The organism is Actinomycetospora chiangmaiensis DSM 45062, from assembly GCF_000379625.1.
Taxonomy (GTDB): Bacteria; Actinomycetota; Actinomycetes; order Mycobacteriales; family Pseudonocardiaceae; genus Actinomycetospora; species Actinomycetospora chiangmaiensis.
This window is the reverse complement of the sequence record NZ_KB903245.1, coordinates 112,885-226,300: the sequence shown is the minus strand read 5'-3', so window position 1 is coordinate 226,300 and position 113,416 is coordinate 112,885. Positions and strand designations below refer to the sequence as shown.

General features: G+C 73.5%; 111 protein-coding genes (2 of these 111 running past the window's edge). 63 read left to right on the top strand and 48 right to left on the bottom strand.

Features of this window, described 5'->3' with window-relative positions:
* Positions 1-1,497, top strand: partial view of a protein meaA gene (locus tag A3CO_RS0125135; RefSeq protein ID WP_018335024.1) — the 3' portion only. 603 nt of this gene lie to the left of the window's left edge; the window shows 1,497 of its 2,100 coding nt (coding positions 604-2,100); its start codon lies off the left edge, out of view; it ends in the stop codon at positions 1,495-1,497.
* On the opposite strand, the gene A3CO_RS0125130 is transcribed toward A3CO_RS0125135, so the two are convergent.
* The 3 genes from A3CO_RS0125130 to A3CO_RS0125120 all read right to left on the bottom strand — a co-directional run bounded on the left by A3CO_RS0125130 (position 1,494) and on the right by A3CO_RS0125120 (position 3,923).
* Entirely contained in the window at positions 1,494-2,093 is a 600-nt protein-coding gene (locus tag A3CO_RS0125130; protein ID WP_018335023.1) for a hypothetical protein, read from the bottom strand. The two genes, A3CO_RS0125135 and A3CO_RS0125130, sit on opposite strands and share 4 nt — an antisense overlap.
* Before the next feature lie 212 nt (positions 2,094-2,305).
* Complete coding sequence (locus tag A3CO_RS36320; protein WP_018335022.1) at positions 2,306-3,280, bottom strand: methyl-accepting chemotaxis protein; 975 nt, start codon at positions 3,278-3,280, stop codon at positions 2,306-2,308.
* 115 nt (positions 3,281-3,395) lie between these two features.
* Entirely contained in the window at positions 3,396-3,923 is a 528-nt protein-coding gene (locus A3CO_RS0125120; RefSeq protein ID WP_018335021.1) for an NUDIX domain-containing protein, read from the bottom strand.
* A gap of 43 nt (positions 3,924-3,966) precedes the next feature.
* Between A3CO_RS0125120 and nucS the strand changes: the two genes are divergently transcribed.
* The 6 genes from nucS to A3CO_RS0125090 all read left to right on the top strand — a co-directional run bounded on the left by nucS (position 3,967) and on the right by A3CO_RS0125090 (position 9,388).
* Positions 3,967-4,656 carry an endonuclease NucS gene (gene nucS, locus A3CO_RS0125115; RefSeq protein WP_018335020.1) on the top strand — a complete coding sequence of 230 codons (690 nt, stop codon included), beginning with the start codon at positions 3,967-3,969 and terminating at the stop codon, positions 4,654-4,656.
* A gap of 36 nt (positions 4,657-4,692) precedes the next feature.
* Positions 4,693-5,163: an HIT family protein gene (locus A3CO_RS0125110; RefSeq protein ID WP_018335019.1), complete on the top strand. Its 471-nt coding sequence runs from the start codon at positions 4,693-4,695 to the stop codon at positions 5,161-5,163.
* 29 nt (positions 5,164-5,192) lie between these two features.
* Positions 5,193-6,725 carry an aldehyde dehydrogenase family protein gene (locus A3CO_RS0125105; protein ID WP_018335018.1) on the top strand — a complete coding sequence of 511 codons (1,533 nt, stop codon included), beginning with the start codon at positions 5,193-5,195 and terminating at the stop codon, positions 6,723-6,725.
* Positions 6,726-6,830: 105 nt separating this feature from the next.
* Positions 6,831-8,609, top strand: a complete 1,779-nt coding sequence (locus tag A3CO_RS0125100) for a 3-hydroxyacyl-CoA dehydrogenase family protein (protein WP_018335017.1) — start codon at positions 6,831-6,833, stop codon at positions 8,607-8,609.
* A 64-nt stretch (positions 8,610-8,673) separates the two neighbouring features.
* Entirely contained in the window at positions 8,674-8,934 is a 261-nt protein-coding gene (locus A3CO_RS0125095; RefSeq protein WP_018335016.1) for a hypothetical protein, read from the top strand.
* Positions 8,927-9,388: a DoxX family protein gene (locus A3CO_RS0125090; protein ID WP_018335015.1), complete on the top strand. Its 462-nt coding sequence runs from the start codon at positions 8,927-8,929 to the stop codon at positions 9,386-9,388. The genes A3CO_RS0125095 and A3CO_RS0125090 overlap by 8 nt, the downstream gene beginning before the upstream one ends.
* 30 nt (positions 9,389-9,418) lie before the next feature.
* Here the strand turns inward: A3CO_RS0125090 and A3CO_RS0125085 are convergent, their stop codons facing one another.
* The 9 genes from A3CO_RS0125085 to mce form a co-directional block, all read right to left on the bottom strand.
* Positions 9,419-10,159: a helix-turn-helix domain-containing protein gene (locus tag A3CO_RS0125085; RefSeq protein WP_018335014.1), complete on the bottom strand. Its 741-nt coding sequence runs from the start codon at positions 10,157-10,159 to the stop codon at positions 9,419-9,421.
* Positions 10,156-11,340: an NAD(P)/FAD-dependent oxidoreductase gene (locus tag A3CO_RS0125080; protein WP_018335013.1), complete on the bottom strand. Its 1,185-nt coding sequence runs from the start codon at positions 11,338-11,340 to the stop codon at positions 10,156-10,158. Before A3CO_RS0125080 ends, A3CO_RS0125085 begins: the two co-directional genes overlap by 4 nt.
* A complete protein-coding gene (locus A3CO_RS34260; protein WP_018335012.1) occupies positions 11,333-12,679 on the bottom strand; it encodes an FMN-binding glutamate synthase family protein in 1,347 nt (448 codons plus the stop codon). The genes A3CO_RS0125080 and A3CO_RS34260 overlap by 8 nt, the downstream gene beginning before the upstream one ends.
* Complete coding sequence (locus tag A3CO_RS0125070; protein WP_018335011.1) at positions 12,679-13,356, bottom strand: hypothetical protein; 678 nt, start codon at positions 13,354-13,356, stop codon at positions 12,679-12,681. The genes A3CO_RS34260 and A3CO_RS0125070 overlap by 1 nt, the downstream gene beginning before the upstream one ends.
* Positions 13,344-14,213, bottom strand: a complete 870-nt coding sequence (locus tag A3CO_RS0125065) for a class II glutamine amidotransferase domain-containing protein (RefSeq protein ID WP_018335010.1) — start codon at positions 14,211-14,213, stop codon at positions 13,344-13,346. The genes A3CO_RS0125070 and A3CO_RS0125065 overlap by 13 nt, the downstream gene beginning before the upstream one ends.
* A gap of 12 nt (positions 14,214-14,225) precedes the next feature.
* Positions 14,226-15,566: a type III glutamate--ammonia ligase gene (gene glnT, locus A3CO_RS0125060; RefSeq protein ID WP_018335009.1), complete on the bottom strand. Its 1,341-nt coding sequence runs from the start codon at positions 15,564-15,566 to the stop codon at positions 14,226-14,228.
* Positions 15,567-15,811: 245 nt separating this feature from the next.
* The gene (locus A3CO_RS34255; protein WP_018335008.1) at positions 15,812-16,843 is read right to left on the bottom strand and encodes a DivIVA domain-containing protein; all 1,032 of its coding nucleotides are present in this window, start codon (positions 16,841-16,843) and stop codon (positions 15,812-15,814) included.
* Positions 16,844-17,069: 226 nt separating this feature from the next.
* Positions 17,070-18,347 (bottom strand): crotonyl-CoA carboxylase/reductase, encoded by a 1,278-nt coding sequence (ccrA, locus tag A3CO_RS0125050; protein ID WP_084682193.1) that lies wholly within the window; start codon positions 18,345-18,347, stop codon positions 17,070-17,072.
* 127 nt (positions 18,348-18,474) lie between these two features.
* Positions 18,475-18,933, bottom strand: a complete 459-nt coding sequence (gene mce, locus A3CO_RS0125045; RefSeq protein ID WP_026204986.1) for a methylmalonyl-CoA epimerase — start codon at positions 18,931-18,933, stop codon at positions 18,475-18,477.
* A 110-nt stretch (positions 18,934-19,043) separates the two neighbouring features.
* Between mce and meaB the strand changes: the two genes are divergently transcribed.
* Positions 19,044-20,006, top strand: a complete 963-nt coding sequence (gene meaB / locus A3CO_RS0125040) for a methylmalonyl Co-A mutase-associated GTPase MeaB (protein ID WP_018335005.1) — start codon at positions 19,044-19,046, stop codon at positions 20,004-20,006.
* 234 nt (positions 20,007-20,240) lie between these two features.
* Here meaB and A3CO_RS0125035 read toward each other — a convergent pair whose 3' ends face one another.
* Together A3CO_RS0125035 and A3CO_RS0125030 are read right to left on the bottom strand one after the other, a co-directional pair.
* Positions 20,241-21,164, bottom strand: coding sequence for a M56 family metallopeptidase (locus A3CO_RS0125035; RefSeq protein WP_018335004.1), 924 nt, complete (start codon positions 21,162-21,164; stop codon positions 20,241-20,243).
* 32 nt (positions 21,165-21,196) lie between these two features.
* Positions 21,197-21,583 (bottom strand): BlaI/MecI/CopY family transcriptional regulator, encoded by a 387-nt coding sequence (locus tag A3CO_RS0125030; protein WP_018335003.1) that lies wholly within the window; start codon positions 21,581-21,583, stop codon positions 21,197-21,199.
* Between the two features lie 101 nt (positions 21,584-21,684).
* Between A3CO_RS0125030 and A3CO_RS0125025 the strand changes: the two genes are divergently transcribed.
* From A3CO_RS0125025 to A3CO_RS0125015, 3 genes are read left to right on the top strand one after another with little or no spacing between them, the layout of a single operon-like run.
* Positions 21,685-23,097, top strand: a complete 1,413-nt coding sequence (locus A3CO_RS0125025; protein ID WP_018335002.1) for a cytochrome ubiquinol oxidase subunit I — start codon at positions 21,685-21,687, stop codon at positions 23,095-23,097.
* A complete protein-coding gene (cydB, locus tag A3CO_RS0125020; protein ID WP_018335001.1) occupies positions 23,097-24,086 on the top strand; it encodes a cytochrome d ubiquinol oxidase subunit II in 990 nt (329 codons plus the stop codon). Before A3CO_RS0125025 ends, cydB begins: the two co-directional genes overlap by 1 nt.
* Positions 24,083-27,430 (top strand): thiol reductant ABC exporter subunit CydD/CydC, encoded by a 3,348-nt coding sequence (locus A3CO_RS0125015; protein WP_018335000.1) that lies wholly within the window; start codon positions 24,083-24,085, stop codon positions 27,428-27,430. Before cydB ends, A3CO_RS0125015 begins: the two co-directional genes overlap by 4 nt.
* 133 nt (positions 27,431-27,563) lie before the next feature.
* Here A3CO_RS0125015 and A3CO_RS0125010 read toward each other — a convergent pair whose 3' ends face one another.
* Positions 27,564-28,067, bottom strand: a complete 504-nt coding sequence (locus tag A3CO_RS0125010; protein WP_018334999.1) for a MarR family winged helix-turn-helix transcriptional regulator — start codon at positions 28,065-28,067, stop codon at positions 27,564-27,566.
* 29 nt (positions 28,068-28,096) lie between these two features.
* Between A3CO_RS0125010 and A3CO_RS0125005 the strand changes: the two genes are divergently transcribed.
* Positions 28,097-28,402 carry an MTH1187 family thiamine-binding protein gene (locus A3CO_RS0125005; protein ID WP_018334998.1) on the top strand — a complete coding sequence of 102 codons (306 nt, stop codon included), beginning with the start codon at positions 28,097-28,099 and terminating at the stop codon, positions 28,400-28,402.
* Positions 28,403-28,460: 58 nt separating this feature from the next.
* Complete coding sequence (locus A3CO_RS0125000; protein WP_018334997.1) at positions 28,461-29,405, top strand: tetratricopeptide repeat protein; 945 nt, start codon at positions 28,461-28,463, stop codon at positions 29,403-29,405.
* On the opposite strand, the gene A3CO_RS34250 is transcribed toward A3CO_RS0125000, so the two are convergent.
* From A3CO_RS34250 to A3CO_RS0124965, 7 genes are all read right to left on the bottom strand, one after another.
* Positions 29,402-30,088 (bottom strand): YoaK family protein, encoded by a 687-nt coding sequence (locus A3CO_RS34250; RefSeq protein WP_018334996.1) that lies wholly within the window; start codon positions 30,086-30,088, stop codon positions 29,402-29,404. The genes A3CO_RS0125000 and A3CO_RS34250 overlap by 4 nt on opposite strands.
* A gap of 7 nt (positions 30,089-30,095) precedes the next feature.
* Positions 30,096-31,448, bottom strand: a complete 1,353-nt coding sequence (locus tag A3CO_RS0124990) for a neutral zinc metallopeptidase (RefSeq protein ID WP_018334995.1) — start codon at positions 31,446-31,448, stop codon at positions 30,096-30,098.
* 127 nt (positions 31,449-31,575) lie between these two features.
* Complete coding sequence (glgB, locus tag A3CO_RS0124985; RefSeq protein ID WP_018334994.1) at positions 31,576-33,840, bottom strand: 1,4-alpha-glucan branching protein GlgB; 2,265 nt, start codon at positions 33,838-33,840, stop codon at positions 31,576-31,578.
* A 99-nt stretch (positions 33,841-33,939) separates the two neighbouring features.
* Positions 33,940-35,376, bottom strand: coding sequence for a maltokinase N-terminal cap-like domain-containing protein (locus A3CO_RS34245; RefSeq protein WP_018334993.1), 1,437 nt, complete (start codon positions 35,374-35,376; stop codon positions 33,940-33,942).
* Positions 35,376-37,148: a maltose alpha-D-glucosyltransferase gene (gene treS, locus A3CO_RS0124975; protein ID WP_018334992.1), complete on the bottom strand. Its 1,773-nt coding sequence runs from the start codon at positions 37,146-37,148 to the stop codon at positions 35,376-35,378. Before treS ends, A3CO_RS34245 begins: the two co-directional genes overlap by 1 nt.
* A 68-nt stretch (positions 37,149-37,216) precedes the next feature.
* The gene (locus tag A3CO_RS0124970) at positions 37,217-37,693 is read right to left on the bottom strand and encodes an FxsA family protein (RefSeq protein ID WP_018334991.1); all 477 of its coding nucleotides are present in this window, start codon (positions 37,691-37,693) and stop codon (positions 37,217-37,219) included.
* 190 nt (positions 37,694-37,883) lie between these two features.
* Complete coding sequence (locus A3CO_RS0124965; protein WP_026204982.1) at positions 37,884-39,959, bottom strand: alpha-1,4-glucan--maltose-1-phosphate maltosyltransferase; 2,076 nt, start codon at positions 39,957-39,959, stop codon at positions 37,884-37,886.
* 1,769 nt (positions 39,960-41,728) lie between these two features.
* On the opposite strand from A3CO_RS0124965, the gene glgP reads away from it, so the two are divergent.
* Complete coding sequence (gene glgP / locus A3CO_RS0124960; RefSeq protein WP_018334989.1) at positions 41,729-44,260, top strand: alpha-glucan family phosphorylase; 2,532 nt, start codon at positions 41,729-41,731, stop codon at positions 44,258-44,260.
* A 105-nt stretch (positions 44,261-44,365) separates the two neighbouring features.
* Here the strand turns inward: glgP and A3CO_RS0124955 are convergent, their stop codons facing one another.
* Entirely contained in the window at positions 44,366-45,244 is an 879-nt protein-coding gene (locus A3CO_RS0124955) for a DUF559 domain-containing protein (RefSeq protein WP_018334988.1), read from the bottom strand.
* Between the two features lie 160 nt (positions 45,245-45,404).
* Positions 45,405-47,462: a glycogen debranching protein GlgX gene (gene glgX / locus A3CO_RS0124950; RefSeq protein WP_018334987.1), complete on the bottom strand. Its 2,058-nt coding sequence runs from the start codon at positions 47,460-47,462 to the stop codon at positions 45,405-45,407.
* 133 nt (positions 47,463-47,595) lie between these two features.
* Between glgX and A3CO_RS0124945 the strand changes: the two genes are divergently transcribed.
* From A3CO_RS0124945 to A3CO_RS0124925, 5 genes are all read left to right on the top strand, one after another.
* A complete protein-coding gene (locus tag A3CO_RS0124945) occupies positions 47,596-48,360 on the top strand; it encodes an ABC transporter ATP-binding protein (protein WP_425393423.1) in 765 nt (254 codons plus the stop codon).
* Between the two features lie 31 nt (positions 48,361-48,391).
* Positions 48,392-49,171, top strand: coding sequence for an enoyl-CoA hydratase/isomerase family protein (locus A3CO_RS0124940; RefSeq protein ID WP_018334985.1), 780 nt, complete (start codon positions 48,392-48,394; stop codon positions 49,169-49,171).
* Positions 49,171-50,130, top strand: a complete 960-nt coding sequence (locus A3CO_RS0124935; RefSeq protein WP_018334984.1) for a class I SAM-dependent methyltransferase — start codon at positions 49,171-49,173, stop codon at positions 50,128-50,130. The genes A3CO_RS0124940 and A3CO_RS0124935 overlap by 1 nt, the downstream gene beginning before the upstream one ends.
* A 73-nt stretch (positions 50,131-50,203) precedes the next feature.
* The gene (locus A3CO_RS0124930; RefSeq protein ID WP_018334983.1) at positions 50,204-51,388 is read left to right on the top strand and encodes a THUMP-like domain-containing protein; all 1,185 of its coding nucleotides are present in this window, start codon (positions 50,204-50,206) and stop codon (positions 51,386-51,388) included.
* A 104-nt stretch (positions 51,389-51,492) separates the two neighbouring features.
* Positions 51,493-53,136, top strand: a complete 1,644-nt coding sequence (locus tag A3CO_RS0124925; RefSeq protein WP_018334982.1) for an MFS transporter — start codon at positions 51,493-51,495, stop codon at positions 53,134-53,136.
* A 13-nt stretch (positions 53,137-53,149) separates the two neighbouring features.
* Here the strand turns inward: A3CO_RS0124925 and A3CO_RS0124920 are convergent, their stop codons facing one another.
* Entirely contained in the window at positions 53,150-54,097 is a 948-nt protein-coding gene (locus A3CO_RS0124920) for a nucleoside hydrolase (protein ID WP_018334981.1), read from the bottom strand.
* Positions 54,094-54,969 carry a ribokinase gene (locus A3CO_RS0124915; protein WP_245561592.1) on the bottom strand — a complete coding sequence of 292 codons (876 nt, stop codon included), beginning with the start codon at positions 54,967-54,969 and terminating at the stop codon, positions 54,094-54,096. The genes A3CO_RS0124920 and A3CO_RS0124915 overlap by 4 nt, the downstream gene beginning before the upstream one ends.
* 29 nt (positions 54,970-54,998) lie before the next feature.
* On the opposite strand from A3CO_RS0124915, the gene A3CO_RS0124910 reads away from it, so the two are divergent.
* Positions 54,999-55,712, top strand: coding sequence for an acyltransferase (locus tag A3CO_RS0124910; RefSeq protein ID WP_018334979.1), 714 nt, complete (start codon positions 54,999-55,001; stop codon positions 55,710-55,712).
* Positions 55,713-55,746: 34 nt separating this feature from the next.
* Here the strand turns inward: A3CO_RS0124910 and A3CO_RS0124905 are convergent, their stop codons facing one another.
* The gene (locus A3CO_RS0124905) at positions 55,747-57,066 is read right to left on the bottom strand and encodes a glycosyltransferase family 4 protein (RefSeq protein WP_018334978.1); all 1,320 of its coding nucleotides are present in this window, start codon (positions 57,064-57,066) and stop codon (positions 55,747-55,749) included.
* A complete protein-coding gene (locus tag A3CO_RS34240; RefSeq protein WP_018334977.1) occupies positions 57,063-58,571 on the bottom strand; it encodes a 1,4-alpha-glucan branching protein domain-containing protein in 1,509 nt (502 codons plus the stop codon). Before A3CO_RS34240 ends, A3CO_RS0124905 begins: the two co-directional genes overlap by 4 nt.
* A 124-nt stretch (positions 58,572-58,695) precedes the next feature.
* Between A3CO_RS34240 and A3CO_RS0124895 the strand changes: the two genes are divergently transcribed.
* A complete protein-coding gene (locus A3CO_RS0124895) occupies positions 58,696-58,902 on the top strand; it encodes a hypothetical protein (protein ID WP_018334976.1) in 207 nt (68 codons plus the stop codon).
* Here A3CO_RS0124895 and A3CO_RS0124890 read toward each other — a convergent pair.
* A complete protein-coding gene (locus A3CO_RS0124890; protein WP_033414959.1) occupies positions 58,853-59,641 on the bottom strand; it encodes a class I SAM-dependent methyltransferase in 789 nt (262 codons plus the stop codon). The two genes, A3CO_RS0124895 and A3CO_RS0124890, sit on opposite strands and share 50 nt — an antisense overlap.
* A 75-nt stretch (positions 59,642-59,716) precedes the next feature.
* On the opposite strand from A3CO_RS0124890, the gene A3CO_RS0124885 reads away from it, so the two are divergent.
* The 5 genes from A3CO_RS0124885 (at position 59,717) to A3CO_RS0124865 (ending at position 64,633) form a co-directional block, all read left to right on the top strand.
* Complete coding sequence (locus tag A3CO_RS0124885) at positions 59,717-60,763, top strand: FecCD family ABC transporter permease (protein ID WP_018334974.1); 1,047 nt, start codon at positions 59,717-59,719, stop codon at positions 60,761-60,763.
* Complete coding sequence (locus A3CO_RS0124880) at positions 60,760-61,866, top strand: FecCD family ABC transporter permease (RefSeq protein ID WP_018334973.1); 1,107 nt, start codon at positions 60,760-60,762, stop codon at positions 61,864-61,866. The genes A3CO_RS0124885 and A3CO_RS0124880 overlap by 4 nt, the downstream gene beginning before the upstream one ends.
* A complete protein-coding gene (locus tag A3CO_RS0124875) occupies positions 61,863-62,723 on the top strand; it encodes an ABC transporter ATP-binding protein (RefSeq protein ID WP_018334972.1) in 861 nt (286 codons plus the stop codon). Before A3CO_RS0124880 ends, A3CO_RS0124875 begins: the two co-directional genes overlap by 4 nt.
* A 62-nt stretch (positions 62,724-62,785) precedes the next feature.
* Positions 62,786-63,748 carry an ABC transporter substrate-binding protein gene (locus tag A3CO_RS0124870; protein ID WP_018334971.1) on the top strand — a complete coding sequence of 321 codons (963 nt, stop codon included), beginning with the start codon at positions 62,786-62,788 and terminating at the stop codon, positions 63,746-63,748.
* A 507-nt stretch (positions 63,749-64,255) separates the two neighbouring features.
* Positions 64,256-64,633: a hypothetical protein gene (locus A3CO_RS0124865; RefSeq protein WP_018334970.1), complete on the top strand. Its 378-nt coding sequence runs from the start codon at positions 64,256-64,258 to the stop codon at positions 64,631-64,633.
* A gap of 3 nt (positions 64,634-64,636) precedes the next feature.
* Here the strand turns inward: A3CO_RS0124865 and A3CO_RS34235 are convergent, their stop codons facing one another.
* Together A3CO_RS34235 and A3CO_RS0124855 are read right to left on the bottom strand one after the other, a co-directional pair.
* Entirely contained in the window at positions 64,637-65,320 is a 684-nt protein-coding gene (locus tag A3CO_RS34235) for a hypothetical protein (protein WP_157647836.1), read from the bottom strand.
* Between the two features lie 20 nt (positions 65,321-65,340).
* The gene (locus A3CO_RS0124855) at positions 65,341-66,570 is read right to left on the bottom strand and encodes a helix-turn-helix transcriptional regulator (protein WP_026204978.1); all 1,230 of its coding nucleotides are present in this window, start codon (positions 66,568-66,570) and stop codon (positions 65,341-65,343) included.
* Positions 66,571-66,865: 295 nt separating this feature from the next.
* Between A3CO_RS0124855 and A3CO_RS0124850 the strand changes: the two genes are divergently transcribed.
* Positions 66,866-67,387 carry a hypothetical protein gene (locus A3CO_RS0124850; protein WP_018334968.1) on the top strand — a complete coding sequence of 174 codons (522 nt, stop codon included), beginning with the start codon at positions 66,866-66,868 and terminating at the stop codon, positions 67,385-67,387.
* 57 nt (positions 67,388-67,444) lie between these two features.
* Here the strand turns inward: A3CO_RS0124850 and A3CO_RS0124845 are convergent, their stop codons facing one another.
* A complete protein-coding gene (locus A3CO_RS0124845) occupies positions 67,445-68,077 on the bottom strand; it encodes an FMN-dependent NADH-azoreductase (RefSeq protein WP_026204977.1) in 633 nt (210 codons plus the stop codon).
* A 102-nt stretch (positions 68,078-68,179) separates the two neighbouring features.
* Here A3CO_RS0124845 and A3CO_RS35080 point away from each other — a divergent pair, with 102 nt between their 5' ends.
* Complete coding sequence (locus A3CO_RS35080; RefSeq protein ID WP_342663176.1) at positions 68,180-69,358, top strand: M20 metallopeptidase family protein; 1,179 nt, start codon at positions 68,180-68,182, stop codon at positions 69,356-69,358.
* A gap of 22 nt (positions 69,359-69,380) precedes the next feature.
* Positions 69,381-70,568 (top strand): metal-dependent hydrolase family protein, encoded by a 1,188-nt coding sequence (locus A3CO_RS0124835; RefSeq protein ID WP_018334966.1) that lies wholly within the window; start codon positions 69,381-69,383, stop codon positions 70,566-70,568.
* On the opposite strand, the gene A3CO_RS36315 is transcribed toward A3CO_RS0124835, so the two are convergent.
* Complete coding sequence (locus tag A3CO_RS36315; protein ID WP_018334965.1) at positions 70,569-70,721, bottom strand: hypothetical protein; 153 nt, start codon at positions 70,719-70,721, stop codon at positions 70,569-70,571.
* Between the two features lie 226 nt (positions 70,722-70,947).
* Here A3CO_RS36315 and A3CO_RS0124825 point away from each other — a divergent pair, with 226 nt between their 5' ends.
* From A3CO_RS0124825 to A3CO_RS0124800, 6 genes are all read left to right on the top strand, one after another.
* Positions 70,948-71,730, top strand: a complete 783-nt coding sequence (locus tag A3CO_RS0124825; RefSeq protein WP_018334964.1) for an electron transfer flavoprotein subunit beta/FixA family protein — start codon at positions 70,948-70,950, stop codon at positions 71,728-71,730.
* Positions 71,731-71,763: 33 nt separating this feature from the next.
* Positions 71,764-72,720: an electron transfer flavoprotein subunit alpha/FixB family protein gene (locus A3CO_RS0124820; RefSeq protein WP_018334963.1), complete on the top strand. Its 957-nt coding sequence runs from the start codon at positions 71,764-71,766 to the stop codon at positions 72,718-72,720.
* Positions 72,721-72,844: 124 nt separating this feature from the next.
* A complete protein-coding gene (locus A3CO_RS0124815) occupies positions 72,845-74,062 on the top strand; it encodes a cysteine desulfurase family protein (protein WP_018334962.1) in 1,218 nt (405 codons plus the stop codon).
* Between the two features lie 179 nt (positions 74,063-74,241).
* The gene (gene mnmA / locus A3CO_RS0124810) at positions 74,242-75,300 is read left to right on the top strand and encodes a tRNA 2-thiouridine(34) synthase MnmA (RefSeq protein ID WP_026204976.1); all 1,059 of its coding nucleotides are present in this window, start codon (positions 74,242-74,244) and stop codon (positions 75,298-75,300) included.
* 206 nt (positions 75,301-75,506) lie between these two features.
* Entirely contained in the window at positions 75,507-75,860 is a 354-nt protein-coding gene (locus tag A3CO_RS0124805; protein WP_018334960.1) for a PRC-barrel domain-containing protein, read from the top strand.
* A 53-nt stretch (positions 75,861-75,913) separates the two neighbouring features.
* Positions 75,914-76,123, top strand: coding sequence for a hypothetical protein (locus A3CO_RS0124800; RefSeq protein WP_018334959.1), 210 nt, complete (start codon positions 75,914-75,916; stop codon positions 76,121-76,123).
* Here the strand turns inward: A3CO_RS0124800 and ykgO are convergent.
* The 3 genes from ykgO to rpmG form a co-directional block, all read right to left on the bottom strand.
* Positions 76,114-76,236, bottom strand: a complete 123-nt coding sequence (ykgO, locus tag A3CO_RS0124795) for a type B 50S ribosomal protein L36 (protein ID WP_018334958.1) — start codon at positions 76,234-76,236, stop codon at positions 76,114-76,116. The genes A3CO_RS0124800 and ykgO overlap by 10 nt on opposite strands.
* Positions 76,237-76,331: 95 nt before the next feature.
* Positions 76,332-76,577 (bottom strand): 30S ribosomal protein S18, encoded by a 246-nt coding sequence (gene rpsR / locus A3CO_RS0124790; RefSeq protein ID WP_018334957.1) that lies wholly within the window; start codon positions 76,575-76,577, stop codon positions 76,332-76,334.
* Positions 76,577-76,741: a 50S ribosomal protein L33 gene (gene rpmG, locus A3CO_RS0124785; protein ID WP_018334956.1), complete on the bottom strand. Its 165-nt coding sequence runs from the start codon at positions 76,739-76,741 to the stop codon at positions 76,577-76,579. The genes rpsR and rpmG overlap by 1 nt, the downstream gene beginning before the upstream one ends.
* A 61-nt stretch (positions 76,742-76,802) precedes the next feature.
* Between rpmG and A3CO_RS40150 the strand changes: the two genes are divergently transcribed.
* Positions 76,803-76,934, top strand: a complete 132-nt coding sequence (locus tag A3CO_RS40150; RefSeq protein WP_018334955.1) for a hypothetical protein — start codon at positions 76,803-76,805, stop codon at positions 76,932-76,934.
* Between the two features lie 713 nt (positions 76,935-77,647).
* Here the strand turns inward: A3CO_RS40150 and A3CO_RS0124775 are convergent.
* From A3CO_RS0124775 to A3CO_RS0124750, 6 genes are read right to left on the bottom strand one after another with little or no spacing between them, the layout of a single operon-like run.
* Positions 77,648-79,045, bottom strand: coding sequence for an ATP-dependent 6-phosphofructokinase (locus A3CO_RS0124775; RefSeq protein WP_018334954.1), 1,398 nt, complete (start codon positions 79,043-79,045; stop codon positions 77,648-77,650).
* Positions 79,042-79,680, bottom strand: a complete 639-nt coding sequence (locus A3CO_RS0124770) for a nucleoside/nucleotide kinase family protein (protein WP_018334953.1) — start codon at positions 79,678-79,680, stop codon at positions 79,042-79,044. The genes A3CO_RS0124775 and A3CO_RS0124770 overlap by 4 nt, the downstream gene beginning before the upstream one ends.
* On the bottom strand, positions 79,677-80,090 hold the full coding sequence (locus tag A3CO_RS0124765) for a PIN domain-containing protein (protein WP_018334952.1): 414 nt from the start codon (positions 80,088-80,090) through the stop codon (positions 79,677-79,679). Before A3CO_RS0124765 ends, A3CO_RS0124770 begins: the two co-directional genes overlap by 4 nt.
* A complete protein-coding gene (locus A3CO_RS0124760) occupies positions 80,087-80,347 on the bottom strand; it encodes a FitA-like ribbon-helix-helix domain-containing protein (RefSeq protein WP_018334951.1) in 261 nt (86 codons plus the stop codon). Before A3CO_RS0124760 ends, A3CO_RS0124765 begins: the two co-directional genes overlap by 4 nt.
* Before the next feature lie 10 nt (positions 80,348-80,357).
* Positions 80,358-81,215: a hypothetical protein gene (locus A3CO_RS0124755; RefSeq protein ID WP_026204974.1), complete on the bottom strand. Its 858-nt coding sequence runs from the start codon at positions 81,213-81,215 to the stop codon at positions 80,358-80,360.
* A 60-nt stretch (positions 81,216-81,275) separates the two neighbouring features.
* A complete protein-coding gene (locus A3CO_RS0124750) occupies positions 81,276-82,094 on the bottom strand; it encodes a TSUP family transporter (RefSeq protein ID WP_018334949.1) in 819 nt (272 codons plus the stop codon).
* A 97-nt stretch (positions 82,095-82,191) separates the two neighbouring features.
* On the opposite strand from A3CO_RS0124750, the gene A3CO_RS0124745 reads away from it, so the two are divergent.
* The 3 genes from A3CO_RS0124745 to A3CO_RS34225 all read left to right on the top strand — a co-directional run bounded on the left by A3CO_RS0124745 (position 82,192) and on the right by A3CO_RS34225 (position 86,620).
* A complete protein-coding gene (locus tag A3CO_RS0124745) occupies positions 82,192-83,286 on the top strand; it encodes a uroporphyrinogen decarboxylase/cobalamine-independent methonine synthase family protein (RefSeq protein WP_018334948.1) in 1,095 nt (364 codons plus the stop codon).
* A 67-nt stretch (positions 83,287-83,353) separates the two neighbouring features.
* Positions 83,354-85,582, top strand: a complete 2,229-nt coding sequence (ligA, locus tag A3CO_RS0124740) for an NAD-dependent DNA ligase LigA (RefSeq protein ID WP_245561590.1) — start codon at positions 83,354-83,356, stop codon at positions 85,580-85,582.
* A gap of 222 nt (positions 85,583-85,804) precedes the next feature.
* Complete coding sequence (locus A3CO_RS34225; protein WP_018334946.1) at positions 85,805-86,620, top strand: 3-keto-5-aminohexanoate cleavage protein; 816 nt, start codon at positions 85,805-85,807, stop codon at positions 86,618-86,620.
* 61 nt (positions 86,621-86,681) lie between these two features.
* Here the strand turns inward: A3CO_RS34225 and A3CO_RS0124730 are convergent, their stop codons facing one another.
* On the bottom strand, positions 86,682-87,359 hold the full coding sequence (locus A3CO_RS0124730) for an ACT domain-containing protein (protein WP_026204973.1): 678 nt from the start codon (positions 87,357-87,359) through the stop codon (positions 86,682-86,684).
* A 306-nt stretch (positions 87,360-87,665) separates the two neighbouring features.
* Here A3CO_RS0124730 and gatC point away from each other — a divergent pair, with 306 nt between their 5' ends.
* The 14 genes from gatC (at position 87,666) to A3CO_RS0124650 (ending at position 98,935) form a co-directional block, all read left to right on the top strand.
* Positions 87,666-87,962: an Asp-tRNA(Asn)/Glu-tRNA(Gln) amidotransferase subunit GatC gene (gatC, locus tag A3CO_RS0124725; RefSeq protein WP_018334944.1), complete on the top strand. Its 297-nt coding sequence runs from the start codon at positions 87,666-87,668 to the stop codon at positions 87,960-87,962.
* Entirely contained in the window at positions 87,959-89,482 is a 1,524-nt protein-coding gene (gene gatA, locus A3CO_RS0124720; RefSeq protein ID WP_018334943.1) for an Asp-tRNA(Asn)/Glu-tRNA(Gln) amidotransferase subunit GatA, read from the top strand. The genes gatC and gatA overlap by 4 nt, the downstream gene beginning before the upstream one ends.
* A complete protein-coding gene (gene gatB / locus A3CO_RS0124715) occupies positions 89,479-90,996 on the top strand; it encodes an Asp-tRNA(Asn)/Glu-tRNA(Gln) amidotransferase subunit GatB (protein ID WP_018334942.1) in 1,518 nt (505 codons plus the stop codon). The genes gatA and gatB overlap by 4 nt, the downstream gene beginning before the upstream one ends.
* 307 nt (positions 90,997-91,303) lie before the next feature.
* A complete protein-coding gene (locus A3CO_RS0124710) occupies positions 91,304-91,849 on the top strand; it encodes a hypothetical protein (protein WP_018334941.1) in 546 nt (181 codons plus the stop codon).
* Positions 91,850-92,640: 791 nt separating this feature from the next.
* Positions 92,641-93,618 (top strand): hypothetical protein, encoded by a 978-nt coding sequence (locus tag A3CO_RS0124700; RefSeq protein ID WP_157647835.1) that lies wholly within the window; start codon positions 92,641-92,643, stop codon positions 93,616-93,618.
* The gene (locus A3CO_RS0124690; RefSeq protein ID WP_020508846.1) at positions 93,611-94,903 is read left to right on the top strand and encodes an SRPBCC family protein; all 1,293 of its coding nucleotides are present in this window, start codon (positions 93,611-93,613) and stop codon (positions 94,901-94,903) included. The genes A3CO_RS0124700 and A3CO_RS0124690 overlap by 8 nt, the downstream gene beginning before the upstream one ends.
* Before the next feature lie 66 nt (positions 94,904-94,969).
* Positions 94,970-95,353, top strand: a complete 384-nt coding sequence (gvpJ, locus tag A3CO_RS0124685; protein WP_026204971.1) for a gas vesicle protein GvpJ — start codon at positions 94,970-94,972, stop codon at positions 95,351-95,353.
* Complete coding sequence (locus A3CO_RS34220; RefSeq protein ID WP_018334937.1) at positions 95,350-96,162, top strand: GvpL/GvpF family gas vesicle protein; 813 nt, start codon at positions 95,350-95,352, stop codon at positions 96,160-96,162. Before gvpJ ends, A3CO_RS34220 begins: the two co-directional genes overlap by 4 nt.
* Positions 96,163-96,164: 2 nt before the next feature.
* On the top strand, positions 96,165-96,410 hold the full coding sequence (locus A3CO_RS0124675) for a gas vesicle protein GvpG (RefSeq protein ID WP_018334936.1): 246 nt from the start codon (positions 96,165-96,167) through the stop codon (positions 96,408-96,410).
* Positions 96,407-97,264, top strand: a complete 858-nt coding sequence (locus tag A3CO_RS37275) for a gas vesicle protein GvpO (protein WP_018334935.1) — start codon at positions 96,407-96,409, stop codon at positions 97,262-97,264. The genes A3CO_RS0124675 and A3CO_RS37275 overlap by 4 nt, the downstream gene beginning before the upstream one ends.
* Positions 97,265-97,273: 9 nt before the next feature.
* Positions 97,274-97,678, top strand: coding sequence for a gas vesicle protein (locus A3CO_RS0124665; RefSeq protein WP_018334934.1), 405 nt, complete (start codon positions 97,274-97,276; stop codon positions 97,676-97,678).
* A complete protein-coding gene (locus A3CO_RS0124660; RefSeq protein ID WP_018334933.1) occupies positions 97,675-98,409 on the top strand; it encodes a GvpL/GvpF family gas vesicle protein in 735 nt (244 codons plus the stop codon). Before A3CO_RS0124665 ends, A3CO_RS0124660 begins: the two co-directional genes overlap by 4 nt.
* Complete coding sequence (locus A3CO_RS0124655) at positions 98,406-98,648, top strand: gas vesicle protein (RefSeq protein ID WP_018334932.1); 243 nt, start codon at positions 98,406-98,408, stop codon at positions 98,646-98,648. Before A3CO_RS0124660 ends, A3CO_RS0124655 begins: the two co-directional genes overlap by 4 nt.
* Positions 98,645-98,935 (top strand): gas vesicle protein K, encoded by a 291-nt coding sequence (locus tag A3CO_RS0124650; protein ID WP_018334931.1) that lies wholly within the window; start codon positions 98,645-98,647, stop codon positions 98,933-98,935. Before A3CO_RS0124655 ends, A3CO_RS0124650 begins: the two co-directional genes overlap by 4 nt.
* Positions 98,936-98,939: 4 nt before the next feature.
* Here the strand turns inward: A3CO_RS0124650 and A3CO_RS0124645 are convergent, their stop codons facing one another.
* Complete coding sequence (locus A3CO_RS0124645) at positions 98,940-99,197, bottom strand: hypothetical protein (RefSeq protein WP_018334930.1); 258 nt, start codon at positions 99,195-99,197, stop codon at positions 98,940-98,942.
* Positions 99,198-99,238: 41 nt separating this feature from the next.
* Here A3CO_RS0124645 and A3CO_RS0124640 point away from each other — a divergent pair, with 41 nt between their 5' ends.
* Positions 99,239-99,499 carry a hypothetical protein gene (locus tag A3CO_RS0124640; RefSeq protein WP_018334929.1) on the top strand — a complete coding sequence of 87 codons (261 nt, stop codon included), beginning with the start codon at positions 99,239-99,241 and terminating at the stop codon, positions 99,497-99,499.
* Positions 99,500-99,506: 7 nt separating this feature from the next.
* Here the strand turns inward: A3CO_RS0124640 and A3CO_RS0124635 are convergent, their stop codons facing one another.
* On the bottom strand, positions 99,507-100,679 hold the full coding sequence (locus A3CO_RS0124635; RefSeq protein ID WP_018334928.1) for a PQQ-dependent sugar dehydrogenase: 1,173 nt from the start codon (positions 100,677-100,679) through the stop codon (positions 99,507-99,509).
* A gap of 82 nt (positions 100,680-100,761) precedes the next feature.
* Here A3CO_RS0124635 and A3CO_RS0124630 point away from each other — a divergent pair, with 82 nt between their 5' ends.
* Together A3CO_RS0124630 and A3CO_RS0124625 are read left to right on the top strand one after the other, a co-directional pair.
* Positions 100,762-101,697 (top strand): 2-hydroxyacid dehydrogenase, encoded by a 936-nt coding sequence (locus A3CO_RS0124630; RefSeq protein ID WP_018334927.1) that lies wholly within the window; start codon positions 100,762-100,764, stop codon positions 101,695-101,697.
* 97 nt (positions 101,698-101,794) lie between these two features.
* Positions 101,795-102,451, top strand: a complete 657-nt coding sequence (locus A3CO_RS0124625; RefSeq protein ID WP_018334926.1) for a DoxX family protein — start codon at positions 101,795-101,797, stop codon at positions 102,449-102,451.
* Here the strand turns inward: A3CO_RS0124625 and A3CO_RS39855 are convergent.
* The gene (locus A3CO_RS39855) at positions 102,423-102,944 is read right to left on the bottom strand and encodes a DapH/DapD/GlmU-related protein (RefSeq protein WP_245561589.1); all 522 of its coding nucleotides are present in this window, start codon (positions 102,942-102,944) and stop codon (positions 102,423-102,425) included. The two genes, A3CO_RS0124625 and A3CO_RS39855, sit on opposite strands and share 29 nt — an antisense overlap.
* Before the next feature lie 324 nt (positions 102,945-103,268).
* Between A3CO_RS39855 and A3CO_RS39850 the strand changes: the two genes are divergently transcribed.
* Entirely contained in the window at positions 103,269-103,670 is a 402-nt protein-coding gene (locus A3CO_RS39850) for a hypothetical protein (RefSeq protein WP_245561588.1), read from the top strand.
* On the opposite strand, the gene ilvD is transcribed toward A3CO_RS39850, so the two are convergent.
* Together ilvD and A3CO_RS38815 are read right to left on the bottom strand one after the other, a co-directional pair.
* Positions 103,619-105,460, bottom strand: coding sequence for a dihydroxy-acid dehydratase (gene ilvD, locus A3CO_RS0124615; RefSeq protein ID WP_018334924.1), 1,842 nt, complete (start codon positions 105,458-105,460; stop codon positions 103,619-103,621). The genes A3CO_RS39850 and ilvD overlap by 52 nt on opposite strands.
* A 75-nt stretch (positions 105,461-105,535) precedes the next feature.
* Complete coding sequence (locus A3CO_RS38815) at positions 105,536-106,309, bottom strand: PH domain-containing protein (protein WP_018334923.1); 774 nt, start codon at positions 106,307-106,309, stop codon at positions 105,536-105,538.
* Between the two features lie 267 nt (positions 106,310-106,576).
* Between A3CO_RS38815 and A3CO_RS34210 the strand changes: the two genes are divergently transcribed.
* The 6 genes from A3CO_RS34210 to A3CO_RS0124580 form a co-directional block, all read left to right on the top strand.
* Positions 106,577-108,499 (top strand): acetolactate synthase large subunit, encoded by a 1,923-nt coding sequence (locus A3CO_RS34210; RefSeq protein ID WP_033414957.1) that lies wholly within the window; start codon positions 106,577-106,579, stop codon positions 108,497-108,499.
* Positions 108,496-108,996: an acetolactate synthase small subunit gene (gene ilvN / locus A3CO_RS0124600; protein WP_018334921.1), complete on the top strand. Its 501-nt coding sequence runs from the start codon at positions 108,496-108,498 to the stop codon at positions 108,994-108,996. Before A3CO_RS34210 ends, ilvN begins: the two co-directional genes overlap by 4 nt.
* Positions 108,997-109,039: 43 nt before the next feature.
* Positions 109,040-110,044 (top strand): ketol-acid reductoisomerase, encoded by a 1,005-nt coding sequence (ilvC, locus tag A3CO_RS0124595; RefSeq protein ID WP_018334920.1) that lies wholly within the window; start codon positions 109,040-109,042, stop codon positions 110,042-110,044.
* A gap of 273 nt (positions 110,045-110,317) precedes the next feature.
* The gene (locus A3CO_RS36305; RefSeq protein WP_018334919.1) at positions 110,318-111,298 is read left to right on the top strand and encodes a hypothetical protein; all 981 of its coding nucleotides are present in this window, start codon (positions 110,318-110,320) and stop codon (positions 111,296-111,298) included.
* 162 nt (positions 111,299-111,460) lie between these two features.
* A complete protein-coding gene (gene serA, locus A3CO_RS0124585; RefSeq protein ID WP_018334918.1) occupies positions 111,461-113,029 on the top strand; it encodes a phosphoglycerate dehydrogenase in 1,569 nt (522 codons plus the stop codon).
* A gap of 143 nt (positions 113,030-113,172) precedes the next feature.
* Positions 113,173-113,416, top strand: partial view of a 3-isopropylmalate dehydrogenase gene (locus A3CO_RS0124580; protein WP_018334917.1) — the 5' portion only. 803 nt of this gene lie beyond the right edge of the window; 244 of the gene's 1,047 nt are visible here — the first part of the coding sequence; it begins with the start codon at positions 113,173-113,175; the stop codon falls past the right edge of the window.

Genomic DNA, 113,416 nt, shown 5'->3' with positions numbered 1-113,416 from the left:
GCGGTGCTCGACGCCGTGCGCGACTCGGGGCAGGTGCCCGAGGCCGACTTCGGCCGCGTCGTCGGCCGGATCTCGTTCTTCGTCAACGCCGGGCTGCACGTCATCGAGGAGATCTGCAAGCTCCGGGCCTTCGCGCAGCTCTGGGACGAGCTCTGCCGCGAGCGCTACGGCGTCACCGACGAGAAGATGCGCCGCTTCCGCTACGGCGTGCAGGTCAACTCGCTCGGGCTCACCGAGGCGCAGCCGGAGAACAACGTCCAGCGCATCGTGCTCGAGATGCTCGCGGTGACGCTGTCCAAGGACGCCCGCGCCCGCGCCGTGCAGCTCCCGGCCTGGAACGAGGCGCTCGGCCTGCCCCGGCCCTGGGACCAGCAGTGGGCGCTGCGCATGCAGCAGGTGCTCGCCTACGAGACCGACCTGCTCGACTACGACGACATCTTCGCCGGCTCCCACGTCATCGAGACGAAGACGGCGTCGATCATCGAGGGTGCCCGCGCCGAGATCGCGAAGGTCGCCGAGATGGGCGGCGCGGTCGCCGCCGTCGACTCCGGCTACATGAAGTCGCAGCTCGTCAGCTCGCTCGCGGCGCGCCGGATGCGGCTGGAGTCCGGCGAGGACACCGTCGTCGGCGTCAACAAGTTCACCTCCACCGAGCCCAGCCCGCTGCAGGCCGAGGGCGCCGACGCGATCTTCGTGGTCGACAAGGAGGTCGAGGCCCAGGCCCGGGAGGCCGTCGCCGCGTGGCGGGCCGACCGCGACGAGGAGGCCGTACGGGCCGCCCTGGAGCAGCTCACGACGGCCGCGGGCGGCACGGACAACCTCATGGACGCCACGCTCGCCTGCGCCAAGGTCGGCGTGACGACGGGGGAGTGGGCCGGGGCGTTGCGCTCGGTCTACGGCTCGTACCGCGCCCCGACCGGGGTGACCGCGGCCTCGTCGTCGGGATCGGCCGCGCCGGGCTCGGAGACCGCCGACGGCGAGCCGACCGAGCTCGAGCAGGTCCGCGAGCGGGTCCGGCAGACCGCCGCCGACCTCGGGGTGTCCGCGCTGCGCATGCTGGTCGGCAAGCCCGGGCTCGACGGGCACTCCAACGGCGCCGAGCAGATCGCGGTGCGCGCACGCGACGCCGGCTTCGAGGTCATCTACCAGGGCATCCGCCTGACGCCGGCCGAGATCGTCGCCGCGGCCGTGCAGGAGGGCGTGCACGTCGTGGGGCTCTCGATCCTCTCCGGCTCGCACCTCGAGGTGATCCCGGCGGTGCTCGACGGGCTGGCCCGCGCGGACGCGGCGGACATCCCGGTGGTCGCGGGCGGCATCATCCCGCCGAAGGACGCCGAGCAGCTGCAGCGCCTCGGGGTGCACCGCGTGGTGACGCCCAAGACGTACTCGCTCACGGGGATCATGGGCGAGTTCGTGGACGTGATCCGTGAGGTGCACGGGTTGGACCGGGGCGAGCACAGCGACGGGGCGGCCGTCGGCCAGACCGCCCAGGCCTAACCGGCCAGGCGGAAGGTGTCCCGGGCCGTCGTCAGGAAGGCGGCGTCGCGCAGCGGGTCGTCGGTCGAGGCCGTGACGATGCACGCGCGGCCCGGGCCCGCGAGCGCGGACACCTGCTGCACGGTGAGCACGCGGCCGTTCGACACGGTGCGGTAGGTCCCCGCCACGCGGGGACCCGCCGGGCCGGTGGCGGGCAGGACGCCGAAGTCGGGGGCGCCGACCGGACCGACGCTGCGCTCGACCGCCTCCCGTGCCTCGGCCGCGAGCTGGTCCAGGTCCTGCGCCGGGACGAGGGTGCAGTACCCGCCGGCGGTCGGGGAGTAGCCCTGGCGGCGGTCGATGGCGAGGACCCCGACGCCGCGCTGCAGGGCCTCGCCGAGCGCCGGGACCGCGAGGGCCTCGGGGGCGGTGACGGGCACGTCGACGAACCGCGCCGGCACCTCGACGGTGAACAGCCCCCGTGCGGGCGTGAGCACCCGGGTGTCCGTGGGGTCGGGGGTCGCGGCGCTGCTCGTCGGCGGGACGGCGGTCGGCGCGGCCGTGGAGCAGCCCGCCGCGGCGAGGACGGCGGCGAGGACGAGCAGCAGGCGGCGCATGCCGAGATCGTGACCGGCGGCCCGTCGTCGTGGTGGCCGTTTCGTCCAAGCCGTTTCCCGACGGCGGGTGCGGTCAGCTCGACGCCCGTGGGCGCGAGAGGACCCTCAGGGGGCCGGACGGGGTGTCCAAAGCCCGCTGCGGGTCCGCTCGCCGTCGGGACGGGGCCTTCCGGTCGGCCGGGAGCCCGACGAGCGACGTGTCGAGGGTGGCGTCAGCCGCCGTCGTCGTCCTTGTTCTCGCCGCGGCGCTTGAGGAACGAGAAGCCCGGGATGCCGTCGATGGCGTTGCGGAGGTCCTTCGTCACCTCGAGCAGCTCGTTGAGGTCCGGGCCGACGCGATCGAGGGTCTCCAGGATCGGGAGGATGTCGGTGGTGAGGTGGTGGGCGAGGGCGGGCAGCTCGTCGACCAGCGCGATGGCCGCGTCGATCTCCTCGGGGGCGAGGTCGTCGACGAACTTCTGCGCCAGCGGCGCGGCCCTCTCCAACATCGGGCGGTAGAGGTCGATCAGCTCCTGGGCGCTGCGGCTGGCGTTCCCGGCCGTCGTCAGCACCTCCTCCGCGCCCGCCGTGATCTCGCGTGCCGAGCCGACCACCTCGTTCGCCCCGGAGGTGATCTCGCGCGCCGAGCCGACGACCTCCTTCGCGCCGACGGTGATCGACCGCGCGTCGTCGACCACCGAGGAGGCGCCGGAGGTGATCTCGCGGGCGGAGTCGACGACCTCGTTCGCTCCGGAGGTGATCGACCGCGCCTGGTCGACCACCGACGAGGCGCCCGAGGTGATGGTGCGTGCCTGGTCGACGACCTCGTGAGCGCCGGCCGTGATCTCCCGGGCCGACCCGACCACCTCGTTGGCCCCGCCGGTGATCGACCGCGCCTGGTCGACGACCTCGGTCGCCCCGGTCGTGATCTCCCGGGCCGACCCGACCACCTCCTGGGCGCCCGAGGTGATGGTGCGGGCCTCGCCGATGACCCCCTCGATCTCGCCGACGATGCCCTCGGCGCGGTCGAGCAGGCCGTCGACCCGGGTCGCGATCCCGTCCAGCCGGCCGACGAGCCGGGTCACCTCGCCGAGCAGCGCGCCGACCTGCTCCGGCAGCCGGGCGCCCACGGCGGCGACCTCCGCGGTGAAGGAGAGCGCCTCGGACGGGGTGGGCACGGCCAACGGACCGAGGCGCACGAGCGGCATGACCACAGTGTTCCCCGTGTGATCAGGGACCGGCGGTACCGATTCCGCGGACGCCACGACGCGGCGTTCCTGCCACTGGACGCCGGCAACGACGCTTTCCTGCCACCCGGCACGATCAGCGACCCGACAACAACAGGAGCGCGTACGCCGCGATCGACTGGGCGTCGGTGATCTCGCCGGTCCGGACCATGTCCTCGAACTCGCCGCGCCGGACCCAGGCGGCGCGCATGTCGGCCTCGGTCTCCTCGCGGTCGGGCTCGCCGGGGACGAGGTCGGTGGCGAGGAACGCCCGGCCGCGCTGCGAGGAGAGCCCGGGCGCGACGTCGAGCAGGCCCAGCGGCTGCCACGTCCGCGCGGTCAGGCCCGTCTCCTCCTGCAGCTCACGGACGGCGAGCTCGGCCGGGTCCATCTCGGCGCGGTCGGGGGCCGTGCCCTGCGGGAACTCCCAGCGGCGCAGCCCGATCGGGTACCGGAACTGTTCGACCAGCATCATCGCGTCGCCCTCGAGGGCGATCACCAGCGCGTAGTGCGGCTTGTCGACGACGCCGTAGACGCCCGGCGAGCCGTCCGGACGGACGAACGTGTCCTCCCGGATCGTCATCCACGGGTTCGTGTAGATCTCGCGCGAGCTGGTGGTCTCCACACCCCGCGATGATCCACGAACGGCGTCTGGAACCCTCGGGTCCGTGCGTCTCGTCATCGCCCGCTGCACGGTCGACTACGCGGGCCGGCTCACCGCGCACCTGCCCAGCGCGACCCGGCTCCTGCTCGTGAAGGCCGACGGGTCGGTGAGCATCCACGCCGACGACCGGGCCTACAAGCCGCTGAACTGGATGAGCCCGCCCTGTTGGCTCACCGAGGAGTACGGGGCGAGCGGAGCGACGGGGGAGCGCTCGGGCACGTGGATCGTCCGGAACAAGGCGGACGAGACGCTGACGATCACCCTCGAGGAGATCCAGCACGACTCGACCCACGAGCTCGGCGTCGACCCCGGCCTGGTCAAGGACGGCGTCGAGGCCCATCTGCAGGAGCTGCTGGCCGAGCACGTCCACACCCTCGGCGACGGGTGGACGCTCGTCCGCCGCGAGTTCCCCACCGCGATCGGCCCCGTCGACCTCCTCTGCCGCGACCATGACGGCGGGTCGGTGGCGGTGGAGATCAAGCGTCGCGGTGAGATCGACGGCGTCGAGCAGCTCACCCGCTACCTCGAGCTGCTCAACCGCGACCCGCTGCTCGCCCCGGTGCAGGGCATCTTCGCCGCGCAGCAGATCAAGCCGCAGGCACGCGTGCTCGCCACCGACCGCGGCATCCGCTGCGTCACCCTGGACTACGACGCCCTGCGCGGCATCGAGTCCGACGAGTTCCGGCTGTTCTGAGGGCGAGCGGAGCGACGGGGAGAGGATGCTGAACCGGTGCGCCTCCCGCCCATCCGCCGCACGCCGAAGCGGCAGGTCCTGCCCGCCGAGGTGGGCGGCGAGTGCGTCTTCTGCGCGATCGTCGCCGGGCGGGCGGAGAGCAGCCCCGTTGACGACGACGGGGTGGGACCGGTCGCGTTCCTCGACCTGCAGCCCGCGGTCGAGGGCCACACGCTCGTCGTCCCGCGGCGGCACGTCCCCGACCTGGCCGGGCTCACCCCGGAGGAGGGCGCGGCGATGTGGGAGCTCGGCCGTCGGGTGGCGGCCGCGGCCCGCCGTGCCGGCCTCGCCGACGGCGTGAACCTCTTCCTCGCCGACGGCGCGACGGCGGGGCAGGAGGTGTGGCACGTCCACCTGCACGTTCTGCCGCGGGCGCCGGGCAGCGTGCTGCACCTCGACGCCGCCCGTCCCGCCGAGCGGCCCGCGCTGGACGTCACGGCCGCCCGTCTTCGTGACGCACTCGCCTGAACGGTGTACCGACGAGTAACGTCCGGCACATGACGAGCACGGCAGCGCGGCCCTCGAACGACACCGGACCAGCGTCGACCTCGGGGACGACCTTCGACTCCCTCGACCCGCGGGACGGCTCGGTCATCGCGACCCACCCGGTCCAGGGCCCCGACGAGGTCAAGGCCGTGGTCGACCGCGCCCGCCGCGCGGCGCAGTGGTGGGCCGACCTGGGCTTCGACGGCCGCCGCGACCGGCTCGGCGCGTGGCGCAAGCTGCTGATCGAGCGCACCGACGAGCTCGCGGAGCTGGTGAGCCGCGAGACCGGGAAGCCGCTCGACGACTCGCGGCTCGAGGTCGTCCTCGTCATCGACCACCTGCACTGGGCCGGCAAGCACGCGAAGGCGGCGCTGGGCCGCAAGCGGTTCGAGGCCGGCGCGCTGATGGTCAACCACCGGGCGACGATCGAGTACCGCCCGCTCGGCGTCATCGGCGTGCTCGGGCCGTGGAACTACCCGGTCTTCACGCCGATGGGCTCGATCGGCTACGCGCTGGCGGCCGGCAACGCCGTCGTCTTCAAGCCCAGTGAGCTGACGCCGACCGTCGGGAAGTGGCTCGTCGACTCCTTCGCCGAGGTGCTGCACCGCACCGACGGCTACGGCGAGGGCCTGTTCTCCCTCGTCACGGGGGAGGGGGAGACGGGTGCGGCGCTCTGCCGGGCCGGCGTCGACAAGGTGGCGTTCACCGGCTCGACGGCGACCGCGAAGAAGGTCATGGCGACCTGCGCGGAGACGCTGACGCCGATCCTCGTCGAGTGCGGCGGCAAGGACGCCCTGCTCGTCGACCACGACGCCGACCTCGACGACGCCGCGGCCGCCGCGGTGTGGGGCGCGATGTCGAACGCCGGGCAGACCTGCATCGGCGTGGAGCGGGTGTACGTCGTCGAGTCGGTGGCCGAGGAGTTCCTCGACAAGGTGGCCCAGCGGGCGGCGAAGCTGCACCCGGGAGGCGAGCCCCGCTCGGTCTACGGCCCGATCACGATGCCGAGCCAGCTCGACGTCATCTCCGGGCAGATCGACGACGCGCTGTCCAAGGGCGGCCGGGCCGTCCTCGGCGGCCGCGAGTCGGTGCGGGCGCCCTACGTGGACCCCGTGGTGCTCGCCGACGTGCCGGAGGACTCGACGGCGGTCACCGAGGAGACGTTCGGCCCGACCGTCGTGGTCAACCGCGTCCGCGACATCGACGAGGCCGTCGAGCGCGCCAACGCCTCGAAGTACGGGCTGGGCGGCTCGGTGTTCGCGAAGAAGCGCGGCTACGAGATCGCGCGGAAGCTGCGGGTCGGCATGGTGTCGGTGAACGGGGTCATCGCGTTCGCGGCGATGCCGTCACTGCCGTTCGGCGGGGTGGGCGACTCGGGCTTCGGGCGCATCCACGGCCGCGACGGGCTGCGGGAGTTCACGCGGGCGCTGGCGGTCTCCGAGCGCCGCTTCAAGAGCATCAACGTCATGACGTTCGACCGGCCAGGCTGGGTGGTCAAGCTGCTGTCCGTGCTGGCGGGCGTCATCTACCGACGGAACCGGTAAAGCGCGCGGAGGGGTGCGTCACGTGCGGGGCGGAGGGGTAGGGCCCACGTCCCGCGCGTGCCACGATCGCCGCAATCAGCAATGTCGCCGACGAAGGGACGAGTAGTGGCGCGCGAGTTCGCCCGGGTGGGTGTGGTCGGTCTCGGCACGATGGGGGCTGGCATCGTCGAGGTGTTCGCGCGAGCGGGCATCGAGGTGGTCGCGGTCGAGGTGAACGAGGCCGCCGCCGCCCACGGTCAGGACCACATCGAGTCCTCCACCGCGCGTGCCGTGTCCCGCGGGAAGCTCGCCGAGGACGACCGCGCCGCCCTGCTCGAGCGGGTGCGGGTCACGACCGACATGGCCGACCTCGCGGACGTCGCGCTCGTCGTCGAGGCGGTGCCGGAGCGTCTCGAGCTCAAGAGCGAGGTGTTCGCCGCACTGGACAAGGTCTGCGCGGCCGACACGATCTTCGCCTCGAACACCTCGTCGCTCTCGATCACCGAGCTGTCGGTGCGCACGCAGCGGCCGAGCAAGGTCGTCGGGATGCACTTCTTCAACCCGGCGCCGGTGCAGCCGCTCGTCGAGCTGGTGCGGACCGTCGTCACCGAGCCCGACGTCGTGGACGACGTCCGGGCGCTCGCCGAGCGCCTCGGCAAGTCCCCGGTGGTGTGCGGCGACCGCGCCGGCTTCATCGCCAACCAGCTGCTGTTCACGTACCTGAACCAGGCCGTGGGCATGTTCGAGTCGCACTACGCGGGCCGCGAGGACCTCGACGCGGCCATGAAGTTCGGCTGCGGCTACCCGATGGGCCCGCTGGCCCTCATGGACCTCATCGGTCTCGACACGGCCTACGAGATCCTCGAGGAGATGTACCGGCAGTCGCGCAACCAGCGCCACGCGCCGGCGCCGGTCCTCAAGCAGATGATCACGGCGGGCCTGCTCGGCCGGAAGACCGGGCGCGGCTTCTACACCTACGCCGAGCCCGGTTCGGGCACCGTCGTCCCCGACGCCCTCACGCCGCCCCCGCCCGGGGCCGACGCCGCCGACCTGCGCCCGATCTCGCGCGTCGGCGTGGTCGGCACCGGCACGATGGCCACCGGCATCGCCGAGGTCTTCGCGAAGGCCGGCTACGACGTCGTCGTGCGTGGCCGTTCGGAGTCCAAGGGCGAGGGCGCCGTCGCCGCGGTGCGCAAGTCGCTGGAGAAGGCCGTCGTCAAGGGCAAGCTCACCGAGGAGGCCCGGGACGAGACCCTCGGGCGCATCTCCACGACGGTCGACTTCTCGGGCCTGGCCGAGTGCGACATCGTCGTCGAGGCGATCGCCGAGGACCTCGAGGTCAAGCAGGCGGCGTTCTCCGCGCTCGACGAGGTGTGCAAGCCCGGCACGATCCTCGCGACGACGACGTCGTCGCTGCCCGTCGTCGAGTGCGCCGCCGCGACCTCGCGTCCCGACGACGTGATCGGCATGCACTTCTTCAACCCGGCCGCCGTGATGAAGCTGGTGGAGATCGTCTCGCCGATCACCACCGCGCCCGACGTCACCGCGACCGTGCGCGACCTCTGCGCGAAGATCAAGAAGGCGCCGGTGCTCTGCGGGGACCGCGCGGGCTTCATCGTCAACGCGCTGCTCTTCCCGTACCTCAACGACTCGGTGGCGATGCTCGAGGCGCACTACGCGACCGTCGACGACATCGACTCGGCCATGAAGAACGGCTGTGGCCTGCCGATGGGGCCGTTCGCCCTGCTCGACGTGGTGGGCCTGGACGTCTCGCTCGCGATCGAGCGCTCGCTCTACCAGGAGTTCCGCGTCCCCGGCTTCGCCCCGGCGCCGCTGCTGGAGCACCTCGTGACGGCGGGCCGGCTCGGCCGCAAGACCGGTCACGGGTTCCGGGACTACAGGTGACCTCCGGTCTCGTGAGCACTGACCGGGGCTATAGCCCCCTGTAGTGCTCACGAGGCGAAGCCACATGGCCAGACGCAACCGACGGGCAGCGAGCGGGGAACCCCGTCCGCTGTTCGGCGGCGCCCTCTCCAACGTCGAGCGCGGGGGACGCCGGTGGGCGGTCCGGCGCGTCGCGGGGTCCGGGGCGACGAAGGTGTACCGCTGCCCGGGCTGCAACCAGGAGATCTTCCCGGGCACGGCCCACGTCGTGACCTGGCCGGTCGACGAGATCGGGGGCGGCGACGAACGCCGGCACTGGCACTCGGCGTGCTGGGCCCGTGGCTGAGCCCCGCCTGCGCCTCGTCGGTCGCCTGCTGCTGGGCCTCTTCCTGACGGCGGCCGGCGTCACCCACCTCGGCCCGCTGCGGCTCGAGTTCCGCGGGCAGGTGCCGTCGTGGTTCCCGGCCGACGCGAACCTCGTCGTGCTGGTCTCCGGCGTCGTCGAGATCGCGCTCGGCCTGTCCCTGCTGGTGCTCCGTTCCCGACGACGGGTGGTCGGGGTCGTCGTCGCGCTCTTCTTCGTCGCGGTCTTCCCCGGCAACCTGTGGCAGTACCTCGACGGCGTGCCCGCGTTCGGGCTCGACGACGACGGGGCCCGGCTCACGCGGCTGTTCTTCCAGCCGCTGCTGATCCTCTGGGCGCTGTGGGCGACCGGGGTGTGGCCGCGGGTCCGGCCCCGGCCGCATGATCACGTCGAGTGGACCCCCAGTGCTGGTTCCGGAGCACGGGAACAGCACTGACCGTCCCCTCGACGTGATCATGGTCCGGGCTCAGCCGGTGGCGGCGTCCCCATAGGCGACCACCGACAGGAACCGGATCGGCAGCTCCACCAGCTCGCGCGGCCCGTGCGCACCCTCGCCGTCGAGCTGCAGCGCGTCGCCCGGGCGCATCGTGTACGAGGCGTCGCCGTGGCCGTAGACCATCGCGCCCTCCAGCACGAACAGCAGCTCCGTGCCGGGGTGCTGGAACAGCGGGAACTCCTCGCTGCGCTCGGTGAGCGTGACGAGGTGGGCCTCCATGCGCTTGTGGGGGCCGCGCAGGGCGCCGAGCAGCGTGTAGTCGTGACCCACCCGGGTGCCGCGGGCGACGATGCGCGCGCCGCCGCCCGCCGGGGTGAACACGGCCTCCCGCGGCCCGTCCGCGTCCCGGAACAGCGCGGTGACCGGCACGTCGAGGGCCGAGGCGAGCCGGGCCAGCGTCGTCAACGAGCACGAGATCTGCGCGTTCTCGATCTTGGACAGCATCGCCTTCGACAGCCCGGTCCGCGCCGCCATCTCGGCGAGCGTCCACCCGGCGTCGGCCCGGATGCGCCGCACCTGGGCGCCGATGGCGCGCTCGAGCCGACCCTCCCCGTCGTCGGGAACGTCGACCTCGCGAGCGGCCGGGCCCGTCCCGATGGTCGAGCTCCGCTGCGCTGCGTCTCCCGCCTCGATGGTCGAGCTCCGCTGCGCTGCGTCTCCCGCCTCGATGGTCGAGCTCCGCTGCGCTGCGTCTCCCTGCTCCGGCGTCACCGCATCTGCCCCGCGCCGACGTAGGGGTGAGGGCTCGTGAGCAGGTCGCCGTCGGCGAAGCGGGACAGCCGGAAGTCCGACGCGGGCGTCTCCGGAACGGAGCTCTCACCGTCGACGACGAGGTCGGCCACCAGCCGCCCGACCTCCGGCGAGATCTTGAACCCGTGCCCGGAGAACCCGGCGGCGACGACGAGCCCGTCCAGGCCGTCGACGCGGGAGATGACCGGGTTGAAGTCGGGCGTCACGTCGTAGCAGCCGGCGTAGGAGGAGGCGATCGAGGCGTCGACGAGCCCGGGGAACCGGGTCCCGACCTTCTCGACGGCGCGGTCGAGGGCCTCCGGCGTCGCCTGGTTGGAGTACCGGTCGGGGTCGGCGGGCTCGAGCGTCCCGAGGTCGGAGTTGCCGACGAGCAGTTCCGCGGAGACCCGCTCGTACCGCACGTACTGCAGCGACACGAGGTCGGAGAACACGGGCACCTCGCCGAGGTCCTGTCCGGGGTCGACGAGCACGAGCGACTCCCGGTGCACCGTCAGCGGCAGCTCCACCCCCTGCTCGGCGAGCAGCGGCACCGACCACGGGCCGGCCGCGAGGACGACCGCGTCGGCCTCGAGCACCTCGCCGTCCGAGCACCGCACGCCGGTCACCCGCCCATTCCCGACGACCAGCCCGGTCACCAGGGTGCCCTGGCGCAGGTGCGCCCCGGCCCGGCGCGCAGCGCCCGCGAAGCCCTGGGCGGTGCGGTAGGCGTCGCCGTAGCCGCCGCGCTCCTCCCACGCGAACGCGCCGAACGGCTCCAGGTCGGCGACCGGCCAGAGCTTCGCGACCTCGGTGTGGTCGATGTCCTCGGTGCGCACCCCGACCGCCCGCTGGTCGGCCATCGAGGCGTGCAGCGCGGCCACGTTCTCCGGACCGACCCCGACCACGTAGCCGATGCCGAAGAACCCGACGTCGACCCCGAGGACGTCCTCGGCGTGCTCGAAGGTGTCGAGCGACCGGGTCGCCATCGCGGCGAGGGAGGAGACGCCGTAGTGGCACCGGACGACGCCGGACGACTTCCCGGTGCCCCCGGACCCGACGGTCGCGCGCTCGACGACCGTGACGTCGGTGATGCCGCGCCGGGTGAGCGCGTACGCGGTGGCGCAGCCCTCCAGGCCGCCCCCGACGACGATGACCTCAGGCATGCTCCGCTCCTCCCCGGGTCGAGCTCCGCTGCGCTGCGTCTCCCGTCCCCGGGATCCAGTTCGTCCCGGCCAGCGGTACCCGCGCCATCGCGGCCGCTTCCACGGTGAGGGCGACGAGGTCATCGGGCTCCAGGTGCCGCAGGTGCGCCTTGCCGCAGGCGCGGGCGATGGTCTGCGCCTCCATCGTGAGGACACGCAGGTAGTTGGCCAGGCGGCGCCCGCCCTCGACCGGGTCGAGCCGGGCCGCGAGCTCCGGGTCCTGCGTGGTGATGCCGGCCGGGTCGCGACCGTCCTGGAAGTCGTCGTAGGAGCCGGCGGCGGAGCCCAGCGCCTCGTACTCCGCGGCGTAGCGCGGGGAGTTGTCGCCCAGCGCGATGAGGGCGGCGGTGCCGATCGCCACCGCGTCCGCGCCGAGGGCCATCGCCTTCGCGACGTCGGCGCCCGAGCGGATGCCGCCGGAGACGATCAGCTGCACGCCGTGGCGGTGCAGCCCGAGCTCCTGCAGCGCCAGCGCGGCCTGGGGAATCGCGGCGAGGGTGGGGATGCCGACGTGCTCGATGAACACGTCCTGTGTCGCGGCGGTGCCGCCCTGCATCCCGTCCACCACGACGACGTCCGCGCCGGCCGCGACCGCGAGCTTGACGTCGTAGTAGGTGCGGGTGGCGCCGACCTTGACGTAGACCGGCTTCTCCCAGTCCGTGATCTCGCGCAGTTCGAGGATCTTGATGGCGAGGTCGTCCGGTCCCGTCCAGTCGGGGTGCCGGCAGGCGCTGCGCTGGTCGATCCCGGCGGGCAGCGTGCGCATCCCCGCGACCCGGTCGGAGATCTTCTGGCCCAGCAGCATCCCGCCGCCGCCCGGCTTCGCGCCCTGCCCGAGGACGACCTCGATGGCGTCGGCCTTGCGCAGATCGGTGGGGTTCATGCCGTAGCGCGACGGCAGGTACTGGTAGACGAGGTGCTTGGACTCGCCGCGCTCCTCGGGGGTCATGCCGCCGTCGCCCGTCGTCGTGGACGTCCCCACCTCCGAGGCGCCGCGCCCGAGCGCCTCCTTGGCCTGCGCGGACAGGGCGCCGAAGCTCATCCCGGCGATGGTCACCGGGGTCTGCAGGTGCAGCGGGTAGCGGGCGTTGCGGCCGCCGAGGACGACGTCGGTGTCGCAGCGCTCGCGGTAGCCCTCCAACGGGTAGCGCGACATCGAGGCGCCGAGGAAGAGCAGGTCGTCGAAGTGCGGGACGGCGCGCTTGGCGCCCCAGCCGCGGATGTCGTACACCCCGGTCTCGGCGGCGCGCTGGATCTCGGCGATGACGTCGCGGCCGAAGGTGGCCGATTCCCTGGGCATCAGTACGCCTCCGCCTGCTCGGACTGGAAGTGGTAGAGCCGCCGGGCGGAGCCGTAGCGGCGGAACTCGGCCGGGTCGTGGTCGAGGCCCGCTGCCGCGAGGAGCTCGGCCAGCTCGGCCCGGTGCTCGTCGCGCAGCTCCTTCTCGACGCAGTCCGCGCCCAGCTCGCCGACGCGGCCGCGGACGTAGAGCCGGGCCTCGTAGATGGAGTCGCCGAGCCCGTCGCCCGCGTCGCCGCACACGACCATCCGGCCCGCCTGGGCCATGAACGCGCTCATCGGGCCGACGGACCCGCCGACGACGATGTCCACGCCCTTCATCGAGATCCCGCAGCGCATGGACGCGGAACCCTCGATCACGAGCAGCCCGCCGTGCGCGGTCGCCCCCGCGGACTGCGAGGCGTCCCCGGTGATCCGGACGGTCCCGGACATCATGTTCTCCGCCAGGCCGGTGGCGGCGTTGCCGTGGACGGTGACCGACCCGCCGTCGTTCATGCCCGCGCAGTAGTAGCCGACGTGCCCGCGGATCTCGACGGCGATGCCGGTGTCGATCCCGGCGGCCACCGCGTGCGCGCCGTCGGGGTGGAGGACCTCGTAGCTCTTGACGGCGGGGTCGTGCAGCTCGGCGTTGAGCGCCCGGACCGGCGTCGTGGCCAGGTCGAAGCTCACCGTCTCCATGCGTAGACCCTCCCGGGCTCGGGCTCGTACAGACGGGCGTGGTCGATGTCGGGCAGGGCCGCGAGGGCGCGGAACTCCGACGCCATCGCCACCCAGGCGTCGGTCTCGGCGATCACCGCGGGCTTGCAGGCGATCGGGTCGCGGACGACGGCGAACCCGTCCGCGCTGGTCACGAGCAGCGTGTAGAAGCCGTCGAAGGTCTCGCGCAGGGCGAGCAGGGCCTTCTCGAGGTCCTCGCCCTGGGCCAGCCGCGAGGCGACGAACCGGGCGCCGACCTCGGAGTCGTTCTCCGAGTCGAACTCCACGCCCTGGCGCACCAGCTCGCGGCGGATCGAGGCGTGGTTGGAGAACGAGCCGTTGTGCACGAGGCACTGGTCGGGGCCGACCGAGAACGGGTGGCAGCCCTCGGGCGTCACCGCCGACTCCGTCGCCATCCGCGTGTGGGCCAGGCCCTGCCAGCCGACGGCGTCGGCGAGGCCGTAGGTCGTGGCGAGCTCGCGGGGGTGGCCGACGCCCTTGTAGACGGTGAGGTCGTGGCCCGACCCGACCACCCTCGCCGTCGGGAAGAGGCCCTTCACGCGGGCGACGAGGTCCTCGGGGACGACGGGGGCGGCGACGATCGTGGTGTCGCCCGCGACGCTCACTTCTGCGTCGAGGCCGTTGGTGTCGGCGCCGGGTGGGAGCAGCACCGAGACGGCCGCGTGTCCCTCGGGGACCCGCCGTCGGTCGCCGTAGACGGCGACGCCCGCGGAGTCGGGGCCGCGCTCGACGACCCCGCACAGCATCGACTCCAGCAGGCGCCCGAGCTGCGGGTGCAGCTCTGGGTCGCGCAGGTGGAGCCCGACGATCCCGCACATCCGCGTGTCCTCCTAGAACGCCGTGAGGTAGCGGTCGTGCTCCCAGGAGCCGACCGTGCCGTGCCAGTCGAGGAACTCCTCGCGCTTGAGGTCGGCGAAGTACGCCGCCACCCCCGGCCCGGCCGCGTCCAGGGCCTTCCCGACGACGGGATCGGCCCGGAGGGCCTCCACCGCGTGCAGCAGTGTCGGGGGCAGCTCGGGCCGGTCCTCCGTGCTGTCGGGCTCGAGGCTCCGGTCGATGCCGTCGAGGCCCGCGGCCAGGGCGACGGCGAGCGCGAGGTAGGGGTTGGCCGCGCCGTCGCCGCCGCGCAGTTCCACGCGGTGGCCGTCGGGGACGCGGACGAGGTGGGTCCGGTCGTTCCCGCCCCAGGTGGCGCGCCGGGGGGACCAGGTGGCGCCGGAGCGGGTGGAGGTGGCGCCGGTGCGCTTGTAGGAGTTCACCGTCGGCGCGAGGACCGCCTGCATCCCGGGCGCGTGCTCGAGCAGGCCGGCGAGGAAGCGGTAGGCGAGCTCGGAGAGGCCGTGGCCGCGCCCGTCGGTGTCGTCGGGGAAGCGGGAGGACCCGTCGGACCAGAGGCTGAGGTGCAGGTGCATCCCGGAGCCGGTGCGGTCGGCGAACGGCTTCGGCATGAACGTCGCCGTCATGCCGCGCTGCTCGGCGAGCATGGAGATCAGGTAGCGGGCCGTGATGACGCGATCGGCGGTGGTCAGCGCGTCGGCGTAGGCGAAGTTCTGCTCGAACTGGCCGTTCGCGTCCTCGTGGTCGTTCGCGTAGTTGCCCCAGCCGAGGGCGTTCATCGCGGTGGAGACGGCGGTGAGGTGGTCGTACATCCGCGTCAGGCCGCGGGCGTCGTAGCAGGGGCGGATGCCGTCGTCGAGGGTGTCGGCGGGGCGCAGCGTGCCGTGCTCGTCCTTCGCGACGAGGAAGTACTCGACCTCGGCGCCCGCCATCAGCTCGAGCCCGGCGGCTCGGGTGAGCATCGCCTTGAGCAGGACGCGGGGGGCGTAGGGCCAGGGCCGGCCCTCGACGTGCGGGTCGCAGTGCACGAGCGCGAGGTCCTCCCGGACCCACGGCAGCGGGGTGTAGCTGGTGACGTCGGGGATCGCGATGAGGTCGGGGTCGCACGGCTGCTGGCCGATCGCGCCGACCGCGTACCCGGCGAACCCGACGCCCTCGTGCTCCAGCTCGTCGGCGCTCTCGACCGGCACGAGCTTCGCGCAGGGCTTGCCGGTGAGGTCGACGAACAGGGCGAGGAGGAACCGGACGCCGTCCGCCCGGGAGCGCTCCGCGAGGGAGGCGGGGGCGGTGAGGGTCGTCGGCGACCCGTCGGTCCGGGGGTCGGTGACCGTCATGAGGGCTCCTCGGCGGATCGATGATCTCTCGCTGAGAAACAGCGTCTCTCATGAGGAGACCATCGGGGTTGCCGTGGTGTAAAGCCCTCGGGCCGTGGGCGCGCGAGGGTGACGCCAGGCAGGATCGGGCGCCCGGGGGCATGCCTGGTGTGCACCTCGTGGTGGCGCCGGTCAACCGACCCGACGATGTGGCTTTTCTGGCGTTCAGTGCAAGCAGTGACGCATTGCTTGCACCGGAGGTGCCCCTACGTCGACGTGGTCTCGTAGTCCCGGCGGGGCGTGTGGTTGTCCGCGGCGACGGTGGGGGTCGGGACCGGGGCGGTCGCGTCGTCCGGCGTCTCGTCGGGGAAGGCGTCGAGGCTCGGCAGGTCGGCGAGGGACTCGCGCAGGGTGGCGAGCTGGTTGGTCACACGGGCGCGCAGGCGACGGACCTCCGCGACCTCGCCGTCGGCCTCGCGCAGCCGGCGTCGGGCCTCCTCCGAGGCGTCGCGCAGCTGCTTCTCGGCGCGCGAGCGGGCGTCGGCCTCCGAACGGGCGAGCACGCGCATCGACTCGGTGCGCCGTGAGGCCATCGCGATCTCGAAGTCCTCCTCGACCTGCGCGCGGCGGGCCCGGGACTCCTCGTCGAGGCGGCGACGCTCGTTCTCCGCCTCGGTGCGGATGCGGGCGGCGTCGGCGCGGGCGGAGTCCATGAGGCCGCGGTGCTCGTCCTCCATCTCGGTGCGCCGCCGCTCGTTGTCGGCGAGGCCGGCGTCGTAGCGGGAGCGGGTCTCGGCCGCGGCCGCCTCGGCGGCCTCGTGCATCTCCTGCGCCTGGCGGCGGGCCTCGTCGGCCGTGTTCCGCGCGTACTCGTCGGCGTCGGTGATCGTGCGGGTGGCCTGCTCCTCGGCCTCGGTGATCGTCCGACGGGCCCGCTCGTCGGCGTCCTCACGGGTGCGCCGCGCGGCCTGTTCGGCCGACGAGCGCATCTCGCGCGCCTCGTCCTGCGCGAGCCGCAGCATCCGCTGCAGGCGCTCGGAGAGGCCCTCCATCGAGTCCGGCGGCGCGGCCAACCGGTCGATCTGGGCGCGGAGCTCCTCGACGTGTGCACGGGTGCGATCCAGCGCGCGTGCGAGCTCGGAGGCCTGGGCCACCGCGGCGTCGCGGTCTGCGGTGAGGATGCGCAGGTCGGCCTCGACGCGGTCCAGGTGTTCCTCCACCTGGCCGCGGTCGTAGCCCCGACGCACGACGTCGAAGCCGGTGCCCAGGGGCAGCAGATCACGGTCTCCCGACGGCATCGGCCCAGGTTACTAGGGCTGTGCGCGACACGGCCACGGTCGGGTGACGGACACGCCGCTCCGGCCCGGATCGGTACCGGTCACACGGTCGGGTGAGTCCCGTCACCCGCGCCGACCACCTATCGGCGTGCTGCCCTGGATCCTGTCGGAAAAGGCCCCGGAAACGCACGAACGGCACTCCCGCGCACGACGATGCTGCGGAAGTGCCGTCCGGTGGGACAGGGGACTACTGGCCGCGGAAGCGGTTGATGCCCTCCAGGTGCCGCTCGCGCAGCTCCGGGTTCGTGACACCGAGCCCCTCCTCGGGGGCGAGGCAGAGCACGCCGACCTTGCCCTGGTGGGAGTTGTGGTGCACGTCGTTGGCCGCCTCGCCGGTCTCCTCGAGCGCGTAGCTCTTCGAGACCGTCGGGTGGATCTTGCCCTGGGCCACCAGGCGGTTCGCCAGGTAGGCCTCCTTGTAGTTCGCGAAGTGCGACCCGATGATCCGCTTGAGGTTCATCCACAGGTAGCGGTTGTCGTACTGGTGCATGAAGCCCGACGTCGAGGCGCAGGTGACGATCGTGCCGCCGCGCTTGGCGACGTAGACCGAGGCGCCGAAGGTCTCGCGACCCGGGTGCTCGAAGACGATGTCGGGGTCGTCCCCGCCGGTCAGCTCGCGGATCTTCGAGCCGAAGCGCTTCCACTCGCGGGGGTCCTGGGTCTCGGGGTCGGACCAGAACTTGTAGCCCTCGGCGGAGCGGTCGATGATCAGCTCGGCGCCCATCCGGCGGCACAGCTCGGCCTTCTCCGGCGAGGAGACGACGCAGACCGGGGTGGCGCCGCCGTTGAGCGCGAACTGGGTGGCGTAGGAGCCGAGCCCGCCCGAGGCGCCCCAGATGAGGACGACGTCGCCCTGGGTCATGTTGGCGCCGTTGTGGCTGACGAGCTGCCGGTAGGCGGTGGAGTTGACCAGCCCGGGGGAGGCGGCCTCCTCCCACGTCAGGTGGTCCGGCTTCGGCATGAGCTGGTTGGTCTTGACCAGCGCCATGTCGGCGAGGCCGCCGAAGTTGGTCTCGAAGCCCCAGATGCGCTGCTCGGGGTCCATCATCGTGTCGTCGTGCCCGTCGGGGCTCTCCAGCTCCACCGAGAGGCAGTGCGCGACGACCTTGTCGCCCGGCTTCCACATCTGCACGCCCGCGCCGACCTTGAGCACGACGCCGGCGAGGTCGGACCCCACCACGTGGTAGGGCAGGTCGTGGCGCTTCGCGAGGTCGGAGATCCGGCCGTAGCGCTTGAGGAAGCCGAAGGTGGACACCGGCTCGAAGATCGAGGTCCACACGGTGTTGTAGTTGATGGCGCTGGCCATGACGGCCACGAGCGCCTCGCCGGGAGCGACCTCGGGCGTCGGCACCTCGTCGAGGTGCAGCGACTTGCGCGGGTCCTTCTCCTTCGAGGTCATGCCGGCGAACATGTCGGCCTCGTCGGCGTGCACCGTGATGCCCCGGTAGGACTCGGGGACGGTCATGGAGCCGATGCCGGCCAGATCGTCGGCGAGGATGGCGTCGCGGATTTGCTGCACTGGTCTTGCCTCCGGGGTGGTCGGGTGCGGTGAGGCTACCGACGAGTAGCTATGGCGAGAAGGGTGATGTGGGTCAGTGTCCGGCGGAGTCGGCCGCAGGCTGGACCAGCTCCACGAGGACGCCACCGGCGTCCTTGGGGTGCACGAAGTTCACGCGGGAGTCGGCGGTGCCCCGGCGCGCCTGGTCGTAGAGCAGCCGGACCCCCTTCTCCCGGAGCTTCGCCGCGGTGTCCTCCACGTCGCGCACCCGGTAGGCGACCTGCTGCAGGCCGGGGCCGTTGCGGTCGATGAACTTCGCGATCGTCGAGCGCTCGTTCAGCGGCGCGAGCAGCTGGATGGCGGTGCCGGCGGGGTCGTCGGGCGCGTGGAGCATCGCCTCGCGGACGCCCTGTTCCTCGTTGGTCTCGGTGTGCGTGGCCTCGAGGCCGAGGGTGCGGGCGTACCAGGCGATGGCCTCGTCGAGGTCCGGTACGGCGATCCCGACGTGGTCCACGGCCACGATGCCGACCGCTGCGTCGAGCTGTGCAGTCATGCTCGGGACAGTAAGCGACTGAATCGCGACACCAAGCAGGTGACGGCCACCACCCCGACCTCGGACGGGTGACCCTGACGTGTCGGGCGGGTCCTGCCACGATCGCCCGCGTGCCCGTCCTGACCGACCTCGTCGCCCGTGCCCGCGAGGGCTCCCCGCGTGCCGTCGCGCAGCTCGTGTCGATGGTGGAGGACGGCGGGCCGGCGGTCCGGGAGCTCGCTGCGGCGCTCGCCCCGCACGCCGGCCACGCGCTCGTGGTCGGGCTCACCGGCTCGCCCGGGGTCGGCAAGTCGACCACCACCTCCGCGCTCGTCGCCGAACTGCGCCGTTCCGGACGACGGGTGGGCGTGCTCGCCGTCGACCCCAGCTCGCCGTTCTCCGGCGGGGCCCTGCTCGGGGACCGGGTGCGGATGAGCGAGCACGCCACCGACCCGGGCGTGTTCATCCGCTCGATGGCGACCCGCGGGCACCTCGGCGGGCTCTCGGCGGCGGCCCCGCAGGCGCTGCGGGTGCTCGACGCAGCCGGCTGCGACGTGGTGCTGGTGGAGACGGTGGGGGTGGGGCAGTCGGAGGTCGAGGTGGTCGCGCTCGCCGACACGACGGTCGTGCTGCTCGCGCCCGGGATGGGCGACGGCATCCAGGCCACGAAGGCCGGCATCCTCGAGATCGCCGACGTGTTCTGCGTCAACAAGGCCGACCGCGAGGGCGCGGAGACCACGGTCCGCGAGATCGAGAACGCGATGGCGATGGGCCGGCGGGGGACCGGTCCGCAGTGGCGTGCCCCCGTCGTCCGCACCGTGGCCGCCGCGGGCCGCGGGATCGACGACCTGCTGGCCGCGATCGACGCGCACCGCGCGTGGATGGACGGCCACGGCCGCGGGGACGAGGGCCGGCGACGGCGGGCGCGGGCGGAGATCGAGGCCATCGCCCTGGCCGACCTGCGGGCGCAGCTGCGCGCGGTCGCGGGCTCGGCGGCCCTCGACACGCTTGCGGGCGAGGTCGCGTCCGGCGCGCTCGACCCCTACGCGGCGGCCGACCGGCTGCGTTCGGCGGCCGAGGGTGACGGGGGGTGAGTGTACGGTCCGCGCCGCGGGAGACGGAGCGGAGCGGGAGCTCGATCCCGCGGTGAGGCGAGAGGGGGTGGCCGCGTGCTGTGCTGGTGGGTGGTCACGGTGATGGCGCTGCTGCAGGGCGCGGACTACGCGGGGCGGTGGCGCCGCCGTCGTCACCGGCGGGGGCGGGGCGCGCACCGGGGGCGCCGCGGGGCGATGCGGGAGTGGCCGGGTGGTCGGCCTGGGCCGTGAGCCTCAGCGCACGCCGACGGTGGGCAGCGCGTCGGTGAGCCACGGGATGACGATGGTGACCGTCGGGACGACGACGAGCGCCACGGCGGCCAGGTAGGTGCCGACGGCGAGCGCGCGCCCGCCCCGTACGCAGGCGCGGATGCGCTCGAGCCGTTCAACGACGTCGGGGCCGTACCCGGCCCGGCCGCTGGAGGCGAAGGCGTCGAGCGCGCCCGCCATCGCGTCGTCGCCGACCCGGCGTCGCCCCGCGTCGTCGGCGAGCATCTCCAGCAGGAGCGCCACGGCGTCGCGGGCCTCGCGGCTGCGCACGATCACGGGGAATGCGCGGTGCAGGGCGGTGAAGCCCTCGCGGACGAGGTCGTGGCGGGCGGCGAGGTGGGCCTGCTCGTGGGCGATGACGGCGCGCAGCTCCCGCGGGCAGAGCGTCTGCAGGGCCGCGCCGGTCACCACCACGCGGCCCTCGCGCCCCACCCGTCCCGGCACGCAGTAGGCGAACGGGACGGCGCCGTCGAGCACCCGCAGCACGGTGCCGGCCCGCAGCGCCCCACCGGCGTCGACCTCCTCGGCGCGGGCGAGCAGGTCGATCATGTCGCGGTGGCGGGCGCGCCGGACCCGCGTGCGCACCGCGAGCAGCACCAGGACCACGACGAGCCGCGCCACGATGAGGCCGGCGAGCACGGCGGCCACCCCCACCGCGACCGCCAGGGCGATCCCGGTGCGCTCCTCGGGGTGCAGGAACACGCGCAGCAGGGCCTCGGGGGCGGCGAGAGCGCTCCCGACGGCCGCCAGCACGGCCGCGACCGCCACCGACTGCCACAGCACGATGGCGGCGCGCGGCACGGACCGGGTCCACCGGGCGCGTGCCAACAGGGCGGGCACGGGCCCGGCGAGCACGAGGGCGAGCCCCGTCAGCCACACCGACGCCATGACGGGTCAGTGTGGCGCGTCAGTGGTGGTTCTCACGACCCGGGTGATCCCTCCGCCGGGCGCGGCGTGCCGTTCGCGGGCGTGTCGAGGGCGCGGCGCAAGGCCTCGGCCTCCGCCGGACCGACCCGGTCGACGAAGGCCACCAGCGCCGCGGTGCGGTCCTCGCCGACGTCGCCGAGCGCGTCGAGCATCAGTTCCGCGGCCATCTGCTCGCGGCTCGAGGCGGCCGCGTAGCGGTAGGCCTTGCCGTCCCGTTCCTGTCTGACCAGCCCTTTCTTGGCCAGCCGGCCCAGGACGGTCATGACCGTGGTGTAGGCGAGTTCGCGCTCCAGTCGATCGTGGACGTCGCGCACCGTGAGCGGCTCCTCCGCCGTCCACAGCTGCGCCATGACCGCGCGTTCGAGCTCTCCCAGGGCCACGCGGAGGAGTGTACCCAGCGACACAGGGTGTCAACGACACCTGTCGTACTACCGTCGGTCGTAGGTACTACGAAGCGTCGTAGTCGACAGGAGGTCGGGTCGTGACCGCACTGGAGCTCTCACGCCTGCAATTCGCCGTCGTCACCGTCTACCACTATCTGTTCGTCCCGCTGTCGATCTCGCTCTCGGCGCTGACGGCGGGCCTGCAGACCGTGTGGTGGCGCACTCGGGACGACCGGTACTCGCGGGCCACCCTGCTCGCCGGGAAACTGCTGACGGCCACCTTCGCCGTGGGCGTGGTGACCGGCCTCGTCCAGGAGTTCCAGTTCGGGCTCTCCTGGTCGGCGTTCGCGCAGTACTACGGCGACGTCTTCGGCCCCACGCTCGCGATCGAGGGCATGCTCGCGTTCTTCCTCGAGGCCACGTTCCTGGGCCTCTGGTGGTTCGGTCGCGACCGGCTGCGCCCCGGGCTGCACCTCGCCACGATCTGGGTCGTCGCGATCGGCACCCTGGTCTCGGCCTACGTGATCCTCGCGGCCAACGCCTTCATGCAGCACCCGGTCGGCGCGGCGACCGACCCGGCGACCGGGCGTGCCGTGCTCGGGAGCTTCGGCGCCCTGCTGACCAACCCCGTCGTCGTCGCCTCGTTCCCGCACACCATCGCGGGCGCGTTCATGTCCGGCGGCGCGCTGCTGATGGCCATCGGGATGTGGCGGCGCCGGGACGACGCCGAGCAGGCGCCCACGTGGCGCGTCCTCGCCCGCGTCGGCGCCTGGACCACCCTCGTCGGCGGTACCGCGGTCAGCCTCACCGGCGACGCGCTGGGCAAGGTGATGACCGCGGTCCAGCCCATGAAGATGGCCGCCGCCGAGGCGCTGTACGAGACCACCGGGCACGCCCCGTTCAGCCTCGTCGCGATCCAGCTGCCCGGCATGGCGCAGCCGTGGTCGCTCGACGTGCCGTGGCTGCTCAGCTTCCTGGCCACCGGCGACCCGACCGCCACCGTGCAGGGGATCGACGACCTGCAGCGCCGGTACGAGCTGCAGTTCGGCCCGGGGGACTACACGCCGTGGATCCCGGTCGCCTACTGGACCTTCCGTCTCATGATCGGGCTCGGGGTCCTCGCCACGGGCATCGCCGCCTACGTCCTCTGGCGCACCCGCCGCGGCCGCGAGTTCACGCCCACCTGGTTCGCCGACCGCTGGCTGCTGCGCTTCCTCTGGGTGCTGCCGGTCCTGCCGACGGCCGCGGCGACGTTCGGCTGGCTGTTCACGGAGACCGCCCGCCAACCCTGGCTCGTGTTCGGCCTGTTCCGCACCCACGACGGCGTCTCGCCCACCCTCACCCCGATCGAGCTGACCGCCTCCCTCGCCGGGTTCGCCCTGGTCTACGGCGTCCTCGCCGTCGTCTGGGTCCGCCTCGTGCTGCACGTCTCGCGCCGGGAGCCGGCGCCGCTGCACCCGACGTCGGGAACGGAGCAGGAGCCCGAGCCCGTGCTGGAGATGAGCTACTGATGGACGTCCTCTGGTTCGCCCTCGCGGTCCTCTGCTGGGTGCTGTTCCTCGCCCTCGAGGGGTTCGACTTCGGCGTCGGCATGCTCGCCCCGGTCCTCGGGCGCGACGACCACGAGCGCGGCGCGGCGATCCGCACCGTCGGGCCCGTCTGGGACGGCAACGAGGTGTGGCTGGTCGCGGCGATCGGCGTGACCTTCGCGGCCTTCCCCGCCTGGTACGCCGCGCTGCTCTCCGGGCTCTACCTGCCGATGGTGCTGGTACTCCTCGCGCTGGCCGCGCGAGGCGTCGCGATCGAGTTCCGCGGCAAGGTCGACACCCCGGCCTGGCGGCGGCGCTGCGAGGTCACCCTCGCGGTCTCCTCCTTCCTGACGGCGGGTCTGTTCGGTGCCGTCGTCGCGGTCGCGACGACGGGCCTCGCGCTCGACCCGGCCGGAGCCGTCGTCGGGACCGGCCTGGAGCGCTCGCTCGCCCCGCTGCTGTCCTGGCCGGCGCTCGCCGGAGCCGTGCTCGGCGTCCTCGCGGCCCTCGTGCAGGGCACGACGTTCCTCGGGCTGCGGACCACCGGGCCGGTCCGTGTGCGGGCGCAGCGGGTGGCGGTGGCTGCCGCCGTGGCCGCGGCCGTCGGCGCGGCCGGGGTGGGCGTGGCCGTCGGGGGGTTCGCGGCGCTGTTCGCCGGGGTGATCGCCCTGCTCGCGGTGGCCACGGCCGTCGCCGCCGGGTGGCGGTACGAGGGGGCGGCGTTCGCCGCCGCGACCCTCGGCGTGGTGGGGGCGGTCGTCGCGGCGTTCACCGCGCACGTGCCGGTGGTGCTGCCCTCGACGCTCGACCCGGCGTCGTCGCTGACCATCTCGGGCGCGGCCGCGTCCCCGTACGCGCTGACCGTGATCACGGTCGGAGCGGTGCTGATCCTGCCCGGTGTGCTGGCCTACCAGGCGTTCTCGTACTGGGTGTTCCGGCGGCGGGTCGCGAGCGAGCGGATCGCGGCGTGAGCGGCCCGGTCGACCCGCTGCTGCTGCGCCTGGCGCGCCCGGCCCTGCCCGGGGTGGCGGGGCAGGTCGTGCTGGGGGTGGTCGGCGCCGTGGCCGACGCGGTCGCGCTGGTCGCGGCCGGGCTGCTCGTGGCGTCGCTGGTGGGAGGGGCGCACCCCAGGGCCGAGATCGCGTGGCTGGTCGGTGCCGTCGTGGTCCGGGCGTGCGTCGCCGCGGTCTCGCCGTGGGTCGCGGCCGGCACGGCGACGAGGGTGGTGGAGCCGCAGCGCGAACGGCTCCTCGACGCCCGGGACGCCGACGCCGACGCCGAGCGACGCGACCCGGGCGCGGGCCGTCGTCGGGAACTGGCCGCCGGAGGCATCGACGACCTCCGCGCCTGGTTCACGTCCTACCTGCCCGCGCTCGTCCTGGCCGCGGTGCTCCCGCCGCTGGTGCTCGTCGGGCTGTTCCTCGCCGACCGCACCTCGGCGCTGATCGTGCTGGCGACCCTGCCGCTGCTGCCGGTGTTCGCGGCGCTCGTCGGGTGGGCCACCGAGAAGCGCGCGGCCGCGCAGTGGGACGCGGGGGAGCGGCTCGCCGGGCACGTGCTCGACGTCGTCACCGGGCTCGCGACGCTGCGTCTGTTCGGCCGGGCGCGGCGACAGGTCGACGAGGTCGCGCGGACCGGCGAGGCGCACCGGCGGGCGACCGCGTCGGTGCTGCGGGCGGCGTTCCTGTCGTCGACGGCGCTGGATCTCGTGGCGACGGTGTCGGTGGGGTTGGTCGCGGTGTCGGCCGGGCTGCGGGTGGTCGACGGTTCGCTCGGGCTCGCCCCGGCGCTCGTCGCGATCCTGCTGGCGCCCGAGGCCTACCGCCCGATCCGGGAGGTCGGGGCGCGGTTCCACGACGCGCAGGTGCCCGCCGGGCTCGTGAGTACGTCTCCGTGCCCGGGCACGGAGACGTACTCCCTGGGCGCTCGCGCCACCTCGGTCCGCGTCCGCTACCCCCACCGCCGGGCCGACGCGCTGGCGCTGGACACGCTCACGGTGGCGCCTGGGGAGGTCGTCGCGCTGGCAGGGGAGTCGGGCGCAGGGAAGACGACGCTGCTCCGCGTGCTGGCCGGTGCGATCCGGGCGGACGAGGGCACCGTCGAGGTCGGCGGGCCCGTGCAGTACCTGCCGCAGCGTCCGACGCTGCCGCACGCGCGGACGGTCGGTGAGGCCCTGGGGTCGTCGGACCGCTCGGTGCTGGACGCGCTCGGGCTGCCGTTCGACGTCGGGGCGCCGCTCGCCGAGGAGGGCGGCTCGGTGTCGGCCGGGCAGCGCGAGCGGCTCGCCCTCGCCCGGGTGCTCGTCGCGCTCGCGGCCGAGCCCCGCCAGACGGTGCTGCTCGACGAGCCCACCGCCCACCTCGACGCCGCGACCGAGGCCCGGGTGCTCGAGCTGCTGCGTGCCGCCGCGTCGCGCGGGGCGGCGGTGCTCCTCGTCGCGCACCGTCCGGCCGCCCTCGCCGCGGCCGACCGGGTCGTGACGGTGACGCGCCCGGCGGGCCCCGTCCGGCGTGAGGGGAACCCTGAAGCCACACGAGCGCTCGAGGGTTCCCCTCACGCTGCGGGTGACGGTTCTCGCCACCGGTTCCCGACGGCGGGTGGGGTCGCGCTGGGGGCCGGCTCGGTGCTCGCCGGCCTCGTGCTGACCGCCGCCTCGACCTGGCTCATCGTGCGCGCCGACGCGCGGCCGCCGGTGCTGACGCTGTCGATCGCGGTCGTGATCGTGCGGGCGACCGCCGTGCTGCGTCCGCTCCTGCGCTACCTGGAGCGACTCGTCACCCACGACGACGCCCTCGCCCGGGTCGCCGGCTGGCGGCGGGCCCTCGTCGCCGTGCTGGTCGACCGCGTGCCCGGGACGGTCGCGGGACGGCGGGGCGACCTGCTGGCGCGGGCGGTGAGTGACGTCGACGTGCGGCTCGACGGTCTCGTGCGGGGCCGGCAGCCGCTGCTGGTGGCCGTCGTCGTGCTGCCGGTCGTCGTGCTGGTCGCCTGGCTCGCGGTGCCCGCGACCCTGCCGGCGCTGGTGCTCGGCCTTGGCGTCGCGACCGTGGTGGTGCCGCCGCTGGCCGGGGTGCTGGCGCACCGCGACGGCCCGGCGCTCGACCGGGCGGGCGACCGCCTGCGGGCCGCCGTCGTCGAGACCCTCGCCGCCCGGGAGGAGCTCGCCGTCCGCGACCGCGACGACGTGCTCGCCGTCCCGCGTGCCCGGGTCGCGGAGCTCGACCGGGCGCGGCGCCGGGCCGCGCGGCACGAGGGTCTGCTCGACGGGCTCGCCCACCTCGCGCTCGGCGTGACGACGGTCGGGGCGGCGCTCACCGCGGTGTCGCTCGACGCGTCGCCGGAGCTCGTCGGGATCGTCGTCCTCCTGCCGATCGCGCTCGCCGGGACCGTGCTCGCACTGCCCGCCGCCGCCCGCGCCGTCGTCCGCGGTGCCCAGGCCCGCGCGCGGCTCGAGGGGCTCGCGGCCGTGGCGCCGCCCGCGACGGAGCCGGACATGGATGGCTCATCGCTGTCGTCAGGTGCGCGAACGGCGCCACCGACGCCCGATGAGCCCGGCGACACGAATGGCTCATCGCTGTCGTCAGGTGCGCGAACGGCGCCACTCACGTCCCGCAACGGTGACGCGCTGCTCCCACTCGGTGCGTTCCGGGCGCCGTCGTCGATCGCGGTGCACGACCTCGTGGCCGGGTGGGGCGACCAGGAGGCGCTCCGTGGGGTCGACCTGGACCTCCCGCGCGGCGCCCGGGTGGCGGTGACGGGTGCGTCGGGCTCGGGGAAGTCGACGCTGGCGGCCGTGCTGCTCAAGTTCCTCGACCCGTCGTCGGGAGCCGTGACGATCGACGGCGTCGACGTCCGGGAGCGGCCGGGTGACGACGTCCGGCGACGGGTCGGCCTGCTCGGCGACCATGACCACGTCTTCACCGCGTCGGTGCGCGCCAACCTGCTGCTCGCTGCGCCCGACGCCGCCGACGACCGCCTCCACGCCGCGCTGCGTCGCGTGCACCTGGACGGCTGGGTGGCCTCGCTCGGGGACGGGCTGGACACGGTGATCGGGCCGGGCAGCATCTCGGGCGGGGAACGACGACGGCTCGCCGCGGCCCGGCTGGTGCTCGCGGGCGCGGGCGTGTGGGTGCTCGACGAGCCGACCGAGGGGCTCGACGTCGGGACCGCCCGGGCCCTCATGGCCGACCTGCTCGACGGCGACCGCACCGTCCTGCTGCTCACCCACCGCCCGGAGGGACTGGACCGGATGGACACGGTCCTCGAGCTGGCCGAGGGCCGGCTCCGGACCCGAGCACTCGTCGCTGCGCACTGACCGCGGTCCTCCGCCTGTCGTTGCGAATCCGAACGACAGGAGGGCGGTGTGGCGGAGGGAGCCCGCGACAGGGTCGCCGGGCGGCTACGAGGCAGCCCACGACAGCACCGCGGGCGACCCGCCGGCGGGACGATCAGGCGAAGTCGCCCGCGGCGTGCCGGACCTGGGCGAGCAACCGGAACAGCGTCTGCGCCTCGTCGGCCTCGAGCCCGACCAGGCCGAAGTCGACGCCCGTCACCGCCGCCGTCGCCTCCTCGCAGCGCAAGCGGCCCGCGTCCGTGAGCTCGACGAGGGTCGTGCGCTTGTCGTGGGGGTGCGGGGTGCGGCGGACGAGGGCCGCGCCCTCGAGCCGGTCGACGATGTTGGTGATCGACGTGGGGTGCAGTTGCAGCCGCTGGCCCATGAGGTTCATCGGCAGCGCGCCGTGCCGGGAGAACGTGAGCAGGACGAGCGCCTCGTAGCGGGCGAAGGTCAGCTCGTGCGGGCGCAGCGCGGCGTCGACGGCCTGCTGGAGGATCTGCTGGACGCGGAAGACGCTCGTGGTGGCCGCCATCGTGGTGGCGTCGCCGATCCGGGTCGACCAGATTCCGGCGGCCCGCTCGATGGGGTCGAACGGCAACGGGTCGGACGCGGGCATCGGCGGGAATCTAGCAGGATGATGGACGGATGATCGTCGCGTTCAGTGTCGCCCCGAGTGGCGGGGAGTCCGATTCGGTGAGCGAGGCCGTGGCGGCCGCCGTCCGCGTGGTGCGCGAGTCGGGCCTGCCGCACGAGACCTCGTCGATGTTCACCTCGATCGAGGGCGAGTGGGACGAGGTGATGGACGTGGTCAAGCGGGCAACGGAGGCGGCGGGCCACTACGGGAGCCGCGTCTCGCTCGTGCTGAAGGCCGACATCCGGCCGGGCTGGACCGGTCAGATGGACGCGAAGGTGGCACGGGTCGAGGAGCATCTGTCGAGCTGGCAGGATTGATGACGTGGCACGCCCCGATCCCCGTCAGGCCGCGCAGGCGGCAGCCCTGTCCTCGGCCATGGCCGGGGCCGTCGACCTCTCCGGGCTGAAGGCCCGGGCGGAGCAGCGCTCGGCGCCGCCGGCCCGTCCGGCCGCGCAGCCCCCGGCAGACGGCGCTCCGGGTCAGGCACCGACGGCCGGCTCTTTCGTCATCGACGTCACCGAGGACACCTTCCAGACCGAGGTCCTCGAACGCTCGATGACGGTCCCCGTCGTCGTGGACCTCTGGGCCGAGTGGTGCCAGCCCTGCAAGCAGCTCTCGCCGACGCTGGAGAAGCTCGCCGCCGAGGGCAACGGGTCGTGGATCCTCGCCAAGGTCGACGTCGACGCGAACCCGCGCATCGCCCAGATGTTCCAGGTGCAGTCGATCCCGACGGTCTACGTCGTGGTCGCGCAGCAGCCGGTCACCTCGTTCTCCGGGGTGCAGCCCGAGGAGCAGCTGCGCGGCTGGATCGCCCAGATCCTCGACGCGCTGCGCGACCGCATGCCCGGGATCGCGGAGGCCGAGGCGCGCGGTCCGGCAGAGGGCGCGGCCGAGCCGGTGCCGGAACCGGAGGACCCGCGCTTCACCGCCGCCGAGGACGCCCTCGAGCAGGGCGACTACGACGCCGCGATCGCCGCCTACGAGCAGATCCTCGCCGCCGAGCCCGCCAACGCCGAGGCCCAGGCCGCGCTCTCCCAGGTGCGCTTCATGGCCCGCGCCGAGTCCGCCGACCCGTCGGCGATCGCCGCGGCCGACGCGAGCCCCGACGACGTCGCCGCGCAGAAGGCCGCCGCCGACGCCGAGCTCGCCGGGGGGCAGGTCGAGGCGGCGTTCGACCGGCTCGTGAAGACCGTCCAGCGCACGGCCGGCGAGGACCGCGACGCCGCCCGCGAGCACCTGGTCTCGCTGTTCGAGCTGTTCGCACCGGACGACCCGCGGGTCACCACGGCCCGCCGCGCCCTCGCCCGCGCCCTCTATTAGCCGTCGGTCTCCGACGCCCGTTCCCGACGACGGGTCTCCACGGCGATCGCGGTCAGCGCCACCAGCGCCGCGACCGCTGGGACGAACCCGGCGAGGCGATCCGTCGTCAGGGTGAGGGCGGCGCCGAGCGCCGCGCCGCCGGCGAACGAGCCCACGATGCCCGCGAGCACGCCGAACCGGCGGCGGGCCTCCGGTGCCCGGTCGGCCACCCAGCTCGCGAACTCGGCGACGAGGCTGCGGAGGTTGCCGGTGGTCACGGTCGCGTTGTAGGGGACGTCGCCGACCTTCTTGAAGGTCGACACCTGCAGGGCCGCGACGAACGCGACCGCCACGGTGACGACGGTGCCGGGCAGCGCGAGCGCGGCGACGACGGCGAGCACCAGCGCCTCGGCGCCGAGCACCACGCGGGCCGGCCGCCGCAGCGCCCGGCGCGCCCACGGGCGGGCCAGCGACTCCGCCACACCCAGCCCCACCAGGAACGACAGCAGCGGGGGCACGTGGCGCAGCGCCTCGGCGAACTCGCCGCGGATCAGCCCGATCGCCAGCAGCACCACGTTGCCGGTCTGGGCGTTGGCGAACACCCCGCCGTAGCCGACGTAGGTGTAGGCGTCGAGGTAGCCGCCGACCGCGCTGAGCAGGAAGCCGACCCCGAGCGCCTCGGGGTGGTGGCGGATCGTGGCCATCGGCCGCTCAGCGTAGGGCGAGGCAGCGGTCCGCGCCGACGTCGACCCCCAGCCGGAAGTCGGCGATGCGCGCGTAGGCCGTGGTGTCGGCGACCGCGCCGTCGGTGGCCGTCGCGGCGTCGCCACTGCGGCGCAGCAGGTTCACGGCCTCGTCGAGGTCGCCGGGGGAGAGGCTGAACCCGGAGCCGGGCGCGCCGACGTCAGCGGTGTAGGCCCCGGCGAGGCAGAGCGCGGCGCGGCCCGCGGCCGCACCCGTCGTCGGGCGGTCCAGCGCGGCCAGGGCGGCGAGCGCGTAGCGGGAGGCGAGCAGGGTGCCGCTCGCGTAGTCGCCGAGCCCGTCGTGGACGCCCTGCAGGGCGTCGTCGGTCTGCAGGATCCCGCCGCTGCACAGCCCCACCGCGCCCTGTCCGCACCCGTCGCGGCCCGCGCGGATCGTCGGGGCCGTCCACGAGCCGTTCTTGGCCCGGACCAGCCCGCCGAAGAACCGGTCGAGGTCGCTGCCCATGGCGCTCAGCAGCTCGGGCAGCGGCAGGTTCCCGCCGCTCTGGGCGTCGGAGAGGGTGGCGAAGGCCTGCTGGGTGAACGTGCGGTTCTGCAGCGTGATCTGCGCGCACGTCCCGACGCCGCCGTCGTAGCCGTCCTGGAACGACGAGACGCGGTCGAACGCGTTGCCGTGCGCCCGGTCGTCCCGGGCGTCGGTGCCCACCGGGTCGCGGAAGGTGATCAGCGCGCTCATCGCGGCGTCGATGCCGGCGTCGCCGGTGCGCAGGTCGGGTGTCTGCCCGTCGTGCACCGCGCGCAGGAAGGAGCCCGCGTAGCAGTCGGCCTGCCCCTCGGACAGGATCGTCGGCGCCCCGGAGCCGAGGCTCGCGCTGCTCGGCACCACGCCCTGGAGCCGCTGCTGGATCGCGTGACCGAACTCGTGGGCGAGCACGACGACGACCGCCGAGTCCCCGAACTCGTCGCGCAGCACCGGGACGAGGGCCGCCCGGTCGTAGGCGATGACGTCGGCCCGCGGGCAGTAGAACGCGTTGCCCTCGACCTCGTCCGTCGAGCTCGTGCAGGGCGGCGGCGGCCCGGGGCGCGACGAGTCGACCGAGAAGTAGCCCCGTAGCGGCTCGAAGCGCCGTCCGTCCGCCAGGCGCGGGAACTGCCGGCCCCACCAGCCCTCGAGGTCGCGGAGCACGGCGGCGGCCAAGCGGTCGTCGTCCGAGCCGTCGTTGTCCCGGACGAACTGCGGGTCGAGCCCGGCGCTGACCTGCGGGCCGGCGAACGCCCGCCCGTCGACCGCCGCGGCGCACCCGGCGGTGAGCAGCACGGCGAGCACCGCCGCCACCGCGAGCACGACCCGGATCCGCACGACGATCAGTGTGCGCGACCCGGGTCGGCCGTGGGGGCGGATCCGGGCGATCGGCGCTCGGCCCGGACGGTGTGGGTTTCCTGGCGTCGAGTGCAAGCAGTGACGCATTGCTTGCACCGGGAGGTGCTCAGGCCCCCTCGTGCACCAGCCACAGCATCCCGGAGGCGGGCAGGGTGATCTCCGCCGACGCGGGTCGGCCGTGCTGCGGCACGGAGGCCGCGAACACCGAGCCGAAGTTGCCCGCCCCGTCGCCGCCGTAGATCTCCGCGTCGGTGTTGATCACCTCGCGCCAGCGGCCGGCCTGCGGCATCCCGATCCGGTAGCGGTCGTGCACGATCCCGGCGAAGTTCGCCACGCACACCACGTCCGGGCCGCCCGTCGGGTCGTGCCGCACGAACGAGAAGACGTTGCCGCCCGCGTCGTTGGCGTCGATCCAGGAGAAGCCCGCCGGGTCGGTGTCGGCGACGAACATCGCCGGATGCGCCCGGTAGGCGGCGTTGAGGTCGGAGACGAGGCGCGCGACCCCGGCGTGCAGCGGGTCGTCGAGCAGGTCCCAGTCCAGGGAGCGCTCCTCGGACCACTCCCGGACCTGCCCGAACTCCTGACCCATGAACAGCAGCTGCTTACCGGGGTGGGCCCACATGTAGGCGAGCAGGGCCCGCAGCCCGGCGGCCTTGCCGTGGTCGCCACGGCCCATGTCGGGCATGCGGGTCCACAGCGAACCCTTGCCGTGCACCACCTCGTCGTGGCTGAACGGCAGCACGTAGTTCTCCGACCAGGCGTAGGTCAGCGAGAACGTCATCTGGTTGTGGTGGTAGCCGCGGTGCACCGGGTCACGCATGACGTAGTCGAGCGTGTCGTGCATCCAGCCCATGTTCCACTTCATACCGAAGCCGAGGCCGCCGAGGTGGGTCGGGCGGGTGACGCCGGGCCACGCGGTCGACTCCTCGGCGATCGTCACGACGCCGAGGTGGTGCTTGTAGACGGTGGCGTTGAACTCCTGGAGGAACGACACCGCCTCGAGGTTCTCGCGCCCGCCGTACTTGTTCGGCACCCACTCCGAGCGCGAGTAGTCCAGGTAGAGCATCGAGGCGACGGCGTCCACGCGCAGGCCGTCGACGTGGAACTCCTCGAGCCAGTACAGGGCGTTCGCGACGAGGAAGTTGCGGACCTGGGAGCGCCCGAAGTCGAAGACGAGCGTGCCCCAGTCGAGCTGCTCGCCGCGGCGCGGGTCGCCGTGCTCGTAGCAGGGCGTGCCGTCGAAGTGGGCCAGGGCCCACTCGTCGCGGGGGAAGTGCGCGGGCACCCAGTCGACGATCACGCCGATCCCGGCGCGGTGCATGGTGTCGACGAAGGCCCGGAAGTCGTCGGGCGTCCCGAACCGGCTCGAGGGCGCGTAGTACGACGAGACCTGGTAGCCCCACGACCCGCCGAACGGGTGCTCGGCGACCGGCAGCAGCTCGACGTGGGTGAAGCCGCGCTCGGTGAGGTAGCCGACGAGCTCGTCGGCCAGCTCGGCGTAGGTCAGGCCCTGGCGCCACGAGCCGGCGTGGAGCTCGTACACGCTCATCGGCTCGGCGTGCGCCCGGGATTCCCGACGACGGGTCATCCAGGCCTCGTCGTCCCAGGTGTGGGTCGAGGCGGTGACCACCGAGGCGGGGGTGGGCGGGAGGTCCGCCGCGAACGCCATCGGGTCGGCCTTGTCGAGCCACACGCCGGCGGGGGTGAGGATGCGGAAGCCGTAGCGGGTGCCGAGCCCGACGCCGGGGAGGAAGAGCTCCCACACCCCGGAGCCGAGCGCGCGCATGGGCGTGGCGGCGCCGTCCCAGCTGCCGTGCTCGGGCGCCCAGTCCCCGACGACGCGCACACCGCGGGCGTTCGGCGCCCACACCGTGAACGACGTCCCCTCGACCGGCCCCGACGGCGTCGGCCAGCGGCGGAAGTGCGCCCCGAGGGCCTCCCACAGCCGCTCGTGGCGGCCCTCGCCGATGAGGTGCAGGTCGACCGGCCCGAGCACGGGGGAGAAGCGGTAGGGGTCGTCGACGATGCGTTCGGTCGCGTCGCCGTGGGCGTCCCCGCCGGACTCGTCCGTGGTCCGCACCGCGAGCCGGTAGTGCGGCAGCGGTCCGGGCACGGGGCCGGCGAACAGGCCGGAGGTGTCGACGGGGGCGAGCGGGTAGCGACCCGCCGTCGGGCCCGCCTCGACGACGACGTCGACCTCGTCGGCGCCCGGCTGCAACGTGCGGACGACGACGGTGCCGGGATTCTGCGGGCGGCGGTGCGGGCCGAGCACGCTGTGCGGGTCGCGGTGCGAGCCCTCGACGAGCAGGTGCACGTCGAGCTCGCCGGGGGCGACGGGCAGGGGGCCGGACGTCGGGGTGGGGCGGGTCATCGGTGGTGCGCACTCCGGGGTCGGGTTCTGGTGCGGTTCTCCTACCCCGCACGGCGGGGGCGGGAACCGGGCGCGCGGTGAGGGGAGGGTCGGGGCGTCCTAGTGGTCCGAGGCCCCGCGCGCGGGATCGGTGTCGTGCACGAGCCGCGCCATCGACCGCAGCGGGATGGTCAGCCAGTTCGGCCGGTTGCGGGTCTCGTAGAGCGCCTCGTAGACGGCCTTGTCGAGCTCGTAGGCGCGCAGCACGGCCAGCTGGTCGCGCGGGTCGGTGCTCGCGATCGCGGCGTAGCCGTCGCAGAACGCGGACCGGTTGCGGTCGGCCCACTCCTGGGCGCGGCGTTGCAGGTAGGCGGGCGCCTCGGCCCCGGTCTCCCACTCGGCGAGCTGGTGGAACGCCGCGTAGTCGAACGAGCGGAGCATGGCCGCGACGTCGCGCAGCGGGGAGTCCGGGCGGACGCGGTCGTCCAGCGGGCGGGACGGCTCGCCCTCGAAGTCGATCGCGAGCCAGCCGCGCGGGGTGCGCAGCGTCTGGCCGAGGTGCAGGTCGCCGTGGATGCGCTGGACCAGCAGGCCCTCGTCGTCGGCGGCCCGGACGCCGTTCAGCACGCGGGCGATCTCCTCGCGCTGCGCGGCGACGGCCTCGACGGCTCCCGCGGCGAGGTCGAGCCGCTCGAGCATCCAGTCGGCGACCGCCGCGACACCGTCGGCGCCGAGCCGCTCGGTGCCCAGGGCACGGGCCAGCTCGATGTGGACGCTCGCGATGGTCTTCCCGAGCCGGTGGGCCTCGCCGGCGAAGTCGCCGCCCACCTCGTCGGGGCGCAGGTCGCCCTCGGCGAGCAGGTCCCGGACGCTGGTCAGCGCCATCGACCAGCCGTCGGCGGAGTTGGCGGCGTAGTCCTGCAGCATGGCGACGGTCATCGGCACCGGAGCACCCCCGTCGTCGGGAACGATCTCCCCCTCGATCGCGCCGAGCAGCGGCGCGACCTCGCGGGAGTTCTCGCGGCGCAGCGCGCGGTGCAGCTCGAGGTCGGGGTTGAGGCCCGGCGTCGCGCGGCGGAAGAGCTTCATGATCGCGCGCTCGCCGTAGATCACCGACGAGTTCGACTGCTCGCCGAGCAGCGGGCGCCCGGGGCCGACGATCGGGGCCTCGGTGCCGGGCTCGGGGACGAAGTGCAGCGACCCGACCGTGGTGTCGGAGACGATCAGCGAGAGCAGCAGGCGGCTGATCTCCCCGTCGGCGAGACCGTCGTAGACCACGCGGTCGCCGACGCGGCCGATCACGGCGTGCTCGAGCTCGCCGGACACCTCCGGCCGCGAGCCGAGCAGCAGCTGGAAGCGGTCGGTGGGGCCGTCGTCGGTGAACGACACCGCGATCACGGCGTGGGCCACCGCGGGGACCGCGTCGGCGGGCGTGATCTCCTGTTGGCCGACCAGGCGGACCCCTGAGACGGTGCGGTCCTTGGCGGCGAACCAGCGCTGGCCCGGAAGCCAGTCGGTCAGGGCGGGCAGCAGGGCGTCGAGGGTCGGAGCGCTCATCACCGCTCCTGCCCGGGCTGGATCGAGAACCAGTAGAAGCCGTGCCCCGGCAGCGTCAGCAGATAGGGCAGTTCACCGATCGGTGGGAAGGGGACGCCTCCGGTCAACTCGGTGAGCGTCCAGTCCTTCCAGGCGATCAAGTCGAGCTCCACGGGTTGCGGGAAACGGGACATGTTGTTGACGCAGAGCACCACGTCGCGGTGGCCGTCGGCGTCGACGGTCTGGCGGACGTAGCTCAGGACCGACGAGTTGGAACCGCCGAGCTCGTGGAAGTCGCCGAGCCCGAACGCCGGGTGCTGGCGCCGGATCTCGATCATGCGCCGGTTCCAGTGCAGCAGGCTCGCGCTGGAGTTGGACTGCGCCTCCACGTTGACGGCCTGGTAGCCGTACACCGGGTCCATGACGATCGGCAGGTTGAGCCGCCCCGGGTCGCACGAGGAGAAGCCCGCGTTGCGGTCGGGCGTCCACTGCATGGGGCTGCGGACGCCGTCGCGGTCACCCAGCCAGATGTTGTCGCCCATCCCGATCTCGTCGCCGTAGTAGATGACGGGGCTACCCGGGAGGGACAGCAGCAACGCGGTGAACAGCTCGAGCTGGTTGCGGTCGTTGTCGAGCAGCGGGGCCAGCCGGCGGCGGATGCCGATGTTGGCCTTCATGCGCGGGTCCTTCGCGTACTCCGCGTACATGTAGTCGCGCTCGTCGTCGGTGACCATCTCGAGGGTCAGCTCGTCGTGGTTGCGCAGGAAGATGCCCCACTGCGCGTTGTGCGGGATCTCCGGGGTCTGCGCGAGGATCTCCGAGATCGGGAACCGCGACTCGCGCCGGACCGCCATGAAGATGCGGGGCATCAGCGGGAAGTGGAACGCCATGTGGCACTCGTCGCCGCCGGCCTCCGGGTCGCCGAAGTACTCGACGACGTCGGCGGGCCACTGGTTGGCCTCGGCGAGCAGGATGCGGCCCGGGTACTCGTCGTCGATGACCTTGCGGCACCGCTTCAGGAACGCGTGGGTCTCGGGGAGGTTCTCGCCGTTCGTGCCGTCGCGCTCGAACAGGTACGGCACCGCGTCGAGGCGGAAGCCGTCGATGCCGAGGTCCAGCCAGAACCGCAGCGCGTCGATCATCGCCTCGCACACGGCCGGGTTGTCGAAGTTGAGGTCCGGCTGGTGGGAGAAGAAGCGGTGCCAGAAGAACTGGCCGCGCACGTAGTCGTAGGTCCAGTTCGACGCCTCGGTGTCGACGAAGATGATCCGCGCGTCGGGGTAGCGGGTGTCGTCGTCGGACCAGACGTAGAAGTCGCCGTACGGGCCGTCGGGGTCGCGCCGCGACTCCTGGAACCACACGTGCTGGTCGGAGGTGTGGTTCATGACGAGGTCGGTGATGACGCGGATGCCCCGGGCGTGCGCCTGGTCGACGAACTCGACGAAGTCCTCGACGGTGCCGAACTCCGGCAGCACCTTGCGGTAGTCGCGGATGTCGTACCCGCCGTCGCGCAGCGGCGAGTCGTAGAACGGCGGGAGCCAGAGGCAGTCGACGCCGAGCCACGCGAGGTAGTCCAGCTTGTCGGTCAGGCCCCGCAGGTCACCGAAGCCGTCGCGGTTCGAGTCGGCGAAGGCGCGGACGAGGACCTCGTAGAAGACGGCCCGCTTGTACCAGTCGTCCTCGACCGGCAGCTGGCGCGCGCGGCGGAAGTCCTCCGCGCTCGGTTCGACGACCTCGTGTCCCGGTTCGGCGACATGGGTGCTGGTGGGCGCGCTGGGGGTCCCGTCGTTCATCGCGCGCCACGGTAGTGGTCGGACCCGCCCCCGTGCCGCACCGGACGGGGTTCATTGTGTCCCCTGCCTCAGCGGTCCCCGTCCGGGTCGGCCGGGGCGCCCTCGATGACCATCGGCGCGCCCTGCTCCGGCCGCCGCGCGGTGGGGGCGCCACCCCCGATCACGACGACGGACGGGGCCATCCTGGCGCTGCCGGCCCGGACCGAGCGGGCCGCGGCCCGACGAGCGAGGGCACGGCGCACCGGCGGGACGAGCAGCACCAGCGCCGAGAGCGTCGAGAGCATGCCCGGCACCACGAGCAGCACGCCGGCCAGCGCGACGTACATGCCGTCGGCGACCTGCGCCTCGGCCGGGCGGCGGCTCTGCACCGCGCGCCCGAGCTCGGTGATGGAGCGCCGGCCCTCACGCCGCAGCGCCCACGCCCCGACGACGGCGGAGAGGACCAACAGGCCCAGCAGCCCCAGGAACCCGACCGCCTGGCCCACCAGGACCAGGACCCAGACCTCCAGGGCCACGTAGGCCAGGAACGCGAGCAGGAGCGGCACGGCTACCTCCAGGGAGGGAGACGGGGCGAAGCGGAGCTCGCCCCGTCGGATCTGTCGCTCCGTCCAACGTGCGGGGCGCCGCGAAAGTGCCCGGACCCGGCGTCGGGAAGGCCCCGGAGACGGACGAACGGGCCGTTCGTGCAGCTAGAGGCCACGAACGACCCGTTCGTCAGGTCCGACGGGTGAGCCGCTACCGCTTCTGCACCGACACGATGTGCGCGACGTCGCGCCACGGCTCGAGTCGGACGTAGTTCGCCTGGCCCCAGTCGAACACCTGGCCGCTGACCTCGTCGTACGCCCCGAAGCGCGCGAACGGGTCGAGGCCGAGCGCCGCCATGTCGAGGTGCAGCGTCCCCTCCTCGGCGCCGAAGGGGTTGAGCGTGACCACGCCGATCACGGTGTCGCCGGTGACCGGGTCGGTCTTGGACCAGGCCAGCAGCGCGTCGTTGTCGGTCTCGTGGAACCGCAGCGTCCGCAGCTGGCGCACCGCCGGGTGGGCGTGGCGGATCTCGTTGAGCCGCGTGATCCACGGCTGCAGGCTGCGGCCCTCGGCGAGCGCGCGGTCGAAGTCCCGGGGCCGGAGCTGGTACTTCTCCGAGTCCAGGTACTCCTCGCTGCCCGACCGCACCGGCTGCCACTCGAACAGCTCGAAGCCCGCGTACACGCCCCAGCTCGGCGCCAGCATCGCGGCCAGCGTCGCCCGGATCGCGAACATGCCCGGGCCGCCGGTCTGCAGCGACTCGTGGAGGATGTCCGGGGTGTTGACGAAGCAGTTCGGGCGGGCCTCGTCGATGCGGTCGCGGTGCATCTCGAAGAACTCGCGCAGCTCGTCGCGGCCGGTCCGCCACGTGAAGTACGAGTAGGACTGGCTGAACCCGGCCTTCGCGAGCCCGAACAGGCGTGCGGGGCGGGTGAAGGCCTCGGCGAGGAACACCACGCCCGGGTCGACCTCGTGGACCTTGGCGATCAACCAGGACCAGAAGTCGGCCGGCTTGGTGTGCGGGTTGTCCACGCGGAACACGCGCACGCCGTGGGAGAGCCAGTACAGGACCACCCGCAGCGACTCGGCGTAGATGCCGGCCGGGTCGGTGTCGAAGTTGACCGGGTAGATGTCCTGGTACTTCTTCGGCGGGTTCTCGGCGTAGGCGATGGTGCCGTCGGGACGGACGTTGAACCACTCCGGGTGCGACGCCGCCCACGGGTGGTCGGGCGCGCACTGCAGGGCGAAGTCGAGGGCGACCTCGAGGTCCAGCTCCCGTGCCCGCGCGACGAACGCGTCGAAGTCGTCGATCGTCCCGAGCTGCGGGTGGACCGCGTCGTGCCCGCCGTCGGCCGAGCCGATCGCCCAGGGCGACCCGACGTCGTCGGGGCCCGGCGTCAGCGTGTTGTTCGGGCCCTTGCGGTTGACCACGCCGATCGGGTGGATCGGCGGCAGGTACACCACGTCGAAGCCCATCGCGGCGGCCCGCTCGAGCTCGCGCTGCGCGGTGACGAACGTGCCGTGCACCGGCCTGCCGTCCGCGTCCCACCCGCCGGTCGAGCGCGGGAAGAACTCGTACCAGGCGCCGTCGAGGGCGCGCGGGCGCTCCACGAGCACGTGGTGGTCGGCCCCGCGCGTGATCAGTTCCCGCACCGGGCGCTCGGTCATCGTGTGCTGCACGGGCTCGGAGAGGGCCTTGGCCAGGCGTTCCACGAGCGGGCGCTCGGTGTCGCGCAGCGACGCGGCCGCCTCCCGCAGCGCGGTGGCGAACGCGAACGACGGCGGCATCTCGAGCGGCGTCGTCGCCTCGGTCGCGGGCTGGTGGGGGACCTCGTCGGCCGAGGAGCGGTCCTCGATCTGCGCGGCGCCCCGTTCGAGCAGCCGGGCCCCGCTCTCGAGGTCGTTGGCCAGCTCGCCCGGTCCCTGACCGGCCGCGACCTTCACCTCGACGGCGTGGCGCCACGTGGCCCACGGGTCGCTCCACGCGTCGACCCGGAAGCGCCAGAGGCCCTCCGTGTCGGCCACGAGGCTCGCCGCGGCCCGGTCGGTGTCCTTGCCGAGGCTGACCATGCGGACGCTGCGCTCGTCCCCGACGACGGGCGCGGTCGCGACCGCCTCCGCGTCGGCGTGGTCGACGTCCGCGCAGCGCTGCCAGACCAGGGTGGCGGCGATGGCGTCGTGGCCCTCGCGCCAGACCGTCGCGGTCACGGGGACGACCTCCCCGACGACCGCCTTCGACGGGAACCGCCCGCCCGACACCTCGGGTGTGACCTCGTCGATCCCCAGCCGACCCTGCGCGAGGCGGGCCCGCTCGGCGGCGAGGTCGGCGGTGCCGAGGGTGCCGCTGGTGCGGGCAGGGGTCGGCGCCGGCTCGGGGTCGGCCTGCGCGATCGCGTCCGCGACCGTGCTCGCCGGGGCCTCGGCGGGCGCGGCGCCGGCGGTCTCGGCCGCGGTCGGCGCGGCGACCTCGGGCTCGTCGGCCACCGGGGTGTCCTCGTCGGCCACCGGGGTGTCCTCGTCGGCCTTCCCGACGGCGGGCGTGGCGGGCTTGGTGGAGCCGCTCGTGAGGAGCCCGTCGGGCTCGGTTGCGGCGGTCTCCGGTGCGGCGTTCCCGACGGCGGGCGCGGCCGGCTCGGGTGCCGGGGGCGTGGTGGAGCCGCTCGTGAGGAGCCCGTCGGCGCCGGGGTGCTTCGCGGTGGTCGGCTCGGCCGGGGTCCACTCCGCGTCGGTGATCTGCTCGGCACGGCCCGGGGTCGCGGCGGCCGCCGTCGCAGCACCGGCCGCGACGGTCGCTCCGGCGGCGACGGCGCCGAGCGCGGCACCCGACCCGGTCGACCCGCCCGACGTGTCCGGCGTCCGCGGGGTGGGCTCGTCGAGCGGCTCGTCGGCCGCACCGCGACGCTGCAGGTCGAGGTCGTCGGTCGAGCCGGAGGTGCTGCCGGCGTGCACGTCACGGGCCGGGAGACCGGAGCCGTCGGCCGCCGGGGACGTGACCGGGTCGTCCGACCCGACCGACCCGACCGACCCGACCGACCCGGCCGGCGGGACCGGCGCGTCGGCGCGGTGGTGGCGTCCGGGGGAGGTGAGTGGGGCGTCGTCGGCGCGCCCGCCGGCCCCGGCGGAGCGGGTGGGCGAGGACGCACCGTGCTCGGTGGTCGGCCGATCGGCGGACGAACTCATGTCGGTCGCCCTACCCGAACCGGCCGGTTTCGATGCGCTCGATGCGTCCGGGCGCGGGGTGGACGCGGTGGGCGCCTCGGCGGGTGCGGGTGCGGGTGCGGGCACGGGGCCACCGGGGCGGGCCGGGGTGTCTGCGCCGGCCTGCGGCACCACGGGCCGACGCCATGGCGGCACGACGGCCCGGAAGCCGCCGGTGTTCGTCGACCGCGACCACGCCGGGGCGGCCGGGGGACCGGCCGGGGCCGGCCGCGGGCGGTCGACCTGCGGCACCGGCGTCGCCGGGATCGTCGGGCCGTTCGCGATCGAGGCGTCGAGGGACCCGCCGTCGTGACCCCGGCGCCGGTCGTCGCGGGCCGCGGGACGCGCGTGGCCGGGGATCGGGATCGGGCCCGACGGCAGGCCCGGGTTCACGGACGCGTCGGGCGGCGGGGGCGGCCCGAGCTCGACCTCGCCCGACGAGCCCCACGACCGGCGGGTCGGCGACGGGCGGTCGCGCGGGTCGTAGCGCGGCGGGAGGTCCTCCGCCGCGGCCGCGCCGTCCGAGCCCCAGTGACCGGACCCCGCCTCGGGGGCGTCCGGCCCGGCCGGGGACGACCCGTCGTCGGGACCCTCCGCGTCGGGCCGTCGACCGGTGACGATCGCCCGGAACCGACCGCTCCACGGCTCGCTACGTCGCGGTGCGGCGTTCTCCTCGGCCGGGGGCTCGACCCGTTCGAACCCGCCCGTCCCGCTCTCGCCGTACTCGCCCTCGGACCGTCGTCCGGACGGCCACCATCTCCCCAGCACGCTCACGCCACGCAGGGTAGCCAGGGAATCGATCCAGCCGCGACGGGCGATGACGGCGCGTCGGAAGGGTTTGCCTAGGCTTCGACCCCGTGAGAGCACTGCGTCGTTTCTCCGTCCGCGCCCAGCTGCCGGCCGCGCTCGCGCCGCTGCAGGACCTCGCGACCAACCTGCGCTGGACCTGGCACGGTCCGACGCAGGATCTGTTCGCCGCGGTCGACGAGACGGCCTGGCGCCGCGGCGGGGGTGACCCCGTCCGTCTGCTCGGCGAGGTCAGCCCGGGCCGCCTCGCCGCGCTCGCCGAGGACGACGCGTTCGTCGCCCGCGTGCGGGAGGTCTCCGACGACCTGCGCGCCTACCTGACCGAGCCGCGGTGGTACCAGGGTCGACAGGACCTCCCCGCCGGCATCGGCTACTTCTCGATGGAGTTCGGCGTCTCCGAGGTGCTCCCGAACTACTCGGGGGGTCTCGGCATCCTCGCGGGCGACCACCTCAAGGCGGCGTCCGACCTCGGCGTGCCGCTGATCGCGGTCGGCCTGCTCTACCGCTCCGGCTACTTCCGGCAGTCGCTCTCGCTCGACGGCTGGCAGCAGGAGCAGTACCCCGCGCTCGACCCGCAGGGCCTGCCGCTGCACCTGCTGGCCGGGTCGGACGGCACGCCGCTGCTGGTGCACGTCGGGATGCCCGAGGGCCGCGTGCTGCGCGCCCGCGTCTGGGTGGCCTCCGTCGGCCGGGTGCCGCTGCTGCTCCTCGACGCCGACATCGAGGACAACGACGCCGACCTGCGCCAGATCACCGACCGCCTCTACGGCGGCGACGCCGAGCACCGCATCCGGCAGGAGATCCTCGTCGGGATCGGTGGGGTGCGCGCGGTCCGTGCCTACTGCGGCGTCACCGGCCACCCGGCCCCCGAGGTGTTCCACACCAACGAGGGCCACGCCGGGTTCCTCGGCCTCGAGCGCATGCGGGAACTGGTCACGACGGCGGGTCTCGACATCGACCAGGCCCTCGCCGCCGTCCGCGCCGGCACCGTGTTCACCACGCACACCCCGGTGCCCGCCGGCATCGACCGCTTCCCGATCGGCCTCGTGGAGCACTACTTCTCCGCCGACCTGCTGCCGGGCATCGGCGTCGACCGGGTGCTCGCGCTGGGCCGCGAGCCCGACTCCGACATGTTCAACATGGCGCACATGGGCCTGCGGCTGGCCCAGCGCTCCAACGGTGTCTCGCAGCTGCACGGCGAGGTCTCCCGCGGGATGTTCTCGTCGCTGTGGGGTGGGTTCGACGCCCCGGAGGTGCCGATCGGCTCGGTGACCAACGGCGTGCACGGCCCCACCTGGACCGCCCGCGAGATGATCGGCCTGACGGCGGGAGCGGCCGCCGCCGGCGCCGGCCCGGAGCTGTTCGGCGTCTCCGACTCGCTGCTCTGGGAGGTCCGCGGCCAGCTGCGGTCCCGCCTGGTGCACGAGGTCCGGCGTCGGGTGAGGGCGTCGTGGCTCGACCGCGGTGCCTCCGAGCCGGAGCTGGGCTGGACCGAGCGGGTCTTCGACCCGAACGTCCTCACCATCGGCTTCGCCCGCCGCGTGCCGACCTACAAGCGGCTCACGCTCATGCTGCGCGACCCCGAGCGGTTGAAGGCGATGCTGCTCGACCCCGAGCGCCCGGTGCAGCTGGTGATCGCCGGCAAGTCGCACCCGGCCGACGACTCCGGCAAGCGGCTCATCCAGGAGATGGTCCGGTTCGCCGACGACCCGGCGATCCGCCACCGCATCGTGTTCCTCCCGGACTACGACATGTCGATGGCCCGCTACCTCTACTGGGGCTGCGACGTCTGGCTGAACAACCCGCTGCGCCCGCTCGAGGCGTGCGGCACGTCGGGCATGAAGTCGGCGCTCAACGGCGGGCTGAACCTGTCGGTCCGCGACGGCTGGTGGGACGAGCTCTACGACGGCCGCAACGGCTGGTCGATCCCCACCGCCGACGGCGTCGACGACCCCGACCGCCGCGACGACATCGAGGCCGCCGCCCTCTACGACCTCATGTCCACCCAGGTCGCGCCGCTGTTCTACGACCGCGGCGCCGACGGCGTGCCCGACCGCTGGACCGCGCTGGTGCGCCACACGCTCGCCACGCTGTCCCCGAAGGTCCAGGCCACGCGCATGGTCACCGACTACGTCACCGACTGGTACGCGCCCGCCGCCCGGGCCGCCCGCCGCGTGAACGCCTCCGGGTACGCCGGCGCCAAGGAGCTCGCCGACTTCCGCGCCCGCCTCGACGCCGCGTGGCCGTCGGTGCGGGTCGCCGAGGTCGACGCGTCCGGTGCCGCCGACACCCCGGTGCTCGGTGCTCCCATGACCGTCCGCGCGTCCGTCGAGCTCGGCGGCCTGTCGACCTCCGACGTGCTCGTGCAGGCCGTGGTCGGGCGCGCCGACGACCACGACGAGCTGTCGGCCTCGGTCGTCGAGCCGATGGTCCCGGTCGGCTCGTCCGGCGACACCGAGACCTTCGAGGCCACCGTCGCCCTCCCACACGCCGGCGTCCTGGGCTACACGGTCCGCGTCCTCCCGGCGAACGAGCTGCTCGCCTCGCCCGTCGAGCTGGGCAAGGTCGTCCTCCCGGCGTAGGCCCTTCCCGACGACGGGTCCAGGGTCGCCCCCGGCCCGTCGTCGGGATGTGCCCCGGACTTGTGTGGCGTCGGGGCACGGCAGGTGCACGTCGCGCCACACAGGTCAGGACCGGACTCGGTCGGCGAGCGCGGCGCGGACGGTCAGGACGAACACGTCGGGGCGTTCCTTCAGTTCGTGCCAGTTCGTCCTGATGACGACCCAGCCCGCGAGCACCAGGGCGTTCTGTCGTCGGGTGTCGTGGAGGAAGGCGCGGAGATCGCGGTGGTAGGCCCAGCCGTCGATCTCCACGAGGACCCGCTGTTCGAGGAACGCCAGGTCCAGGACGGCGGGACCCTGGCGGGGCAACATCACGCGGTGGTCGGCCTCCCATCCGGTGAGGCCCGCCTCCCGCAGGACCCGGTGTGCCATCCGTTCGGCCTCGGACCGGGCTCCACCGGCAGCCAGGGCCAGGAGCGTCGCGCAGACGGGGGCGCCATGACGTCCCCGGCTGCTCTCGTGGCTCTCCCTGAGCGCATCGAGGGCGACCAGCCCTTTCTGCAGCACCCGATCCATGAACTTGGCCCCGGCGAGCAGCCCGAGGGCGGCGACCGCGGCCAGGACGGTGGCGGCCTTCTTCGTGACCTGGAGCCCGTCGACGGACACCCGATCGCACGGGGACAGGTCCCGGCGGATCGTGCTCACGCCCGGGCGACGGCGCGGTTGACTGCGCTTCGGGACGGCGACCTCGACCTCGACCGGCGCGATGTCCGTCATCTGCCACCAGTAGGCGGCGGACCGTCCGACGAGGGTCGCGTCGGCGCCGACCGACAACATGGCGACGCGGATGCGGGACCTCGGGGTGATCGGGTGATCGGTCGTCCGCAGCACCCCGTGTGCCGGCCGCTCCCACTCGCCGCGCCGGACCTTGCCGGCGATCACCACTTTCGAGTAGCCGGCGTCCTTCGCCTGCCGGACGGTGGCAACGCCGTCCTGGTCCTGCATCTGACGGCGCAGTCGAGCCGCGCCCAGCTGTCCGTTCCCCACACGGGCTCGGACGCAGCGACAGGCCGGACGGCTCCCACGATCTCCTGGCGATCCGACTTGTGTGACACGCAGGGCACCTGGGTGCACCCGGTGCCACACAAGTCGGGGGCGGGGCCCCTCAGACCGAGCGGAACACCAGGAACGAGTGCGGCGGGACGGTCACGGTCGCGCCGGCGGGCAGCGGCTCGACCGACGCGGGCACCCCGTCGGGCGTGCCCGAGGTCAGGTCCGGGACGAACGTGGTGTCGCCGAGCCAGGTCGGGAGCTCCACGTCGACGTCGCCCTCCCCGGAGTGCAGCACGAGCAGCACCGGGGACGACGAGCGGACCCGCACCACGAGCGTCTCCTTGTGGTGGCCCCAGTCCTCGGCGCCGAGTTCGCGGGCGGTCTCGGAGAGCCACACGATGTCCGGCACCTCGCCCGGCGGCAGGTCGGAGTGGCCGTAGAAGAAGTCGTCGCGGCGCAGTTCGGGCACCGATCGGCGCAGCGCGAACACGCGGCCCACGAACGCCGCCAGGGCAGGGTCGGCCGACGACCACGACCGCCACGACGTCTCGTCGTCCAGGCAGTAGGCGTTGTTGTTGCCGTGCTGGGTGTGGCCCAGTTCGTCGCCGCCGAGCAGCATCGGGGTCCCGGCGGACAGGCCGAGCGTGGCCAGCAGGTTCCGGGTCTGGCGGTCCCGCAGCGCCACGATCCCCGGGTCGTCCGAGGGGCCCTCGACGCCGCCGTTCCAGGAGCGGTTGTCGTCGGTGCCGTCGCGGTTGTCCTCGCCGTTGGCCTCGTTGTGCTTGTGGTCGTAGGAGACGAGGTCGCGCAGGGTGAACCCGTCGTGGGCGGTCACGAAGTTCACCGACGCCCACGGGCCCCGACGCGGCCAGTAGATGTCCGAGGAGCCCGCCAGCCGCGTGACGATCTCCGACACCGCGCCGTGGCGCCGCCAGAAGTCGCGCACGCCGTCGCGGTAGCGGCCGTTCCACTCCGCCCACACCGCGCCGAACCCGCCGACCTGGTAGCCCTCGCCGGTCGCGTCCCACGGCTCGGCGATCAGCTTGACCTGCGACAGCACGGGGTCGGACGCCAGCGCGGTCAGCAGCGGCGCGTCCCGCGAGAAGCCGGATCCGCCGGGCCGGCCCATCGTCGATGCCAGGTCGAACCGGAAGCCGTCCACGCCCATCTCGGTCACCCAGTACCGCAGGCAGTCCAGTACCAGGGCCTCGACCAGCGGCGACCCGGCGTCGAAGGTGTTGCCGCACCCGGTGAAGTCGATGTCCCGGCCGTCCGGCCCGATCTGGTACCACGACGGCGCGTCCAGCCCACGCCAGGACAGCGACGGCCCGCCGACCCCGCCCTCGCAGGAGTGGTTGAACACCACGTCGAGCACGAGCTCCAGGCCCGCCGCGTGCAGCGTGTCGACCATCGCCCGGAACTCCGCGATCTCCTGCCCGCGCACCGACGCGTACCGCGGCTCCGGCGCGAGGTAGGCGAGCGTCGAGTAGCCCCAGTGGTTGTGCGCCCCGCGGGACAGCAGCGACGGCTCCGGCGCGTTCGCGAACACCGGCAGCAGCTCCACCGTCGTCACCCCGAGCCGCGTGAGGTGCTCGATCACCGCCGGGTGCGCGACCCCGGCGAACGTGCCCCGCAGCGCCTCGGGCACCTCCGGGTGGCGCATCGTGAGGTCCCGCACGTGCGTCTCGTAGATCACCGTGTCCCGCCACGGGACCTCCGGCCTCCCCGTCCCGACGACGGGTGACGGCTCCGGGACCAGCGCGTACGGCACCCGGCCGGCCGAGTCGAGCACGGAGGCCCGGCCGAACGGGTCGTCGTCGACGTGGGCGAGCGCCGCCCCGAGCGAGGTGAAGGCGCCGTCCACCCGGCGGGCCCAGGGGTCGACCAGCAGCTTCGCCGGGTTGCTGCGCACCCCGGTCCCGGGCGACCACGGCCCGTGGACCCGCAGGCCGTACCCGGTTCCCGGCGCGACGTCGGGGACCTGCCCGCGCCACCAGCCGTCGTCGTCGGGAACGAGCTCCACCCGGCGACCGGACTCCCAGGAGTCCGCCAACAGGCACACCTCGACCGCCTCGGCGGTCGACGTCGCGGGGACGGCGACCGACAGGGTGCCGTCCTCCCCGAGCTCGACCCCCCGGAGTGCGGTGCCCGTGGGGCTGGTGGTGCGCATGGCGGTCGATCGTGCCCGATGAACCCCGTCCCCTCCCATGATCGCCCCGATCGGATCGGAGAGGATGGCCACTGTGAGCGCTGACCCGGTTCCGGCCACCGACGACCGCCCGCACGACGACGAGATCGTGCGCATGCGCGAGGTCACGGTGCGCCGCGGCGGGAACACGCTGGTCGGCGGCATCGACTGGACCGTGGAGCTCGACGAGCGCTGGGTGGTGATCGGCCCGAACGGCGCCGGCAAGACGACGCTGCTGCGCCTGGCGGCGGCCGAGCTGCACCCGACGACGGGTCGGGTCGACCTGCTCGGGGAGCGCATGGGCCGGGTCAACGTGTTCGAGCTGCGGGAGCGGATCGGCCTCGCGTCGGCGGCCCTGGGCGGCCGGGTGCCGGGCGACGAGCGGGTGCTCGACGTCGTGCGCTCCGCGGGCTACGGCGTGCTCGGGACGTGGCGGGAGTCCTACGACGCGGTCGACGACGGGCGCGCGGAGGCCATGCTCGAGGTGCTCGGCGCGCTGCCCCTGTCCGACCGCCCGTTCGGCACCCTGTCCACCGGCGAGCGCCAGCGCACCCTGCTCGCCCGCGCGCTCATGACCGACCCGGAGCTGCTGCTGCTCGACGAGCCGGCGTCCGGGCTCGACCTCGGCGGCCGGGAGGACCTGGTCGCGGGCCTGACCGCGCTCGCCGCGGACCCCGACGGCCCGACGATGGTGATGGTCACCCACCACGTGGAGGAGATCCCGCCGGGCTTCACGCACGGGATGCTGCTGCGCGAGGGTGGGATCGTCGCGCAGGGCCTGCTCGACGACGTGATGACCTCGGAGAACCTGTCGGCCGCCTTCGACCAGCCGCTGGAGCTGCTGAGCCGTCGCGGCCGCTTCACCGCGTACCGGCGCTAGGGTCGCCGCGATCAACCCAGAAGGAGCAGCTGTGACGGAGTTCGTGCGCCTCGAGGTCGAGGGCGGCATCGGCACCATCCGCCTGGACCGTCCGCCGATGAACGCGGTGAACCGCCAGGTCAACATCGAGCTGGCGCAGGTCGCGGCCGAGGCGGCGCAGCGCGAGGACGTGCGCGCGGTCGTCGTCTACGGCGGCGAGAAGGTCCTCGCGGCCGGCGCCGACGTCAAGGAGATGGCCGACCTCACCTACGCGCAGATGGCCGCGCGGTCCCACGAGCTCTCCCACGGGTTCGGCGCCGTCTCGGAGATCCCGAAGCCGACGGTGTGCGCGCTGACCGGCTACGCGCTCGGCGGCGGGTTCGAGATCGCGCTGTCCTGCGACCGCCGGATCGCCGGCGACAACGCCACGGTGGGCCTCCCCGAGATCCTCCTCGGCATCATCCCGGGCGGCGGCGGCACGCAGCGCCTCGCCCGCCTCATCGGCCCGGCCAAGGCCAAGGACCTGATCTTCTCCGGGCGCTTCGTGAAGATGCCCGAGGCGCTGGAGCTGGGGATCGTCGACGAGGTCGTCGCGCCGGACGAGGTCTACACCCGCGCCCGGGCATGGGCCGAGCAGTTCGCCAACGGCCCGACCCGCGCGCTCGCCGCCGCGAAGAACGCCATCGACCGCGGGCTGGGCATGAACCTGCGCGACGGTCTGGACTTCGAGTCCGAGGTGTTCGCCGCGCTGTTCGGCACCGAGGACCAGGTCATCGGCATGCGCAGCTTCGTCGAGAACGGGCCCGGCAAGGCCCAGTTCCTGGGTCGCTGATGGCCGCCCCGAACGCCCACCCGACCCAGGCCGAGGTCGACGCGGCGCGGAACGACCCCAAGCTCGCCAACGTCCTCTACCACGACTGGGAGGCGGGCACCTACGACGAGAAGTGGTCGATCTCCTACGACGAGCGCTGCATCTCGTTCGCGGTCGGCCGGTTCCGGGCGGTCGCGGGTGAGGTCGGCCCGTTCGAGCACGCCCTCGAGATCGGCAGCGGCACCGGCTTCTTCCTGCTCAACCTCATGCAGGGCGGGATCGCGCAGAAGGGCACGGTCACCGACCTGTCGCCCGGCATGGTCGAGGTGGCCGTGCGCAACGCCGAGGGACTCGGGCTCGACGTGGACGGCAAGGTCGCCGACGCCGAGACGATCCCGATGCCGGACGACTCGGTCGACCTCGTCGTCGGGCACGCGGTCCTGCACCACATCCCCGATCTCGACCGGGCCTTCCGCGAGATCCTCCGCGTGCTGAAGCCGGGCGGGCGGTTCGTGTTCGCCGGGGAGCCGACGCGGATCGGCGACCTCTACGCGCGCAAGCTCGGCCAGGCCACGTGGTGGGCGACGACGAACCTGACGAAGCTCGGCCCGCTGCAGGGGTGGCGGCGGCCGCAGGCGGAGCTGGACGAGTCGTCGCGGGCGGCGGCGCTGGAGGCGGTCGTCGACCAGCACGTGTTCGACCCCGAGCGACTGGAGCGGTTCGCGCTCGGGGCCGGGGCGGTCGACGTGCGGTGCGTGACCGAGGAGTTCGCCGCGGCGCTGTTCGGCTGGCCGGTGCGGACCTTCGAGGCCGCCGTGCCGCCGGAGAAGCTCGGGTTCTCGTGGGCGATGTTCGCCTACCGCTCGTGGCAACGGCTGTCCTGGGTCGACGAGCACGTGCTCTCCCGGGTCGTCCCGCGCGGGCTGTTCTACAACGCGCTGGTCACCGGGGTGAAGCCGGCGCCGGCGGTCTCCCTCTAGGTCGGCCGCAGCGTCAGCCGTGTGCCACCGCTGACGCTGATCGTCAGCGGTGGCACACGCTCGGAGGGCCGCAGTGGCGTTCGCCTTCTCGGTTCCCGACGTCGGGTTCCTGACGTCGGGTGCCGGGCGCGCGGCGCTGGCGTCGTTCGTCCCGGGCGGGGACCCGCTGCGCGACGTCGCCGCGGCCCGGCGCCTCGTGGGGGAGGAGCACGCGGCGGCGCTGCTGGAGACGGCGCTGCTGCGGGCCCGGGCTCGCGGCCGTTTCCCCGACGGCCGGCTGTGGACCTCCGACGCGCTCGAGCAGGCGACGGCCGTCCCGGTCGCCGAGCACCGCGCGCGCCGGCTGGCGGCCGTGGCGGCGGACCGGGTGGTGCACGACGTGACCTGCTCGGTCGGCGTCGAGGTCGCCGCCCTGTCGGCGGTGCTGCCCCGCGTCGTCGGCTCCGATCTCGACCCGGTGCGCCTCGCGATGGCCCGCGCCAACGTGCCGGACGCGTGGCTGGTCCGGGCGGACGCGCTCGCGCCCGTGACGCGCGGTTCCGTGGTGGTCGCGGACCCGGCGCGGCGGACGGCGTCGGGTCGACGGGTGCGCCGGCCCGACGAGATGGCCCCGCCGCTCGGGTCGCTCCCGGGCCCGGACCTCGTCGTGTCGACCGCACCGGGCCTGGACTTCGGGCTCGTCCCGTGGGCGCGCGAGGTGGAGCTCGTGTCGTTGGACGGGCGGGTGCGCGAGGCGGCGCTCTGGTCCGCGGGTCTCGTTCCCGACGACGGGCCACGCCGCCGGGCCACGGTGCTGGGCTCCACCGGGGAGGCCTGGGAGCTGACGGATCTCGACGACGACTCCTGCCCGGTCACGCCGGTCGACCGGTGGCTGGTCGATCCCGACGGCGCGGTGGTGCGGGCCGGCCTCGTCCGCCAGTTCGCCGCCCGGCACGGCCTGGCCCAGCTCGACCCGCACCTGGCCTACCTGACCGGGCCCCACCCGCCGTCGGGAATGCGGGCCTTCCGGGTGCTGGAGGAGGGGCCCTTCAGCGAGAAGGCGCTGCGGCAGACGCTGCGCCGTCGCGAGGTGGGGCGGGTGGAGATCCTGGTGCGCGGGCTCGACGTCGAGCCGGACCGGCTGCGGCCCCGGCTGAAGCTCGCGGGGTCCGAGGCGGCGACGGTGGTCCTGGCCCGGGTCGGCCGCGGCGCGCGGGCGTACGTGTGCGAGGCCGACGGCCCGCGTCCGGTCCGGCCCTCGATGCCCCATTCGGCCTGAAGGACGATCAGGTTTCCTTCCATAGAACGGGAAGGTGCTGGTCGAGGTGTGGGCGGCGTTGGTGAGACTCAGGTCACCATTCACTCCGAGTGCAGGGACCGCCGATGACCGCCTCCGTCGACGCGCCGACCCCGGCCGCCGTCCACACGCCGCACCTCACGACCGGCACCCGCGTGGCGACCACCTTCGCGGTGCTCGTGGCGCAGGTGGGGCTCGCGATCCCGGCCGTGCTCAACGGGCTCTTCCAGCAGGATCTGCACACCACCTCGTCGCAGCTGACCTGGATCTCCGACGCCTTCCTGGTGCCGGTGACCCTGCTCGAGCTGACCTTCGGGGTGCTCGGCGACCTGTTCGGCCGCAAGCGGCTCCTCATCGGGGGCAGCGTGCTCCTCGCGCTCGGCGAGTTCCTCAGCGTGCTCACGCCCGCCGGCGGCACCGCGGCGATCGCCACCCTGTGGACCGGCCAGGCCCTCGCCGGCATCGGGGCCGCGGTGCTGTTCCCGACGACGCTCGCGATGGTCGCCGCGGGGACGCACGACGTCCGCAGCCGCGCGAAGGGCATCGCGATCTGGGCGGCGGGCCTGTCGTCGGGCGGGTTCGTGTCCCCGTTGCTCGGCGGGCTCGTGACCCGACTCCCGTGGGGCGCGTCCCCGGAGGCGTCGTGGCGCTGGGCCTTCGTCGCGGTCGGCATCCTGGCGGTGGCGAGCGCCCTGATCGGCACGGCCGCGCAGAACTCGTCGTCGCCCGAGGGACGTTCGCTGGACTGGGGCGGCCAGGCGACGATCGCCATCGCCCTGTTCGCGCTGCTCTTCGCCGTCATCCAGGGATCGACCACGGGGTTCTCCGACCCCACGATCATCGGCGGCTTCGTGGTCGCGGCGGTGTTCCTCGTGCTGTTCGTCCTCGCCGAGCGCCGGTCGCCCGCCCCGCTGCTGCGACTCGACCTGTTCAGCACACGGGCCTTCTCGGTGAACTCCGTGGTGACCGTGCTCGGGATGTTCGCCTTCCTCGGCACCGCCTACGCGACGAGCATCCGGCTGTCCGCGGTGCAGGACCTCAGCCCGCTCCAGACCGCGGTGGCGTTCGTCCTGCTGCAGGGCTTCGCACTCGTCCTCATGCCCCTGACCGCCCGGATGATCGACCGGTTCGACCCGCGGCTGGCACTCGGGGGCGGGTTCGCGCTGATCGGCGTCGGCGACGTCTGGATGTCGCTCCTGCCGGTCTCCGACCTGTCGCTCCTCCCGGTCGTCGCCCCGCTCGCGCTGTGCGGGATCGGGTTCGCGTTCGCGCTCTCCGGGGTCACGGCGGTGGCGGTGAACACGGTGCCCGGCCACCTCGCCGGCATGGCCTCCGGCACGACGAGCCAGCTGCGCGACTTTGGATTCACCCTCGGCCCCGCGATCATCGGGGCGATCGCGCTCTCCCGGGCGGCCTCGGTGATCGCCGCCGGCCGGCAGGCGGACCCGTCGCTGGAGGCGCAGGTCGAGCAGTACGTCGCCCACGCGCCACGCGCGGTGGCCGGGGCGATCGAGTCGGGCCCGCTCGGTCAGGTCAGCGTGCCCGGACCCCTGCACAGCCTCGCCTTCGACGCCCTCGGCGACGCCTACGCCGTCGGGTACGTGGTGTGCGGGATCGCGGCGCTCGTCGCCGCCGTCCTCGCCGTGGTCGCGCTCGGCGGGACGTCGCAGCGACCGAACATCACCGACGAGGGCGTGCCTCCGGCAGGTGAGCAGAAAGTGGGGCTATAGGCCCAATGAGTGCTCACGAGCGCTCCGCGCACAGCCGCCGCCGCAGCTCCGCCCGCACGAACGTGGCGTCGGCGTCGAGGGCCACGTCCACCGGGCGCCCGAGCGCGACGGCCTCGGCGCCGCGCATGTCGCCGATCGTCGCGCCCCGTCCGGGACCGGACGAGGTGTCGACGTCGACCGGCATCGCCATGGTCCGCACGGTTCCCGGCGCGATCGCCTCGAGCACGGCGACGGCGTCGTGCACCGGGATCGCGGGCGTGCCGAACCGCGCGGAGTAGGCCGCCAGGTACGCCTCGCGGGTCGAGGACAGGGCGGCGCCGAGCGGGGAGGCCTGCGCGAGGTCGTCGAGCCAGGCGTCGGAGAGCGTGATCCGCATCGTGAGGTCGAGCGGGACGAGCGTCGTCGGGACGACGGACCCGGCGAGGACCCGCCGGGCCGCCTCCGGGTCGCCCCACACGTTGAACTCGGCGGCCGCGGTGACGTTGCCCCCGAACGCGATCGAGCCGCCCATGAGGACGAACCGGCCGATCTTGTGCTCCAGGTCCGGGCGGGCCGAGAGCAGCGTCGCGATGTTCGTGTACGGGCCGATCGCCGCGATCGTCACGGGTTCGGTCGCCTGCTCCAGGACGGACGCCATGAGGGCGACGGCCCGCAACGGGGACTCGTCGACCGGGGGACCGAAGTCCCCGGCCCTCCCCCCGAGCCCGTCGCCGCCGTGGACGTCGTCGGAGCGGCGGTCGAGCAGGTGCACCAGGGGGCGGTCGGCGCCGCGGCCGACCGGCACGTCCGGCCGCCCGAACGTCCCGAGCAGCCGGCGGGCGTTCTCGGTGGTCTGCTCCACGCCGACGTTGCCGTGCACCGTGGTGACGGCGAGCAGGTCGACCTCGGGGGCGCGGGAGGCGACGGCGAGGGCGAACGCGTCGTCGACGCCGGGGTCGGTGTCGATGATCAGCGGGGTCATGCGTGGCCCTCCAGGAAGGCGTCGAGGTCGGGGCGCGTGGGCAGGGCGGGTTGGGCGCCGGCGCGGGTGGCGGTGAGGGCCCCGACCGCACAGGCCCGCGTCAGCGCCTCGTCGTCGGGACGGCCCTCGACGAGCGCGAGGGCGAGGGCCGCGGTGAAGGCGTCGCCGGCGGCGGTGCCGTCGACCGCGTCGACGGGCGGCGGCTCGGCGGAGGCGGCCTCGCGGCCGTGGCGGTACAGCGTCGCCCCCGACGCCCCGCGGGTCACGACGACGGCCGGGAGCGCGTCGAGGTCCGCGGTCCGGCCGAGGGTCGCGTGCTCGTCGTCGTTGACGCTCAGCAGATCCACGGTTCGCAGCACGGCCTCGTCCACGGCGCGGGCCGGGGCCGCGTTGAGGACGGTGAACCCGGAGGCGGCCATCGCGGCGGCGACGGCCTCGTCGGGGACCTCGAGGACCGTCAGGACGAGGTCGGCCGCCAGGTCACCCGTCGTCACGAATCCGTTCGCGCCCGTGTCGATGACGATCGTGGTGTCGCCGTGGTCGTCGACCTGGATCAGCGCCGTGCCGGTCGGGGCGTCGACCTCGCGCACGGCGGACAGGTCGACCCCGCCGTCGCGCAACAGCGCCAGGGCCTCGTCGGCCAGCGGGTCGGAGCCGACGGCGCCGACCAGTCGCACCGTCGCACCGAGCCGGGCGCAGGCGAGCGCCTGGTTGGCGCCCTTGCCGCCGGGGTGGCGCGTGACGCCGTGCGCCGTGAGCGTCTCGCCGGGGGAGGGCAGACGTTCCACGCGGGCGACGAGGTCGAGGTTCACGCTGCCGACGACCACCACGTCGAGCTCCGCTGCGCTTCGTCTCCCGGTCACCGAGGTCACCGGCACATCCTCGCCGTACCCTCTCGCGGGTGGGCAGTTGGGCGACACGGAAGGACCCGGACCAGGCACGCCTCGTCTCGCTGGCGTCGCTGCGCTGGATCGTGCGCCACCGCGCGTGGACGCCGTGGTACCTCGTGCGCTACTGGCGGATCCTGCGGGTGCGGATGCGGCAGCCGCACATCGTGCTCAAGGGCATGGTGTTCCTCGGCAAGGACGTGTCGCTGGAGTGCCGGCCCGGGCTCGGGCGCCTGGAGATCGGGCGGTTCACGCACATCGGCGACCGCACGAAGGTCCGCTGCCACGAGGGCTCGCTGCGTATCGGCGACAAGGCCGTGTTCGGGGCCGACAACACGATCAACGCGTACCTCGACGTCGAGTTCGGGGACGCGACGCTGCTCGCCGACTGGATCTACGTCTGCGACTTCGACCACCGCTACGAGGACATCCACCGCCCGATCAAGGACCAGGGCATCGTCAAGACCCCCGTCCGGGTCGGGCCGGAGACCTGGGTCGGCACGAAGGTGACGATCCTGCGCGGCACCACCGTGGGCCGTGGCTGCGTGCTCGGGGCGCACGCCGTCGTGAAGGGGATCATTCCGGACCACGCGGTGGCGGTCGGGGCGCCCGCGCGGGTCGTCCGGGACCGGGTGGCCGACTACGAGGCGGCGGCCGCCGAGCGCGCCGCCCTCGCTGATATCGCTCGCAAGACCGCCCGTGCCGCGGCGGACGCGGCCCGGGAGTGACGAGCGGACCCTCGGCGGGCCGACGCGGTGGGGATCAGCCCGCTGAGGGACCGCTCGAGCCCTGGGTCCGGCCGAAGACGTTCCCGCCGGGGATCTTCGGCCGCTCGAGGGGCACCGCGTCCCGACGACGGGTGGCGCGGTAGAGCGCGGCGGTGTCGGCTGCGATGGTGGGCCAGGCGAAGTCGGTGTCGAGGCGCTCCCGGGCCGTGGCGGCCCGTCGTCGGGAAGCCTCGGGGTCGTCGAGCGCCGCGATGACCGCGGCGGCGCAGCCCGCGACGTCGCCCGGGTCGAACGACAGCCCGGTGACACCGTCGAGCACCACTTCGCCGAGCCCGCCGGCCCTCGACGCCACCAGGGGCGCGCCCGCGGCCGCCGCCTCGAGCGCCACGATGCCGAACGGCTCATAGCGCGACGGTAGGACGACGGCCGACGCCGACCCGAGCAGCCGCGTGAGCGACACGTCGTCGACGTGGCCGAGCATGACGACCGCGCGCCGGACCCGGGCCTCGCGGGCGCGCGCGGACAGCCACGCGGCGTGCGAGCCGGAGCCCGCGATCATCAGCCGCGTCCCGGGGTGGGCCCGCCGGATCGCGGGGAGGGCGGCGATCACGTCCTGGATGCCCTTCTCCCACTCGAGCCGTCCGAACGTGACGAGGGTGTGGGCGCCGCGACGGTGTGGCGTTTCTGGCGTTGAGTGCAAGGAGTGACGCATTGCTTGCACGGAAGGGCCCCACGCCGACGCGTCGATCCCGTTGTGGAGCACGGTGATCCCCACGGGGTCGACGTCGAACAGGTCGGCGACCTCGGTGCGCATCGCGTGCGAGCAGGTGACCACCGCGTCGGCCGCGTTCGCGAGCCACCACTCCACGCTGTGGACCTGCTGGTTGAGCGGCTGCGAGAGCCACCCGCCGTGCCGACCGGCCTCGGTGGCGTGGATCGTCGCGACCAGCGGGACGTCGGCCAGCTCGCGCAGGGTGATCGCGGCGTGGGCGACGAGCCAGTCGTGGGCGTGGACCACCTCGGGCCGCCACTCCCGCAGCAGCGCCGTGGCCGTGCGGACCAGGGCGTGGTTCATCGCGAGCGTCCACGCCACGAGGTCCCGGAAGAACTCCAGGTGCGGCGGGTCCTCGGCGACCCGGAGCACGCGCACGCCGTCGACGACGGTGTCGGTGGTCGGGTGGGTCGCGGCGTCGGTGCCCGTGGGCTGGCGGGTGAGCACGACGACGTCGTGGCCCTGCGCGGCGAGGTGCGTCGCGAGCGCACCGACGTGGCGCCCGAGCCCACCGACCACCACGGGCGGGTACTCCCAGGAGACCAGCAGGATCCTGGTCGGGGCCGGCGGGGAGGCGGTCATGCGTCGACCAGCACCCGGGAGCGGACCGGCATCAGGTGCCGCGCGTCGAGGTGACCGAACAGGTCGTCCTGCGCCGCGAACGTCGCCGCCCGTGCGGCGGCCTCCTCGTGCCGCCCGGCGGGCAGGAGGTCGGTCAGCTCGCGGACCCGGTCGCGGTGCTCCGCGGCCCGGCGTCGGGCGTAGTGCGCGGCCGAGTCCTTCGTGACCATGAACGCCCAGTCGCTCGACAGCGCCAGCGCCGCCTGCACGGCCAGCGCGTCGAGCGTGGCGTCCCGTCCGGTCGACCGCGGTACGCCGTCGACCGCGGCGAGCAGCCGGGTCGCGACACCGGTGTTGTCGGCGACCATGTCGGCCACCGCGGCGCCGTCCCACACCCGCCAGTCCTTGCCCGAGCCCCACGAGGACGGCGGGAGCACCACCGGTTCCTCGACGTGCCCGGCCTCGACCGCGCCCCGCAGGGTGGTGACGCGCACCCCGGCGTCGGGAAGCAGCGTCAGCACCTGCTCCAGCCACGCCGGGCCCTCGTGCCACCAGTGCCCGAACAGCTCGGTGTCGTACGCCGCGACGACGAGGCCCGGCCGGCCCCGCCGTGCGCGCAGTTCCCGCAGCCGGGCCACGACGGTGTCGACGAAGTCCCGCGCGTCCTTCCCGACGGCGAGCGCGGCCCGGTCGGGCTCGTAGGGTGCCTTCTCGGCGACCCGCTTCCCGGTGACGCGGTAGGGCTTGAAGCCCGAGCCGTGGTCGAAGGTGTGGAAGTCGCGGTAGTCGGGGCCACCCGGGTAGCCGGCCCGCGGCGACCAGACGCGGTAGGTGACGTCGAGGTCGCGGCCGAACGCGACGACGTCCGAGCCGTCGACCGGGTGCGCGGCCGCGGTGTCGCCGCGCAGGGCGGGGCCGTCGACGAGGAAGCGCTGCACCCCGGCCGCGGCGTACTCGCGCTCCATCCCCGGCGCGTAGCCGCACTCCGGGGCCCAGATGCCCTGCGGGCGGGAGCCGAGCCGCCGGACGGTGTCGCGCAGCCCGCCGTCGAGCAGGAATCGCCGGACCCGGCCGGGCAGCAACGGACCGAACGGGTGCGTGACCGGGCCGCCGAGGAGCTCGACCACACCCGCGTCGGTGAGGGACCGGAACACCGGCGAGCCGCCGTGGCGCCAGGTGTGCTCGAAGGTCTCCAGTGCCGCGGCAGCGACCCGGTGCTCGCGCGCGGCCACCTGCGGGAGCCGCGCGTGGGCGGCGTGGGCGCGGAGCTGCCAGTCGGCGAGCCAGGAGTGCATCGCACGCAGCGTGTACGGGTGGTCGAGCTGTGCGGCGAGGACGGGCGTGACGCCGAGGGTGAGGACGTCGCGGTGCCCCTGCTCGGCCAGCCGGTGCAGCACGTCGACCACGGGCAGATAGGAGTGCGCCCACGCCTGGTAGAGCCAGTCCTCACCGACCGGCCACGACCCGTGCCGGGCGAGCCAGGGCAGGTGGGAGTGCAGGACCAGGCAGAACGTGCCCTCCTCCATCGGCCTCCTTCGCACCGGGACCCGCACGTTACCCAGCGGTAGTCGGCGTTCGTCCTCCGGTGTCGACGGTACGGTCGCACGACCGCGGTCGAGCCGGGGCCGCCCTGCTGCCGAGGAGCGCGCCATGAAGAAGATCGCCGAACTGCTCGTCTGCTTCCTGCACCCGGTCGCGGTGATCCTGGTGTGGCTGAACCTCGTCGTGCGGCCCGAGCTCAGCGGCACCGCGAAGATCGTCTGGGGCGTCCTGGCCCTGGTGCCCGTGGTGCCGTTCGTCTACGTGCTCACCGGCGGCGAGCTGTGGGAGAAGAAGACCCCGGCCGTACCGCGCTGACCACGAGGTCGAGCGAGGCGTCGACGTCGTCGCTGCGCAGCTCGAACTCGTCGACGGTGACGGCCTCGACGTCGGCCTGCAGGTCCGCGGGCCACGGGGCGCCGGACAGGGCCAGCGCGATCTGCGCCTCGACGAGCGACCCGCCGTGCCGTGCGTCGCGCTCGACCAGCCGAGGGCCGTGGTGGAGCCCGCGCACCTCGACCGCACCGAACCCGGCGTCGGGAAGCATCGCCGTGAGGTCCGCGGCGGCGAGCTCGCGGGTGTGGAAGGGGTTGAGCGGGCGGTCGTCGAGCGCGTTGCCGGGGGAGAAGGTCAGGCGGTTGGGCGTGGAGCAGTGCAGCCGGCCGCCCGGACGCAGCACGCGGGCGCACTCGCGCAGGAACCCGGGCTGGTCCCACAGGTGCTCGATGACCTGGAGGTTCACCACGACGTCGACCGAGGCGTCGGGCAGGGGGAGGCGCTGCAGGTCGGCGCGGACCACGTCGAGCCCGTAGCGGCGCCGCACGTGACTCGCCGTGACCGCCTCCAGTTCCAGCCCGACGACACGCTGCGCGACGTCCGACAGCAGGGCCGCCCCGTACCCCTCGCCGACCCCGGCCTCGAGCACCACGGCGTCGCGGCAGTCGTCGACGAGCGCGAGGTACACCGCCTCGTGCCGGCGGAACCAGTAGTTCTCCGCCGGGATGCCGGGGACGGTGCGCTCGCCGGTCAGCGGCAGGGTCTCGATCACGGGGGACATCCTCGCGACGACGCGGTGCGACCGGCGATCGGGGCGTGAGTTAGGTTTGCCTGGCCTCAGTCGAGGGAGGGGCCCATGACCGCGCTCGCCGACCGACCGGCCGGGACCCGTTCCCCCCGGACCCGCCGGCCCGCACTCGTCGTCGGGATCGCCGTCGTGGCCCTCCTCGTCGCGGGGGTGCTGTCGATCATGGTCGGGGCGGCCCTGCTGGACCCGGCGCAGGTGTGGGCGGGGCTCACCGGCACCGGGACCGACCAGTCGGTCGCGATCGTGCGGGACCTCCGGGTGCCGCGGACGCTGCTCGGGGCCCTCGTCGGGATCGCCCTCGGGGTCGCCGGCGCGCTGATGCAGGGCCACACCCGCAACCCGCTCGCCGACCCCGGCCTGCTCGGGGTCAGCGCCGGGGCGGGGTTCCTGCTCGTCGTCGCGATCCAGTTCCTCGGCATCACGAGCCTGTACGGCACGGTCGGGTTCGGCTTCGCCGGCGCGGCCCTGGCGAGTGCGCTCGTGTTCGGCCTGGCGTCGCTGGGCGGCAGTCGGGCGGGCGGACCGACCCCGGTCACCCTGGCCCTCGCGGGTGTTGCCGTCAGCGAGCTGCTCATCGCCGTCACGTCCGCGCTGGTCCTGCGCGACACGTCCTCCCTCGACGCCTACCGCTTCTGGTCCGCCGGCGCTCTCGACGACAAGGACGCCGCGGCCTCCCTGCAGATCGCCCCGTTCGTGCTGGCCGGGCTGGTGCTCGCGGCGGCCAACGCCCCCGGGCTCGACGTGCTCGCGCTCGGCGAGGACACCGCCCGCGGGCTGGGCCACCACGTCGGGCGGGCCCGGGCGCTCGGGATCGCCGCGATCACGCTGCTCGCAGGCTCTGCGGTGGCGGTCGCGGGTCCGATCTCCTTCGTCGGCCTGGTCGCGCCGCACATGGCGCGCTTCGTCACGGGGCCCGACCACCGGTGGTTGCTGCCCGTCGCGGGCCTGGGCGGCGCGACGTCGGTGCTGCTCGCCGACGTGATCGGCCGCCTGGTGGTCCGCCCGGGGGAGCTGCAGGTCGGGATCGTCCTGGCCGTGGTCGGGGCGCCGTTCTTCATCGCGCTGGTGCGGCGGCGGAAGCTGGCGCGCCTGTGAGCGGGGGAGACGCGGCACGACGGAGCCCGACCCTCGGGCCACCGGTCCTGACGACGGCCCGCCGCGGCTTCCGCATCGGGCCCGTCACCGGCGTGTGGCGGCCGCGCGCGGCCGCGGTGGCGGCCGTCGCCGCGGTGCTGCTCGTCGTCGTGTGCGCGGTCAACCTCGGCCGGGGGGACTTCCCGATCCCGGTCACGGAGGTCGTGCGGATCCTGCTCGGTGGGGGCGACTCCGCCGACGCCTACATCGTCACCGAACTGCGGCTGCCCCGGACGCTGACCGGGGTGTTCGTCGGCGCCGCCCTGGGGCTCTCGGGCGCGCTCACGCAGGCCGTGGCCCGCAACCCGCTGGCCAGTCCGGACATCCTGGGGGTGACCGACGGCGCCAGCCTCTTCGCGGTGGCGTCCGTCGTCCTCGCCGGCGGTGCCGGGGTGTCGGGCCTGGCGGTCTCGCCGTTCGGAACGCCGATTGCGGCCCTCGCGGGTGGGCTGGTCGCCGCGGCCCTGGTCCACGCCCTCGCCTACCGGAAGGGGCTCGACGGGTTCCGGCTGCTGCTCGTCGGGGTCGGGATCAGCTCCGCCGCGGTCTCGCTGACGACCTATCTGCTGGTGTCGGCGAACGTGCAGCAGGCGGGCCAGGTGCTCACCTGGCTGCGTGGCTCGCTGGCCAGCCGGTCGTGGGAGAACGTGGTGCCGGCCGCTCTGGTCGTGGCCATCGGGCTGCCGTTCGCGCTCGTCCTCGCGTTCCGCCTCGCCGCCCTCGAGCTGGGCGACGAGTCCGCCCGCGGTCTGGGGCTGCGGGTCGACCGCGCCCGGGCCGGGGTGGTGGGCGTGGCCGTGGCGCTGGCTGCGGTGGCGACGGCCTGCGCCGGGCCCATCCGCTTCGTCGCACTCGTCGTCCCGCAGATCCTGCTGCGCCTCTCCGGGGGCTCCCGGCCACCGCTGGTGGGTTCCGCGCTGGGCGGGGCGCTGCTGGTGGTGACGGCCGACCTCGTCGCCCGCACGGTGCTGGGGGAGGCGGTCCCCGTCGGGGTCGTCACCGTCGTCGGCGCCCCGTACCTGCTGTACCTGCTCGTCCGCCCAACTCGGAGGAGGACCGTGTGACCACGGACCTGACCGCACCCGCCGTCGGGAAGGCGAGGCGGACCCGGCTGCGCACCGAGGGGCTGCAGGTCGGCTACGACGACACGCTCGTCGTGGGCGCGGACGGCGGCCTCGACCTCGACGTCGTCGAGGGCACCGTGACCGCCGTGATCGGGCCCAACGGCTGCGGCAAGTCGACCCTGCTGCGGGCGATGGCCCGCCTGCTCGCCCCGCGGCACGGGCACGTGCTGCTCGACGGGGAGCGCATCGACCGGCTGCCGTCCCGGCAGGTCGCGACGGTGCTCGGGGTGCTCCCGCAGGACCCGGTGGCGCCCGAGGGACTGCTCGTCGCCGACCTCGTGGCGCGCGGCCGGCACCCCCACCAGCGCTGGTTCCGGCAGTGGGGTCCCGACGACGAGGCCGTGGTCGCCGAGGCGCTCGCCTGGACGGGGACGAGCGAGTTCGCCGACCGGCCGCTCGAGACGCTCTCCGGCGGCCAGCGGCAGCGGGTGTGGATCTCGATGGCGCTGGCGCAGGGCACCGACGTGCTGCTGCTCGACGAGCCGACGACGTTCCTCGACCTCGCGCACCAGGTCGACGTCCTCGACCTCGTCGAACGGCTGCACCGCGAGCGGGGCCGCACGGTGGTGATGGTGCTGCACGACCTCAACCTCGCGGCCCGCTACGCCGACCGCCTCGTCGCCATGCGGGACGGCCGGATCGCCGGTGCCGGCGCCCCGGCCGACGTCCTCACCGAGCAGACGATGCGCGACGTGTTCGGCCTCGAGGCGAAGGTCGTCACGGACCCCGTGTCCGGCACTCCGCTCGTGCTGCCGATCGGTCGGCGGCACCGCGTTCGTGATGATTCGAACAGTTGACCTTCGACTCCGATTAGGTAAGCCTCACCTTTGACTTCCATCGCCGTTCGTCCGGAGCCCCCATGAGTCCTCGCCGCCGCCCCGTCGTGGCGCTCCTCCTCGGCCTCGTCGCCGCCCTCGTGCTGTCCGCCTGCGGTGGTGGGGCGGAGTCGGGCGCCGCCGCGTCGTCGGCCCCCGCCGCGCCCGGCTTCCCGGTGACGATCACGCACAAGTTCGGGACGACGACGATCCCGACCAGGCCGGTCCGGGTCGTCACCGTCGGCTACAACGACGTCGACTTCGCCCTCGCGCTCGGCGTCGTGCCCGTCGGCGAGCGCCAGTTCCTCGGCTCCTTCGACGCCGCGAACCGCCCGTGGGCGCAGCAGGCCCTCGGCGGGCAGCGTCCCGAGCTCGTCGGCGGCAACCAGATCGACGTGGAGAAGGTCGCGTCGCTGCGGCCCGACCTCATCCTCGGCGTCTACTCCTACATGGAGCGGGCCGACTACGACGCCCTCTCCCGCATCGCGCCGACGATCGCCGACCCGCAGGACGGCGTGGCCGTGCCGTGGCAGGAGCAGACCCGGATCACCGGGCAGGCCCTCGGGGAGACCGCGCGGGCCGACCAGGTGATCGCAGGCGTCGAGCAGAAATTCACCGACGCGAAGAACGCCAACCAGCAGTTCGCCGGGAAGACCGTCGCGGTCGACCTCACCGCCAACGGCTCCACCAACTCGCTCGGCGTCGACGACCTGCGGACGCAGCCGTTCACGGGGCTCGGCATGCAGGTCGCGCCGACCACCCAGGAGCTGTCCGCCGAGCAGCTCGGCGAGCTGAACAAGGACGCGCTCGCCGTGTTCGGCGCCGACGAGGCGACGGCCCGGGCCGTCCCGACGTTCGACACCCTGCCGGTGGTGGCACAGGGCAAGGTCGCGTTCCTCGGCGGCGAGACGTCGGTGTTCGCCGGCGCCGTCGGCTTCGGCAGCCCGCTGTCGCTCCAGTACGCGATCGACGCGATGGTGCCGCCGCTCGCGCAGGCCCTGCGCTAGGACGTGCCCGTGACGAGCGAGCGGCACCCCGGCGATGGTCCCGTGGGTGCCGGTCGCCCGGTCCTGGCCGACGCCCTGCGGCACGCCGCGGACCGATCACGGCCGCCACCGTCCTCTTCTGCGGCCACCAGGCGGGGGAGGCCCTGTCTCCGACGAGGGACGCGAGCAGCGAGTTGGGCGGGCTGGCCTGCTCAACGTTGATGGTCCATCGTCGGCCGGACCAGGCGTGGTGTCCGATCGTGACGGTCCGCAGACCGCGCGGTCGGACGAGTTTCAGTCCGGGCGGGCGACCGGTCGGGTGGTCGGACGTCGCCGGGAGGTCGTTCGAAGTTCACCCGCACGGGCGGCACGGCTCAGGCGTCGGGCCGCGACGAGTGGCCGCAGAATGGACACATGACGACCGAGACGCGCCGAGTGGTTCGTGCAGCGCGTCCAGCGGTCGACGAGGCGCCGTCCGGCGCATGGGGTGCGTGGCCGCCGCCCCTGCCCGGTGACCGACCGCTGTCGATGACCTCCTGCGCCGACCGCACCGAGCACGCCGTGATGGCGACCGAGCTCGAGCAGGCCAATCGCACCGGCGAGCCGCCGATGGGCCTGTGCGGCGTCGTCGTCGACCCGGCGCCGCTCGGTGCCACCGCCGCGCACGTGTGCCGGCCCTGCCGGGAGGCCGTCACCCGACGCCGCCGCGAGTCCCGTCCACCCGCGCCGACGCCCTGGGCCGTGCTCATGCAGTGGTACGAGGCGCTGGTGCGTCTGCTGCGCGCCGGCGTGCCGACGCCCGCGCCGAAGGCGATCACCGCCCGGGAGGTGCTGGCGCTGCCGGCGCCCCCGATGGCGTCCCAGCCCGTCCGCGAGGCGGGCGGGCGGCACCGTCGGCCGGAGTAGCCGTCAGAGGGCGTCGACCACGAGACCGACCAGGTCGATCACCTCGTCAGGGGTGAGCCGTCGGGGGGTGCGGTACGGCGCGGCCGGTTCCTTGCGATACACCCAGGCCGCTTGCCGGGTAACCCGGCCCTGGACGACCAGGCTCGCCGTCACGTCGCGCCCGCGGGGTTCGACCGTGTGCACGATGTCAGTGCCGCACAGGTAGACGTCGCCGCGCGGCCGCAGTACCGGCGTGCCCTCCCGCAGGCACATCTCGATGCCTCCGACGAGTGGCTCGCCGCTGAGGGGGTCATAGGCATAGCCCCCGAAGAGCTCACCGTCGTCCGGGACGACCTCCCACTCGACGACGTCGAGGCCCGTGCCGACGAGAACGGTCGACGCGAAGTTCCACCGGTGGCCGTGCGGGTCGGTCTCACCGCGAGGTGCAGCGCTTACCGTCTCGGGCCAGACGTGCAGCCGAAGTTTGCGGCCGCGGGGATCCTCGTCGGCATCCAGCACGATCTTCGCGAAGCCGTTGCTGTGCCAGGAGGATCGCGCGGCCACCTCGAGCAGCGTGGTGCGCGCGTATCGCAGGCGGGCCAGCAGGATCGCGAACAACGGGTCGCCAGCGATGTCCTCCACAGTGCGCGCGAGGTCGACGAGACGTTCGCCCGGGAAGCGAACAGCGCGGTCGAGCACAGAGGTCACGGACGGAACCGGACGGGAAGTCATTGCACCTCGGAGTCGGGGGAACGGGCCGGATCCGAGCGGGGAGCGTGGTGCCGGCGTTGCAGATGGTGGGTGACGGCGAGCACGGCCTCGTGCTGCATCCAGATGGGTGTGTCGCCGTTGGGCCAGGCCCAGAGACCGGCGTCGGGCACGTAGTGCCGCCAGGTGGTGGCCACCGCGCGTTCGATACCCGTCCAAGCGTCCGGGCGACACCGCAGCAGTGCCTGTGAGACGAGTGCACCGGTGAAATGTCGAATCTCCAGGTCGCCGTACTCAGGGTCGTCGGGCGAGGGCTCGAGGTTCTCTCGGACCAGGTAGAGGCGGTCTTCCTGGGCGGCCAGCCACTCGGTGGCGGCGTCGAGCGCTGCGCCGATCTCGCCGTTCTCGACCTTTCCGCCGCACTCGCGGTAAGTGTCGAGTGCGATCACGGCACGAGCGGTGTGAGCCATCGAGGGCTGCGGCCGGATCCCGGCCCGGCCCGTCTGCTTCTCCGGCCACTGGCCCGGACCCACCCTCACGTCGAGCAGGGCCCGCACGACCTCCACGGTGAGACCAGCGTCGACCCGTAGGGGCGCGACGCTGCGCAGGACCTCGGTAAGTACGTGGACCTGACCGAGGGCGCGGCGGTCGACCTGATCGGTGAGGACGGGAAGAAGGCGCTTGAGGTCAACCGGGCCCCCGATACGAGCGAGCGCATCCATGACGAGCGCCGTGACCTCCGGCCGGTGCCGGAACCCACGCGCACCCCAGCCCCCGCCAGGATCCTCCATTCTCGCCAGCGAGCGACCGAGTGCTGCAAGATCGACGAAGGGCGTCTCGAGCAGAGTGAGCAGGCGGATCCCGGTCGCGGTACTCAACGGGCTCGCGGGTCGCCGCCCGAAGTCCCGCCGCCACCCCACGGGATCGCCGTTCTCGTTTCGGGCCAGTTCGTCCACGAGAATGCGACCGATTCGTCGGAACACTTCGTAGACCGAGACCGTCGACGGGCTCGCCGGTGCATGCTCGGCACCAGCGATCCCGGCCAGCTCGCCGTCGGAGTCGAGCAGTCGGTCGAGCTCGTCGATGTTGCGCTGAGATGGCAGGTGACTCCCCGTCTCCCACTGCGAGATGGTCGCGCGCTGTACCGACAACGCGTCCGCGAGGGCCTGCTGGGTCATGCGCGCGGCTTGTCGGAGCCGGCGCAGGGCGCGGCCGAACTCCTCGGGTACCTCGGAACCGCCGCGTGTCATTCCGTCCCCTACTGCAGGTAGGTGGCTCCGGACATCTGTCGCACCCTAGTGGTGTCGGCAGATGCTGCACAGAGCTGAATGACCCGGCCGTGTCACGTGCGTCGACCCGGACGTGCCGGCCGTTTGCGCTGTTCAGGTCACGGTCTTGTCCCGGACCTGGAAGGTAGGCCAATACGTAGGTGACAATAGTAGGTGGCAGTGTTCACCATGAGCTGACATCGCCGAACGAGCCTCGGGGGGCAGGCATGTCGCACAGGATCGACGTTTTCTCCGACGCGGTTCCGCGAGGCGCGCCGTGAAGCGCCCGGATCCAGGCGACTGGCGGGAGTTCCCGGTCCCACGCCGACCGCGCGCACCCTGGCTCGTCATCGCCCGCCACGGTGCCCTCCTCGAGCTGACGGTGGTCGCCACCGCACTCGGGGTCTCGACCTGGATCGCGTCGGACTCGCTCTGGCGCCTGGTGGTCGTCGCGATTCTCGCGCTCGGCCTGTGCTCGGCGGAGGTGCGGGAGATGGTGTGGGGGCAGTTCCGACGTATTCGTGACACCCGCCGACTCCAGGCGGCCTTCCTCGAACTCGGCATCTGCAGCCGTCGCCGTCGGCTCACGCCGTCCGTCCTGGGCAGCGCCGCGTTCCCCGGGGCCACGGTGGTACGGGTCTGGCTGCCGGTCGGCCTCACCGTCGACGACATCGCGGCCCGCCGTCACGACCTGGCGGCCGTCTGCTTCGTCGACACGATCGTCGTGGAGCGTCGGCCGGGCGTCCGCAACACGATCGAAGTCGTCATGATCCACCGGCAGCTGGGCCGGCGGACCTGAACGTGGCGCCCTGCTGACGATGAGCGTCAGCAGGGCGCCACGGCTGACAGCCGGGGCTCAGGAGACCAGGCGCTTGCCCAGCTCCTGGGCCTGCTCGACGCCGCGGGCGAGCGTCTCCGCCGCTCGCGCGTCCCACGTGTGCTCGACCCGCAGCACGTCGACCTCCCGCACGCCGATGATCTGCAGCCAGAACCGCACGAAGTCGACGTGGAAGTCGGTCGGCGGACCCGGGATCGGCATCGTCGTCCCGTCGCGGGAATGACCGCGCACGGCGAGCACTGCCCCGCGCGGGACGGACAGGGCGGGGGAGTACTCCTGACCGTCGAACTCGAACAGTTCGCCACGCTGGCTGACCAGGTCGATGAGGTGCTTGAGCCGGTAGGGGATCGACCAGTTCCACATCGGGGCGCCGACGACGATGCGGTCGGCGGCCCGGAACCGGTCGACCAGATTGCGGATGACGGCCCAGGCGTGGTCCTCCTCGGCGGACAGCTCGTCACCGGACACCAGTTTGTACTTCGTGCCGATCGTCGACGCGTCGAAGTCCGGCAGGTCCGTCGCCCAGACGTCGAGCGTGTCGACCTCGAGCGTCGGGCACGCCTCGTGGGCCGCGGCGACCAGCGCGTCGGCCACCGCCCTCGACGAGGACTCGGGACCGCGGGGGGAGGACCGGACGTCGAGGAGTCGCACGGCGTCGGTTACCCCCTCACCGGGCGGGGACGCCCGGATGCCGACGGCCGGGCCGATGCGTAGCTTCCGCACCCATGCGCGACGACGTGGCGGCCCTCGGCGGTGACCTCGCGGAGCTCCGGCGGCGACTGCACCGCACCCCCGGAGCTCGGCCTGCAGCTGCCCCGCACCCAGGAGACGGTCCTGGAGGAGCTGCGCGGGCTGCCCCTCGAGATCACGACGGGCACGACCACGACGAGCGTGACCGCCGTCCTGCGCGGGACCACCCGTGAGCGGGCGGTCCTGCTCCGCGGGGACATGGACGCCCTGCCGGTGGACGAGCAGTCCGGCGAGTCGTTCAGCAGCGAGGTGCCCGGCGCGATGCACGCGTGCGGCCACGACCTGCACACCGCGATGCTCGTGGGCGCCGCCCGGGTGCTCTCCGCGCACCGCGACACGCTGGCCGGGGACGTCGTGTTCATGTTCCAGCCGGGGGAGGAGGGCTGGGACGGCGCGTCGTACATGCTCGACGAGGGCGTGCTCGACGCGGCCGGCCGTCGGGTCGACGCCGCCTACGGCCTCCACGTCATGGCGGCGGGCTTCGAGCACGCGACGGTCAACACGCGGCCGGGCACACTGATGGCCGCGAGCGACGCGGTCAGCGTGACCGTGCGCGGCTCCGGCGGCCACGGCTCCTCCCCGCACCGCACGCGCGACCCGATCTCGGCCCTCGCGGAGATCGTGTCCGGGCTGCACGCGCTCGTCACCCGCCGCTTCGACGTCTTCGACCCGGTCGTCCTCACCGTCGGGCGCATCGAGGGCGGGACGAAGCGCAACGTCGTCCCCGACACCGCGTCCTTCGACGCGACCGTCCGCACCTTCTCGACGGCGGCCCGGGACCGGATGGTCGAGCTCGTCCCGCTGCTCTGCCGGGACGTGGCCCGCGCCCACGGCTGCGAGGCCGAGGTGCGCTACGACGCCGGGTACCCGGCGACGGTCACCGACGTCGACGAGGCGGCCTTCGCCCTCGACGTCGCCGCGGAGGTGCTCGGCGACCGGCGCACCCGCCTCCTGGCCCATCCCTCGACCGGCGCCGAGGACTTCTCCCGTGTCCTCGACGCCGTGCCCGGCGCGTTCTGCTTCCTCGGCGCCTCGGTGGGCGACCCGGAGGGCAGCCCCGGCAACCACAGTCCGCGGGCCGTCTTCGACGAGTCGATCATGACCGACGGCGTGCTGCTCCACGCCGAGCTCGCCCGTCGCGCTCTCGCCCGCGGGCCCGTCCGCGCGGAGGTCGCGCCGTGAGGCTGCTGCTGCGCGGCGGACGGTGCTCGACGGCACCGGTGCACCCGCCGCTCCGGCCGACGTGGTCGTCGCCGACGGACGCGTTCTCGACGTCGGGTCGGGTCTCGACGGCGACGAGGCGCTCGACTGCTCGGGCGCGACGATCACGCCGGGCTTCGTCGACGCCCACGTCCACGTCACGAGCTCCGGGGTCGACCTGATGGCCCGGTTGGCGACGCCGTTCAGCTACCAGTTCTTCGCCGCGGCCCGGAACCTGACCGCGACCCTCCGGGCGGGCGTCACCACCGTGCGCGACGCGGGCGGCGCCGACGCCGGGGTGCGCCGGGCCGTCGAGGACGGGCTCGTCGACGGCCCGCGGATGCGCATCGCGATCTCGATCCTGGGCCAGACCGGGGGCCACTCCGACGGCTGGCTGCCCTCCGGGCACTGCGTCCCGCTCTCGCTGCCGCACCCGGGTAGACCGGACGGGGTGTGCGACGGCGTGGACGGCGTGCGGCGGACGGTGCGGGAGGTGCTGCGCGCCGGCGCCGACGTCGTGAAGATCTGCTCGACGGGCGGGGTCCTCTCGCCCGGCGACGACCCGGAGCACACGCAGTTCTCCCCGGAGGAGATCGCGGTGGTCGTGGCCGAGGCCGCCGCGCAGGGGCGCGAGGTGATGTCGCACGCGCAGGGCGCGCTCGGGGTGAAGAACGCCGTGCGGGCAGGGGTGCGGTCGATCGAGCACGGCATCTTCCTCGACGCCGAGGCGATCGCGCTGATGCTGGAGCACGACACCGTGCTCGTGCCGACGCTCGTCGCGCCCCGGGCCGTGCTCGAGGCGGCGGAGCGGGGAGCGCAGCTGCCGCCCGAGGTCGTCGCGAAGGCGGCCGCCGTCGTCGACGTGCACGTCGACTCGATCACGCGGGCCGCGGCGGCGGGGGTACGCATCGCCATGGGCACCGACTCGGGCGTCGGACCGCACGGCCGCAACCTCGAGGAGCTCCCGCTCATGGCGGCCTGCGGGATGACGCCGGAGGCGGTGGTGGCCGCGTCGACCTCGGCGGGCGCGCGCCTGCTCGGGCTGGGCGACGAGACCGGCCGCGTGGCGCCGGGACTGGCCGCCGACCTCTGCGTCGTCGACGGCGCCGTGACCGGCGAGGGCGGGCTCGACGACCTGTCCGCCCGCTTGCGTGCGGTGTTCCGCGACGGCCGGGCGGTGGCCGTCACCTGATCAGTGCTTCCTGCCGCCGCCGAAGCGCTTGAACAGGTCCTGCGCCTTCTGCCGGTTCTTCGGGTCCGAGGCGTAGCGCTTCGCCTGGTCGGTGTACTTGCGTCCCTGCGGGCTCTTGAGGAAGTCCTGGACCTTCTGGAACAGACCGGGCACGGGCGATCTCCTACCGGGAATCCGTTGTGTCCGACTCAGCATACGAGGCACAAGTTACCCATCAGTAGCTCCCTACTACCTACTCGCGAGTAACATGAGAGGGGTACGCCACGTCGCTCCGACGACCAGGACGTGGGACAGTCGGATCAGTGGCGTTGTTACCCGCCGGTAGCCATGAGGCCCGCGGGAACCGCCGGCACGTGAGCACAGGAGGTCACGAACGACCATGAACATCGTGGTTCTGATCAAGCAGGTGCCCGACACCTGGTCGGAGCGCAAGCTCTCCGACGGCGACAAGACCCTCGACCGCGCGTCGTCGGACGCGGTGCTGGACGAGATCAACGAGCGCGCCGTCGAGGAGGCGCTCAAGATCAAGGAGGCCGGCGGCGCCGAGGTCACCATCCTCACCGCGGGCCCCGACCGCGCCACCGACGCCATCCGCAAGGCCCTCTCGATGGGCGCGGACAAGGCCGTGCACGTCAACGACGACGCGATCCACGGCTCGGACGCGATCGCCACGGCGAAGGTCCTCGCGAAGGCGATCGGCACCGTCGGCGACGTCGACCTGGTGCTGGCCGGCAACGAGGCCACCGACGGCCGCAGCGGCGCCATGGCGGGCATGCTCGGCGAGCTGCTCGGCTGGCCGTCACTCACCCACGCCAACGAGCTGACCGTCGAGAACGGCACGGCGAAGGCCAAGCGCGAGACCGACGAGGGCACCAGCGACCTCGAGGCCTCGCTGCCCGCCGTCGTCTCGGTCGGCGAGAAGATCAACGAGCCGCGCTACCCCTCCTTCAAGGGGATCATGGCGGCCAAGAAGAAGCCGGTGACGACCCTCGGGATCGCCGACCTGGGGCTCGACGCCTCCGAGGTCGGGCTCGCCGGCTCGCTCGTGCAGGTCGACTCCTTCGCCCCGCGGCCGCCGAAGTCGGGTGGCCAGAAGGTCGAGGACGAGGGTGACGGCGGCGCCAAGATCGCCGAGTTCCTCGTCGGCCAGAAGCTCATCTGAGCTGCCGTCCACGAGCGATAGAGGAGAAGAGACATGGCTGAGGTACTCGTCCTCGTCGACCACGTCGACGGCGAGATCAAGAAGAACACCTACGAGATGCTGACCGCGGCCCGCCGCATCGGTGAGCCCTCCGCAGTCGTCGTCGGGACCCCCGGTACGGCCACGAAGCTCGCCGAGGGCCTGGCCGCACACGGCGCCGAGAAGATCTACGTCGCCGAGTCGGACGACACGGTCAACTACCTGTCGACCCCGCAGGTCGACGTGCTGGCCGCGCTGGTCGAGCGGGTCTCCCCGCCGGCCGTGCTGATCCCGGCCGGTGCCGACGGCCGCGAGGTCGCGGGCCGCCTGGCCGTGCGCACCAACTCGGGCTGGCTGAACGACCTCGTCGACATCGACGGGGAGCGCGCGGGCACCCACTCGATCTTCGGTGGCGCCTTCACCGTGCAGTCGCGGGCCACCACCGACACCGCGATCGTCTCGTGGCGCTCGGGCTCGCTCGAGGTCGAGGAGAACGCGGCCGCCGGTACGCAGGAGACCGTCGAGGTCCCGGCGACCGACGCCGCGAAGTCGGCGAAGGTGTCCAACCGGGCCCCGATCGTCGGTGGCGACCGCCCCGAGCTCACCGAGGCGTCGGTCGTCGTCGCCGGTGGCCGTGGGGTCGGCTCGGCCGACAACTTCAACGTCGTCGAGGGCCTCGCGGACTCGCTGCACGCCGCCGTCGGTGCCTCGCGTGCCGCCGTCGACTCCGGCTACTACCCGAACCAGTTCCAGGTCGGGCAGACCGGCAAGACGGTGTCGCCGCAGCTCTACATCGCGCTCGGCATCTCCGGCGCGATCCAGCACCGCGCCGGCATGCAGACCTCGAAGACGATCGTCGCGGTCAACAAGGACCCCGAGGCCCCGATCTTCGAGATCGCCGACTTCGGCATCGTGGGCGACCTGTTCTCGGTCGCGCCGCAGCTGACCGAGGAGGTCGGCAAGCGGGCCTGATCCGCTCCGACGTGCGAGAAGGGCATCTCCGGGACTCCCGGGGGTGCCCTTCTGCCGTTCCTGGGGTGTCCGGCGGTACATCGGCGGGTGCGCACGCCACGAAGGGGATTACGCTCGACGGACGATGACGTACCTCGACCACGCGGCCACCACGCCGATGCTGCCCGTGGCCGTCGCCGCCTACACCGAGGCGCTCGGCCGCGTCGGCAACCCCTCCTCGCTGCACACCGCCGGCCGTCGCGCGCGCCGCGACGTCGAGGAGGCCCGCGAGACGATCGCCGACGCCGTCGGCGCCCTGCCCACCGAGGTCGTCCTCGCGACCGGCGGCACCGAGGGTGACAACCTCGCCGTCAAGGGCCTGTACTGGGCCCGACGGGCGCAGGACCCCCGCCGCACCCGGGTCGTCGTGTCGGCGGTCGAGCACCACGCCGTGCTCGACGCCGCGGAGTGGCTCGCCNCCCACGAGGGCGCGACGCTGGTCGTGCTGCCCGTGGACGCCTTCGGCCGCGTGACCCCCGAGGTGCTGCGCGCGGAACTCGACGCCCACGGCGGCGAGACCGCGCTGGTCAGCGTGATGTGGGCGAACAACGAGGTCGGGACGGTCAACGACGTCCGCGGCCTTGCCCAGGTCGCCCACGAGTTCGGCGTCCCGCTGCACACCGACGCCGTGCAGGCCGTCGGGTCGCTGCCCGTCGACTTCGCGGCCTCCGGCGCCGACGCGCTGTCGCTGACCGGCCACAAGCTCGGCGGTCCGGTCGGGGTCGGCGCGCTGCTGCTGCGCCGCGACGCCACCTGCGTGCCGCTGCTGCACGGCGGCGGCCAGGAGCGCGACGTCCGCTCGGGCACGCTCGACGTCGCCGGCACCGTGGCCCTCGCGACCGCCGTGCGGGCGGCCGTCGACGCCGTGCCGCGCCGCATCGTCGAGCTCGCCGCCCTCCGCGACGACCTCGTGGCGCGCCTCGTCGAGGCCGTGCCGGACGCGACGTTGAACGGGGTGCCGCTCGACGCGCCCGCGGTCAACGGCGGGCCCGCCCGGCTCGCCGGCAACGCCCACCTCTCGTTCCCGGGCTGCGAGGGCGACAGCCTGCTCATGCTGCTCGACGCGCACGAGATCGAGTGCTCGACCGGCTCTGCCTGCACCGCCGGCGTCGCCCGCCCCTCGCACGTGCTGCTCGCGATGGGGGTCGACGAGGCCGCCGCGCGGGGCTCGCTGCGTTTCTCGCTCGGGCACTCCTCGACCACGGCGGACGTCGACGCGGCGGTCGCCGCCATCGGACCCGTCGTCGAGCGGGCCCGTGGCGCGCTCGCCCGCGCCGGGGGCCGGGAGCGGGTGGGGACCTGATGCGCGGCTCGGACCCCGGGTCCGGCGCCGCTCCGCTGCGCGGCTCGGCCACCCGGTCCGGCTCCGCTCCGCTGCGCGGCTCGGCCACCCGGTCCGGCTCCGCTCCGCTGCGCGGCTCGGCCACCCGGTCCGGCTCCGCTCCGCTGCGCGGCTCGGCCACCCGGTCCGGCTCCGCTCCGCTGCGCGTCCTCGCCGCCATGAGCGGCGGGGTCGACTCCGCCGTCGCCGCCGCGCGGGCGAAGGACGCCGGCCACGACGTCGTCGGGGTGCACCTCGCGCTGTCGGCGAAGCCCGCGACGATGCGCGAGGGCGCCCGGGGCTGCTGCTCGGTCGAGGACTCGCGCGACGCGCGACGGTGCGCCGACGTCCTCGACATCCCGTTCTACGTCTGGGACATGGCGGAGCGGTTCCGCGAGGACGTCATCGAGCCGTTCGTCGACGAGTACGCGGCCGGCCGCACCCCGAACCCGTGCCTGCGCTGCAACGAGAAGATCAAGTTCTCCGCAGTGCTGGACCGTGCGCTGGCGCTGGGCTTCGACGCGGTCGCGACCGGCCACTACGCCCGGCTGACCGACGGCGAGCTGCGGCGGGCCGCCGACCCGGACAAGGACCAGTCCTACGTGCTCGGCGTCCTCACCGCCGACCAGCTGGCGCACGCGATGTTCCCGCTCGGCGACTCGCCCAAGTCCGAGGTGCGCGCCGAGGCCGCCGCCCGGGGCCTCGTCGTCGCGGAGAAGCCCGACAGCCACGACATCTGCTTCATCCCGTCCGGCGACACGCGTGGCTTCCTCGCCTCGCACGTCCCGGACGCGCCGGGGGAGCTCGTCGACGCGATGTCCGGGGCCGTCCTCGGGCAGCACGGGGGCGTGCAGAACTTCACCGTCGGCCAGCGCCACGGCCTCGGGCTCTCGCGGCCCGCCCCCGACGGTCGGCCGCGCTACGTCCTCGGCATCGAGCCGGTGTCGCGGCAGGTCCGGGTGGGGCCGGCGGAGGCGCTCGACGTGTGGTCGCTGAGCACCGGCGCCCCGGTCTGGCACAGCGCGCCGCAGCGGTACGACGACGTCACCGTGCAGGTCCGCGCCCACGGCGGGCTCGCCCGCGCGTCGGTGGAGGTCCACGACGAGGGGCTCGCGGTCACCCTGCAGTCCCCTCTTCGTGGGGTCGCGCCGGGGCAGGCGGTCGTGGTCTACGACGACGACCGGGTGCTCGGCTCGGCCACCATCGCCGCAACGTCCTGACGGCGGGCCCCGGGTCGCTGGGTCGCGGATTTCAGTGGCACGGGGTGCCCTCAGGGTGTCCCGGTGCCACTGACTTCTGCCGAAGATCCTGACGCACGGCTCGACGAGATCTCGGCTCCGCAGACGGTCCCGCCCGGCTGCGCCGACCCCCTATCGGCGTGCTCAGGAGCGCGTCGGAAGAACGGATGACCCTATGATCGGCGGCCATGGGCTTCGAGGCCGAGAACATCCGCGACTGGCTGGGCAAGAAGGTCGTCGACCCGAGCGGGTCGAAGATCGGTGACCTCGAGGCGGTGTACTACGACACCGCCACCGACGAGCCGACGTTCGTCACCGTGACGACCGGGATGTTCTCCGGCAAGCGCCTGGTGTTCGTGCCCCTGCACGGGGCGCGGGTGCACCCGGACCACGTGAAGGTCACGGTCGACAAGGACCTCGCGAAGGACGCACCGTCGATCGACACCGACGGCGAGCTGCCGGCCTCGGACGAGCCGGCCATCTTCGAGCACTACGGCATCCCCGCCGCCCCGGGCACGGGCCGGCGGCTGGCGCGGCGCTGACCGATCAGGTCGCCGGGGAGGACCGCACGACGCTGCGGGAGGCGCTGGCGAGCGTGCGGACCCGCCGTCGGGAGGACGGGGATCTGGAGCTGACCGGCGACATCGCCCCGGAGCTCGCCGAGGCGTTGCTCCGGGCGCTGGCGCGGGTCGGCGACGAGCTCCGGGCCGACGACGAGCGCCGGGGCGAGGAGCCCCGCTGCGGAGGGCGGTTGCAGGCCGACGCCTTCCTCGCCCTCCTGCTGCGGGTCACCGATCAGCCCTGACGGGCCTTCCACTTCGGGTTCAGCTTGTTGATCACCAGGACCTTCCCGTGGCGGCGCACCACGGACGACCCCGGCTTCTGCTTCAACGCCTTCAGCGACGCACGGACCTTCATCGCACTCCTCACCAACTCGACTTCGTGACGCCGGGCAGGTAGCCGGCGGGGGCGTACCGGCGGAGCCGGACGCCCGGTCACTGGACAGCGGCGGCTCAGCGCGCCGCGGACGTGAAGGGCAGCAGCGCCGTCTCGCGGGCGGTCTTGATCGCCGTGGCGACCCGGCGCTGATGCCGGCCGGTCAGCCCGGTGACGCGGCGGGATCGGATCTTGCCGCGATCGGACACGTTGGTGCGCAGCAGCGCGGTGTCTTTCCGGTCGATCTCGGTGATCCCGCGCGCGACCAGCGGGTTGACCTTCTTCCTCGGCGGTCGGCCGACGCGGGCCGCGCGGGCCGCCATCAGCGCTCCTCGCGGAAGTCGACGTGCTGTCGGACGCGCGGGTCGTACTTGCGCAGCACCAGGCGGTCGGGGTCGTTGCGACGGTTCTTGCGGGTGACGTAGGTCGTCCCGGTCCCTGCCGTGGACCGCATCTTGACGACCGGTCGCACCTCGTTGCGAGCCATGGCTCCTCCTCGCTGTTAGTATCGATTATCATTAACGCTCGCCGATCGAGGAGGATTCCCGATGCCCGACGCGCTGGTGATCGTCTGCGGGGCCGACCGCCACGCCGTGCTCGCCACCGGAGACGCGGTGGCGACACGGAGCTCGACCGTGCCGGAGGGGTCCGTCGACCCGAACGACGGGCGGAAGCGGTGAGCGGCGTCACCCGGCGCCGCCGCACCTGGTGTGCGGGGTGTTGGCCGACCGGGGAACGACGTGAAAAGGGTGTTGACGACCCCGAAAACCTCTACCTAGAGTTGTAGGTATCGGAAGTCCTCGAGGACGCTGAAGCCGGTCGAGCAGTCCGGAGGAGGTGTTCGCATGACGGTCGACGTGCTCGAGCCCGCCGCGCCGGAGGTCCCCGACGGTCGGCGTGGCCGGCCCGCCGCGGAGCCGGCCCGCCCGCTGGGCGATGCCCCGGTGGACCAGGCGGTGTTCGACGCCGAGTTCGTGGCCATCGTCCTCACCGAGGCTCCCTGGGAGGGGCCGGAGCCCGCACCGCGTGCGCTCCCACCGCGCGCCGCCACCCGGGCGCGACGGTCCCCACCACCGCGACGTGCGCGGGACGCCCGGTCCCGGACGCCACGCGCCCGCCTCCCGCACGTGACGCGACGGGGGACCCGCCGACGAAGCCACTCCGGAGCCCGGTCACCTCCGCCGCCCCGGACGGCCCTCGTCGGCCTCACGGGAAGGAGGTGGTCACTCGAGACGCATCGATGATCAACACCCGTGCTCGATGATCCCGCGCGACGAGCCCGGGACCGCCCACACGACGACCAGCGAGCGGCCGAATGCCGCAGTACCCGGAGATCTCGGGTCGTCCGCCGTGGTGCAGGTCCCGGGCTCGTTGCCGTCGAGGGGCCGCGCGATCAGGCGTGCGGCGCCCCGGTCGGCGCCGTCGAGTCCTCCCCGAACCGCCACGGCTGGCCCGTCGACTCCAGGACGGCGAGCCACAGGTCGCCGTGCGGGTCGACCTGGTTGCGGCGGCTGACGGCGAGGCTCATGGGGATGTGCACGAACCGGCGCCGGACGCGGCCGACCACCATCGCGGTGCGCCCCGACATCGCTGCGTGCACCGCGGCGTGCGAGAGCCGGACCGTGTAGACGCTGTCGTACGGGTTCGCGGGGACGCTGCGGATGAGGTAGCTCGGGTCGACGTAGCGCACCGAGGTCTCCGTCCCCGCCGTCGTGAAGTGGTCGGTGATGCGCTCCTTCAGCCAGGGCCCGACGTCGGCGAGCTTCTGGTTGCCCGACGCGTCGGTGCTCCCGATCGGGTCGAGCAGGTCCTGTCCCGCGCCCTCCGCGACGACGACCACCGCGTGCCCGCGGTTGGTCACCCGTCGTCGCAGGTGCTCGAGCAGCCCCGTCGCGCCCTCCAGTTCGAAGGGCACCTCGGGGATCAGCACGGCGTCGGCGTCGGAGCGGACGAGCGAGGCGTAGCAGGCGATGAAGCCGGAGTGCCGGCCCATGAGCTTGACCAGGCCGATCCCGCCCGGCGTCGACTTCGCCTCCACCGTCATGGACCGGATCGCGTCGCTGGCCTCGGCGAACGCCGTCTGGAAGCCGAAGCTCTGGTCGATGAACGGGATGTCGTTGTCGATGGTCTTCGGGATGCCGACGACGGCGATCCGCAGCCCGCGCTCGCGGATCACCCGGGCGATCTCCATCGCGCCGCGCATCGTCCCGTCGCCGCCGATCACGAACAGCACGTTGAGGTGCATCTGCTCGAGGCAGTCGACGATCTCCTCGGGGTCCTGCGGGCCGCGCGAGGTGCCGAGGAAGGTGCCGCCGTCGACCGGCGAGTCGCGCACCGACTCGGGCGTCAGCTCGACGACGTCGTGCCCGTAGGCGGAGACGAAGCCCCGGTAGCCGTTGCGGAAACCGACCACCCGGCGCACGCCGTAGTGGTAGGTCAGCGTGCGGACCAGGCCCGCGACGACGTCGTTCAGGCCGGGGCAGAGCCCGCCGCAGGTGACGATGCCCGCCCGCGTCTTGGACGGGTCGAAGTAGATCTGGCGCCGGGGGCCGCAGGGTTCCAGGCCGGGCAGGTCCTCCACCGGGACGCCCCGCGCGCGGATGCCGGCCGCGGTGTCGTCGAGCAGCACCCGGTCGCCGGAGTCGACGTAGTGCTCGGTGGTGCCGCGGCTGGCGTCGAGCAGCGGGGAGAGCGGCGAGGTGATGCGAGCGGGACCCAGGGTCTCGATGGCGAGGTCGTCGGCCTTGATGTCGTCGGCCAGCCCCGCGTCGTCCCCTGCTGTCGCCGTCACTGGTCCTCCGCTCGCATCGGCCCGTCCACGCCCACCACGAGGTCGGCGTGCGGACGGGTGGCCTCGATTAGGCGAGCGTTCGGCTCGTCGACGGCCTCGACCCACGCGACGGCCTCGTCCCGGGTCTTGCCGAACCGTACGTGTCGCTCGACCAGGCGGGAACGCCGCAGGACCTCGTCGGTCCCGTGGAACCACACCTCGTCGAAGCGGGCGCGCACGGCCCGCCAGGCCGGGTCGTCGACCAGGAGGTAGTTCCCCTCGCTGACGACCAGGCGGCACGAGGAGGGTACCGGGATCGATCCAGCGATGGGCTGCTCGATCTCCCGGTCGAAGGCGGGTGCGTACACGGTTCCCGACGCCGGGTCGCGCAGCCGGCCGAGCAGCGCGGCGTACCCGCCGGCGTCGAACGTGTCCGGCGCGCCCTTGCGGTCGCGGCGGCCCAGCCGCTCGAGCTCGACGTCGGCGAGGTGGAAGCCGTCCATCGGGACGTGCACGGCGTCGGAGCCGAGCGCCTCGACCAGGGCGAGCGCGAGCGTCGTCTTGCCCGCACCGGGGGCGCCGGCGATGCCGAGCAGGGCCCGGTGGTCGTCGCGCATCAGCCGTCGTGCTCGCGCGACCAGGTCCTCGAGGGTCACGACGACGGGTCGAACACGGTGATGCCGGTGTGCTCGAAGTCCCGGACGTTGCGGGTGGCCAGCGTGGCTCCGCGCGCCCGGCAGATGGCGGCGATCTGCGCGTCGGCGATCGCGATCGGCCGACCGGCGGCCCGACGCGCGGCGACGACGGTCCCGTATCGCTCGGCCGCCGCCCGGTCGAACGGGATGACGTTGCCCTCGAGACTGTCGTCGACGATCGCGCGCATGGCGAACGCCTTCATCTCGCGACGGGCTCCCGGCGGCATGATCGCGATGCCCATGTCGATCTCCGCGAGGGTCACGGCGGACACGGCGACGAGGTCGGACTCCGTGGCGAACCAGCTCTCGAGCCTCTCGTCGCGGTCCGGCTTCGTGAGGTCGGAGAGAACGTTCGTGTCGACGACGATCATCGGTCGAAGGGATCTTCGCGCGGATAGTCGTCACGCGGCGGGATGTTCGCGAAGACGTCGTCGAGGCCGCCGACCTCCGCGGCCAGCGCGCGCGCCTTCTGCAGACCCGCCCGCCGTCGTTCCGGGCGCGACGGGCGGACCGCCGCCTCCAGGATGGCCCGGACCTCCGCCTCCATCGACCGGCCGTTCTCGGCCGCACGGACGCGCAACCGGGAGCGCACCTCCTCGTCGAGGTCCCGGACGGTGATGGTGGCCATGCCAGCAATGCTAGCAATCGCGAAGGACGTCCAGGAGCCGTTCGCGCAGGTTCGCGCCGCGGTCCGCGAACCCCTGCTGGGCCTGCGCGTACGTCGCCTTCCCGGCGGCCGTCTCGATGCGGACGGGCGCGTAGCCGTGGTCGGCGAGGTCGTAGGGCGAGGCGCGCATGTCGAGGGTCCGGACGTCGCGGGCGAGCTCGAAGCAGTCGAGCAGCAGCTCGCCGGGCACGAGCGGGCCGAGCTTCGTCGCCCACTTGTAGAGGTCCATCGTCGCGTGCAGGCAGCCCGGCTGCTCCAGCTCGACCTGCCGCTCGCGGGTGGGGGTCTCGACGTTGCGCGGGGCGGCCTCGGCGGTGAAGAAGCGGTACGCGTCGACGTGCGTGCACCGGATGCGGTGCTGCTCCACGACCGCGTCGGTGCCGGCGGCGCCGAGCCGCAGCGGGACCGGGTGCCGGGTGTCGTCCGCGCGGTAGACCATGGCCCACTCGTGCAGCCCGAAGCAGCCGAGGTGCGGCGCGCGGGACGCGGTGGCGGCGAGCAGGCCGCGCACGAAGGCCACGGTGGCGGGCCGGACCGTCGTGGGGTCGACGTAACCGCCGTCGGGGGAGTAGTGCTTCCAGCCCGCCCGGTCGGAGTGCTCCAGGACGACGCCGGGCCCCGGGTGCCAGACGCGCAGCCGGTTCGGGCGCGTGGGGTAGTAGGTGTAGAGGAAGTCCTCGACGGGGTGCGACTCGTGGCGTTCCCGCCGTGAACGGTGCGCGGCCGTCAGCGCGTCGGCGCGGTCGGCGTGCGCCTGCGCCCGGGCGCGCCAGGTGGGTTCGTCGAGATGGAGCATGGCGTGCTCCAGGGTGCCAGGACGTGCTGCCATGGCCGTGTCAGCGGTGGCACACGGCTGACACCCGACGTCAGCAGCGCGCCACGCGCACGCTCACCCGTCGTCCGGAACGGGGCGCCGGCGCCGCCGCAGCAAGTGCACGATCTCCCGCACCGCCATGACGGCGGCGAACGTGCCGAACACGACGCCGAGCACCACGTTGCCGAGGGCGAGCGCGAGCAGGGCGCCCGCGACCGCGCCGGGCGCCGCCGCGAGGCCGACCAGGTTCGCGATCCGCAGGTCCGCCGTCCCCTGCCGCCAGTGCGAGAGGCCGCCGACCAGCGAGTTCGGCAGGAAGACGAGCAGGGACGTGCCGGCCGCGGTGTGCAGGTCCACGCCGAACAGCAGCACCAGCGCCGGGACCGCGAGCAGCCCGCCGCCGAGCCCCATCGCGCCCGCCCATGCCCCGACCACGACGCCCACCACCACCGACAGCGGCACCACGAACCACCACGCCGCGAGCAGGTCCGCGGGGACGGCCGCGCCGCCCGACACCGGGTCCAGGCCCGCGGCGTCGAGGTAGAGCTTCGTCGCCGTGAGCACGAGGATGACGATCAGCAGCACCCGCAGCAGGGTCTCCGACGCGCGGGCCACCAGCTTCGCACCGTAGAACCCGCCGATCATCCCGCCGACGATCATCCCGCCGCCCGCGCGGAGGTCGATGGTGCCGCCGACCAGCCAGTACACCAGCGCGCCGGCCGCGCACACCCACGTCGCGGCGAGCGTCGAGGTGCCGTGGACGGCCGGCCGCGGGAGCGCCGTGTAGTGGTCGAGGGCCGGCACCGTGAGCACCCCGTTGCCCCCGCCGAGGAGCCCGCCCACCACGCCGCTCGCGGCGCCGATGCCCAGCAGCCGTCCGTTGCGGTCGGTCACGGTCCTCCCTGGTACACCTGGTCCCATGGTCGAGCTCCGCTCCGCTGCGTCTCCCGGCCGGGTGAGCGATCTTCCCGGTCTTCCCGACGACGGGTCGGTGCCGGTGCCCGAGGACCCCGAGCCGTCCGAGCCCCTGCGCCCCGAGGAGCGTGCCACCGGGATCGGTTCGCTGCCCGGTGTCGATCACCACGAGGCGGCGCGGACGGTGGTCGGCGAACTGCCGGGCTTCCCGCACGTCGCCGAGCTGCCCGACCGCGGGGTCGGGGCCGACATGATCGGCCGCGCCGCGGCGCTGCTCGTCGACCTCGCGGTGGAGGTGTGGCCGTCCGGTTACCGCGTCGCCGGGCGACCCGGCGCGCAGCACCGGCGTGCGGTCGACCTGCTCGCCCGCGACGTCGACGCGCTCGACTCGACGATCGGCGAGACCGGCGCCGCGCCGCGTCGGGTGAAGACCCAGGTCGCCGGGCCGTGGACGCTGTGCGCGGGCGTGGAGCTGCGCTCCGGCAACCGCGTGCTCACCGACCGCGGCGCGGTGGCGGAGTTCACGGAGAGCCTCGCCGAGGGGCTGCGCGGACACGTCGCCGAGCTCGCCCGGCGGACCGGGGCCGGCGTCGTGGTGCAGATCGACGAGCCGACGTTGCCCGCGGTGCTCGCGGGGTCGCTGTCGACGCCGAGCGGCTACGGGACGGTGCGGTCGGTCTCCGGGGCGGACGCGCGGGCGGGCCTCGCCGTCGTGGTGGACGCGGCCCGCGAGGCCGGGGCCGTCGCCGTGGTGGCGCACTGCTGTCACCCGACGCCGCCGCTCGCCCTCCTCGGGGCCACGGGGGTGGACGGGCTGGCCGTGGACCTGTCGGCGCTGGGGCGCCCGGGTGGGGACGGAGCGCAGCGGAGCCCGACCATCGACACCGCGGTGCTCGACGCGGTGGGGGAGCAGTGGGACGCGGGCCGCGAGCTGTGGCTCGGGCTGGTGCCGTCGGTCGCCACCGGACCCGGACCCGAGCTGGCGGCGCTCGCGCGCCCGGCGCTCGACCTCGCCGACCGGCTAGGGTTCGACCGGGCCCGCCTGGCCGACCGGGCGGTGGTCACCCCGACCTGCGGGCTCGCGGGTGCGACCCCGGCGTGGGCGCGCACTGCGATGGCGCGGACGGTGGAGCTGGCCGAGGCCTTCGCGGACCCGCCGTCGTCCTGGTGAGACCGGTCCGGGGGAGCCGCGTCCGGAACGGGCGTGACTGTCGGACCCCGCGGCTACCCTCGGCCCCGTGAGCAGCGAGACCCCTGCCTTGACCTCCCCGGACGTGCCGCCCGACGTGCTGGCACGGCACAAGGAGCTGGCCGAGCTCGTGGCCGACCACCAGTTCCGCTACTACGTGCTCGACGCGCCGATCGTCACCGACGGCGAGTTCGACGAGCTGTTCGGGGAGCTGCAGCGGCTCGAGGAGCAGTACCCGTCGCTCGTCACGCCCACCAGCCCCACCCAGCGGGTCGGCGGAGGGTTCTCCACCGACTTCGTCGCGGTGGACCACCTCGAGCGCATGCTCTCGCTCGACAACGCGTTCGAGCCCGAGGAGCTGCGCGAGTGGGTGCTGCGCGTGCAGCGCGAGCTGGACTTCCCGAAGGACGAACTGCAGTACCTGTGCGAGCTCAAGATCGACGGCCTCGCCTGCAACCTGCTCTACGAGAACGGCCACCTCACGCGCGCGCTGACCCGGGGGGACGGGCGCACCGGCGAGGACATCACGCTGAACATGCGCACGCTGGCCGACGTGCCCACCGAGCTCACGGGCACCGCCGAGTTCCCGGTGCCCGAGCTCCTCGAGGTGCGCGGTGAGGTGTTCTTCCGGGTGGAGGACTTCGAGGAGCTGAACGCCGGGCTCGTGGCGGCCGGCAAGCAGCCGTTCGCCAACCCGCGGAACTCCGCGGCCGGCAGCCTCCGGCAGAAGGACCCACGGGTCACCGCCACTCGCCCGCTGCGCCTGATCTGCCACGGGCTGGGCAAGCGGCGGGGCTTCACCCCGGAGCGGCAGTCCCAGGCCTACGACGCCCTCGCCGCCTGGGGCCTGCCGGTCTCCACCCACACCCGGGTGCTGCACGGCGTCGACGCGGTCATCGAGCACACCCGGTGGTGGGGCGAGCACCGCCACGACGCCGAGCACGAGATCGACGGCGTCGTGGTCAAGGTCGACGACGTCACCCTGCAGCGGCGGCTGGGGTCCACGGCCCGGGCACCCCGCTGGGCGATCGCCTACAAGTACCCGCCGGAGCAGGCCACCACCACGCTGCGGAACATCAGCGTGAACGTCGGCCGCACCGGGCGGGTCACGCCGTTCGCGGAGATGGACCCGGTGCTCGTGGCGGGCTCTACGGTGTCGATGGCGACCCTGCACAACGCCGGGGAGGTCGAGCGCAAGGGCGTGCTGATCGGCGACCGCGTGATCATCCGCAAGGCGGGCGACGTCATCCCGGAGGTGCTCGGCCCGGTCGTCGAGGCGCGGGACGGCAGCGAGCACGCCTTCGTCATGCCCACGCACTGCCCGGAGTGCAGCACCGAGCTGCGCCAGATGCGGGAGGGCGACAAGGACCTGCGCTGCCCGAACTCGCGGTCGTGCCCCGCGCAGCTGCGGGAGCGGTTGTTCCACGTCGCGGGACGCGGGGCCTTCGACATCGAGGTGCTGGGCTACGAGGCGGCGACGGCGCTGCTGCAGTCGGGGGTGCTGCACGACGAGGGCGACGTCTTCGCCCTGACCGAGGAGCAGCTCGAGCAGGTCCCGTTGTTCCGCACGAAGGCCGGGAACCTGTCGGCGAACGGCCGCAAGCTGCTCGCGAACCTCGAGTCCGCGAAGCACCGGCCGCTGTGGAAGGTGCTCGTCGGCCTCTCCATCCGCCACGTCGGGCCCACCGCGGCGCAGGCGCTCGCCCGGCACTTCCGGTCGATCGACGCGATCGACGCCGCGACCGAGGAGGAGCTCGCCGACGTCGACGGCGTCGGGCCGACGATCGCGGCCGCCGTGCGCGAGTGGTTCGCGGTGGACTGGCACCGCGAGGTGGTGGAGAAGTGGCGCGCGGCCGGGGTGGACCTGGTCGAGGCGGTCGACGAGTCCACGCCCCGCACGCTCGAGGGCCTGTCGATCGTGGTGACCGGGTCGCTGCCGGACTTCTCGCGCGACGAGGCGAAGGAGGCCATCCTCGCCCGCGGCGGTCGTGCGGCGGGCTCGGTGTCGAAGAAGACGGCGTTCGTGGTGGTCGGCGACGAGCCCGGCTCGAAGTACGACAAGGCGGTGGCGGCGAAGGTGCCGATCCTCGACGAGCCCGGCTTCCGGGTGCTGCTCGAGCAGGGTCCGGACGCAGCCCGCGAGGTGGCGCAGGTGGGCGGCGGGGACACCGGCGGCGACGACACCACCGAGCCCGCCGAGGCCACCGAGGCCACTGAGCCCGTCGCCACGACCGACACGACGACGGACGCGGCCGGCGGGCCCGCCGAGGAGGGTTAGCGGGGCCACACCCGATGCCCGCCCGTGTCCGTGCCGCCCTCCGGAACGTCGAGGCACACTGGACGTCGCAGAGTGACGACCGCTGTGGCGGACGGGTGGCGTTGCGGGAAAAGCGTGCAGACGCACGTGCAGACGTTGCCGTCGACGGCCGAGAGGTTGAAGACTGGACGCACCCGGGCGAGGCTGGCGTCCCCAGGACGGTGGACAGGGAGGTGACGCGACGTGCTGCAGTGCTGTCCCAACGGCGCCCGGCCCGCCGACGTGTACCCCGCCGTCCCCATGACACCGCGCCATCTGGCGCGTGATGCCCGGGCCGTCGCCGCGCTCGGCGTCACGAGCTTCCACGTGCACCCGCGGGACGTGGACGGCCAGGAGAGCCTCGACCCCGGCCCCATCGGCGCCGTGGTGTCGGCGATCCGGCAGTCCGCGCCGTCCATGGAGATCGGTGTCACCACCGCCCGCTGGGTGGAGCCGAACCCGTTCAAGCGCACCGAGCTGGTGCAGCAGTGGTCGCACCTGCCCCAGCACGCCCGCCCGGATGTCGCGTCGGTGAACGTGCACGAGCGGGGCTGGGAGATCGTCTGCGAGGCGCTCGACTCGGTCGGCATCGGCATCGAGCTCGGGGTGTGGACCACCGGGGACGCGGTCCAGCTCAAACAGGCCGGCGTCCCGCGCGGCACGGTGCGCGTCCTCGCCGAGGTGACGGTGACCGACCCGGAGACCGCGGTCGCCGAGGCGGTGCGGATCCTCAAGGCGCTCGGCCCGATGCAGGTCCCGATCCTGCTGCACGGCGAGGAGGGCGGGGCGTGGCCCGTGCTCGACTACGCCCGCCGCAACAACCTCGACACCCGCATCGGCTTCGAGGACACCCTCAAGGGTCCCGACGGCACGTGGCTCGCCACGGGCAACGAGGAACTCGTGCGCTACGCGCTCGGCCAGGCCGTGACCCCCCGGCTCGCCGAGCGACGCCGACCCGGGTGGGGCGCGAACTTCGGGGGCTTCGGCGCCCTGCGCGGCCGCCCCGACCACCGGCGCTGACCACCGGCGCCGACCACCGGCGCTGACCACCTGCGCCAATTGTGCGCCGGTTCCGGGCGGCTCAGCCCGTCATCGTCGCGACGATGCCCGCCAGGTGGGAGAGCCGCGCCAGCTCCGAGGGCCGGAACCCCGGCCCGCCCGGACGGCCCACCACGAGGGCCCGGTCGGACCGGCCCAGGGGGGCGGCCGCGAGCTCGGTGTCGAGGTCGGTCCACGCCGAGGGCACGGAGTGGCCGGCCGTCGGGTCGAGCACCGTGGCCTTCATCAGGGGCAGCCAGGGCAGCGTCTCGGCCTCGGTCTCGGGCGCGGCCGAGCTGGATGCGACCCGCCGGACGCGGGTGCCGCCGTCGCTCCACACGTCGCCGGTCGAGGCCTCGACCACGAGGGCCCAGGCCGACCGGAAGATGCGGGGCACGGCGTCGACCAGCAGCTCGATCCCGTTCTCGGGGGCGGCCGCGACGCTCTCCACGAGCTCGAGCTCGCGAGCGGTGTCGAGCGGACCGAAGAACGGGCGGACGGATTCGACGACGACGTCGCGCACCGACTCCGCCGCGGTGATCAGCACGTCGGGGGGCCGGGCCGACGGCAGGTCGACGACGAGGTCGTCCACCGCCTGCCCCTGGTGACGTTCGACCACGTCGACGCTGAGGATGTCCGCGCCCTCCACCCCGAGGGCCGAGGCCACCGCGCCGAGGGTGCCCGGCCGGTCGGGGAGCACCACCCGCAGCAGGTAGGTCACGTCGCCTCCGTCCAACTCGTCGAGCGTTCCCGCACGCCCGGGCCCCACCCCCCACCGATGAGCCCGCGGCGACCCGTCGTCGGGCGCGGCGAGTGTGCCAGTCGAGCGGCCCGCGGGCGAGGAGGGCGGGGTCGGGACGGGTCGTCGTGCACCGCCCGGCGGGAGGTGGCCCGGCGGCGGTCCCGGCAAACCTGGCCGGGGCGGCCGACGCCTAGACTGGACCGGTAGCCCCGCGCCACCGCGCGTGGGATCGACGATCTCGAGGGGTCGAGCACCGCTTCGCTCCGTCTCCCCACACGGAGGATCATGTCCGACATCACGCGCTCCGACGTCGCGCACCTGGCCCGACTGGCCCGACTGGCCGTCACCGACGACGAGCTCGACGTGTTCTCCGGGCAGCTCGACGCGATCCTCGACACCGTGGGTCGCGTCTCCGACATCCCCGACGACGTCCCGCCGACCAGTCACGTCGTGCCGCTGACGAACGTCCTGCGACCCGACGAACCCGCCCCGAGTCTGCCCCGTGAGGCCGCTCTCGCGGGCGCTCCCGACGCCGAGGAGGGGCGCTTCCGCGTCCCGCGCATCCTGGGGGAGTCGCAGTGACCGAGCTGACCCGTCTGTCCGCCGTCGAGATCGCCCGCCGCGTCCAGGCCCGCGAGATCACCTCCGCCGAGGTCACCCGCGCCCACCTGGACCGGATCGAGGCCGTCGACCCGTCACTCAACGCGTTCCTGCACGTGGACCGCGACGTGGCCCTCGCCGCGGCGACCGCCGTCGACGACGAGATCGCGGCCGGCACCGTCCGCGGCCCGCTCGCCGGGGTCCCGGTCGCGATCAAGGACAACATCGCGACGCGCGACATGCCCACGAGCTGCGCCTCGCGCATCCTCGAGGGCTGGCGTCCGCCCTACGACGCGACGGTGGTGCGCAAGCTGCGCGAAGCCGGGCTCGTCCCGCTGGGCAAGACGAACCTCGACGAGTTCGCCATGGGCGGCTCGAACGAGAACTCCGCGTTCGGCCCGGTCCGCAACCCGTGGGACGCCGGCCGGGTCTCCGGCGGGTCCAGCGGCGGGTCCGCGGCGGCAACGGCGGCGGGGGAGACGCCGCTGGCGCTCGGGTCCGACACCGGCGGCTCGATCCGCCAGCCCGGGGCCTTCACCGGCATCGTCGGGGTCAAGCCGACCTACGGCACGGTGTCGCGGTTCGGCCTGGTCGCCTTCTCGTCGTCGCTCGACCAGATCGGCACCTTCGGGCGCAGCGTGCTCGACGCCGCGCTGCTCCACGAGGTGATCGGCGGGCACGACCCGGCCGACCAGACCTCGATCGACGCCCCGCTGCCGCCGGTCGTCGAGGCGGCCCTCGCGGGCGCGCGCGGCGACCTCGCCGGGGTGCGGGTCGGCGTCGTCCGCGAGCTCTCCGGGGAGGGCAACCGGCCCGGCGTGTTGACCGCGTTCACCGACGCCGTCCGGGTGCTGACCGACCTGGGGGCCGACGTCGTCGAGGTCGACTGCCCCTCGTTCACGTACGCGGTCCCGGCCTACTACCTGATCGCGCCGAGCGAGGCGTCGTCGAACCTCGCCCGCTTCGACGCCATGCGCTACGGGTTGCGGGTCGGGGACGACGGGACGCACTCGACCGACGAGGTCATGTCGCTGACCCGCGAGGCCGGCTTCGGCCCGGAGGTCAAGCGTCGCATCATGATCGGCACCCACGCCCTGTCGGCCGGCGCGTACGACGCGCTCTACGGCCGGGCGCAGAAGGCCCGCACGCTGATCGTGCGCGACTTCGCGGCGGCCTTCGAGCACTGCGACGTGCTCGTCTCGCCGACCGTGCCGGTCACCGCCTTCCCGATCGGCGAGCGCGTCGACGACCCGGTCGCGATGTACCTCGCCGACCTGTGCACGATCCCGACCAACCTGGCCGGCAACGCCGCCCTGTCCGTGCCGTGCGGCGTGTCCGTCGACGACGGCCTCCCGGTGGGCCTGCAGATCATGGCCCCGGCGCTGGCCGACGACCGCGCCTACCGGGTCGCGGCCGCCTACGAACTGGCCCGGGACACGTCGTCGGGGACGCCCTTCGCCGACACCATCCCGGAGCCCGCCGTCCTGGAGACCACCTCATGACCAGCACCGTCGACGCGGCGCCCTACACCGTCGAGGAGGTCTGCGAGCACTTCGACCCCGTGATGGGGCTCGAGGTCCACGTGGAGCTCAACACCGCCACCAAGATGTTCTGCGGCTGCCGCAACGAGTTCGGGGCGGAGCCGAACACGCACGTCTGCCCGGTGTGCCTCGGCCTGCCCGGGTCGCTGCCGCGGCTCAACGCCCGGGCCGTCGAGGGCGCGGTGAAGATCGGCCTGGCGCTGAACTGCCAGGTGCGGGAGCGCAGCGGCTTCGCCCGGAAGAACTACTTCTACCCGGACATGCCGAAGAACTTCCAGATCTCCCAGTACGACGACCCGATCGTCTTCGACGGCCACCTCGACGTGCCCCTCGACGACGGGTCGACGTGGCGGGTGGAGATCGAGCGCGCCCACATGGAGGAGGACACCGGCAAGTCGCTGCACATGGGTGGCGCGACCGGCCGCATCCACGGCGCCTCCTACTCGCTGCTCGACTACAACCGGGCGGGCGTGCCGCTGATCGAGATCGTCACCCGGCCGATCCTGGGCGCGGGGACGCGGGCCCCGGAGATCGCGCGGGCCTACGTCTCGGCCCTGCGCGACGTCATCCAGGGGCTGGGTGTCTCCGACGTGCGCATGGACCAGGGCTCGATGCGCTGCGACGCCAACGTCTCGCTCATGCCGAAGGGGAGCACCCGGTTCGGCACGCGGACCGAGACGAAGAACGTCAACTCGCTGCGGTCGGTCGAGCGGGCCGTCCGCTACGAGATGGGACGGCACGCGGGCGTGCTGCTCTCCGGCGGGACGATCACGCAGGAGACCCGGCACTTCGACGAGCAGTCCGGCACCACGTCCGCCGGCCGTCCGAAGGAGACCTTCGCCGACTACCGGTTCTTCCCCGAGCCCGACCTCGTGCCCATCGAGCCCTCCGCCGCGTGGGTGGAGGAGCTGCGGGCGGGCCTGCCGGAGCGGCCGTGGGAGCGCCGGGCCCGGATCCAGACCGAGTGGGGCCTGTCCGACGAGGAGCTCCGCGACCTGGTCAACGCGGGCGCGCTGGACCTCGTCGCCGACACCGTCGAGGCGGGCGCCCCGGCCGAGTCGGCCCGCTCGTGGTGGGTCTCCTACCTGACCCAGCAGGCCAACGCCGCCGGGGTGGAGCTCGCCGACCTGGCCGTCACCCCGGCCGACGTGGCCCGGGTGATCGCGCTGGTCGCCGAGGGGACGCTGACGAACAAGCTGGCACGCCAGGTCGTCGACGGCGTGCTCGCCGGCGAGGGCACCCCCGACGAGGTGGTGGCCGGTCGCGGCCTCGCCGTCGTCAGCGACGACTCGGCGCTGACCGCGGCGGTGGACGAGGCCCTCGCGGCGCAGCCGGCGATCGCGGAGAAGATCCGTGCCGGCAAGACGAAGGCCGCGGGCGCGATCGTCGGCGCTGTCATGAAGGCGACGCGCGGACAGGCCGACGCATCCCGCGTGCAGTCCCTGGTGCTCGAGCGGGTCGCCGCCGGGTCCTGACCGTCCCCTCGCCCTGACCGAACGGCACCGTCGCGCACCCAGATGCTGCGGAGGTGCCGTTCGTGTGTGACGGGTTGATCACCGTCCGTGTGTCGCGGTGACGCTGGGTTGTAGCGACAGCGTTTTTCGGCATCCGTCGTGACCGATCCGTAACCCATTCAGGAGTCGTCCGTTGGAGTGGGCGGAGAACGGTTCGTAGCCGGACTCCAGGTGGACCAGCACTTGATCCGCCGACCGGTCGTATCCGCACACATCGATAGGAGGAGGCCTTCGCATGGGCGCTCATCACGCTCCCCACGCTCCCCACGTGGCGTCCCAGGCAGCTCGCCTCGCCAGCCGCGGCGCCTTCACGGCCGCCGCCGTCGCCGTCGTCGCCGGGGGCACCGCCTCCATGGCGTTCGCGCACGAGGCACCCAGCGTCCCGCAGGCGCAGTCCGCGGGCCACGAGGTCCAGGGCAAGCTCACCGACGGTGCCCACCAGTTCTCCGGGGCCTCGCAGCAGATCCGCTCGTCCGCCGACGCCGGCTCACTGCAGAGCCACGGTGCCGACCTGCAGCACCGGTCGTCGGACGTCGCGTCCTCGCTCAAGAGCAAGGCGTCGTCCTCGGTCGTCGCCGACATGGCGACCGACGGCGGCCACGCGCTCAGCAACACCAAGAACGACCTGACGCACGCGCGGGACAACTGGACCGCCGCCGCCAAGGACGGGCTGACCGCCCACGAGGCCTCCGACCAGTTCGGTCTGATGGGCAACGACGTCCAGCACGCCGTGGACAACGGCCGCAACGACCTGCAGCACTGGGGCGCGAAGGCCTCGTCGTCGGCGCCGAGCGTGCTCTCCTTCGGCGGCTAGTCCGCCACCGACCGCCCCGCGTCGTCCCCGGCCCTCCCCGATCGGGCCCGGACGCGGGGTCGGGTGCCGGGTCTCCCCGCCCGGCCGCGGCGACGCGGACTCCTGGCCACTCCGACCGACTCCGACCCGGTCGGCGACCCGCTGTCCGTCCTCGTCCGCTCCCCGAACCCACGACCCCGTCACCCTCCCCGCTGCCCCGGGGTGGGAGACGGGGTCGTGGTGCGTCCGGGGGTGGACGGTCGGCCCGAGGCTCCCGGCGCTCCGGGCGGCGGTCCACGGCGTTCTCTCGTCGGCGCCGGACGGGTGCCCGTCCCACGGCCGGACGGGTCAGGCGATCCGCTGCCACGACGCCGTGTCGCAGCACCCGCAGGAGTGAGTGACACAGGTCTCCCTCTCACTGGATGAGAGGACGAGCTGTGCGTCGGAAACGATCATCATCAGTGTTCGGACGAGCCGACGCAGGCCTGTACGGTCCATCCGCAGAATGCCATTGCGAATTGTCGTCCGTCTGGATGCCCCTATTTACGGAAGCATCCGCTGTGGTATCGGAAGCATTCATCCGCCCCCTGCCGGGAAATGATCGCTGCCGTTCGGCCGAATCTTGCCCGATCTTCTCGTGCGCCGTCGCCCGCGGCGATCACGACTTGTAGGGTCCGCGGCCACCGATGTTCGGCGCACATGTCGACACGGTTGGCCGACGAGGTTTGGAGGCGCCGAGTGTTCGGGAAAGACGGCGATCACGCGCGAGGGGTCGAGCCAGCGCGCCCGATCGAATTGCGGGGTAACTGCTGATGGATGGCGCGAAACTGGTTCTCGCCGTCGTGGGGGGCTACCTCCTGGGGCGGACGAAGAAGATGAAGTTGGCGATCATGCTCGGCGGGGCCCTCGTCGGGAAGAAGATCCCCACCGATCCCACGCAACTCCTCGCGGCCGCGTCGAAGCTCGTCGACGCCTCCCCGGAGCTGCAGCGGCTCGACTCCGCCGTGCGCGGACGGTTGCTCGAGGTCGGCAAGGAGGCGGCCATGGCCGCGGCGGCCTCGCGGATGGAGTCCCTCACCGACAGCCTCGTGCATCGCGTGGAGAACCTCGGCAAGCCCGCCGCGGGTGCGACGCAGGCGGCCGGGCAGGCCGCGACGCAGGCCGGGGGTGCCGTCGGGGACACCGCGACCGAGGCGGGGGGCGCGGTCGGGGACGCCGTCGGGCAGACCGGCAAGGCGGTCGGCGGCGCGGCGGGCTCCGCGGGCGGCGCCGTGCGCAAGGGTCTCGGCCGCCGCAAGCGGCGCGGGAAGAGCGAGGAGGCCGCCGAGGAGACCTCGGCGCCGCAGGACACCACCGACGAGGACGTCGAGGACGTCGACGCCGCGGACGAGGTCGACGACGACCTGGACGAGGAGACCGCCGAGCAGGACGCGGCGGACGAGGACGACACGGACGAGGAGACCGCCGCGGCGGAGGACGCCGACGAGGCACCGCGAGACGCCGACGCCGGTCGGGCGTCCGGGGACGACGCCCCCGTCACCGACCAGGAGCGCCCCCGCCGATCGCGGCGGACGTCGAGCAGTTCCGGGAGTTCCGGGAGTTCCGGGAGTTCCGGCAGCTCGAGTTCCGGCAGCCGGTCCTCGGCCCGCGGCAGCACGAAGTCGGGCGCGTCGGGCAACGGACGGTCGGCCTCCTCGGGGCGGTCGTCGCGCACGTCGTCGGGGGGTGGCCGTTCACGCTCGGGCGCCACCGCCTCGTCGGGCCGACGGACGAGGAGCAGCGATGACTGAGACCGCGACGAAGACGGCGGACGGGGCGGGCTCGCTCGCCGGCGCCCTGCCGACCGACGCCCTCAAGGAGGCGGCCCAGCGGCTGGTCCAGGCCCTGGTCAGCAAGCTCGGTGACGCCGCCCTGCAGCAGGTGGAGGGACTGACCGACCGGCTCACCGAGGTGGCCGAGAACGGCGGGGTCGGACTGACCAGCGCGTTCGGCGGCGGCGGCGACGGCGAGGGAGGGAGCTCCATCATGGGAGCACTGAGTTCCGGTGCCGGGACGCTGAAGGACAAGGTGACCGGGGCGCTCGGCAACGTGGTGCCCGGTCTCGGTGGCGGGGACGACGACGAGGACGACGACGCCGAGGGCGGCGGTGGCGGCGGCGGCGGGAGCAACAAGAGTGCCCGCGGCAAGTTCAAGTTCATGAACATCTTCGAGACCCAGGACGTCGGGGTCCCGTTGCGGCTGGCCTACGACCAGTGGACGCAGTTCGCCGACTTCCCGAGTTTCATGAAGAAGGTCGAGAACGTCGACCAGAGCTCGGACGAGAAGGTCACGTGGCACGCCAAGGTGTTCTGGTCGAAGCGTTCGTGGGAGACCACGATCGTCGAGCAGATTCCCGACTCGCACATCCTGTGGACCTCCTCGGGGCAGAAGGGACGCGCCGACGGAATCGTCACCTTCAGTGAGCTGGCGCCGAACCTGACGCGCATCGTGCTGATCATGGAGTACTACCCGCAGGGATTCTTCGAGAAGACGGGGAACCTGTGGCGGGCGGTCGGTCGGCGGGCGCGCCTCGAGTTCAAGCATTTCTGCCGTCACGTGATGATGGATTCGCTGGTCAATCGTGATCAGATCGAGGGCTGGCGCGGCGAGATTCGCGACAGCGAGGTCGTCAAGACCCACGAGGAGGCGCTCGAGGAGGAGGAGCGCGCGGCCGCGGAGGACGGTGACGACGAGTACGCCGACGACGAGCTGGACGTCGCGGACGAGGACGTCGCGGACGACGAGCTCGAGGACGACGAGCTCGACGACGAGGACGTCGCGGACGACGAGGTCGATGACGCCGACGTGGCCGACGACGAGCTCGACGACGAGGACCTCGCGGAGGACGAACTCGACGAGGAGCCCGCGGACGACGAGCCCGCGGACGACGAGGTCGACCGGGCCGACGACGAGGCCGACGAGGTCGAGGACTCCGAGGACGCCGAGGACGCCGAGGACGCCGAGGAGTCCGACGGGGGTGGGCGCCGTGCCCGCTCCTCGCGGCGGCGTGGCCGTCGCCAGCCCGCACCGGCCTGATCCGCACCGGCTCCCCGGGCACAGCAGCGCGCCCGGTCACGCGAAGTTCTGGACCGAGGAGGAGACGTGACCGTCAGCCAACGTCAGGGCGGTGGGGTGCAGAAGGCACCCCAGGGTGGATTGGCCGAGGTCCTGGATCTGATCCTGGACAAGGGCCTGGTGATCGACGCCTTCGTCAAGGTCTCGCTGGTCGGCATCGAGATCCTGACCATCGACGCCCGCATCGTGGTCGCGAGCGTCGACACCTACCTGCGGTTCGCCGAGGCCACCAACCGGCTCGACCTGCACGCCAAGGGCGGCAAGGACCTCGGCGAGTTCATGGGCGGCATGACCGAGAACACCATGAAGGGCGGCGCCAAGGGCAAGACGAAGGGTGTCCTCGACGCCGGCAAGGAGAAGTGGGACGAGCTCCGCGAGGAGCGCCGTGCGAGCCGGAAGCAGGAGTCGTGAGCGCGGCGGCGTCGGAGCAGGACTCCGGCGAGGAGCGCGTCGGCTCGTACGTCTACGGGATCCTGCGCTCCGGGCAGCGCATCCCGGACGGGCTGGAGGGCATCGACACCGGGAGCGACTCGGGCGAGTCCGGTCTGGGGCTCGTCAGCTCCGGTCCGCTCGCCGCCGTCGTCAGTGACGTGGCGACGGACCGTCCGCTCGGGACGCGCCAGCACCTGCTCGCCCACGAGCGGGTGCTGAACGCGATCGCGGTGGAGACCGCGGTGCTCCCGATGCGTTTCGGGGGTGTGCTCACCGACGACGACGCGGTCCGGTCCGAACTGCTCGAACCGCACCGGGACTACTTCGCGCGGGCGCTCGACGACATGGCCGACCTCGTGCAGTTCTCGCTGCGGGGTGACTACGACCAGGGCGTCGTGCTCACCCGGATCGTCGAGGAGAACCCGTCGATCCGTGATCTGCGGGAACGCATCTCGGGGATGGACGAGGACAGCTCGTACTACGACCGCGTGAAGCTCGGCGAGGCCGTGTCGCAGGCGATGGACACGATCCGGGCGAACGACGCCGACGCGACGGTGGACGCGCTGGGGCGCTACGCCGTGGCGACGGTCGTCAAGGAGGTCAGCGGCGAGACCGGCGCCGTGCACGTCGCGTTCCTCGTCCGGCGGGACCACCGCACGGACTTCGAGCGCGCCGTGGACGACCTCGGCGACGAGTGGTCGGGCCGGGTCGAGCTCCGGCTGTTCGGCCCGACGGCGTGCTTCGACTTCCTTCCCGAGTACGACGTGCCGGATCAGGACGAGGAGTAGCCGTGGGGCTCTTCACCGAGCTGCTCCTGCTGCCGCTCGCCCCGGTGCGCGGCGTGGTGTGGGTGGCCGAACGGATCGAGGAACAGGTGGACCACCGCCTGAACGACCCGGCGGTCATCCGCGCGCAGATCGACGACCTCGACGCCGCCCACGAGCGCGGCGAGATCAGCGAGGCCGAGCGCGACGCCCAGCAGGACGTGCTGCTCGCCCGGCTGACCGGGCGTGAGCCGTCGGGCGGAGGAACGTGAGCGCAACCGACCGCCCCCGTCGTCGCAACCCGCTCGAGGAGGCCGACCGACGCCGACCCGGCGGCCGGTCGGGCTCCTCGACCGCGGGGAACGGCCGGCGACGGCGCCGGGACGCCGACGACGACGAGGCGCCGCCACGTCGCCGTCGGGAGAGCGACGACGCGGCGCCGACCGACCAGGAGCGGCCCCGCCGTCGTCGGTCGGAGAACGGTGNNGNGNCGACNGANCAGGAGCGGCCCCGTCGTCGTCGGTCGNNCNCCGACGAGGGGACGACGGACCAGGAGCGGCCCCGTCGTCGTCGGTCGGACTCCGACGAGGGGACGACGGACCAGGAGCGGCCCCGTCGTCGTCGGTCGGACTCCGACGAGGGGACGACGGACCAGGAGCGGCCCCGCCGACGTCGTCGGGAGGAGCCCGCGGAGCCGGAGGTCGACGAGCCGGTCGACGACGTCGAGGACGACGACCTCGACGACGACGACCTCGACGACGACGACCTCGACGACGACGACCTCGACGACGACGACCTCGACGACGACGACGAGGAGCCCGAACCCGAGCCCGAGCCCGAGCCGGAACCCGAGCCGCGGCGTCCCAAGAAGGTGCCGGCCCGGGTGGTCGCCCGGTGGGCGGCGGAGCAGGTCATGGAGATGACCGGCAAGGAGTCCGAGAGCGTCACGTCGGTCCGGCGCGACGAGGACGGGTGGACGGTCTCGCTCGAGGTCGTGGAGAGCCGCCGCATCCCGGACTCGACGGACCTGCTCGCGATCTACGAGGTCGAGATGGACGCCGACGGAGAGCTCGTCGGCTACAAGCGGGTCTCCCGCTACACCCGCGGCCGGGGCGACGACGACTGAGGAGGACGCATGAACGAGCCGGTCCGGTGGACGGGCTCGATGCCGTCGGCGCAGGGCCGCCAGGGCGGCCAGGCCGCCCGGGCGCCGCAGGGCACCGATCTCGCCGACATCCTCGAACGGGTGCTCGACAAGGGCATCGTGATCGCCGGGGACATCCAGATCAACCTGCTCGACATCGAGCTGCTGACGATCAAGCTCCGTCTCGTCGTCGCCTCGGTGGACCGGGCGAAGGAGATGGGGATCGACTGGTGGGAGCGCGACCCGACGCTGTCGGCCGGGCGCAGCGAGCTGGAGGAGGAGAACGAGCGGCTGCGCGAGCGGATCACCGCGCTGGAGCAGGCGCAGACGCGTCCGGCGCGTCGTCGCAAGAAGGTGGAGCGGGCGCCGGAGCCGGAGCCGGAGGGGGAGCAGTGATCACCTACCTCTACGCGGTGGGTCGGGACCTCGAGCTTCCCGACGACGGGTCGCGCGGCATCGACGGCGGGGAGCTGCGGCTGGTGGACGAGGCCGGTCTGCAGGCAGTGGTGTCCGACGTCGAGCGGGAGGCGTTCGAGGACCTCGACGAGCACCGGGAGGACCTCACCTGGCTCGCCGCGGTGGCCCGCGCGCACCACGGTGTGGTGGCCGCCGTGGGCCGGGACCACGCCGTGGCGCCGCTCTCGCTGGCGACGGTGTATCTCGACGACGACCGCGTCCGGGCCGTGCTGCGGGAGAGCCGCGAGGCGTTCACGGCCGTGCTCGACCGGGTCGAGGGCCGCGACGAGTGGGGGGTGAAGGCCTACGTCCGACCCGGGGCCGGGAAGGCCGCGGCGACGGACCGGCCGACGTCGGGCGCGGCCTACCTGCGGGCGCGTCGTGAGGCCCTCCGGGCCGGCGACGCCGCGGTGGCCGCCGCGGAGCGGGAGGCCGACGAGGTCGACGCCGCCCTCGCGGCCCTGGCGGTGGAGACGCGGCGGCACCCGCCGCAGGACCGGTCGCTCACCGGGCGGGCGGAGCAGATGGTGCTCAACGGGGCCTACCTCGTGGAGCGCGCGGGCGCGGACGACCTGCGGGCCCTCGTCGAGAAGCTCGCGAGCGAGGGGTCGCTCGACCTCGAGCTCACGGGACCCTGGGTGCCGTACTCCTTCGCGGGCGGTGCGACGTGACCGTGGAGCACCGTCCGACCTCGCTGTTCGGGGACCGCGAGGTCGCGCTCGTGGACCTCCTCGACCGCCTGCTCGCCGGCGGTGTGGTGCTCAGTGGCGACGTGACGATCTCGCTGGCCGGGGTGGACCTCGTGCGCATCTCCCTGCGGGCGCTCATCACCTCGATCGCCCCGGCCGATCCGGGGCCGGGCGACCCGGCGCCCACCGTCACGGTGCCCTCCGAGCGGGTGGCGGAGTGACCGACCGGCACGACCACCGCATCGAGATCGACAAGGACGCGGTGCGCCGCGACCTCATGAAGCTCGTCCTGACGATCGTCGAGCTGCTCCGCCAGTTGATGGAGCGTCAGGCGATCCGGCGGGTCGAGAACTCCGAGCTCTCCGAGGAACAGGAGGAGGATCTGGGAACCGCGCTCATGTTGCTCTCGGACGCCATGGACGAATTGACCGAGCAGTTCGGGCTCACGCCCGCGGACCTGAATCTCGAGCTCGGTCCGCTGGGCCCGCTGCTGCCTCGCGACCGGTGAGCGCTCAGTCGTCCTTCACGGTGTCGATCGAGGCCTTCAGGCCCCGGTTGATCTCGTCCAGCTCCAGGGTCCGTGGGCCCTCGTTCAGGGTCATCGACTGGATGACACCCCAGTTGACCAGCACCATCGCACCGTTGTCGAGGTGGTAGCGGTGCACCTTCGCTCCTTCGACGAGCTCGTGGAGGTGGGCGGCGACCTCGTCCATCGGCTCTTCGAACTTGAGTGTCAGCGGAATCTGCGGAAGGGACACGTAGACGGTCACGGACCGACTCTACGATTGTCGGCGTCGAGGAGGAAGAATTCATGGAGATCGACGGCATCGAGGTCATCGAATCGCCCGAGGACCACGGGTACTCGTGGCGCTGGGACGATCCACGCGGATTCGAGTCGGAAATCCTGTGGGACCGGCAGATCGGTTACCTGACCCTCGGGACGCGCGTGCCCCCGGGCGGGTGGACGCACTCGACGCTGGACACGGACCGCTGGGGCCACGCCCGCACGGTCTACGAGGCCCGCGACGCCGTCGAGCGCTACGTCACGCAGGCGACGGCGAAACCGGAGTGAGGGAGGCCTACTCCGGGCCGGACCCGCCGCCCGACGGCGGCCGGATGCGCACCACCCGGTCGTCGGTGGCCCCCGGGCTGCCGCCGTCCTTGTTGGTGGTGCCGAACCAGACGAAGCCGTCGGAGGCGAGGTCGGCCCCCGAGATCCGGCCGTAGCGGTTCTGCAGGACGGTCTGCGGGGCCCCGACGAACCGGCCCTGCGCGGTCGGGTTCAGCACGTAGAGGCCCTTGGCGTCGCTGAGCCCGACCAGCAGCGTGCCGCCCGCGGCGGCGCACCCCGACACCCCGGGCCGGTCGGGCCAGGTCCAGGCGGGTGCCGCCGCGGCCGCCGTCCCGACGGGCGCGCCGGGCCGGACGGCCAGCAGCACGTCCCGGGCGCCGGCACGGTCGGTCACCCAGGTCGTGTTGGAGGCCGTGTCGGTGCACGCGTCGCCGGGGGAGTGCAGGCCCGACCCGACGATCGGCGATGTCGGGTCCGGGTTACCGGCCGCCGGGCGGCCGAAGAGGTCGATGCGGAGGAGCTTGCCGGCGAGCGAGGTGGGGCCCGGGTCGGGCGTCCCGGCGTCGCCGGTGGCCACGAGCAGGGTCCCGTCGGGCTCGACGCCCACCGCCCCGCGGTTGTCGGTTATCCCGCGCGGGATGCCCCCGAGCACCGGCTTCGGGGTGTCGCCGGGCGCGATGCGGAGCACGGCGTTGCCCGAGGGCGTCGTCGCGTAGGCGTAGAGGAGCTGGTCCTCGGCGTAGCTGGGGGAGAGGACGAGGCCGGTGAGCCCGCCGTCGCCCGCGGCGTCGACCGGCACCGTGGCCACGAGCTGCGGCGCGGTCTGCGGCGCGACCCGCAGGATGCGGCCGGTGGTCCGCTCGGCCGCGAGCGCCGCCTGCCCGCCGGGCAGCGTGACCACCGCCGACACCGGCGCGAGGCACGTCGCGACGACCTGCGGGTCCGGGTCCACGCAGGGTCCCGACGGCGGGGTGCCGCCGCCGGGCGCCGCCGGGGCCTGCGGTTCGGACGGGGCCGGCGACTGCGGCTGCGGCGCCCGCTCGGCGCCGATCTCGGGCTTGTCGCGCCACGGCGCGTCGGAGGCGTCGGGGAACCGGGCGCAGCCCGTGACGAGCGCGGCCAACGCGACCAGCACCGCGGCGACACCGAGGGCGCGTGCGACGGGACCCGGGGACGACATCGGTGGTCAGCGTAGGCGGGACGGACTGAACCCGTCGTGAGCCCCGCGTGACCGTCCGGGGGTGGTCTAGCCTCCGGAGCCGATGAGCGACGACACGCTGACCGTGCTGGTCCCCGACGAGGTCGGCGAGCGCGAGCTCGCCCGGGTCGACGGCGTGCGGGCGGTGCGCTACGACGAGTCCGCGGGGGTCGACGGGCTGCCCCCGGAGGCCGCCGAGGCGCAGGTGTTCATCCCCGGCTTCCTCGGTGCGGACGCGGCCCGCGACCTCCTCGCGGCCTGCCCGCAGGTCCGCCTGGTCCAGCTCCTGACGGCGGGGGCGGAGAAGTTCGTCGGCGTGCTCCCCGACTGGGTGGCGCTCTCGGACTGCAAGGGCGCGCACGGCGGCGTCACCGCGGAGTGGGTGCTCGCGACGATCCTCGCGGTGCTGCGCGAGATCCCGGAGTTCGTGCGCCACCAGGTCGCCGCGCACTGGGACCAGCACCTCACCGACACCCTCACCGGCAAGAGCGTGCTGCTCGTCGGCGCGGGGGATCTCGCCGAGCAGACCCGTCGTCGGCTCGAGCCCTTCGACGTCGGGCCGGTGACGCTCGTCGGCTCGCGCGCCCGGGACGGTGTGCACGGCGTCGACGAGCTCCCCGACCTGCTGCCCCGGCACGACGTCACCGTCCTGCTCGTGCCGCTCACCGACGCCACGCGCGGCATGGTCGACGCCGCGTTCCTCGCCGCCATGCCGGACGGGGCGCTGCTGGTCAACGCCGCCCGCGGCCCCGTCGTCGACACCGACGCGCTGCTCGCCGAGCTCACCGCGCAGCGGCTCCGGGCCGCCGTCGACGTCACCGACCCCGAGCCGCTCCCCGCCGACCACCCGCTGTGGCGTTCGCCCAACCTGCTGATCACCCCCCACGTCGGCGGCAGCGTCCCCGGGCACCTCGAGCGGGCCTACCGGGTCGTCGTGCCGCAGATCGAGGCCGTCGTCGCGGGGGAGGACCCGCCGAACCTGGTGGTCGGGCAGTACTGAGTGGGGCAGTACTGACGGGCGCCACCGACCAGGTGCGGCCGGGATCTCCCGCGCGTCGTCGCCGTCACCCGGACGTGTCGACCTACGCTGCCCGATCGTGAGCCTGTGGCGGCGGGAGCGGGTCGAGGGCGGCGGCGTCGCGTTCCTCGGGTTCGAGGGTGCGCCGAGCGACACCGCCGTCTTCCCCTGGCGCGAGGAGCGCGGGGCGTCGACGGTCGACGAGCCGGTCCCGACGACGACCGTGGTCGCCGTCCGCCCGTGGGGCACCGAGGTCGGGCTGCTCGTGGCGCGGGTCGTCCTCGGCGTCACCGCCGTGGTCGGCGGCGCCCGCACGCTGTTCGACCTGCCCCGCGGCCACGGCGACGGCACCGCCCACACGCAGGCCCTGCTGACCGGCTACGGCTTCCGGCCGGTCGCGGAGCTCGCCACGGCCCTCGGCTGGGTGCAGCTCGTCGCCGGCCTGCTCGTCGCGGTGGGCGTGTTCGCCTCGTTCGCGGGCTCGGCGCTGCTCGCGATCGCGCTGGTCGCGCTCGTCGTCACCCTGCCTGCGGCCTGGGCCTCCGGCACGGTCGGACCCGCCGAGCTCCCGCTGTTCGCGGTGGCGCTCGCGGCCGTTGTCGTCCTGGCAGGTCCCGGCCGGATCAGCGGCGACGCCGACCGGCCCTGGTACCGGGGGCAGACCGCCGTCGGGGTCACCGCCGCCGTCATCGCGGTCGGCTCCGCCCTCACCGTGCTGCTGGCGATGCGTTCCTGACGACGGGTGCGGCCGGGTGCCCGGCAGCACGGGCGAGCGCGCGGGCCTCCACCTCGTCACGGCGACCGACGCACCGGGCCGGGTTCCCGGCCCACACCTCCCCAACGCCGGTCGAGCGGGTGAGCACCGCGTTCGCACCGATCACCGAGTCGCGGCCGATGATCACCGGGCGGTCCGGGCTGCCCGCGACCACCGCGCCGGTGCAGATCACGGCGCCGTCCTCGACGATCACCGACGGGCGCTCGTCGCGCCGGTGCAGCCACGGCACGGCGTCCCCGAGCATCACGCCCTGGTAGAGGGTGACGTCGGCGCCGATCCGGGTGTGCGGGAGCACCATCGTGCCGAGCGCGCGGTGCTGCAGCGAGAGGCGCGGTCCGATCTCGACCGTCTCCGGCCAGTCGATCCCGTACAGCGCCAGCAGCTCCAGGGCGACCCGGCGCACGAGCCGGGAACGGCTGCGGCGGGCGCGAATCAGACGGAGGACCACGGACATGGCGAAATCCTGCGTCCGCGACCGCCGTGACGCCGCCGCCACCACCCGATCGAGGTGGAGTGGACTCCCGGTCGTGACCCAGGTGTGCCCGCCGCGTGACCGCTCAGGCCGGGAGCCCCTCGGCGCCGCCGCCCCGGGTGCCGACGCAGCGCGCCGGGTTGCCCTCCCAGATCTCGTCGGGCCCGGTCGAGCGGGTGACCACGGCGCCCCGCGCACCACCGTCCCGCGTCCCAGCACGGTGGGTCGGCCCGGGCTGCCGACGACGACCGCGCCGTCCCCGAGCGTCACGCCGTCCCCGAGGACCACGCGGGGACGGTGGTCGTCGTGGGCGCGGAGCCATGGGACGGCCTCGCCCACCGTGACCCCGCGTCCGATCGTCACGTCGGCGCCGATGCGCGTCCACGGGTGGACGACGACGCGGGGCGCGCGGTCGGGGAGACGCAGCCCGGGCCCGACCACGACGGTCGCCGGCCAGTCCACGCCGCGCAGCGCCAGGACCTCGAGCGCCACCCGGCGGACGAGGGCGATCCGGCTGCGGCGGGCGCGGAGGAGGTGCGGCACGAGGGACACGATCCGATCGTCCGTGACCGGGCTCCCCGGCGACAGGTGGGCCACCCGTTGGAGATCTTCCCCGACGCCGGGAGCCGGACCGGCACCCGGCGTCGGGACCGGGGCTACAGGTCGCGCACCGCGCCCGTCGCGCCCGACGTCACGAGCTTCGCGTAGGCGCGCAGCGCCGCGGTGAGGTTGCGGCCGCGGTCGGTGCGCGGCTGCCACGGGCGCTCCGAGGCCTCCATCTTGGCGCGGCGCTCGGCGAGGACGTCGTCGTCGACGAGCAGCTCGATCTGCCGCGAGTCGACGTCGATGAGGATCTGGTCGCCCGGCTCGACGAGCGCGATCACGCCGCCGTGCGCGGCCTCGGGGGAGACGTGCCCGACGCTGATGCCCGACGACCCGCCGGAGAAGCGGCCGTCGGTGACCAGCGCGCACACCGCGCCGAGGCCCGCGCCCTTGAGGAAGGCGGTCGGGTGGAGCATCTCCTGCATGCCCGGCCCGCCCGCGGGGCCCTCGTAGCGCACGACGACGACGTCGCCCGGCTGCACCTCGCGGTTGAGGATGATCGAGACGGCCTCCTCCTGGGAGTCGACCACACGGGCCGGGCCCTGGAAGTGGCGGCCGTTCTCGGGCAGCCCGGCGCTCTTGATGACGGCGCCGTCGGTGGAGAGGTTGCCGGTCAGCACGGCCAGGCCGCCGTCGGCGGAGAAGGCGTGCTCGACGTCGTGGATGCAACCGTCGGCCGCGTCGGTGTCCAGCGAGGACCACCGGTTCGTCGTCGAGAACGGCTCGACGGTGCGCACCCCGCCCGGGGCGGCGTGGAACAGCTCGACGGCCTCCTCGGACGGGTTCGCGCCCCGGATGTCCCAGTGGCCGAGCCAGCTCTCGAGGGAGTCGGCGTGCACGGCGTGGACGTCGCGGTGCAGCAGCCCGCTGCGGTCGAGCTCGCCGAGGATCGCGGGGATGCCGCCCGCCCGGTGCACGTCCTCCATGTGGAAGGACGAGTTCGGCGCCACCTTGGACACGCACGGCACCCGGCGGCTGACCGCGTCGATGTCGGCGAGGGTGAAGTCCAGGCCGGCCTCGTGCGCGGCGGCGAGGATGTGCAGCACCGTGTTCGTCGAGCCGCCCATCGCGACGTCGAGCGCCATCGCGTTCTCGAACGCGTGCTTGTTCGCGATCGCGCGCGGCAGGACCGACTCGTCGTCGCCCTCGTAGTACCGGCGGGCGAGCTCGACGACCGTGCGACCCGCCGTCAGGAAGAGGTCCCGGCGGGCGGCGTGGGTGGCGAGCGTGGAGCCGTTGCCCGGCAGGGAGAGGCCGAGGGCCTCGGTGAGGCAGTTCATCGAGTTGGCGGTGAACATGCCCGAGCAGGACCCGCAGGTCGGGCAGGCCGACCGCTCGACCTCGGTGAGCCCGTCGTCGGTGACCTCGCTGCTCGCGCTGGCCGAGATGGCGGTGATGAGGTCGGTCGGCGCCTGCGCGACGCCCCCGACGACGACCGCCTTCCCGGCCTCCATCGGCCCGCCGGAGACGAAGACGGTCGGGATGTTCAGCCGCATCGCGGCGTTGAGCATGCCCGGGGTGATCTTGTCGCAGTTCGAGATGCAGACCAGGGCGTCGACCGCGTGCCCCTGCACCATGTGCTCGACCGCGTCCGAGATGACCTCGCGGCTCGGCAGCGAGTGCAGCATCCCGCCGTGGCCCATCGCGATGCCGTCGTCGACGGCGATGGTGTGGAACTCCCGCGCGATCCCGCCCGCCTCGCGCACCGCGCCGGCGACGAGCTCGCCCATCTCCTTGAGGTGCACGTGCCCCGGCACGAACTGCGTGTACGAGTTCGCGATCGCGATCAGCGGCTTGCCGAAGTCGTCGTCGGTCATGCCGGTGGCCCGCCACAGGGCGCGGGCGCCGGCGGCGTTGCGACCCTGGGTGGTGACGCGGGAACGGAGCGGCGGCACGGGGGTCCTCCAGAACGGTGGCAGTTGTCCGTTCGGAGGCTACGCCCGGGCTTCCCGACGTCAGGTCGGTGCGGGTCAGCCCTCCCGGTGCTGCGTCCCGGCGGTCGTGTCCTCGTGCTGCACGGTGTCGGCGGCGGTGTGCTGCGAGGCGTTGCGCGCGGTGTCGGCGCTGGTCCCGGGGGCCTCGGCGGTCCCCGTGTCGTCGACGGCGCCGGTGTCCCTGGTGGCGCCGGAGTCGTCGGTGGAGGCGGTGTCCTCGGAGTTCTCAGCGGTCCCCGCGTCCTCGGCGGCGCCGGTGTCCCCGGTCTGCTCGGGGTTCCCGGTCTGCTCGGGGTCGTCGCCTGCCGCCGACTGCCGCTCGCGCAGCTTGGCGACGCGCATGCGGGCGGCCTCGAGCTCGCGGGCGTGCTCGGCGGCGGCCTCCGCCTCGGCCGGGGTCGGCGCCGAGATCCGGTGGCCCGACGCCTCGGCGACCCGCCCGAGGTCACGGATGCGGATGCCACGCAGCTCGACCTCGGCGCCCTGCGCCGGCACGGCCCGCACCCAGCCCTTGCCCGGCAGCCGCAGCCCCGTCAGGTCCGACCAGGCCACCGAGCGGGTGCCGACGATGCGGCGCACGTGCAGCCCCGCCTCGTCGACCCGCGTTCGGGAGCGGACGACCCAGACGGCGACCGCGGCGGGCGCGAGGAACAGCAGGAACCAGGGCCCGCCCTGGAAGGCGATCGGGGAGAGGCACAGGGCGAGGAAGCCGACGGCCACCAGCGCGACGGTCGGCACCGCGCGGAAGGTCGCGGGCGCGGCGGGGGTGGACGTCCCGGTCGCGGTGGGGGTCTGCTGCTCGTCGGCCACGTCGGCGATGGTGCCAGCCGGGGCACGACCCGGCGTCGTGAAGGCGTGGCCGGGTGTGACGCTGGTGATGGTCCCGGGGCCCGTCCGGGCCGCGTGCTACGGTCTTGGCCATGCAGCGAATTCTCGTACTCGCCGGGCGCGTCAGCGTCTGACGAGCATCGTGCTCGCCGCCTGAGAAATCCTGACGCGCCTGCCCTCTCCGCCTCCCGGCGGCGGGGGTTTTTTCGTGTCCGGGGCCCGTTGACCACCCACAGAGGCTGATCACCGATGACCACAGCCAGACCGCGCCCGGCGCCTCGCACCGGCGCGCCGAGCGAGCAGCAGGACACCGTGGCCCAGGCCGGTGTGTCCGGCCGCCCCGCGGCGCCGCGCCCCGCCCGGGTCGACCCCACCCCCGCCACCGGGGCGCAGTCCCTCGTGCGCTCGCTCGAGGCCGTCGGGTGCGACGTCGTGTTCGGCATCCCCGGCGGGGCGATCCTCCCGGCCTACGACCCGCTCTACGACTCGACGCTCGTGCGCCACATCCTCGTGCGACACGAGCAGGGTGCGGGCCACGCCGCCACCGGCTACGCGCAGGCCACCGGCCGCGTCGGGGTGTGCATCGCGACGTCGGGTCCCGGGGCCACCAACCTGGTGACGCCGCTCGCGGACGCGATGCTGGACTCGGTGCCCGTCGTCGCGATCACCGGCCAGGTCGGGCGCAAGATGATCGGCACGGACGCGTTCCAGGAAGCCGACATCTGCGGCATCACGCTGCCGATCACGAAGCACAACATGCTGGTGACCGACCCGGCGGACATCCCGCGGGCCATCACCGAGGCGTTCCACATCGCGTCCACCGGCCGGCCGGGCCCCGTGCTCGTCGACCTGCCCAAGGACGTGCTGCAGGCGCAGACCACGTTCTCGTGGCCGGTGGAGATGGCGCTGCCGGGCTACCGGCCCACCACCAAGCCGCACGGCAAGCAGATCCGGGAGGCCGCCCGGCTGATCGCCGAGGCCCAGCGCCCGGTCCTCTACGTCGGCGGCGGCGTCATCAAGGCCGAGGCGTCGGCGGAGCTGATGGACCTCGCCCGGGAGACCGGCGCACCCGTCGTCACCACCCTGATGGCGCGCGGCGCGTTCCCCGACTCGCACCCGCAGAACCTCGGCATGCCGGGCATGCACGGCACGGTCGCGGCGGTCGCGGCGATGCAGCGCTCCGACCTGCTCATCGCGCTCGGCGCCCGCTTCGACGACCGGGTGACCGGGGAGCTGTCGACGTTCGCGCCGGAGGCGAGGATCGTCCACGCCGACATCGACCCCGCGGAGATCGGCAAGAACCGCGTCGCCGACGTGCCGATCGTGGGCGACGCCCGCGAGGTCATCGGCGAGCTCACCGCCGCGCTGCGCGCCCGTTCGCAGGACGGCGCCGAGCGCCCCGACCTGACGTCGTGGTGGAACCAGCTCGACGCCTGGCGCGAGACCTTCCCGCTCGGCTACGACGAGCCGGCCGACGGCACGCTCTCGCCGGAGTACGTCATCGAGCGGATCGGCAAGATCGCCGGCCCCGAGGCGATCTACGCCGCGGGCGTCGGGCAGCACCAGATGTGGGCCGCGCAGTTCATCGGCTACGAGAACCCGCGGACGTGGCTCAACTCCGGTGGCGCCGGGACGATGGGCTACGGCGTGCCGGCCGCGATGGGCGCGAAGGTCGGGATGCCCGACACCACGGTGTGGTGCATCGACGGCGACGGCTGCTTCCAGATGACGAACCAGGAACTCGCCACCTGCGCGATCGAGGGCATCCCGATCAAGGTCGCCGTCATCAACAACGGCAACCTCGGCATGGTCCGGCAGTGGCAGACCCTGTTCTACGGGGAGCGCTACTCGAACACCGAGCTCGGGACGCACAAGCACCGCGTGCCCGACTTCGTGATGCTCGCCGAGGCGCTGGGCTGCGAGGGCCTGCGGTGCGAGTCGCGCGACGACGTCGACCGCGTGATCGAGCAGGCCATGGCGATCACCGACCGGCCCGTCGTCATCGACTTCACCGTCGGGGCCGACGCGCAGGTGTGGCCGATGGTCGCCGCCGGGACCGGCAACGACCAGATCATGGCCGCCCGGGACATCCGGCCCCTGTTCGACGACCCCGAGGCGGGCGGGGCCGACGAGGTCGTCACGAACATCGAGCGGGAGAACGAGGCCCGATGAGCACGCACACCCTGTCGGTCCTCGTCGAGGACAAGCCCGGCGTGCTGGCCCGCATCTCGGGCCTGTTCTCCCGGCGCGGCTACAACATCCAGTCGCTCGCGGTCGGCCCGACCGAGGAGCAGGGGATCTCGCGCATGACCATCTGCGTCAGCGTCGACGAGTTCCCGCTCGAGCAGGTGACCAAGCAGCTCAACAAGCTGGTGAACGTCATCAAGATCGTGGAGCTGGAGCCGGCGACCTCGGTCCAGCGCGAACTGGTCATGCTCAAGGTGCGGGCCGACGCGACCGTGCGTTCGCAGGTGCTCGAGGTGACGCAGATGTTCCGGGCCAAGGTCGTCGACGTCGCTCCCGACGCCGTCACCGTCGAGGCCACCGGCACGGCTGACAAGCTGTCGGCGTTGCGGCGGATGCTCGAGCCCTACGGCATCCGCGAGATCGTCCAATCGGGGATGGTCGCGCTGGCCCGCGGGCCGCGCGCGATCGCCGCGAATCGTTAGTACGTCTTCTGAGTACGTCAGTCAGGAAGGAACCGCAGTTCCCATGAGTGTCGAGATCTTCTACGACGCCGATGCCGATCTCTCGATCATCCAGGGCCGCAAGGTCGCCGTGATCGGGTACGGCTCCCAGGGCCACGCCCACTCGCTGTCGCTGCGCGACTCGGGCGTCGACGTGCGCATCGGGCTCCCCGAGTCCTCGAAGTCGCGCGCCAAGGCCGAGGAGGAGGGGCTGCGGGTGGTCACGCCGGCCGAGGCCGCCGCCGAGGCCGACCTCATCATGATCCTGGCGCCGGACACCAAGCAGCGTCAGATCTACGCCGACGACATCGCCCCGAACCTGAAGAGCGGCGACGCCATCTTCTTCGGGCACGGCTTCAACATCCGCTACGACCTGATCAAGCCGCCGTCGGACGTCGACGTCGCCATGGTCGCGCCGAAGGGCCCGGGCCACCTCGTCCGCCGCCAGTTCGTCGACGGCAAGGGTGTGCCCTGCCTCATCGCGGTGGAGCAGGACGCGTCGGGCCACGCCGAGGCGCTCGCCCTCTCCTACGCCGCCGCCATCGGTGGTGGCCGCGCCGGCGTCATCAAGACGACGTTCACCGAGGAGACCGAGACCGACCTCTTCGGCGAGCAGGCCGTGCTCTGCGGCGGCACCTCCGCCCTCGTCCAGGCCGGGTTCGAGACCCTCGTCGAGGCCGGCTACCAGCCCGAGATCGCCTACTTCGAGTGCCTGCACGAGCTCAAGCTGATCGTGGACCTCATGTGGGAGAAGGGCATCTACGGCCAGCGCTACAGCTGCTCGGACACCGCCGAGTACGGCGACCTCACCCGGGGCCCGCGCATCATCAACTCGGCCGTCAAGGACGAGATGCGCCGCGTGCTCACCGAGATCCAGGACGGGTCCTTCGCCCGCGAGTGGATCGCCGAGGACGACAACGGCCGCCCGAACTTCACCAAGCTCGAGGACGAGGGCAAGGCCCACCAGATCGAGCAGGTCGGCGCCAAGCTCCGCGACCTCATGCCGTTCATCCCGAAGCAGGCCCTCTGATCTGCTGCGGTTCGTGACGGCGGGTGTACCTCACGGTGCGCCCGCCGTCGTTCTTCGTATCCTGTGTGCCCGTGCCCGTGCCCGGCCTCCGGACATGAATGGCCCATCAGCGGCACGGGGCGCGTCGATGGCGTTTCTCGCTCACCTCGGCCGGGAGTCGGTTGGACCGGTCGGAGCAACTGTCCGTCCCCACCGGTAGGGCGCCCCGACCCTGTCCACAGGCGTCGGCGCGCTGTTCGACCCGGCCGTACCGGCCGGCGCATCGTCGGATCCGTGAGACGAGGGGACTGGGCCCACGACGCGGAGGCGATCCGCGCCGAGGCGGTCGACACCATCATCCGCGTCGCCGTCCTGGTGGGGCTCGGAGTCCCGGCGTGCACGGTCTATCGCCGGTGTCGCGAGGACGGGCCGTGGACGCTCATGGCTCCTGCCACCGTCCGCCTCGGGACGGGCACCCCCACCCGACGGCAGCTGGTTCGCGCGGCGCTCGTCTACGCGGGGGACCGCGCGGCGCTCACCGGGCTCGATGCCGCTCGTGCGCACCGCCTCCGACGCGGGGTGCTGCCCGAGCCGGTCCACCTGCTGATCCCGGCCGCCGTCAAGGTGCAGTCGATCCCGGGCGTCCGCGTGGAGCGGACGCACCGGATGCCACCCGTCCGGGAGCGTGACGGGCTGCCCGTCGCGCCCATGGAGCGCTGCCTCGTCGATGCGGCTCGACGCATGTCGTCACGGTCGGACGTCGCCGCGATCCTGACGGAGCCGGTCCAACGACGGATGCTCCTGCCATCGGCGCTGCACGCGGAGGTCGAGGCGGGAAGTACCCGAGGGTCGGCGCTGCCGCGGGCCGTCCTCCGCGCGATCGCGGCCGGAGCGCGGTCCGCCGCCGAGGTCGACTTCCACGACTGGTGGTTCGCGCAGCCCGAGCTCGCGGGCGTCGCCATCCTGTTCAACGTCCGGCTCTCCGTCGGCGGGGTGTTCCTCGGGATCGCCGACGGCTACCTGCCCGACATCGGTGCCGTGCTGCCCGTCGACTCGGTCGAGCAGCACTTCATGACGCCGGACCAGGTCATCGAGACCGAACGTCAGCACCGGCGCTACCGCTCGGTCGGACTTCACGTGTACGGCCTGCGACCCGGACGCATCCACGGCGACTCGACGGGTCTGCTCCGCGATGTGCTCGACGCGATCGCGGTGGCGGAACAGCTGCCCACACCAACGGTCGCGTGGGTCCCCGACCTGCCCCGTGCGACCTGACGGGTCGATGACTCCTCTGACGCATCCAGTGACATGGATCGGCCACCGACAACAGGCGCGAGAGGCAGGATGTGGTCCAGGCCACAGCGAGGCGTGCCCCGGAGTGTGGCGTAGGGCACCATGTGCTCCCAGTCCGCAGCGTCGCCGACCCGGGGGAGCAGCATGTCGAAGCCCGTCGTCCTGATGGCCGAGAAGCTCGCCCCGTCGACCCTGGCGGTGTTCGGCGACGAGGTGGAGGTCCGGCAGGTCGACGGCACGGACCGGGCGGCCCTGCTGGCGGCCGTGGTCGACGCCGACGCGCTCCTGGTCCGCAGCGCCACGCAGGTCGACGCCGAGGTGTTCGCCGCGCAGAAGCACCTCACGGTCGTCGGGCGGGCCGGCGTCGGGCTGGACAACGTCGACGTGCCGGCGGCGACGGCGGCGGGCGTGATGGTGGTGAACGCCCCGGTCAGCAACATCGTCTCGGCCGCGGAGCACGCGCTCGCGCTGCTGCTGGCGACGGCCCGGCACATCCCGGCCGCGGACGCCGCCCTGCGCCGCGGGGAGTGGGCACGCTCGAGGTACTCGGGGGTGGAGATCCAGGGCAAGACCGTCGGGGTCGTCGGCCTCGGGAAGATCGGCCAGCTGTTCGCCAGCCGCATCAAGGCGTTCGACACCCACGTCATCGCCTACGACCCGTACCTGCCGGCCAGCCGCGCCGCCCAGCTCGGCATCGAACTGGTCGAGCTCGACGAGCTGCTCGCCCGCGCCGACGTGATGACGATCCACCTGCCGAAGACCCCGGAGACGCAGGGGCTGATCGGCAAGGAGGCGCTGGCCCGCACGAAGCGCGGCGTCATCGTCGTCAACGCGGCCCGTGGCGGGCTGGTCGACGAGGACGCGCTGGCGGAGGCGATCCGGTCGGGGCACGTCGCGGGGGCGGGCGTGGACGTGTACGTCACCGAGCCCACCACGCAGAGCCCGCTGTTCGAGCTCGAGCAGGTCACCGCCACCCCGCACCTGGGGGCGAGCACCGCCGAGGCCCAGGACCGGGCGGGCACCGACGTGGCGCACTCGGTACTGAAGGCGCTGCACGGGGACTTCGTGCCGGACGCGGTCAACGTGCAGGGCGGGGCGGTCGGCGAAGAGGTCCGGCCCTGGCTCGGCCTCACGCAGAAGCTCGGCATCCTGCTCTCGACCCTCGTCGGGCAGCCCGAGGCCATCGTCGTGGAGGTCCGCGGCGAGCTCGCGCACGAGGACGTCGGGGTCCTGGAGCTCGCGGCGCTGCGCGGCGTGTTCGGCGAGGTCGTCGACGAGCCGGTCACGTTCGTCAACGCGCCGGCCCTGGCGGCCGAGCGGGGCGTGTCGGTCACCGTGGAGACCGCGACCGAGAGCCCGAACCACCGCAGCCTCGTCACGCTGCGCGCGGCGAGCACCACGGTCTCCGGCGCCCTCACGGGCACCGATCAGGTGGAGAAGCTGGTCGAGATCAACGGCCGCTCGTTCGACCTGCGCGCCGAGGGCCACGTCCTGCTCGTCGAGTACATCGACCGCCCGGGAGCGATGGGGCTGATCGGTACCCGGTTGGGGGAATCGGACGTGAACATCGAGGCGGCCCAGCTCTCCCAGACGCGTGACCGGGGCTCGTCGGTCATGTTGCTGCGCGTCGATCGGGCGGTCCCGGAGGACGTCCTGGCCCCGATCGGGGCGGCCCTCGACGCCCGGACCACCCGGATGATCCCGTTCGGATGATCCCCGGACGGGTCACAGCGGGCGGCCGGGACCTCCCATGGAGTGATCCGGTGCGGAGTCCCGCCGACACGCGCGGTAGCCTCCACCGCAGGTGAGCCCGGTCGCACCATCGAGGTCGGCCCGTCGGGGGAGGAAGACTGGACATGCGACTCGCGGTGGTTCCCGGTGACGGCATCGGACCCGAGGTCACCAACGAGGCCCTCAAGGTCCTCTCGGAGCTCGCGCCGCAGATCGAGTCGACGCACTACGACCTGGGCGCCGCCCGCTGGCACTCGACCGGTGAGCTGCTGCCCGAGTCGGTGCTCACCGAGCTGCGCGAGCACGACGCGATCCTCCTCGGCGCCGTCGGCGACCCGTCGGTGCCCAGCGGCATCCTCGAGCGCGGCC

Coding starts and splice junctions, on each gene's coding strand:
- A3CO_RS0125130 (WP_018335023.1), bottom strand. CDS start 2,093: ATGCGCCGCCTGCTGCTCGTCCTCGCCGCCGTCCTCGCCGCGGCGGGC.
- A3CO_RS36320 (WP_018335022.1), bottom strand. CDS start 3,280: ATGCCGCTCGTGCGCCTCGGTCCGTTGGCCGTGCCCACCCCGTCCGAG.
- A3CO_RS0125105 (WP_018335018.1), top strand. CDS start 5,193: ATGACGAGCACGGCAGCGCGGCCCTCGAACGACACCGGACCAGCGTCG.
- A3CO_RS0125095 (WP_018335016.1), top strand. CDS start 8,674: ATGGCCAGACGCAACCGACGGGCAGCGAGCGGGGAACCCCGTCCGCTG.
- A3CO_RS0125080 (WP_018335013.1), bottom strand. CDS start 11,340: ATGCCTGAGGTCATCGTCGTCGGGGGCGGCCTGGAGGGCTGCGCCACC.
- A3CO_RS34260 (WP_018335012.1), bottom strand. CDS start 12,679: ATGCCCAGGGAATCGGCCACCTTCGGCCGCGACGTCATCGCCGAGATC.
- A3CO_RS0125070 (WP_018335011.1), bottom strand. CDS start 13,356: ATGGAGACGGTGAGCTTCGACCTGGCCACGACGCCGGTCCGGGCGCTC.
- A3CO_RS0125065 (WP_018335010.1), bottom strand. CDS start 14,213: ATGTGCGGGATCGTCGGGCTCCACCTGCGCGACCCAGAGCTGCACCCG.
- glnT (WP_018335009.1), bottom strand. CDS start 15,566: ATGACGGTCACCGACCCCCGGACCGACGGGTCGCCGACGACCCTCACC.
- A3CO_RS34255 (WP_018335008.1), bottom strand. CDS start 16,843: ATGCCGTCGGGAGACCGTGATCTGCTGCCCCTGGGCACCGGCTTCGAC.
- ccrA (WP_084682193.1), bottom strand. CDS start 18,347: ATGACCGTCCCCGAGTCCTACCGGGGCATCACGGTGCACGCCGACGAG.
- mce (WP_026204986.1), bottom strand. CDS start 18,933: ATGACTGCACAGCTCGACGCAGCGGTCGGCATCGTGGCCGTGGACCAC.
- A3CO_RS0125035 (WP_018335004.1), bottom strand. CDS start 21,164: ATGGCGTCGGTGTGGCTGACGGGGCTCGCCCTCGTGCTCGCCGGGCCC.
- cydB (WP_018335001.1), top strand. CDS start 23,097: ATGGACGTCCTCTGGTTCGCCCTCGCGGTCCTCTGCTGGGTGCTGTTC.
- A3CO_RS0125010 (WP_018334999.1), bottom strand. CDS start 28,067: ATGCCCGCGTCCGACCCGTTGCCGTTCGACCCCATCGAGCGGGCCGCC.
- A3CO_RS0125005 (WP_018334998.1), top strand. CDS start 28,097: ATGATCGTCGCGTTCAGTGTCGCCCCGAGTGGCGGGGAGTCCGATTCG.
- A3CO_RS0125000 (WP_018334997.1), top strand. CDS start 28,461: ATGGCCGGGGCCGTCGACCTCTCCGGGCTGAAGGCCCGGGCGGAGCAG.
- A3CO_RS34250 (WP_018334996.1), bottom strand. CDS start 30,088: ATGGCCACGATCCGCCACCACCCCGAGGCGCTCGGGGTCGGCTTCCTG.
- glgB (WP_018334994.1), bottom strand. CDS start 33,840: ATGACCCGCCCCACCCCGACGTCCGGCCCCCTGCCCGTCGCCCCCGGC.
- A3CO_RS34245 (WP_018334993.1), bottom strand. CDS start 35,376: ATGAGCGCTCCGACCCTCGACGCCCTGCTGCCCGCCCTGACCGACTGG.
- treS (WP_018334992.1), bottom strand. CDS start 37,148: ATGAACGACGGGACCCCCAGCGCGCCCACCAGCACCCATGTCGCCGAA.
- A3CO_RS0124955 (WP_018334988.1), bottom strand. CDS start 45,244: ATGCAGGACCAGGACGGCGTTGCCACCGTCCGGCAGGCGAAGGACGCC.
- glgX (WP_018334987.1), bottom strand. CDS start 47,462: ATGCGCACCACCAGCCCCACGGGCACCGCACTCCGGGGGGTCGAGCTC.
- A3CO_RS0124945 (WP_425393423.1), top strand. CDS start 47,596: ATGCGCGAGGTCACGGTGCGCCGCGGCGGGAACACGCTGGTCGGCGGC.
- A3CO_RS0124935 (WP_018334984.1), top strand. CDS start 49,171: ATGGCCGCCCCGAACGCCCACCCGACCCAGGCCGAGGTCGACGCGGCG.
- A3CO_RS0124925 (WP_018334982.1), top strand. CDS start 51,493: ATGACCGCCTCCGTCGACGCGCCGACCCCGGCCGCCGTCCACACGCCG.
- A3CO_RS0124920 (WP_018334981.1), bottom strand. CDS start 54,097: ATGACCCCGCTGATCATCGACACCGACCCCGGCGTCGACGACGCGTTC.
- A3CO_RS0124905 (WP_018334978.1), bottom strand. CDS start 57,066: ATGACCGCCTCCCCGCCGGCCCCGACCAGGATCCTGCTGGTCTCCTGG.
- A3CO_RS34240 (WP_018334977.1), bottom strand. CDS start 58,571: ATGGAGGAGGGCACGTTCTGCCTGGTCCTGCACTCCCACCTGCCCTGG.
- A3CO_RS0124895 (WP_018334976.1), top strand. CDS start 58,696: ATGAAGAAGATCGCCGAACTGCTCGTCTGCTTCCTGCACCCGGTCGCG.
- A3CO_RS0124890 (WP_033414959.1), bottom strand. CDS start 59,641: ATGTCCCCCGTGATCGAGACCCTGCCGCTGACCGGCGAGCGCACCGTC.
- A3CO_RS0124885 (WP_018334974.1), top strand. CDS start 59,717: ATGACCGCGCTCGCCGACCGACCGGCCGGGACCCGTTCCCCCCGGACC.
- A3CO_RS0124870 (WP_018334971.1), top strand. CDS start 62,786: ATGAGTCCTCGCCGCCGCCCCGTCGTGGCGCTCCTCCTCGGCCTCGTC.
- A3CO_RS0124865 (WP_018334970.1), top strand. CDS start 64,256: ATGACCTCCTGCGCCGACCGCACCGAGCACGCCGTGATGGCGACCGAG.
- A3CO_RS0124855 (WP_026204978.1), bottom strand. CDS start 66,570: ATGACACGCGGCGGTTCCGAGGTACCCGAGGAGTTCGGCCGCGCCCTG.
- A3CO_RS0124825 (WP_018334964.1), top strand. CDS start 70,948: ATGAACATCGTGGTTCTGATCAAGCAGGTGCCCGACACCTGGTCGGAG.
- A3CO_RS0124820 (WP_018334963.1), top strand. CDS start 71,764: ATGGCTGAGGTACTCGTCCTCGTCGACCACGTCGACGGCGAGATCAAG.
- A3CO_RS0124805 (WP_018334960.1), top strand. CDS start 75,507: ATGGGCTTCGAGGCCGAGAACATCCGCGACTGGCTGGGCAAGAAGGTC.
- ykgO (WP_018334958.1), bottom strand. CDS start 76,236: ATGAAGGTCCGTGCGTCGCTGAAGGCGTTGAAGCAGAAGCCGGGGTCG.
- rpsR (WP_018334957.1), bottom strand. CDS start 76,577: ATGGCGGCCCGCGCGGCCCGCGTCGGCCGACCGCCGAGGAAGAAGGTC.
- rpmG (WP_018334956.1), bottom strand. CDS start 76,741: ATGGCTCGCAACGAGGTGCGACCGGTCGTCAAGATGCGGTCCACGGCA.
- A3CO_RS40150 (WP_018334955.1), top strand. CDS start 76,803: ATGCCCGACGCGCTGGTGATCGTCTGCGGGGCCGACCGCCACGCCGTG.
- A3CO_RS0124765 (WP_018334952.1), bottom strand. CDS start 80,090: ATGATCGTCGTCGACACGAACGTTCTCTCCGACCTCACGAAGCCGGAC.
- A3CO_RS0124760 (WP_018334951.1), bottom strand. CDS start 80,347: ATGGCCACCATCACCGTCCGGGACCTCGACGAGGAGGTGCGCTCCCGG.
- A3CO_RS0124755 (WP_026204974.1), bottom strand. CDS start 81,215: ATGGCAGCACGTCCTGGCACCCTGGAGCACGCCATGCTCCATCTCGAC.
- gatC (WP_018334944.1), top strand. CDS start 87,666: ATGTCCGACATCACGCGCTCCGACGTCGCGCACCTGGCCCGACTGGCC.
- gatB (WP_018334942.1), top strand. CDS start 89,479: ATGACCAGCACCGTCGACGCGGCGCCCTACACCGTCGAGGAGGTCTGC.
- A3CO_RS0124700 (WP_157647835.1), top strand. CDS start 92,641: ATGGATGGCGCGAAACTGGTTCTCGCCGTCGTGGGGGGCTACCTCCTG.
- A3CO_RS0124690 (WP_020508846.1), top strand. CDS start 93,611: ATGACTGAGACCGCGACGAAGACGGCGGACGGGGCGGGCTCGCTCGCC.
- A3CO_RS0124665 (WP_018334934.1), top strand. CDS start 97,274: ATGAACGAGCCGGTCCGGTGGACGGGCTCGATGCCGTCGGCGCAGGGC.
- A3CO_RS0124640 (WP_018334929.1), top strand. CDS start 99,239: ATGGAGATCGACGGCATCGAGGTCATCGAATCGCCCGAGGACCACGGG.
- A3CO_RS0124635 (WP_018334928.1), bottom strand. CDS start 100,679: ATGTCGTCCCCGGGTCCCGTCGCACGCGCCCTCGGTGTCGCCGCGGTG.
- A3CO_RS0124630 (WP_018334927.1), top strand. CDS start 100,762: ATGAGCGACGACACGCTGACCGTGCTGGTCCCCGACGAGGTCGGCGAG.
- A3CO_RS39855 (WP_245561589.1), bottom strand. CDS start 102,944: ATGTCCGTGGTCCTCCGTCTGATTCGCGCCCGCCGCAGCCGTTCCCGG.
- A3CO_RS34210 (WP_033414957.1), top strand. CDS start 106,577: ATGACCACAGCCAGACCGCGCCCGGCGCCTCGCACCGGCGCGCCGAGC.
- ilvN (WP_018334921.1), top strand. CDS start 108,496: ATGAGCACGCACACCCTGTCGGTCCTCGTCGAGGACAAGCCCGGCGTG.
- ilvC (WP_018334920.1), top strand. CDS start 109,040: ATGAGTGTCGAGATCTTCTACGACGCCGATGCCGATCTCTCGATCATC.
- serA (WP_018334918.1), top strand. CDS start 111,461: ATGTCGAAGCCCGTCGTCCTGATGGCCGAGAAGCTCGCCCCGTCGACC.